Source organism: Curtobacterium sp. VKM Ac-2889 (genome assembly GCF_015350855.1).
GTDB lineage: Bacteria > Actinomycetota > Actinomycetes > Actinomycetales > Microbacteriaceae > Curtobacterium > Curtobacterium poinsettiae.
This window is the reverse complement of the sequence record NZ_JADKSC010000002.1, coordinates 1-81,538: the sequence shown is the minus strand read 5'-3', so window position 1 is coordinate 81,538 and position 81,538 is coordinate 1. Positions and strand designations below refer to the sequence as shown.

Below are 81,538 nucleotides of genomic sequence, written 5' to 3'. Positions count from 1 at the left end.
CTCCATCCAGTCCGTATGGCGACTCGGCGAGCCCCGGAGCGCCAGCGCGGGTGTCGGGGCTCCGATAGGAGCAGATGACGGCATGCCGTGATCGTACTAGTAACCGAGGACACCTCGAACATTCGCGCAGCTCGCGGAGCTGCAGAACAAACGCGGCCAACATGTCCCTCCGCACCCTGCTGGGGTGCTCCGCGGCGATCCGCTGCGGAGGGCTGACTCATCAACTTCCCGGAACCACGGGCGAGCCCGGCTCGGCGCGGTCGATGCGGGTTCAAGTCTGTCCGCTCAACCGAAACACTGGGTCGGACATCGTCCGGAATTGGTCGCGACAAAGAAGCCCACCGAGGATCTCCTTGGGCTTCTTTGCTTCGTGGCGCGGCCTTGAGGCTGGTCGCATGGGGGCGCTCACCGCAACGATTACCGCACCATGTCTTTGGGACACGACCCCTGGCCGAAGCTGCATCGGGCGTCGTGCGGACGCCGAGGTCCGCGGAGGGACCGGTGGGACCGGTGGGACGGCTCGTGTCCGGCGAGGATGTGCCCTGGCGGTAACAGCGACGCGCAACGCTGAGGCGGTCGCGGCGTCCCTTGGCAAGATGAATGAGTGCAAATCGAAGACGTGGACGAGCGGCACTACGGCAGCGAAGGCGAGCGCGACACGTTCGTCGTGCACTTCTTCCATGCTCCGAGGGGCGAGACGGTTGCGCCCGACTGGGACGCCACGAGTTGGTCGGTCAGTGTGATTCGCGTCACCGACGCGACGTACCGTGCGGCGTTCGCAGAAGCTCGGCGGATTGCTGCTGGCGAGACGTCGCCGACACTGTTCTCGGTGTCGCTCGAGACCGCGGAGCCGAGTGGTCCTGGGATCCTGCGACTGTTCGGCACCGACCTCAACATGGAGGGACTCGAGCTCGAGCCCGATTCGCACGCGGCGAAACGGGAGATGTTCGCCGAGTTCTTCAGCCGCGACCGTTCTGCGCACGCGTGATCGGGGATCTGGAGCGCAACCGCTGACGGACTGGAGGCCCGGTGCCAGCTGGCACCGTGCCTCCAGTCCGTCACGCGCCGCGCGCGACGAGCTGCTCGTGTTGCAGCTGGAGTTGCCGTCCGCATTGCTGTGCAACGCGCTCGCTGTGGGTGACGATCACGAACTTGGTTCCCGCTTGCTGCAGCCGGTCGAAGAGGGCGAGCACGTCGTCTTCGGTCGTCTCGTCCAGTGCGCCGGTGGGCTCATCGGCGAGGACGACGGCAGGGCGCTTCGCGATGGCTCGAGCGATCGCGACGCGCTGCGCTTCTCCTCCTGACAGTCGTCGTGGGCGCTTGCCAGCGAGGTGGCTGATGCCGACCGCGTCGAGCGCCTCATGTGCTCGGGCGGTGGAGTCAGCGCGAGCAGGAACGCCGAGCCGGACGTTGTCGAGCACGCTGCGGTCGCCGAGGAGGCTGTGGTCCTGGGTGACGATGCCGATGTGTCGGAGTCGGTGCTCCGCCATCCTCCGTGCGGTGCGCTCGAGCACGTGGCCGTCGTGCTCGTAGGTCCCGCCGAAGTCGGTGTCGAGTCCGGCGAGGATCCGGAGCAGCGTGCTCTTGCCGGATCCGCTGCGCCCCGTGATGGCCACGGATCGATCGTCGTCGCGAAGGTCGAAGTCGAGCCGGTCGAACAGTGCTCGGATCGATCCGTCGGGCTCGGTGATGGTCTTCGAGACGTCACGCAGCACGATCATCGTGAGGTACCTCTTCGCTGTTGGGCGGTCAGTTCGATGCGGATGGCTCGCCGGCCGAGTGCGCCGTCCGCCACGCACCAGAGGAGCAGGGCGGTGCCGGCGCCGAGTCGAGCCATCTCGCTGTCGTTGGGGAGCAGTGCGCTGGTCGCGAGGAACAGCCCGAGCGCCGCGGTGAACTCGGTGAGGCGGCTTGCGCGGAACAGCCGGTTCGTGGCACTCGGGCTCCTCCCGAGGAGATGGTGCACCCGCGCCACTGGCGTTCGACGGTGATGCAGGAGTCGGTTGAGGAACGCCGTGATGATGCCCACGCCAGCGGTGAGGGCGACCAGCAGCGCGGTGACGAGCACCAGGTTGTCCTGGATGAGCTGGCGAACGAGGGAGAGCTGCACGAGGTAGGCCGGTACTCCGAGCAACGTGTACGACCGGAAGCCGGTGTCGTCTCCGATCGCGTCGAGACGCGCGACGACGTCCCCGAAATCGAGGCTGTGATCGACGGCGAGATCGGCGTTGAGCACCTGGAACGCCAGGCGTCCGAACAGCTCGGGATCCAGCCGGTCGAGTGCTGCTCGGTCGAGTCCGGCGAGTGTTGGCGGGTAGGGCACGATGACGGTGTCGTCGAGGTAGTGGTTTGCCTCACCGCGGAAGTACATGGCACTGTCCGGTTCGAGGAAACCGACGACTTCGAGCTCCTGCTCCTGCAGGATGACCGCTCCGGTGAATCGCTCCCCGAGCTCGTACACGCCGCGGTACTCGTTGCCGAGCAGCACCGGGATCCGACCGGATCCCCAGTCGACAACGTTCCACTCGATGGGCTTGCCGTCCTGCACGGAGAGCCCCGCGAACTCGTACGCGTTCTCGTTGAGCTGGATGGACTTGATGTCCTGAACGCTCCGGCCGGACTCGTCCTGGTACTTCCCGTTGAGCGTGTACTCGGTGCCGTAGCCGACGTCGAAGCGGTCGTCGCCGCGGAAGTCCTGAACGGTGACGGGCTGGTCGTACGAGGAGATGAAGTCGAACCCGGGCTCGTCGTCGATGCGGTCGACGAACGAGGCGACGTCGTCGAGTGCGTGCTCGTCTCGCCGGATCGCCTCGAAAGCATCCGGGCCGAGATCGTCGACCACCGTGTAGAGGTCGACGTCGGCATCGGCGGACAAGCCCTGGGCCACGGCCTGCGAGGTGGACTGGGTGAAGGACGCCACGTTGTACCAGCAGAGTGCGAGCAGCACGAGCAGGACGATCTTGGCGACGATGATCGTCCAGTTGGACCGGAGGTCGTTCAGCAGTTCCATCGACGGGTTCCCTGCCAGAACGAAGCGACGGACACGGCAAGCACGACGGTTCCGACCGAGACGACCACAGTGGTGACGTCGAGGTCGAGGAGGGTGGCCTGCCTGACCACTGCCGCGCCCGCGAGAGCGGTCGTACAGGCGGCGATGGTGATCACGCTGACTCTGGTGGCCGCGCTGCGGAGGGTGCTCAGCGGTCGGATCCCCGTGGTGAAGCGGACGGCGGCAGTGCGGAGTTCCCATCGCCCAGCTTGCAGGCCTGCGACCACGCCGATGAGCATGACGACGAGCACGCCGAGCGTGACCAGAACCGGAGACACGGCGTCGACGTTCGTCCTGCGGTTCGTGCCGTCGTCGACGATCTCGACACTTCGGCCAGGGAACTCTGCGCTGTAGTGGCGGACACTGCTCGGGCCGTCCAGGAGGAGCCGCTGTGGTGACGCCGAGAACCGCGACGGATCGGCGACGATGACGTCATCGGACAGCAGACTGTCGGCCCGGACGCCGAGACGGCCCACCACGTCGTAGGGCTTGCCATCGACGACGATGTCGTCACCGCGGACGGCAACGTCAGCCCCGGCGAGGGCCTCGCCGGGGCGCCCGGTCAGTGCGTGCCCGTCGTGCAGCGGGACATCTGTCCACCGTCCCGACAACATTGCGACGGCGCGGACATCGCCCTCGAGGCGCACGAACACCTTCGTTCCCGGTTCGAATGCGTTCCGGGCACGCATGAGTTCGTCGAGTGTCGCGTTCACCCACACGCTTTGACCGCTGCGGAGATCGTTGCCTTCAGAAGCGATGACACCTCGGCGAGCGTCGAACACCCCGATCAACACCGTCAGCAGCATGGCCAGCAGGAGCAGGCCCGCGATCGCCGTGGTCTGTTGCTTCGTCACGTCTTCTCCTCACGCAGCAGCGGGTGCGAGCCGTCGGCTCGCACCCGCTGCGATGCGTCACCTGCCGTAGTAGGTCTTCGCTGTACCGACACCGTTGCCGGGCCGGTTCGGCCGGTACGGCTTCCACACGGTCACTGCTTCCGTGCCGGACTTGCCCCACTTCCGGCCAGAGTCAGCGATGATGCTGCTGCCGTGCTCGAGCCGCGCACGCGTGTAGTGCTGCACGCCTGCCCAGGTCGTCCAACCATGCGAACGCTTGTGCGTCGTCCCACTGATGGTCTTCTTCTCCGCTGCACCGCGGTGGTTCACCGCCAACACCGACATTCCGGTTCCTGCGCCGTCGACGGTCCCGGTGCTCTCTGACCATCCACCGATGACCCCCTCGCTCCCGACGCCGTCCTGCGCCTGTGCGGGGATCGCGCCGAGGAACACCGCCCCGCCGACAGCCACAGCGGCGAAGCCAGCGGCAACCCGCCGAGATCGGTGATCGTTCTTGCTCATTTCCCACTCCTTCCCGGGAACTGATATCCAGCCCTTCAGTCGTTAACATGCCAGGAAGGGAGCAGCTTGTCGAACGGACCTCCGCCCGGACACGGCGGGCTCCGTTGGTACAGGGGGGTGGCTGGCAGGACGACAACGGCGTCCCGGTGCTCGAAGCCAGCCACCACATGCGGCGACATTCCGAGGACAGGGCTTCGCAACAGACGCACGGCTGCCTGTCGAGACGATCCCGAGCCCCATCCAGACGGTGAGGGCTGCGGTGCTTCTCAGGGCGGCAGGTCACCTTGACTCGTACGATCGTCTCCCAACTGCCTTCGCCACCCGTCCCCACCCGTTCCGACCCGGAGATCCTGATGCGCACTGAGCACGGCCCACTCGCCCCCGGCTGGCGCCTGCTGATCGATGGACGTGCATCAGGTCCGTCGCCCGCGGAAGGCGCACGGGCATGAACGGAGAGCGCCAGCGCCTTCGCGTCCTCTACGTGAGTGACCTCGGGTACGAGGCGAAGGGCCGACGCTACTGCGACGAGGACATCTACCTGTCCGGCGAGCTCAGCGCGGAGTTCGACGTCGCGATCTGCCCACCGCTGGCTGCCGAGCACCTGATGGACGCGTTCGACGTCGTCGTGGTGCGCAACAGTGGACCCGTGCTGCACTACCTGGCTGCGTACGATGCGTTCCGCGAAGCCGCGCGGACTCGTGGGATCCCTGTGTTCACGGACCTGACAGGACGAGCCGACCAGAGGGGGAAGCAGTACCTCCTCGACCTGTTCCGAGCCGGGTACCCGGTCATCCCCACGATCGATGCCGCCGCGGACATCGCGCAGCTCCCGGACACCGCGGACTACATCGCGAAGCCGAAGCTGGGCGCGGACTCGATCGGGCTGAGAGTCGTGGGCCGTGACGAGCTCGCCGGGCTGCTCTACGACAACCTGCTCGTGCAACCCCGCATCGACTTCCAGTACGAAGTCTCCTTCTACTACGTGGACCACGTCCCGCAGTACGCGCTCAACGCTCCCGACCCGACGAAACGGTGGGAGTTGCAGCAGTACCGCGCGAGCGATGACGACTGGGCCTTCGCGCAACAGTTCATCGGGTGGAACACGATCGAGCACGGTGTCCAACGCGTCGATGCCTGCCGCACCCGAGACGGAGCACTGCTCCTCGTGGAGCTGGAAGACCTCAACCCGTACCTGTCGCTCGACCTGCTCGACGAGCGCACCCGGACATCCTTCGTCGCCGCGGTGAAGGAGTCCGTGCGGGCATCGGCAGGGTAGCGACAGGCGGAGCCGCTCCGTCGATCGGCTGACTGACGCCTGCGACCGCCGCCGAACCGCGAAGGACCGGACCGAGCGCCGATCGTTCCGCGACCGGATCAGGGCCGTCCCGTGCCGAGCAGCCAGCCGTTGTCCGCCGCGATCCGCAGGGCCTCGGTCGCGTTGCGCGCCGCGGTCTTCCCGATCGCGGACGACAGGTGGTTCCGCACGGTGCCCTCGGACAGGTGCAGCGTGCCGGCGACCCCGGCCACGGTCGGCGCCGTGCGGAAGGCGATGAGCACGTCGGTCTCCCGCGGGCTGAGCGGGGAGGGCCCGGCAGCGAGGGACTCGGCGGCGAGCACGGGGTCGACGACACGGAAACCCCCCTCGACACGGCGCACGGCATCGGCGAGGTGTTCGGCGGGCGTGTCCTTCACGACGAACCCGGCTGCCCCGGCTTCGAGCGCTCGCCGGAGGTACCCGGGTCGGCCGAACGTCGTGACGATGAGCGAGCGGCAGGTCGGCAGCTCGCGAGCCAGGATCGACGCCGCCGTGAGGCCGTCCGCCCCCGGCATCTCGACGTCGAGCAGGGCCACCGTGGCGCCGGACGCCCGTGCTGCGTCGAGCACTTCGTCGCCACGGGCCACCTGGGCGACGACTGCGATGTCCCGTTCGAGCGAGAGCAGCGAGGCGAGTGCGCCACGGACGAGCGCCTGGTCGTCGGCGATGAGCACTCGGATCACGTCGGTCATCGTTGACTCCTCTCGACCCGGAGCAGGAATCCGCCCAGGTCGCTCGTGCCGGTGGTCAGGACCGCTCCGACGGCTTCCGCGCGTTCCCTGAGGCCGCGGAGCCCGTTCCCGCCGAGCACGGCCGCGGTCGACGGGGGAGCGAGCACCCCGGTGCCGTCGTCCTCGACCGTCAGCGCAGTCCGGGTCAGTGTCACGCGGACCCGGCTCGCGGCGGCGTGCCGGACGATGTTCGTGACGCCTTCTCGGAGGACCCACGCGAAGAGGCTCCGAACGTCATCGGCTGCTGCGTCGGCGTCCCGGGGGAGTGCTGCGTCGATGGCTGCGGCCTCGAGTGCTGCTCGCGCCGACACGAGTTCGGCGTCGAGGTCGGCCTCGCGGTAGCCGCTGACCGCGCGTCGGAGTCCCTGCAGCGCTTCGCGGGAGAGTCGTTCGACGTCCTGCATCTCGGTCTTCGCCCGGGCCGGGTCGACGTCCACCAACCGCGTGGCGAGCTCGGACTTCATCGCGACGACGGTCAGGGAGTGGCCGAGCACGTCGTGCAGGTCGCGGGAGAACCGGGCGCGTTCCTCGACGACGGCGAGGCGGGTGATCTCGTCCTGCGCGACCCCGAGCCGTTGCTCCGCCTCGCGTTGCCGTCCGAAGAACAGCATCGACGCCCCGACGGACACGGTGATGACCGGGGCGAAGAGGATGCCGTTGTCCACGGCGTTGCCCCAGCCCGTGCTCACGGCGACGAGGAGCTGCGCGCCGACGATCCCGAGCACCACGACAGCGGCCACCCAGAACCGCTCGGCGACGAACCCGGAGAGTGCAGCGATGAGCAGCCAGGTCCAGACCGCGAGCGGCCCGACCACGAGGAGCAGGAGCCCGGCGAGCAGCGCGACCCCGGCCAGCACGAGCACCCGCTCGCGCAGGTTCCGTCGCCACATCAGCTCCGGTGCGAACAGGTACGCCGCGTACACGACGGCGAGGGCGATGGAGGAGACGACGTGCGCGCGGAGGCTCCGTCCGTCGGTCCAGACGGCGATGATCTCGAGCACCTGCCACAGGAGCGCGAACACCGCGCCGGTGTACCACCGACGGCGTCCGATGCGGATGTCGTCGTCACTCGCCCCCGGCGGGACGGCCCACGGGAACGAGCGTGGGGATGGCCGGGAGGCGCGTGGTGCGTTCTCCGCGCCACGCGCCTCGGCCGTGCTGGTCGCCTCGGACATCGGTGCCAGCGTAGGGCCGTCGGTCACTGCCGTGCAGCGTCGCGGCGGTAGCGCCACACGATCACCGCGGCCAGCACGATCGCCCAGCACGCCAGGACCATCGCGGGTTCGACCATGCCCGAGGACCCGGTGGCCCCGGCCCCCATCTGTCCGATCCGGTTCAACCAGTACGAGGGCAGCAGGTGCGCGACGGTCCCCATCCACTCCGGCATCACCGACAGCGGGACCCACAGACCGCCGAGGATCGCCATGCCCATGAACACCACCATGAAGAGCGGCTGCGCGAAGGACGGCTTCGCGAACTGTCCGATCAGGATCGCGATGAGCGCGAACGGGATCACTCCGCACCAGATGCCGAACCCGGCGGCGAACCAGCGCAGCGGGTCGAGCGAGGCGTGCATGCCGACGGTCGCGACGACCACCGTGATGACGATCGACACCGCGGCGAAGGCCATCGCGGCGATCACCTTCGACACCATGAAGCCCCACCCGGAGAGCGGCGTCACCCGCAGCTGCCGGTTCCAGCCGATCGATCGCTCGTTGACGATCGCGAACGCCTGGCTGAGCGCGGCCATCATCGCACCGTACGCGGCCATCTGCAGCGTCGTGACCACGAGGTACTGCAGACGGGTCGTCGGGTCGGTCTGGGAGCCGAAGGCCGAACCGAACACGAGCAGCATGATCACCGGGACGGCGAAGGTGAACACCATCGCACGGACGTTGCGGAGCTGCCGCTTCGTCTCGAGGTAGACGTAACGGATCGGCATCCGGCCGGACGCGGTGACGGTGGTCATGCGGGGATCCCTTCGGGAGCGGTGTCGGTGGTGGCGGGGTCGGCAGTGAGCGCGAGGAAGGCGTCGTCCATGGTCGAGGCGACCACCTGGATGTCGTGCGCCTGCGGGAACGACGTGAGCAGGGCCCGGAGGGTGTCGTCGCTGCGGTCCGTACGGAGCGTGACGGAGTCGTGCCGGGCCTCCAGGCTGCGGACACCGGGGAGACCGCGCAACGCGACGTGCGCGTCGGTGCCGACCCCGGAGAACCGGACCGCACGCGTGGCGGTGATCGCCTTGATCTGGGCGGGTGTGCCGTCGGCAACGATCCGACCGGCGCGCATGATGACGATGCGGTCTGCGAAGGTGTCGGCCTCGTCGAGGTAGTGGGTGGCGAAGACGACCGTGCGCCCGGCGTCGGTGAACTCGCGCATCGAGGACCAGAACGTGTGCCGGGCCTCGACGTCCATCGCCGCGGTCGGTTCGTCGAGCACCAGCAGGTCGGGGTCGGAGACCACGGCGACCGCGAACCTCGCCCGCTGCAGCTGACCGCCGGAGAGCTTGTTCACCCGGCGGCCGGCGATCTCGGTGCAGCGCGCACGGCGGAGGGCCTCGTCGACCGACATCGGACGACGGTGCGCTGCAGCAACCAGGGCGACCGCGTCCCGGACCGTCATGTCCGGCAGGAGCGCGCCGCCCTGGAGCATCGCGCCGACCCGCCCCGTGACCACCGCGGCGCGGGGCTCCTCACCGAAGAGCAGCGCCCCGCCGCTCGTCGGCACGGACAGCCCGAGCGCGAGGTCGACCGTCGTGGTCTTGCCGGCGCCGTTCGGGCCGAGGAGGGCGACGACCTCGCCCGGACGGATCGTCAGGTCGACGCCGTCGACCGCAGCCACCTCGCCGAAGCGTTTACGGAGGTCGCGGAGCTGGATGACCGGTGTGTCGTTCATGGGGCCCAGCCTCGTGCAGCCCCGCGTGCGGTGCCTCGGCCGGACGTCACGATCCCGGCATGACATCTGTCACTGGTGGCCGAGGTCCGCGGCTCGGTCGAGTCCCTGACCCTGGGGCGCCGGCGTGGGGCCCACCTCCAGGCACGGCCGTCACCCCGCTGGCGCGGTGCGCCGGCGTCAGTCGGTGTGACGACGCAGGCGACGGCGGCGACGCAGCACCAGGGTCCCGGCACCGGCCAGGAGGAGCAGCGTCGCGAGCAACGCCGGTCCGGCAGGCGACTGTGCACCGGTCGCGGCCAGCGTGCCCGTCGCCCGGGCCGTCGGTGTGCCGGCACCCTGCGTCGCCGGAGTCACCGCCGGCGTCGTCGTCGGGGTCGGCGTGGGCTCCGCAGTGGGCGTCGCGGTCGGTCGTGGCGTGGCTGCAACGATCAGCGGGCTCTCCGCCATCGCCGTGCCGGTCAGGCAGTGCTTGAGCTCGGTCTCCTTGACCCAGTGCGACCCTGCAGCGACTGCACGGCACCCGGGGGCGAACGCGATCTCCCGCTCGTTGTAGAGCATGCGCACGAGCGGCGTGTAGGCCGCTCCGGTGGCGGGGTCGATGCCTGCTCGCGAGACGACGTCCCACTGCACGTTCGCAGCCATCGGCGTCACCGCAGAACCTCGCCACGGGTTGGTGGCGTACCCGTAGACGTCGGCGTCGGACGCCGGAGCAGCGTTGTCGGGCGCGGCGACGGTGGAACCCGGCAGCCGCAGCAGCGCCGCGAACGGGATGATCGTCTCCGCGTGCGCGAAACGGAAGGTCGCGACGACGTCGCCACCGGCGACGCGGGTGTCGATCGTGGCGAAGAAGTCGTCGAGCAGGGGCTCGGCGATCGAGTAGGTCTCGTCGTGCCCGGCGAGGCTCGGGCCCTTCTCGTAGAAGTCCTCGGCGTCGAGCAAGTACGCGAACCACTCGGCATCCGCCGCCCGGCCAGCGAAGTACTGCGCGAAGTCGAACCGGTGCGGAGCGACGTTCTCCACTTGCATGTCGGCCGCGATGATGTACAGGTTGTAGAGCGACATCGCCGCATCGACGGTGCTCTTGATCGACTTCTTCGGGTCGCCGCAGGCATCGGGATCGGCCTTCGTGTCGGCGCCGGGCGCGCACGCCACCGCGCCGCCCTTGGAGCCGTCGGCGGTGTTGTACCAGACGTGTTTCTTGTCGGTGCCGATCTCGGCGATGAACCCGGGCGTGAAGATGCCGGAGAGCAGGTCCTGCGCCGCCTGGACCGATCGCGGCTTCGCCTCGATGTACTGCAAGGCCGCAGCGATCGTGCCGCCGTCACCGGTCTGTGCGGCGATGTAGTCCTCGTACGCCTGGGCGCGCTGGCGCTCGGGTGACCCCTCGGCCTTGTCGGTGCCGTCCGGGTTCTCGACCTCGTGGAAGTAGAGCAGGTCGGGGCGCGGTTCGAGCTTGACACCCGGGGCCCCGAAGCCCCGCAAGAAGTTCTCGCCCGACTCCGTGGCGCGAGACTCACCAGAGGTCTCGGCGACGACACGCCCGCCCGTCTTCGCCGCACGGGCGAACAGCTGCTTGTTGCGCTGCGCGGCTCGCGCTCCGATGCCCTGGTGCTGGGCTGCGCCCTGACCGGTGAGCATGCCGTAGCCGTTCGCGACGTTCGCCGCCGTGATGGCGTCGAGGTTCGCGGAGAACTCCTTCCCGATCGCAGGCGTCAGGAACCCGTTCTCGGCCTGCGCGGTCGCGGCGAGACGGTGCAGCAGCGCGTCGTACTTGTACGCGGAGAGCCCCCGGGAACCGTGCCGGGCGACCGACTCCGTGGCGACGGGGGAGTAGCCCGTCGGGGCAGGTGAGTAGGCGTCGATGTCCGACTGGCTGGGGGCGATGTAGGGCTGCTTGCTGCTGGTGAAGCTGGCCTCGTCGGCGTGCGCCGGTGTCGCGAACACCAGCGAGGCGACGGCAGCGACGGCAACGCAGGACAGTGCGGTGCGGGTGTTCATGGGTCCTCCGGTATCGGGACCCTCGGGCGGCGGTCCGACCAGCAGAGTTAGTGGCAGCGGGTGAACAGCCCTTGACCTGGAGGTGACCGGACGGTGCTGCCGGACACGGCAGCACCGTGGGACCTGCCTAGCTGGGCCCGGATCGTCGGGTCAGCTTCGAGCTGACGACGCCGTAGAGCAGCCAGGCGACGACAACGACGAGTGCGACCGTGCCGTACATCGCCGGCAGGGCGCCCTGCACCAAGAACGGCACGAGCAGGAGACTGACCAGGCCGAGGATGGCCAAGATGGTCTTGTAGCTGCGAGGAGACATCCGACCTTCCCGAATTGCACTGGCTGGCGCCCTTGTCGAGGACGAAGGGGTTCCACCCCGAGAGCGGGGTCCCGGGGAGTCCGTGCCCATCATCGGATGGTGACGACGAGCTTGCCTGACCGGATCCCGTCCTCCATGTCGCGGTGGGCCTGAACGATCTCCTCGAGCGCGTACACCTTCGCGATCGGGACCTGCACGGTGCCGGCTGCGACGGTGTCGAGGAACGCCTGCAGTACCGATGCCGGCAGGTCGCTCGCTTCGCCGGAGTACGCGGTGAGGCGCACCCCGTTGGGGATCACCGCCATCGGGTAGAAGTCGGGGATGGTCCAGACGTCGGAGAGCATCCCGCTGAACGACACGGTGCCGTGGACGGCTGTCGCCCGGAGCGTGTCGGGCAGCGTGCCGGTGCCGATCAACTCGACCGCTCCGTTGACGCCGTCCGGCACGATTCGACGGACCGTGTCGGCGATCCTGCCCGAGTCCACCACGACGTGGTCCGCACCAGTGGCGTGCAGTCGCTCGGCGCGGTCCGGGTTGCGAGTGGTGGCGATGACGGTCATGCCCTGCTGCTTCGCCAGCACGATGCACGCCAGGCCGATCGACGACGTGCCACCGCGGATCAGGATCGTGTCGCCCCGGCGGGCACCGACGCCCACGGTGAGCGACCCGTGTGCGGTCTGCAGCATCTCGGGGACGGCGCCGAGCACGGACCAGTCGAGGCTGCTCCGGAACGGCACGACGCTGCTGGCCGGAACGACGGTGTACTCGGCGTAGCCCCCGTCGAAGTCGCGACCCATCCCGCCCATCAGTCCGGCTACTTGGGTACCGGCGGGGAACTCTCCACCTGGGGCTGCCTCCACGGTCCCGACGGCTTCGATCCCGGGCACCCGTGGGAAGGTCCCGGAATGGCCCATGCCGCGGCGGAAGTGCAGCTCGGACCGGTTGAGCCCGAACGCTTCCACACGGATCAGCACCTGGCCCGGGCCTGGGATCGGGACCGGCAGCTCACGGAGGTGCAACACGTCGGGACCACCGGGTGCGTCGATCACGACGGCCCGCATGGTCGCCGTCATCGCCTTGCCTCCAACTTCGACTGCAGGCGCTCGAGTGCCGCGATGCCGTCTGCGATCGCCGCGGCATCGGCATCCGAGAGCACGGCGTCCAGCGCTTGGTCGAACCGCTCGTCCGCGAGGGCGAAGGCGTCTCTCCCCTGGGGCGAGAGCACGCTCCGGACACTGCGCCGATCGTCCGGGTCCGTCGAACGTTCGAGGAAACCATCGGCGGCGAGCCGGTCGAGCAAGCGACTGGCTGCAGCGATCGACGTCCCGACGCCGGTCGCGACGTCCTGCACCCGGGCGCCCGATGGGGCTGCCTGGACGATCCGCAACACCTCCAGTCGGGCCAGGCTCAGCACGCCCTCGCCCCGCATCCGCTTCTCGACCGCGTTCCACACGTCGGTCTCGTGCCGCACCAGCGCGGCGAAGTACTCCCGCAGACGCGCCGCTCGCCCAGCCCGGTCATCCGGGGCGTCGATTCCAGGGAGGGGTGCGAGGTCCGTGCTCATGCTTCGACTCTACGGCATCTACTTGCTATGTAAAGTAGTTGTCCATGACCACAGACACACGCCTCTCCTTCCTGCAATTCGTCGACTTCATCAACAGCGCCGACCCGTCCATCGGTGAGACGGTCATCGCACCCGAAGCGGCGTTCTTGACGCCGTTCTCGCCCGAGCCGCTGCGCGGGCTGCCGGGGTACATGCAGATCCTGACGATCATGCGGGGCGCGTTCTCCGACATCCAGTGGAGCACCGACCGGATCGTCGTCGAGGGCGACGAAGTCGCAGCATGTTTCGAACTGCGCGGCACGCACGACGGCGAGTTCCTGGGTGTCCCCGCTACGGGGAGGACGGTGGTTGCGAACGCGAGCAACTTCTACCGTTTCGACGAGGGACTGATCGTCGACGAGGTCGGCCAGCCTGACGTGCTCAGCATCCTCGGGCAGATCGGGGCGCTCCCGTCGGCAATCAGGTGAACGGTCAGGGTGCGATCGGCTTCGCGCGACACGGGGCGGCTGCCCGGTGTGTCAGTGGTACTCCGTGACGATCGCCGTGGCATGACCCTCAGGCAAGCCAGGCTGCGGACACGCTCCGGTCCACGACGTGACGCCATCCTTCCGGGGCTGCAGGGTCGTGGCTGGCCATCCCGGCCAGCCACAGGACGGCCATCAGGTCGTCGGCGGTGAAGTCCTCGGCGAGCACTCCGGCGCTGTGTGCGTTGGCGACGAGTTCGGCGCCGAGCGCCATGGATCGTTCGCAAGCGTTGATGAGGAGCACGGCGTCCGGGTAGCGCCGCAGCATTGCGTCGTTCATGGCCGGGTCGCTTCGTTGGAGGTCGATCATCTCGGCGATGAAGGTCTCCAACTGGGAACGGGGACTGTCCTGCGACAGTGTCCGGTCTCGCAGGGTCTTGAGTTTTGCCCCTGCGATGTCGGGCACGACGGCGTCGATGAGTTCTTCGCGCGACCCGACGCGGTTGTAGAGCGTGCCGATGCTCACGCCGGCTTCCCGGGCGATGTCCTCCAGGGGAGCGGACAATCCTCGCTGCGAGAACACGGCGATGGCGGCGGCGCGCAGCTTCTGGAGGTTCGCCTGCGCGTCTCGACGCAGACGGGGTGGGGTGCTCACAGCGACTCCGAAGGATCTTGAGGGCGGTCTCAACATATGCTGCAGTGGATTTGAGGACGTTCTCAACTTACCGCACCAGCTTGCAGGGCCCGGCGGTGGGCCACGAAAGGACACATCATGCCCCTCATCACCATCATCGGCGCGGGACCCGGACTGGGTCTCGAGATCGCTCGCGCCTTCGGGAAGAAGGGCTTCGACGTCGCGCTCGTTGCCCGCAGCCAGGCGAATGTGGATGCCCTGGCGAGTGCGCTCGTCGCGGAGGGCATCCAGGCTCGCGGGTTCACCGCCGACGTCAGCGAGCCCGACACGATCCGAGGCACACTCCGGTCGATCCGGGAGTCGCTCGGTCCGATCGACGTCCTCGAGTACTCGCCGGCGGATCGGGCACTGGAGTCGGTCGATGCCGTGGACGTGACGATGGACAACCTGCAGCCACAGATCGACTTCTACCTCGGTGGCGCCATCGCGGCCGTCGGTGCGGTGCTGCCCGACATGATCGCCGCGGGCACAGGCACGGTCCTCGTGACGACCGGTGGTGGTGCGCTCGCCCGGACTCCGGTCCGCGGGAACGTCAACATCGCAGCCGCAGGGCTCCGGAACTGGATCCTCAACCTCGGTGCCGCCGTCGCGGAGAAGGGTGTCTACGTCGGTTTCGTCGCGATCACCGCCCTGATCGGAGGTGGGCGACCGGATGCGGAGCCCGCGGTCATCGCGCAGTCGTACGTGAAGCTCCATGACGAGCGGCTGGACGCCGAACTGCACTACGTCGCCTACGACGGCTGACGACACACCCGTCCGGGCCGGCCGGCCTGGACGGGTGGCTGCCGCGAACTCTGCATGGTGGCGCTCTGCACGTCAGTCGGTGCGGGCACCGGCTGCCGCGGCTGCGAACGTGCGGAGCGTGGCGACCTGCTGCGCGGTGCTCGGCGGTGCGTCGGCCATCTGCCACGTCGACACCAGCGCGATCATGCCGCCGATCGTGAAGGTGCGGGCGTCCCCGCTGAGTGCGACCATCGGTCGGGGGCCATCGCAATCGGACTCCGTCAGCCACGTCGTCATCGCCGAAGCCAGCACCTCGGTGACCCGCTCGCCGCGCGGGATGGCACGGAGCTTGTCGAAGAACTCCCGATCCGATCGTCCTGCGGTGAGCAGCGGTTCGATCCCGCGTTCGCGAACGGCGTCGGTGAGGGCCTGCGCGAGGTTCGCCGCGCCCTCGTCGAGGGGAAGATGGTCTTCGAGGAGTCGACTGATCCAGGCATCTGTCGCGAGGTCACCGACGTTGCTGTAGTGGTTGTGGAGCGCCTGCCTGCTCAAGCCAGCTCGCTGCGCCACTGCACTCATCGAGATCGTCTCGCCCTTCGGCGCCTCGGACACGAGTGCGGTCAACGCCCGGATCAGGGCGGCGCGGGTGCGGGTGATGCGCGGGTCCACCCGCTGGCTCGCGAGTGCCGCCGTGGGCGTTCCCTCCGTCATGCGTCCATCTTGCCAGACTGAGAGCTCTGATGTACGTTCGTCATCTACTGGACAACTGTAAAGGACACCATGACGCACGTGACCGAACCCGCACCGGACCGGCGAGACGGCCCGCAGCACCCGGCCTTCGAAGCGGCGGTCGCGGGCGGAACGCTGAACTCCGAAGGGCCGGGATCGGCTCATCGCTACCGGAACGTGATCCTCGGCGGGATCGCGATCCTGCTCCTGGCGATGGCGATGCTGACGAGCTACTCGAGCGCGTTCGGCGACCCGACGCCGAACAACGTGCACCTCGCGGTCACCGGCGACGCTGACGCGATCGTCGCGCTCGAGCAGCAAGGATCGCTGGACCTCACCGTCGTGGCCTCTGACCAGCAGGCGCGGACCGCGGTGCTCGACCGCGACGTCGACGGCGCTGTCGTGTTACCTGCTCCGGGGAAGGGCGCCGGCGTCACCACCTACATCGCCAGCGGCGGCGGCCGTGGCCTCGGACAGGCGATCTCCAGTATCGGTGACTCGATCGCAGCGAAACTGCGGACCACCAACACGGCCGCAGACCTCGCACCCCTGCCGAAGCAGGACCCGGTCGGATCGATCGAGTTCTACGCGATCCTCTTCGCCGGCCTGGGGGCCGCCCTCGGTGCGACGGTGTTCGGACGCATCCTCGGCACTGTCGACACGGCGGCGAAGTTCATCGAGCGCAGCATCGTCCTCGTGCTCTACACCGGTCTCCTCGCCGGACTGATCACCCTGTGGATCGACTCCGCACTCGGAGCGGTGACCGTCGGCCCCTGGGCCGTGTTCGGGACCCTCTGGCTGACCGGACTCGCCATCGGGGGAGCGGTCACGGGCGTCGCAGCACTCGGCGGAACCATCGCGGCTCTGGTGATGACGCTCGCCCTGGTGATCCTCGGGAACACGTCGTCCGGTGGCCCGCTCGGGATCCACGTCCTCAACGACTTCTTCCAGACGCTCTACTACGTCTTCCCACAGGGCGACGCGCTCGACCTGCTGCGGTCCGTCCAGTACTTCGACGGCGCCGCGGTCGCCGCCCCGATCATCCGGCTGAGCATCTGGGCCGTGGCAGGCATCCTGCTCACGCTGACGGCGATGCTCATCCGGAACCGACGCGAAGCCGCGGCTCGACCGAAGGGCGGCCTCCGCTCCGAGCACGATCCCCGCCAGACGGCCGGACCCTCGGGCTCCCACCTCGAGGCCGCTGCAGTCACGCCCAACACGGCCTTGCTGCCGTTGACCCCAACGCCCTGAATGCAACAGGGGTCCTCGACGGGCGGGGATCCCTCGAGGCACCCACTCCTGCACACGACAACCAGCCCTCATTGCTGAGGACGATCGGAGGACCGCACCATGCCAGGAAAGATCGATGTCCATCAGCACCTGCTCCCGCCCCGCTACTTCGAGGCGCTGGCAGCGGCAGGATCGAAAGCGATGGGGGCCGGCGCCCCGGGGGATGCGCCGGCTGCGACCGGAGGGTCCGCGCAGTGGGACCCGTGGGGTGGAAGCGGCGGGACCGCACCGCGACGAGGGCCTCGGGCCATCGGCGGCTGGCTGATGCCGGAGTGGAGCCCCCGAGCGGCGATCGCGATGATGGACGAGGCGGGGATCGAGACCGGAATGCTCTCGATCAGCGCACCCGGCGTGCACTTCGGTGACGACGCCGCGGCGCGGGAACTCGCCCGCGAACTGAACGACTACCAGGCCGAGCTGGCCGCGAGGCGCCGGACCGGTTCGGGCACTTCGCGGTGCTGCCGTTGCCGGACTTCGATGGTGCCGTCGCCGAGGCCGTGCGAGCACTCGACGAACTCCACGCCGACGGGGTGCTCCTGTTGTCGAACGCGCACGGACGGTACCTCGGCGACCCCGCGTACGAGCCGCTCTGGGCAGAACTCGCCGCGCGCTCGGCCGTGGTCTTCGTGCACCCCACCGCACCACCGATCACCCAGCTGCCAGGGATGCCGACTGCATTGCTGGACTTCCCGTTCGACACCACCCGCACCGCCGTGGACCTCGTCGCGCACGGCGTGTTCGACCGGTACCCGAACCTCCGCGTCATCCTCTCCCACGCCGGCGGGTTCCTGCCCTACGCAGCCAGTCGATTCAGCGCCGCCGCGATGTTCAACCCCGACACCACGCCGGAGAGCATCCAGGCGGGCCTCCGGAAGTTCTACTTCGACACCGCACTGTCCGCGTCTCCCGCCTCGCTGCCGTCACTGCTGGCGTTCGCGGAACCCGGCCATGTCCTCTACGGCAGCGACTTCCCCTACGCGCACCCCGATTGGAGCGCCCGCTTCGACCACGACCTGGACACCTACGACGGCCCCGGCGCAGAACGACTGGGCGAGGTGCACCGAACAGCCGCCGAGCAGCTCTTCCCCCGCTTGAGCGCCGAGCGCGTTCCGGGGAGCGAGTGAGTGTCGAAGCGGTCCATGAGCCGCCAGGGTGCACCAGCCTGACCGTTCAGCCGAGTGTCCGCGGGGTCTCACCCGCGGAGCCGATCCGCAGCGTCCGACGCGGCACCGACCATGCGGCGGATGAACGCGGCGTGGTGCTCGCGCTCCCCGTTACCGAACGGCGATCGTCCTGAGTGGTGAGCACATCGCCACGACGACGGCGCCGGCGAACACGAGCGTCACCGCGAGCAGCGCGACGCCATCTCCAGCGACGGTCATGAGCGCGCCGCCGCCCACTGCTCCTGCAGCCGCGACGGTCCTGTTCGCGCTGCGCATCGTGCCGTTCATCCGACCGAGCAGCGCGTCGGGTGTGACGGTCTGGCGGAGACTCATCTCGTTCGCGTTCTCGCAGCCCGCTGCAGCGCCGTGCACGGCGAAGGCGACGAACAACACCGCGACAGTCGCCGGTGTTCCTGCGGTGCCGGTGCCGACCGTCGTGAGCGTGACGGCGGCCCAGGCGACCGGGTACGCGGCTCGAGCGGCGATGATCGTCCGGCCGGCACCGAAGCGGGTACCGAGGCGCGGCGCAGCGGTGGCGCCGAGGAGCATCGCGACACCGCTGACGGCGAGGATGCCCCCGTACACGGCCGCTGGAAGCGCGAAGGTGCGGAGCGCGAGTGTCGCGAACACCGTCAGTCCGGCGGCGTTGGCGAGGAACCAGAGATGTGTCGACAGCGCCAGCGGTGCGAGCGTCGCATGATCGTACGTCCACCGCAGACCGTCGGCGATGTCGCTCCGCAACCGCGCACCCGCCGTGCGCGCTGGCGTCTGCTCGATGACGCGGACGCGCGCGATGAGGACGGCGTCGATGAAGTAGCTCACCGCGTCGAGGGCGATCGCGACCGGCGCGGTCACGATGCTGACCAGGACACCTCCGAGAGCCGGGCCCACCGTCTGCGCTGCCGCATCACTCTGGTCGACCCGCGCATTCGCCGCCAGGAGGAGCGGGCGAGGGACGATTCGAGGGAGGAGGGACTGCGTCGCGGCGAATCCGATGACGGACAGGATGCCGAACACGAACAACGCCGCCGCCGTCACCCAGAGGTTCAAGAGCCCGGTGAACCAGAGCACCGGGATCGCGCCCAGGCACACGCCACGACCGACACTCGCCCAGATCAGGAGTGGCTTGCGCCGGAATCGATCGACGTACGCGCCGACGATCAGCCCGAACAACGCGTACGGGAGGAACTGGGCAGCGTTCACCAGCCCCACCTCGAACGGGCTGGCGTGCAGCACGGTCACCACGAGAACCGGTACGGCGACCGCGCTGACTGCTGATCCGAACGATGAGACGGTCGCAGCGGACCAGTACGGGCGGAACCCGGGCACTCCACGCAGCGTGGTCGCGTCCTCGCCCATGCGCCAACGCTGGCAGACCGCGACGCTGCGAGCAAGACAGTTCGCCCAAGACACTGTTCAAGCGTCGATGTCGGTCGGCTCGGCGACTTGTACGCGTCCCGGCAAACCCCGGACCGCTCTGTGCCAAGCCCAGGCGGCGGCGAGGAACACACCCGTGGCGATGAGCCAGAGTAGCCAGGGCGTGCGCGAGTCCAAGAGTCCGAGAGTGAGCGGGAACAGTGCCATGCCGATCGAGCTCGCGGTCTGGAACACCCCGATCGCTCGGCCGCGGATTCGAGGGTGTGGAGCTTCGGCCATGACCGCGTTGGCGGCCGGGAGGTAGATCATGTCCGCAGCTGCCAGCAGGATCGCGACCACGATGACGAAGGACCACGCCGCCAGCCCGTGCAGCGGAGGAAGAACGACGAGCGGTGCTGCGGTCGCGGCAGTCAAGACTGCACCGAGCGCGATGAGCGTTCCACGCTGCTGACCAGCAACCCAGCGGGTCACGGAGGTCTGGAGCAACGCGCACAGGCCCGTAGCGACAGCGAACTGGACGGGCGCGACCGCTGGGGACATGCCCCACTGCTCGACAAACAGAACGCTGAACGCGACGTTCGGCAACACCATTGCGGGACCGATGAGGAACTGTCCGAGCGTGATGAGTCGCATCGACCGGTCGGCGATGAAGGAACGAAGTGACCCGGTCGTGTCCGCCCCTTCCGCATCTGCGAGGGCGGACGGCGGCGTGGATCGATGCCCGGTGGGTTGCGTCGCGAACACGCCGGCCGCCAGAACGCTGGTGACGACGTTGGCGAGGATCAGCCACCGCAACCCGTCTTGGTGGCCGTTCGCGAGGGTGACCGCGGCGATGATCGCGCCAGCGCCGAGCGCTGCGGCCTTCGTCGCTTCGAGGAACGCGAACCACCGCTCGAACGGGCGGCCTTCAGCGAGGTCGTGGACGTACGCGGTCCATGAGGTCCAGTAGAGCCGCTCGGAGCCGTTGGCGAGGAAGATCGCCGCGAAGATCATCATCGGGTCATGGGCGAACAGGTAGAGCGTGAAGCCCGCTGCCGAGAGGAGGTTGTTGAGGATCATCGACGCCTTCGCGCCGAATCGATCGGTGAGGACGCCACCGACCAGTCCGATCGGGAGAGCAGCCAGCGTCGCGAGGGTCGAGACGGCGCCGAGCACTGCAAGCGTCACGTCGGTGGTGATGGTGAAGTAGACGATCGTCAGTGGCAGCGTGAGGCCGGCGCCGACGGTGTCGGTCAAGACTGCGAAGGTGACGAAACGGTGTTCGCGCAAGCTCGCGAGTGAGGCCCGAAACCGGGCCGGGGTGAAGAGCATGGACGTGGTCCCGTGAAGTCGTCGCGCCGTCGTCGCACGACGGCGCGGGCAAGCAGAAGCACGCGAGCAGAACGCTCGCGGCGGGGAGGGGCCGACCTTCGTGGTCAGCTCAGTTCTGCGTTGCCATGACTCCGGGAGGGATCGGCCGCGGTCCGACGAACTCGGGCGCAGGCTTGGTGGAGAACAGTCGACGAGGGGCACAGAACGGCATCGTTGCCACCCTTCGCCATCATCGGACCAGTCGAACGAACGCTAGCAGCGCTCAAGATGAGAGATCAACGTGCCGTCTCAGTTGGCGATCGGCTACCGGACACGCGACAGTCTGGCTCACACCTCCCAGTCCGACCGGTAGGTTCTGTCGCGGAGCAGACTCACGAGCTCAGCGTGCACCGTCATGGTCTTGCTCAGGCGGGCTGCCCGCTCCTCACTGAGCGCGTCTGCCTCCCAGTCCCGCTCCGAGAAGTACGCCGTGTAGGGGTTCACCACGCACTTGAAGTCCAACATCAGCGACTGCGCGAGGGCGCCGGTCGCCATGTAACTGTGCGGCAGGCCGGCAGCGCACACGAAGGTAACGACCTTGTCGAACCAAGCCGCGCGACGACCGTCGCCCGTCGCGCCTGTGGCCTCGATCAGCGATTTGACGGCGGACGACGGAGCCCAGTCGTAGATCGGGAATGCCAGCACCACCCCGTCAGCCTCACGAATGAGCTGGTGGAGCGCGTTGAACGCATCACTGTCGAACACCCGGTCATTGTCGAAAGCCGGCAACGCGACCGTTGCGAGATCAACGACGTCGGACTGGTGGCCAGTCGCGGTGAGGAGGGCTGCCGATTGCTCGGCGAGGCGGCGGCTGGAGCTAGCGGGGTCGAGGCTGCATGAGATGACGGGCAGACGCAAGGAGACCATCCGATCACGGTACCGAGTGGGTCGCAGCCCGAACTGGCGCGATCTGTACGGCCGGTGTCACGACGCACGCTAGCCGATCGGCTACCCGACAAGCGGCACGATCAGGCTGCCGTCGGCTTCGAAAACAGGTGCCGGACCGCCGCGGTCCTGACCCGCGGCGGCCGCGAGTGACCAAACCGTCTCAGTAGTCGGTCGGCGGTCGCGCGCGCGTCGCCGTCGTCATCGGTCTCGGGCGTCACCGTCACCGTCGAAGACCTGCCGGTTGCCGGCGATCACCTGCTGGTGTTCCCGCACCCAGTCGGCGAGGGCGAGGGCCACGTACTGCAGCGACCGTCCGAGGTCGGTGAGCTCGTACTCGACGCGCGGCGGCACCTCGGCGTGGACAGTCCGCGAGACGAGCCCGTCGCGCTCGAGTGCGCGCAGCGTCACGGTCAGCATCCGGCGTGAGATGCCGGGGATGACCTCGGAGAGCTCTGTGAACCGCCGCCGCTCGTCACCGAGCACCCCGATCACCAACAACGTCCACTTGTCGCCCATCCGGGACAGCAGCGACCGGAAGAGTTCTGGGTCCTCGCTCGTGCACAGCTCGGCCATCGTGGGCATCGACTGGTGGAGCCGGGCCTGCAATGTCTCCAGCGCGGTCTGGTCCGTCATGGGGTCTCCCGTGGTTACTGCCGGGTAACAGGGGATCGTTTGCGGTAACGGGAACCCGGCGGGCAGGGTTACTCATCGTAACCGAAGCCCGGGTCGTCGACTCGGGAACGATCGAAGGAGTGTCATGACACTGTTCCGCCTGGACGCCAGCATCCGCACCGAGGGCTCCACCAGCCGAGCACTCGGCGACATCGTCGAGACCGAGTGGAGTGCCGTGCACGCGGGCGCCGAGGTGTCCCGCCGTCACGTCGGCACCGACCCCGTGCCCGCCGACAGTTGGGCGAACGCCGTCGCCGGCTCCGCGACGCCCGAGTCCGAGCGCACGGCGGCCCAGGTCGCCGCCGTCGCCCTGGCCGCCGAGCTGACCGACGAGCTGGCCGGTGCCGACGCGCTGCTGTTCGCCGTGCCGCTCTACAACTTCGGCGTCTCGCAGCACTTCAAGTCTTACGTCGACCTCGTGCTGACCGACCCGCGCATGGCACCCGGCGCCGTGCCCGCGACCGCGGGCAAGCCGGCCGTCCTCGTCACGGTGCAGGGCGGCAACTACTCCGCCGGCACGCCCAGGGAGGGCTGGGACCACGCCACGGCCTGGATGCGCCGCATCCTCGAGGACGTCTGGCAGCTCGACCTCGACGTGGTGACGCGCGAGTTCACGCTCGTCGGGGTGAACCCCGCCCTCGATCAGTTCACGGAGCTGGCCGACGAACTGCGGGTCCGCGCCGAGGAGCAGTCGGCTCGGCACGGCCGCACGCTGGCGGCCGTGCCGAAGGCTGCGTGAAGCCGGCTCCTACGACGCGAGCATCTGCGCCACCACCGCGTAGAGCTCCCTGGGGTCCCCGGCGAGCATCTGCTTGATCAACGCGGCCTGCTCGTCCACCACGACCTCGTAGTCGTCGCGCTCGACCCCGTCCAGGGTGGCGCGCGCCACGTCCGCCGGGTCGGTCTTGGCCATCGAGATCCCCGCGGTCATGTCGGTGTCGGCCACTCCGAGGTGCACGGACATCACCGCGGTCCCTTGGCCGGCCAGCTCGTGCCGCAACGCGTTGCCCATGTTCCACAGGGCGGCCTTCGACACCGCGTAGGCGGAGGCTCCGGGCATGGCGAGCCACGAGGCACCCGAGGCGATGTTCACGATGCTCCCACCGCCGTTCGCCGCCAGGACGGGTGCGAACGCGCGGATCACGGACAGGGTGCCCCAGACGTTCGTGTCCATGTCGGCGTGGGCTGCGTCCAGGTCACCCAGCAGGGTCGCCGTGGTCGCGATCCCGGCGTTGTTGATCAAGAGATCGACGTCGGTGGCGACCGCGGCGGCAGCTGCGACGGACGCGGGGGAGGTGATGTCGAGGGCGAGACGTTCGACGCCCTCGAGGTCGATCAGTTCAGGGCGTCGGGCGGTGGCGTAGACCTTCGCCCCGCGTGCGATCAGCTGTGCGGCGAGGTGGCGTCCGATACCGCGGTTCGTGCCGGTGACGAGGGCAGTGGCTCTAGAGAGGTTCATGCCCGCTACGGTAGAACCTGACGTCAACGTGAGAATCAAGCCCGAGGGACAGAACGATGCGGATCGGTGAACTCGCAGAACGTGCCAGCGTCAGCGTCCGGTCACTGCGGTACTACGAGGAGCAGGGGCTCCTCGAGTCGGAGCGGACCACGGGCGGACACCGGGAGTACCGCGAGCCCGATGTCGCGCGGGTGCGCTTCATGCAGATGCTCTACGCGGCGGGCATGCCGAGTCGTCGGATCGTCGAACTCCTGCCCTTCCTCGACACCGGGGTCGCCACGCGGACGATGCTCGACCACTTCGACGAGGAGAGCGATCGCATCCGACGCCAGATCGAGGCCCTCGGTGCCACCCACGACCGCCTCGCGCGGCTCCGCGACATCGCGGCGGAGTCCGTCGCTGGGCGACCACCGGAGGAGTGCCGCTCGTCCGCGAACGCCGCCGCCGCCTGAGCCGCTCCGCCTAGTTGGCGGCGGCGGGCCTGCTGAACAGGTTGACGACGTTGCCGTCCGGGTCGCGGACCAGTGCGGAACGGTTGCCCCACGGCATCGTGGTCGGCTCCAGGACGACGTCGTCGCTGCCGAGCTGCAGTCCGGCGAAGTCGCCGTCGACGTCGGCGACCTCGAACTCGATGAGCACGGAATGGTTCGTCGCGGGCGTCAGCGTGCCTCCGAGCATGGCGACCGTGGCGGTGCTGGCGATCGCGAGGGTCCCACCCGGGCCGGTGAACTGCGCGAAGACCGGTGCAGGGCGCTCGGCTGGCTGGCCGGTGACCCGTTCGTAGAAGGCGACCATGCCCTCGAGGTCGTCGGTGATGATGCGGACGGATGCGAACGACATGGGGTTCCTCACGGTGGTGCTGCTGACTCGGAGCGACCAGCTTCACCGGCGGTTGCGACACCGTCCTGTCGGTGTTTCCGGAAACCGACTGCGCCGGCTAGTCGTCGAGGACCGGCCGGAGCCGTCCGTACTGGATCGCGAGGTCCTCGGATCGCAGGACGCGCTGCGCCGGCCGCTCGTCGGTGACCTCGACCGACAGCATCCGGTCGCCGCGGAATGCCCGCACCCCGTCGCGGGTCCGGCACCAGGCGATCAGGTACCACTGACCGTCCTTCCCGATCGACCCCAGTGGTTCGACGTCGCGGACGGACTCCGCTCCGCCGGCGTCCCGGTACCGGAGTCGCACGACCCGATCCGCGCGCAGGGCCGCCGCGAACTCGGCCGGGACGGCCGTGTCCTCCTCGTCCTCCAGGAAGTGCACCCGGGACGCCAGTGCGCTCGCTCGTGTCGCATCTGCGGCGGACATGACCGCGAGCGTCTTCCTGGCGGCGGTGTGCGCCGCGTGCCGGAAGGGACCGCGCCCGAGCGAGCCGAGCCCGATCAGCACCGCGAGGGCTTCATCCGGCGTGAAGCCCGCCGGGCCGAGCGTCGCGGACGCGTCGATGACGTACCCGCCGGTCCGGCCGGGCTCCGCCCAGATGGGCAGACCCGAATGCTGCAACGCGGAGATGTCCCGTTCGATGGTCCGCACCGACACCTCGAACCGCTCCGCGAGACGACGCGCGCTCCGCGGCTGCGGGGCGACGGCGCGCAACTCCTCCACGAGGCCGTAGAGCCGATCGGTGCGATTCACCTCGCCATCTTCGCGGTCGTCCCGATGTTCCGTCAGATCCACGCCGTCTCGTCTGCCACGTGCTCGTGGGGCTCGCGTCCGTCGGCCTAGGCTGCGAGGGTGTCCGCAGCCATGACCGTCGAACTCCTCCGGACGTTCGGTGTTGCTCTCGAACCCGGCTTGACGGAACGGGAACTGGCCCGGGCCGAGCGTCGGTACGGCGTCCGGTTCGGAGCGGACCACCGCGCCCTGCTCTCCCTCGCGTTGCCGAGCGGGGACGGCTGGTTCGACTGGCGCGCGCGGAACGACGAGCGACTGCGGCGAGCGATCCGGTGGCCGGTCGACGGCGCCCTGTTCGACGTCCGTCACGACGCCTTCTGGCCCGGGTCGTGGGGCGAGCGACCCGGCGACGAGTCGCAGCGTCTCGAGGTGGCTGCGCGGCACCTGCGGCAGTGGCCGCAGCTGGTGCCGTTGTACTCGCACCGCTACCTGCCTGCCGCGCCGCTCGGCAGCGGGGCGCCCGTCTTCTCGGTGCACCAGACGGACGTGGTCATCTACGGCGATGATCTCGTCGACTACGTCAAGCGGGAGTTCCGGCCGGATCGTACCGAGTGGGAGACCAGCGTCGGGATGCACGACCTGGAGCCGTGGACGCTGCTCGCCTTCGGCGAGGACGTGCCCTGAACGCACCGAGCGGATCGGACTGCCGGCGGTCCTGAACGCGACGGCTGACGGACTGGAGGCACGGTGCCAGCTGGCACCGTGCCTCCAGTCCGTCCTGGGGTTGCGCCCAGGGCGTGTCAGGACTCCGACAGGAATCCGGCGCGCAGCGTGAGGGGTCCGTCAGGGAAGCGCCCGCGCCGTCGGCGGTCCGGCATGCTCGGCAGGTTGCCCGCATGCACCACGGAACCAGGAGGACACCGGTGGCCCTCATCGACAACGGCATCTACGTCAACGGAACGCGGACCCAGTCGCCGCAGGACCTCAGCCTGACCTACGAGGCGCTCGACGCCGCGGGCAGCGGGGCGATGGCCTGGATCGGGCTGTTCCGACCGACCGCCACCGAACTCGCGTCCGTCGCCGACGAGTTCGGGCTGCACCCACTCGCCGTCGAGGACGCGCACAAGGGGCACCAGCGCGCGAAGCTCGAGCGCTACGGCGACACGCTCTTCGTGGTGCTGCGACCCGCCTGGTACGACGAGGACGAGGAGACGGTCGAGTTCGGCGAGGTGCACCTGTTCACCGGGCGGGGCTTCGTGGTCACCGTGCGGCAGGCGGAACGGCCGAATCTGGCCGACGTGCGGAAGCGACTCGAAGCCGATCCGGAAGCCCTGGGGCGAGGGTCCGAGGCGGTGCTCTGCGCCGTCCTCGACGAGGTCATCGACAGCTACGCCCCGGTCGTCGCCGGGCTGCAGGACGACATCGACGACATCGAGGACGACCTGTTCGACGGTGACGTCGACCCGGCGTCCTCGCGGCGGATCTACCAGCTGCTCAGTGAGGTCATCGGGTTCCAGCGCGCCATCGGCCCGCTGCCCGGGATGCTCAACGCGTTGCTGCGCGGCGCCGAGAAGTACGGCACTGACATCGAGGTGCAGAACCAGCTGCGGAACGTCCTCGACCACGCGATCCGTGTCACCGAGCGCGTGGACACCTTCCGGACGCTGCTCGAGAACGCCCTCACGCTGCACTCGACCCTGGTGACGCAGGAGCAGAACGATGCGATGCGCCGGATGACCAGCGCGAGCCTGGCGCAGGGGGAGGAGAGCCGGCGGCTGGCGCGGGCGTCGATGGAGCAGGGCGAAGAGGTGAAGAAGATCTCGTCGTGGGCGGCGATCCTGTTCGCGCCCACGTTGGTCGCGTCGATCTACGGCATGAACTTCGAGCACATGCCCGAGCTGCGGTGGGTGTGGGGGTACCCGGCGGCGATCGTCGCGATGGTCGTGTTGGCGGTCGTGCTGTGGGCGGTGTTCAAGCGGCGGCACTGGCTCTGAGCGTGCGTGACGACGGACTGGAGGCGCGGTGCCAGCTGGCGCCGTGCCTCCAGTCCGTCGGTCAGCCCGTCCAGGTCTGCTGGATGAGGGCCTCGAGGAGGCCGTCGGTCGGGACGTTCGACTGCGTGATCGAGATCCAGGTGTCGCCGCGCACGAAGAACGTGTGCGCCGTCTCCACCCGGTCCGAGTAGTACATCGCCGTCTCGGTGTGCTGGCAGGAGCGCCCGCCGAGTGTGTCGGTGCAGGTCCAGCCCTTGCCTGCGAGGGACTGGAGCCGGGCCTGGAGGACACTTCGGTCGACGGTGCCCATCTCGAGGAACAGGTTGTCGACGTCCTCGGTGCTGCCGCTCGGCGACCAGTGGCAGACCAGCGTCGCGTCCGCGGTGAACGGTTCCTCGGGGTCGACGTAGTAGTCGGTCTTCCCCCCGGGAACCGCGGGTCGGAGCTGGTCGAGGACCAGTGAACCGAACAGGCGCGGAGCATCAGCTGCCGGAACGGCGTCCGTGCACGCCGCGGGGATGGTCCCCGTCGTGTCGGCCGTCGGGGTCGGCGTCGGCGTGATGCGGGCCGCTGACGGTGACGGTGACGGCGACCCGGACGGTGCCGGGGCCGGCGCCGCAGAGGTCGCAGCCGGTGTCGGCGCGGCGGCGAAGGGCGTCGGGACCAGGCCGAGCGCCATCGACCCGCTCGCGGCACCGATGCCGAGCACCGCGATCACCGCCGCGATGAGTCCGGCCCGACGGCCAGGGGACACCGGGCGGGGCTCGGCGCGCATGCCCCGGACGACCTGCTCCCGCATGCCGGCGAGCATCTGGCGCATGTCGTCGCCGCCGGGCGGCTCGTTGCCCATCGGAGGCTCGTGGTCGAGACGTCGTTCATCGTTCATCGTTCGTCACCGCCTTCTTGGTCCGTGCACGAGACCGCCACACGCGTTGGGTGACGGCGCCGACGCTCATGCCGAGCAGTTCGGCGGCCTCGGCGTAGGAGCGGCCCTCGATCAGGCAGAGCTCGCACACCTGGCGATCGAGTGGCGCGAGTGCGTCGATCTCGGCGCGGACCCACCGCAGCCGCTCGCGGGCATCGTCGTCCTGTTCGGGCGCAGCGAGCTCGTCCGGCAGGTCGACGCCCTCGTGTCGGCGCTGCTGCCGTCGCAGGTTCGCGGCGTGGTTCCGGCACACGACGAGCAGCCACGGCAGGAGCGACTCCCCGGGGACCTCCACCGTGTCGGCCTTCTGCCACAGCGTCAGGAACGCGTCCTGCACGATCTCCTCGACGTCCATGCGCCGCGTGACCAGTGCCCACGTGTACCGGGTCATGGTCTCGGCGTGACGGTCGAACAACGCGGTGACGGCACTGCGGTCGCCGCGTGCTGCTGCCGCCACGAGCGCGCTGTCCGGCTCGGCTGATCGGTTCATGTCCACCCCCTTCACTCCGCAGTGTGCACGGAGGGGACATCCTCACAGATCGGTGGTCGCCGGGCGTGTCGTCGGGCCTGCGCTCCCGCCGTGGCCCTGGCTCTGCCCGGCGTCCACGGCCCGCCCGCGCCCGTCACTGCGCGTGGACGATCCGCACGCGTGTGACGGCGAAGCCGGCTCGTTCGAAGGCCGCTCGCATCGGGGTGTTGGCGGCGTCGGTGGTCCCGACGATGCGGTCTTGCCCGTCGTCGTGGTGAACGTGGGTCATCTCTGCGAGCAGGTCGTGGACGAACCCGTGTCCGCGGTGTTCCGGCAGGACCCCGAGGTAGCTGATGCTCGCGTCGTACGCCGTCCTGGTCGGGATGATGAACCCCACGGTGGTGCCGTCGGGCGCGTGCGCCGTGCGCCACGCGTGCCGGTCGCCGGGCAGCGAGCGGTAGAACTCGAGATCGTCGTCGGCCAGGGCATCGACGCCCTCGCGGGCGACCATGTCGTTGGTGTGGTCGTCGAGGGAGCCGGGCGCGACGGCCGCGAACAGCGCCCGGAAGGTCGTGTCCTCGGCCGGGGCGAACCGGAGCCGAGTCGGACGCGGTGGTCTCGGGGTCGTCGTGGTGCGCGCGAAGCTGATGCGCTCGGTGGTCCGGGTGAAGCCGCCGAGGTGCGCTGCTTCGTGTCGCCACCGGACCGCTTCGACTGCTGCCGGGTCGTCCGTCCAGGTCGGCGCGACGTCCACGTTGTACTCGAGCGGAGCGCCGGCGCCGAACGCGTCGAGCCCGGCCCGGACCAACGCGGCACCGACGTCGACCGCGGCGGCGCCTCGAACACTCGTCGAGAGACAGTCCAGGGTGGCGGGTCGTTCGCTGTCTGCCTGCCCCCACCAGAGCGCTCGGCCGACGGGCTGCCCTGCGCGTTCGGCGATCCACGACCATTGCGGTCGGTAGTTGCCCGTGCGGAGTTCGTCGGTCAGGCGCTCGGCGTCGACCCACGCCACGGTCTCGTCGCTGCTCCAGCGGGTGAGGGCCGGCACGTCGTCGGGCGTTGCGCGTCGGATCCGCAGCTGCGGGGAGGAGTCGGTCATCGAGCACGAGCCTGACGGATCGGCGGTCGATCCGCCAGGCCCGCGCTGCTCCGGGATCCGCTGCGCGTCGGCCTTCCTGCGGATGAGGCCGTGTCAGCCTCCCGGGGGACGCGAGTGCCACGGAGCGCGAGGGAGACTGCCGCGATGCAGATGCGTGAGAAACAACGTGCGGTGAACCTGGGCTTCGGAGTCGGCATCGCGCTGATCCTCGTGGGACTGCTGATGATCTGGTTCGCGCCGGCGGTCTGGAGCGGCTGGGCGACGTTCGTCGTCGTCATCGGCGTCCTGTCCGCGCTCGTCGGGTTCGTCTTCGCGCTCGTCCCGGCGAACGGCCGACGCTGACGGGCGTTGCCAGGTGGCGGGCGGAGGTCAGGAGGTCAGTGACCGGCGCCGAGGTTCCCGGCGAGGCGCCCGTGGAAGGCTCGGCTGGCGTCGTTCAGCCCGGCGATCTCGACCCGCTTGCCGTGCTGGTGGTACTTCGTCTCGATGGCGTCGAGCGCGGCGACGGTTGAGGCGTCCCAGATGTGCGACCCGGTCATGTCGATGACGACGAGCTCGGGGTCGTCGACGTAGTCGAACTGGGTGGTGAGGTCGTTGCTCGACGCGAAGAAGAGTTCGCCCTCGACCGTGTAGAGCGCGTGCTGCTCACCGGTGCTGAGCGTCTCGATGCTCCGCGACACGTTGGTGAAGTGCGACACCCTGCGGGCGAAGACGATCATCGCGGCGGTCACCCCGATGATCACGCCGATGGCCAGGTTGTCCGTGGCGACGACGATCACGACGGTGAGGACCATGACGACGGTCTCGCCGACCGGCATCCGCTTGAGGGTGGAGGGCTTGATGCTGTGCCAGTCGAAGGTGCCGACGGACACCATGACCATCACGGCGACGAGTGCGGCCATCGGGATGATCGCGACGACGTCACCGAGCCCGACGACGAGGACCAGCAGGAACACGCCGGACAGGAACGTCGAGATCCGGGTGCGGGCACCGGACGCCTTCACGTTGATCATCGTCTGGCCGATCATCGCGCAGCCACCCATGCCGCCCATGAACCCGGAGCAGATGTTCGCCACGCCCTGCCCGAGCGCTTCGCGGGTCTTGCGGGAGCCGGTGTCGGTGACCTCGTCGACGAGCTTCGCCGTCATCAGCGACTCGAGCAGGCCCACCAGCGCCATCGCCAGGGCGTAGGGGGCGATGATCGTCAGCGTCTCGAGCGTGAGCGGGACGTTCGGGATGAACAGGGTCGGCAGGCTGTCCGGCAGCTTGCCCTCGTCGCCGACGGTCGGGATGGCGATCGAGGCCAGCACGGTGACGAGCGTCAGGACGACGATCGCCACGAGCGGTGCCGGGATGGCCTTGGTGACACGGGGCAGCAGCACGATGATCGCGATGCCGACGGCGCCGATCGGCCAGACGAGCCAGTCGACGCCGATGATGTTCGGCAGCTGCGCGGTGAAGATCAGGATCGCGAGGGCGTTGACGAACCCCACCATCACCGACCTCGGCACGAAGCGCATCAGCTTGGCTGCGCCGAGCCCACCGAGGACGAGCTGGAAGACGCCGCCGAGGATGACGGTGGCGATCAGGTAGTCGAGCCCGTGGTCCCGCATGACCGGTGCGACGACGAGTGCGATCGCGCCGGTCGCACCGGAGATCATCGCGGCTCGCCCGCCGACGAACGAGATCACCACGGCCATCACGAACGCCGAGAACAGGCCGACGCGCGGATCGACGCCCGCGATGATCGAGAACGAGATCGCTTCCGGGATCAGCGCGAGGGCCACGACGAGGCCGGCGAGCACCTCGCGGAGCAGGATCTTCGGGTTCCGCAGGGCGGACAGGACGGTGGGACTGGCGTGCACCGGAGCCGGTGCGGGCGTGACGGTCGTCACGGTTCTCCTTCGGTGAGGGGGTGCGGACGCTCGGCGTCCGCGGGGGAATGTCGTGGGGGCGCTTCGTCGCGCACTGACCGAGTGCGGCCAGGAACCAGAACCTTCCGCAACGGAAGAGTCGGTCGTGTCTGACTCTAACGCAACGGAAGGGTTGCAGCGCAAGCATCGGTACGATCGGTCCGGACCGGGCAACCGGGCGGAAGGGGTCAGCAGTGACGGACGCAGCAGGTGCATCGACGATGCGGATCGGTGAACTCGCAGACCGGACCGGGCTCTCCATCCGGACCGTGCGCCACTACGACGACGTCGGACTGCTCCACCCCACCGGACGGACCGAGGGCGGCTTCCGGCTGTACTCCGACGACGACCTGCATCGCCTGCTCGTGATCCGCCGGATGAAGCCCCTCGGCTACTCCCTCGAGCAGATGGCGGAGCTCCTCGGCATCCTCGACGGGCTCGAGACGGCGGACGGCATCGAGCGCGACCGGCTGCAGGCGCAGCTCGACGCGTACGTCGTCGACACCGAGGAACGCCGGGCGAAGCTCGCCCGCAACCTCGAGTGGGCCGACGAGTTCCTCGGCATCCTGCGCCGGCACTGAGGCGCCGTGACGGAAGGGAGGCGCGGTGCCAGCTGACGCCGTGCCTCCCGTCCGTCCGCTGGTCGCGTCGCGCGACCGACGCCGGCTTGTTCACCCAACCGACGCGTCCGCGTGGCAGGGTGGTCCGGGGCATCGTCGCCCGCAGCCCAGCCAGCCGCCAGCGGAGCACGATGCCAACACCCGACCTGATGATCGTCACGGACCTCGACGGGACGTTCCTCGACCACCACGACTACTCGTTCGACGCGGCTCTGCCGATGCTCGAACAGCTGCGGGCGGACGACGTCCCCGTGGTGTTCTGCAGCAGCAAGACGCGTGCCGAGATCACGGCACTGCAGACCCGCACCGGGCTCGACGGGCACGCCTTCGTGGCGGAGAACGGCGCGGTCGTGGTCGGACCGGCGGGCGAGGTGCTGGTCGGACCGCGCGACGGGGACCTCGAGCGGCTGCACGCGGAGCTCGTCCGCGTCCGCCAGTCATTGGAGCTGCACTTCGAGACCTTCGGCGGCGTGACCGACGCGGTCGTCGCCGCGTGGACGGGCCTCGACCTCGAAGCGGCCGGACGAGCGCAGCAGCGCGAGGCGTCCGAGGTCCTGCTCTGGCACGCCGAGGACGACGACCGGGCGGACGCGTTCCGCGCGGCGTTCGCCGCGCTCGGCCTCGACCTGGTGCGCGGTGGCCGGTTCTGGCACGTGCTGCCGACGGGCCGCGACAAGGGCGCGGCGGTCCGGACGTTGATCGTCGACCACGAGCGCCGAACGGGGACGGTCCCGCGCACGATCGGACTCGGCGACGGCCCGAACGACACCGCGTTGCTCGACGCCGTCGACTTCGCCGTCGTGGTCCGCGGACACGGCCCGGCACCGGGGCCGCTCGCCGACGACCGACCCGAGCGCGTCCACCGCACGACCGTCCCCGGCCCGCAGGGCTGGACCGAGGGCCTCACCCGGTTCACCACCCCGTCCGTCAGGAGCCACCGATGAGCGACTTCCACCAGAACGGCGTCATCACGACGTTCCACGACCTCGGTCGCCGCAGCACCGCGAGCCTCGAAGAGGACCTGCGGGGCTTCGCCGAGAAGCGTCCGATGAGCCTGATCCTGCCCGCGCTGTACTCCGAGCTCGAGCGCCCGGCGCTGTCGCGGATCGTCGACGAGCTGGCCGAGGCCGACTGGCTCAGCGAGATCGTGATCGGGCTCGACCGGGCTGACCGCTCGCAGTTCGAGCACGCCCGCGAGTTCTTCTCGCGGCTGCCGCAGCGGCACCGGATCCTGTGGAACGACGGGCCGCGGCTGCGCGAGCTCGACGCCGAACTGGAGCGTGCGGGCCTGGCACCGGGGGAGCCCGGCAAGGGCCGGAACGTCTGGTACTGCACCGGCTACGCCCTGGCATCGGAGCGGGCGGACTGCATCGCCCTGCACGACTGCGACATCACCACCTACGAGCGGGGCATGCTCGCGCGGCTGTTCTACCCGGTCGCGAACCCCGCGTTCGACTACGAGTTCTCGAAGGGCTACTACGCACGCGTCGCCGACGGCCGGATCAACGGCCGCGCCGCACGGCTGCTCGTCGGGCCGCTGCTCCGCTCGCTCCGCCAGGTCTACGGGGAGTCCGAGTACCTGGAGTACCTCAGCAGCTTCCGGTACCCGTTGTCCGGCGAGTTCGCGATGCGCGCCCACGTGCTGAACGGCCTGAAGATCCCCGGCGACTGGGGACTCGAGATCGGGATGCTCTCCGAGGTCTACCGCGACTACGCGACCCGGCAGGTGTGCCAGGTGGAGATCGCCGACGCCTACGACCACAAGCACCAGCCCCTCGCCGAGGCCGACGGCACCGGCGGCCTGGCACGGATGGGCAACGACATCGTGCAGTCGCTGCTCCGGAAGCTCGCGACGATGGGCGTCCCGCTCACGTCCGACTCGTTCCGGGTGCTCAAGGCGACGTACTACCGGAACGCGCTCGACATCGTCGAGGTCTACCGGCACGAAGCCGAGATGAGCGGGCTCGCGTTCGACCAGCACGCCGAGGAAGCCGCGGTGGAGCTCTTCACCAAGGCGATCCTCGACGCCGGCGGCGCCTTCACGGCGCGGCCGAACGACAAGCCGTTCATCCCGAGTTGGAGCCGGGTGCGCTCGGCGGTGCCGGACGTGCTCGACCGGCTGCGCGACGCGGTGGAGGCGGACCAGCAGGACTGATCCGGCGTCTTGCGCGCGCCCTGGGCGCGAGTCAACGGCGGACGGGAGGCCCGGTGCCAGCTGGCCCGTGCCTCCCGTCCGTCGGTCTGGCGCCGTTCTCAGGCCGCACCCTGCGGCGCCCAGCCGAGTTCCGGACCCAGACGCTCCGCGATGTCGGTGATGATCTGCGCGTAGTCGTCGGGCTCGAACGAGAACGGGAGTGCGAAGGCGACCTCGGTGACCGCCTGGTAGCCGACGTCGGTGCGCAGCCGGTCCGCGATCTCGGCCGACGTGCCGACCAGGTCCGCAGCGAAGAGCATCCCTGCTGGACCCATCGGCACGCCGACGCGGCTCGAGCGGCTGTCGACGTAGGCGCGGTAGCGGGCCTCCTGCTCGCTCGTCGCGGTGTCGGTCGGGATGACGACCAGGCCCTGCGAGACGCGGGCGGCAGCGGGGTCGGGGTGGACGTCGAGGTACGCGTCGATCTGGGCGCGCTGGTTCGTGGCGAAGTCGGTGCCGACCTCGCTGCGGGTGACGCTCGAGGTGAGCAGGTGGAAGCCGTTCTCGCCCGCCCACACGGCCGACTTCGTGCTGCCGGTGCCGTACCAGATCCGGTCGGCCAGGCCGGTGCTGTGCGGCTGGACGGTGCTCGCGAACTCCTCGATGCCCCGACGTTCGACGGTCTCGGTGTCCGTCACCGGGTCACCGCGCACCAGGTCACGGAAGCGCAGGAGCCGGTCGTTGCCGAGGTCCTCGTGCTCCAGGGTGTGGGGGTAGATCGCGTCGCGGTACAGGTCGAAGTTCATCGGGGTCCCGACGGAGAACCCGGGGTTCAGGCGGCCACCGAGCAGGACGTCGACCGTGCTGAGGTCCTCGGCCAGGCGGAACGGGTTCTCGGCGCCGATCGGGGTGACGGCGGTGCCGAGGTCGATGCGCGAGGTGCGCTGCGAGGCGGCGGCCAGCACCGCGACGGGGGAGGAGATGCCGTGCTGCAGGTGCCGGTGGCGCAGCCAGGCGCTGTCGAAACCCACGGCCTCGGCACGCTCGATCACGCGCAGGGTGTCCTCGTGGCCCTCGGACGGTCGGGCGGGGTCGAACGACCCGATCGTCAGGAAGCCGAGCCGGTGCAGGGGAGTTCCGTCGAGGGGCATGGGTCGATCGTGCCAGACCATCGGGTGGCGCGGGGGTCCGGATGGCAGGGTGTATCCGTGCACATCACCCTGGATTCTGCGACCGACATCGTCATCTCCGGCATCCGGTTCCCGGAGGGCAACCGCTGGCACGACGGGCGGCTCTGGTACTCGGACATGCACACCGGCGAAGTCTTCTCGGTCGACCCGTCCTCGACCGACGGCCCCCGGCTCGAGGCCACCGTCGACGGGCAGTCGTCCGGACTCGGGTGGCTGGCCGACGGACGTCTCATCATCAGCTCGATGGAGTCCCGCACGGTCGTCGCCGTCGAGCCGGACGGCAGCACCTCGGTGTTCGCCGACCTGTCCACGATCGAGTCGTCGCTCGTGAACGACCTGGTCGTCGACGCCCAGACCGGCCGGACCTACATCGGTGCCTTCGGCTACGACCTGTACGCGGGCGAGGAACTGCGCCCCGGCCCGCTCTACGTGATCGACCCCGACGGCTCCGTCCGTCTGGCCGCCGAGGGCCTGGTGTTCCCGAACAGCGCCAACGTCCTGCCCGGCACCCGGACCCTGGTGGTCAGCGAGACGTGGGGCGGCCGGCTCACCGCGTTCGACATCGAGGACGACGGTTCGTTGACCGGGCGTCGCGAGTGGGCAGCCCTGCCCGGTGGCGTGACCCCGGACGGCAGCACCGTGGACCGTGACGGTGCCGTCTGGGTCTGCTCGGTCGACACGGGGGAGTTCCTGCGGGTCGTCGAGGGCGGCGAGGTGACCGACCGCGTCGACGCGCCCGGGGAGTGCGCGATCGACTGTGCGCTCGGTGGCGAGGACGGTCGCACCCTCTACCTGGCGACAGCCGACAGCTACGACCCGGCCGTGACGGCGCAGACTCGCTCCGGCCGGATCAGTTCGGTCCGGGTCGAGGTCCCCGGGTGGTGAACCCGAGCGGCCTCGCCGAGGCGACGCGGCGCGCGGCGCACCTGGTCGAGCACGGGCCGACCGTGGTCGTCATGTCGCAGCAGGCGGGACTCGCCGCGCTGTCGGTCCTCTGGGTGGCCGCCACTGCCCCCGCCGCCTTGCGGCTCAGCATGCTGGTCTGGTTCCTCCTCGCCGTCGCCGGAGCGGTCGTGGCGGTGACCGCCTGGGTCCGCGCTCGACGGCACCGCAGGCTGCTGCCCTACATCGTCGACACGCCCGAACGGCCGCTCGGCGCGCTCACCCCTGCGGACCGCAAGTCCGTGACCCGGCAGTTCAGTGGGCGGGCCGCGATGACGCCCGAGACCATGCCGCTCGTGCGGGCGCTGCTCGCGTGGCAGCGACGGTCGACGCGGATGGCGATCCCGGCGCTCATCGGTATGGGCCTCGGCCTCCTCGGCCTGGCGGGGTCCGCACTCGCCACGCTGGGTCCGTGGCGCTGGCTGTTCGTCGTGCTCATCGTCTGCGCTGCAGCGTTCGTCACCGTCTTGTCGATGATCGAGAAGCGGCGGCGCGACCGGATCCTGGCCGAGATCGATCCGGCAGGCGCGCCAGTCTCCTGACCTCGCGCGCGCCGCCTCCACCGCGCGTTAGCGTGGTGCGGGGAGGCCGTGATGGACAGTCCAGGTTGGTGGGCGGCGGTCGGCTGCGCCGTGCTCCTGCTCATCGTCGAGGCGGCGATCTGGGGCATCGTGTCGATCGCTGCGGACGGACTGGGACGGAACCGCGCAGCGGGTATCCGACTGCCGTCGCTCATGCGGAGCGACGCGGCCTGGCACGCCGGACACCGGGCCGCCCGCCGGGTCATGCGGCCGTTGCTCATCGGCGCCGCGGTCGTGGCGATCGTGTCCGTTCCGGCCCAGCTCATCCCGGTGCTCTACGTGGTGCTGCTCGGGCTGTCCCTGGCGACCACGCTGGCGGCGCTCGTCGTCGGTGCGGTGTCGGCGTCCCGTGCTGCGAACAGCGTTCCTCGCGACGATTGATCGGAGCGGCCATGCTGGTCCCGTGCAGCGAATCGGGCTCAGCGACCCAGAAGGTGTTCGGTTCGTCCCTTCCCGCGGATCGGGGACCGGCGTCCTGGTGCTCGCGGGGTCGAGCGGGCGGATCGACGAGGACCGCGCGCGGGTCTTCGCGGAACTCGGGCACGTCGCTGAATCGATCCGGTGGTTCGGGGGAGCCGGCCAGCAACCGGGACCGTGGTCCGTCCCCCTCGAACTGTTCCTCGCCCGTATCGACGATCTCGAGCGGACCTGCGATCGGGTCTGGATCGTCGGGACGTCCCTCGGGGCCGAGGCCGCGCTGGTCCTCGGCGCCCTCCGCCCCTCGGTCGCGGGCGTCATCGCGTTCGCACCCACCGACGTGGTGTGGCCCTGGCCGGACGACGAGGGCGTGGAACGATCGCACTGGACCCTCGACGGCTCGCCACTGCCGCACGTGCCGTTGGCGTGGGACACCTGGCGGCGGGAAGAACCTCCGCGCTTCCGATCGCTCTACGAACACTCGTACGAAGCTGCCGCGGACTGGGTTCGGGCAGCGGCGGTACCCGTCGAGCGGATACCGCAGCTCGTCCTGATCGCCGGTGAGGACGACCAGGTCTGGCCCAGCGCCCAGAGCGTTCGCCGCATCGCAGCTCGGCGAACCGCGGCCGGGCACACCACGACCGTGGTCATCCATCGGCACGCAGGGCACCGGGCAGTCCTGCCGACCGAGCCGGTCGTGGCCGGAGGGATCGCGATGGTGCGCGGCGGTACCGCCACCGCCGACGCGGCGCTCGGGCTGACGGCACTCGAGACGATCCGGATCGCCCTTGCTCAGGACCGCATCCGTTCATCGAGCTGACCGCGGGGCTGTCCGTCGCTGACCGGTGCGAGGTTGCACACGTGGTGCGAGGCATCAGGGTCGCACCACGCGTGCAACCTCGCACCAGGCGGAACTGGCACGGCGCTCAGTGCCCGAGCTCGACGAGGAGCACGCCGACGATGATCAGCGCGATCCCGCCGAGCATGAGCGCCGTGAGCGGTTCGCGGAAGAGCACGCGTCCGAGGACGGCGGTCAGGGCGACGCCCGTCGCGGCCCAGATGCCGTAGGCCACCCCGATCGGCAGGCCGAGCGTCAATGCCACCGCGAGCAGGCTGAACGCGGTCAGGTACCCCGCGACGACGGCGACGTACCAGACGCGTTTCCCGTCCGTCGCGAGCTTGAGGCTGATCGTCGCGCCGACCTCGGTGACGATCGCGATCGCGAGCAGGACCCACCCCATCAGCGGGGCTCCTGCTCGCGGCGTGCGAGCGCCCGCTGGGACCCGATCTCGACCAGGAGCACGCCCACCGCGATGAGCGCGATCCCGACGATCATCGTGAGGGTCAGGGCCTGCCCGAACAGGACGGCGGCGAGCACCGCGGTCAGTGCGACGCCGGAAGCGCCCCAGATGCCGTAGGCGACGCCGACGGCCATGCCGCTCCGGAGCACCCGGATGAGCATGACGAATGCGGTGACGTACCCGATGCCGACGACGGCGTACCAGGCCGGTTGCTCGACGGCTGCCTGCATGGACAGGGCACCCGTGACCTCGGCGACGATCGCGATCCCGAGGAAGAGCCACTTCACGAGGCACCGCCGCCGACGAGGCTGGCGATCGCCCGAGCCGCCGTGGCGACGGTCTCGGAAGCGGCGGTGTCGTCACGATCGGCGAGCCACGACCCGCTGACGCCGTCGGCGGTCGCGATGAGCAGGCGTGCGACCTGCTCGACCGGCACCGCCCACGTGATCCCGTCCTCGCTCGACCAGGCGTCGACGTGCGCGCGGACGGCTTCGAGGTACGCCCCCTGTTCCCACGCGGCGAGCTCTGCCAGGTCGGCATCGCGACGGGAGTGCGTGACGAGTTCGACGAGGGCGAGTGCGGTCGCCGGGTCGCTCTTGGTCTGCCCGAGGTGCGCCGCCAGGCCCGCGGCGATCCGCGCCCGTGGATCGAGCCGTGTGGTCGGCGTCGCGAACGCGGCCGCCATCGCGCCCCGCAGCTGTCGTTCGAGCACCGCCCGGAACAGCGCCGACTTCGAGGCGAAGCAGTAGTGGAACGCACCGTGCGGGAGTCCGGCGGCCGTGGTGACGGCGCGCGTGGTGAGCGCGGCGATCCCGCCGTCGCGCAGGACCGCGATCGCCGCGTCGACGAGCTGGTGTCGCCGTTCCTCGATGCTGCGGTGCTCTTGGTGCAGGGTCATGGACCGACCGTACCGCCTGACTTGGCCAGGTGGCCAAGTCAGGCGGTGAACTGTCAGGGACGAACGGACGGGAGGCACGGTGCCAGCTGGCACCGTGCCTCCCGTCCGCCGACGTGGCGGGGTCCAGGGTTCCGCTCAGGCCGCGCCGTGACTGGCGCGGCTGCGCCGTGAGAGCGAGTCGATGATGACGGCCAGCAGCAGGACCGCGCCGGTGATCATGTAGCGGATCGACGAGTCGAGGCTCAGCAGGGTGAGGCCGTTCGAGATCGACTGGATCACGATGATGCCGAGCAGCGCCGACCAGGCACTGCCACGACCGCCGAACAGGCTGGTCCCGCCGATGACGGCGGCGGCGATCGCGTTGAGGTTCGTGTCGCCGGCACCGGAGGACAGGCTCGCCGAGTTGAGGCGGGCGGCGGCGAGGATGCCGCCGACGGTGGCGAAGAGCGAGGTCAGCATGAACACCGAGATGTAGATGCGGTTCACCCGGATGCCGGAGCGCCGTGCAGCCTCGACGTTGCCGCCGACCGCGAAGACCGAACGGCCCCAGCGGGTGCGCTTGAGCACGAAGTTCATCAGCACGACCAGCACGATGAAGAACACGAACGAGGTGCCGGTGCCGAAGTCGCGTGACAGGTACCAGACCATCAGCGCCAGGCCGAGGAACAGGGCGACGGACTTCACGATCGTCAGGGACACCGCCCCGGTCGACAGTCCGGCGCGACGGCGACGGGCAGCGCGGCGGATCTCGGTGAAGAAGAGTCCTCCGGCGGCCAGGACGGCGAGCAGGTAGGCGAGCCACGGCGGCAGGTACGACGCCGAGGCGAACTGCACGATCGGCGAGTCGTACGGCAGGTTGATCGAGCCGTTCGGGCCGAGGATGAGCAGCTGCAGCCCGAGGAACCCGAGCAGACCAGCGAGCGTGATGACGAAGCTCGGCACCCCGAAGCGGGTGAACAGCAGGCCGTAGAGCAGACCGGCGGCCGCACCGACGGCCAAGGCGACGGTGATCACGAGCCACAGCGGCCAGCCGAGTGTGGTGAGGCCCTGGCCGAGGATCGCCGCGGAGAGTCCGCTGACGCTGCCGACGGACAGGTCGATCTCGCCGAGCAGCAGCACGAGCACGATGCCGATCGCGATGGTGCCGACCGCCGCGCACTGCAGGGCGAGGTTGACCAGGTTGCCCGGGGACAGGAAGTCGGGGGAGAGCGCCTGGAACACCGCCCAGATGACGATGAGCCCGACGACCACCGGCAGCGAACCGATGTCACCGCCGCGGACCCGCCGGACGAACGCCTTCGCCGCGCCGCCGATCCCCTGGTCGCGCAGGAGCCGCTCGTCCTGCAGGTCGGCCGCCGAGGGGGTCGGGGTCGCCGCGGTGAGGGTCTCGTCGGTCTTGCTCATGCGCTGGTCTCCTGCTCGGTCCGGGCGGCGGCGCGACGGGTGACGGCGTTGTCGGTGGCGCCGGTGATGGCCGCGATGATCTCCTCGTAGGAGACGTCGTCGATGCGGAACGTGCCGTTGTTGCGCCCGAGCCGCAGGACCGCGACCCGGTCGGCGACGGCCTGCACGTCCGCGAGGTTGTGGCTGATGAGCACGACGCCGAGGCCGCGCTCGCGCAGGCGTTCGACGAGGTTCAGGACCTCGGCGGTCTGCGCGACACCGAGTGCGGCGGTGGGCTCGTCGAGGACGACCACCTGCGGGTCGCCGATCAGTGAACGGGCGATCGCCACGGTCTGCCGCTGCCCACCGGACAGCGACGCGATGGGGATCCGCACCGACGGGATCCGGGCCGCGAGCTGCTGCAGGAGCTCCCACGAGCGGCGCTCCATCTCCTCCTCGTCGAGGAACGGGTGCGCGATCTCGCGGCCGAGGAACAGGTTCGAGACCACGTCGAGGTTGTCGGCGAGGGCGAGGTCCTGGAACACGGTGGCGATGCCGAGGGTCTGGGCCGCCGCGGGGTTCGGGACGGTGACCTCGTCACCGCCGAAGGTGATCGTGCCGCCGTCCGGGGTGTAGACCCCGGCGAGGATCTTCACGAACGTCGACTTGCCGGCGCCGTTGTCGCCGACGATGGCGACCACCTCGCCCGGGTAGACGTCGAAGTCGATGTCGCTGAGGGCCTGGACGGCGCCGAACCGCTTGGTGATCCCGCGCAGGGACATCACCGGTTCGGCGGAGGGGTGTGCTGCTGGTGACGCGTTGCTCACGGGTGTCGTGCTCACGGGTGTCGTCCTCGATCGGTGAGGCCCGCCCGGTCCGCAGTCGGACCGGGCGGGCAGAGGGGGTCGGACCTACTTGATACCGGCGCTGTCGCAGGCCGACTTGTACTGCGCGGTGCAGATCTTCGACACCTCGTACAGGCCGTCCTTGACGACCGTCGACTCGACGTTGTCCGTGGTGACGGCGACCGGGTCGAGCAGCGTCGACTGGACGCTGGCGCCGCCGGCGGTGTCGACGGTCGTGTCGCCCTTCGGGGTCTCACCCTTCGCGAACTGGATCGCCAGGTCGGCGGCCTTCGACGCCTCGGGCTTGAAGGCCTTGTAGACGGTCATGTACTGCTCACCGGCGAGGATCCGCTGGATGCCCGCGAGCGAGGCGTCCTGCCCGGTGACGGGCGGGAGCTCGGTGACGCCGGCCGACTTCAGGGCCGCGATGACACCGCCGCCGGTGTCGTCGTTCGCCGCGTAGACGCCGGTGATCTTGTCCTTGCCGAGCTTGCTGATCTGGCCCGCTGCCCAGTCCTGCGCCTTGGCGGGGTCCCATCCGGGGGTGTCGTACTCGGCGAGCACCTTGTAGCCGCTGTCGTCGATGACCGAGTGGGCGCCCTTCTTGAACTGCGAGGCGTTGTTGTCGGTCGGGGAGCCGTTCACCATGATGATGCCCGAGCCCTCGGGGACCTTCTTGGCCTTGAGGGCGTCGACGAGCGCCTGGCCCTGCAGCTCACCGACCTTCTCGTTGTCGAACGAGATGTAGTAGCTCAGGTCGGGGCTGTTGATGAGTCGGTCGTACGAGATGACCGGCACCTTCTTGGCCTTCGCCTGCTGGACGATGGACGCAGCGGCCTCGCCGTCGAACGGGTCGAGGACCAGGACCTTGACGCCCTGCGTGAGCATCGACTGGGCCTGCTGCAGCTGCTTCGACGCGTCGCCGTCGGCGTTCGCGTAGATGACCGAGCAGCCGCTGCACTGCTTCTTCACCTCGGCGGTGAAGAGCGGGCGGTCGGCGCTGGCGTACCGGGCGGTGACGGAGTCGGGCAGGAGCAGGCCGATCTTGGCCTTCGACGCGTCTCCGCCGCCTCCGCCGGAACCGGTCCCGGCGTCCGCGCCGTTGGAACAGCCCGCCAGGGTGGTGATCGCGAGCAGCAGGGCGCTGACGCCCAGCATCGCTCGTGTGGTGGATTTCTTCATTGAAACGTCCTCCAACAGTGGACCGCCCCCATCGGCGGTGCCCTGAGTGTGACAGTGAGCGTTCTTGGCTGCAAGAGTTGAACGCAAGGACCGCGTGCCGTGACGAAAACGTTATCCGGTGGGCGCGGAGCGGTGCGGCCGGTGCAGCACGGAGCGCCCCGGCCGGCACGCCCCGGCGCGGGTCCGCCTAGCGTGCGCGCGTCACGTCCACGGCCTCGATCGCCAGGGCCAGCGCGCCGGTCACCGAGGCCTTCTCGCCGAGCTGTCCCTGCACCACGTCCGGGGTGCCGTCGACGTCGACGATCAACGACGACTCGAGGGCGTGCCGCATCGGGCCGAGCAGCAGCTCCCCGGCACGGGCGAACTCGCCGGTGACGACGACCCGCTCGGGGTCGAGGACGTTGCACAGGCCCACCGCCGCCGAACCGATCGCCCGCCCGGCCTCGGCGACGGCGCGCATGCAGACCTGGTCACCGGCCATGGCGCGCAGGATCAGGTCCGCCAGCTTGAGGGTGCCGACCTCGTCGCGCACGCCCTCGAGCACGGCGGGTGCTCCGGCGATCGCCTCGAGGCACCCGCGGTTGCCGCACCGGCACAGCGGCCCGTTCGGCAGGACGGGGGTGTGCCCGAACTCGCCGGCGATGCCGTGGTGCCCGCGGAACAGGTGTCCGCCCAGCACGAGTCCGGCGCCGATGCCGTTGCCGACGTCGAGCGTCACGACGGTGTCGCGACCCCGGGCGGCGCCGCTCCGGTGTTCGGCCAGGGCGGCGAGGTTGGCCGAGTTGTCGACCTGCACGGGCTTGTCCATGCGCCGCGCGAGGGACTGCCCGAGCGCGATGCCGTCCCACCCGCGCAGGATCCCGCCGCGCGCCGTCATCCCGGTGCGCGCGTCGATCGGCGCGGCCACGGCCAGGCCGACGGCGAGCACCTCGTCCATCGACGACTCGATGGACTCCACCATGTCCAGCACGAGCAGCGCGGTCTTGTCGAGCTCGGCATCGGCCCGGTGGTCGCGGGCCAGGGGCATGTGCCGCTCGGCCAGCACAGCGCCGTTCAGGTCCGACAGCGCCAGCCGCAGGTGCCGCGGTGAGACGTGCACCCCGGCGACCAGCCCGAGGCCGTGCGGCAGGGTCACGCGGAGCGCCCGGCGGCCGCTCGAGGTGCTCGGTGTCGCGTGCAGGGCGCCGGTCGCGACGAGTTCCTTGACGATGTTCGACACGGTCGCGGGGGAGAGCCCGGTCACCCCGGCGAGCTCGACCTGCGTCAGCCCGCCGTGCCGCTTCACCGCGCTGACGACCCGGCCCCGGTTGGCTTCACGCAGTGAAGCTTGGTTCCCCGGACTGCGGCGCGGCTCTGACACGGGGACAGCGTAACGGGCGGGTCCGGAACGCTCGCCGTGCCGGACTGGAGGCACGGTGCCAGCTGGCACCGAGCCTCCAGGCCGTTGCTGGTCGCGTCCACCGCCCGCACCCGTCGTCAGGCGCGTCGCGCCGCCCGGTCGAGGCGCGGGGTCGGGATGCCCAGGGCGGCGGCGGTCCGCCGGACGTCCTCGAGGACCGCCAGGGGTTCCGCGGCGGTCGGGTCGTCGTGCGCGGCGAGGCTCGCACGCGCGATCGGGACCAGCGCAGTGCCCGCGGCGACGAGCGTTGCCGTCGTCCCCGGCAGCCGGGCGGGCAGCGTCGTGGAGCGGTGTCGCGAGAGGTCGACGCCCCGCGCCTCCAGCACCGGGAGGAGTTCCCGCCCGATCCGGAACGCCTCGCGCAGCGCCTGTCGGTCCCCGACCATCGTCGCCAGACCACCGCTGTGCAGGGCCTGCGCGAACATGCCGGCGTCGAGCACGACGTGCAGCCACAGCCACCCGCGGATGTCGTCCTCGTCCTGCACGGTGAACCCCGCCTGCTGGAACACCGACCGCACGAGCTCCCGGCGGTCCGGAGCCGTGCCGGTCGTCCCGAGCCGGACCGACCGGAGGACGGCACCGTGCAGGACCCCGTCGGCGTCGAACCCGCCGCCGGCGCCCGGGAACCCGAACAGCACCCGGTCCGCGGCGAGCGGTGCGACCGCGGCGAGTGGTTCGTCCCACACGTTGCCGAGGACCAGCACCGTCGCGTCACCGATGTGGGGCGCCAGGGAGGCCACGGCATCCTGCAGCCGATGGTGCCCCACGCTGACGACGACGAGGTCGTACGCGTCCGCCGTCTCGATCGACTCGACCAGCCGCGTCGGCGACGTCGTCCGGGTCCGCCGGCCCAGGGGGCCGCGGCGGCCGTCGATGACGTCGGTCTGCACGGTGTCGCCGTACTCGGCCGCGCGCCCGGGCCGCACCAGGTGGTCGACGTGGTGTCCGGAGTGCTGGAGGGCCTGGCCGTAGATCGTCGCGATGACGCCCCGTCCGAGCATGAGGATCCGCATCAGGCACCTGTCCGCTAGTCTGGAGACGATCTCCACTTGGAAGATATGGAGATGGTTTCCACTTGTCAAGGAGTGCCTGTGCCGGACGAGCAGCCGATGCCCGCTGAGAAGCCGATGCGTGCTGACGCCCGACGGAACCGCGACGCGATCATCGCCGCTGCCCGGACGGCGTTCGAGCGTGACGAGCAGCTGCGCTTCGACGACTTCGCCGGACGTGCCGGGGTCGGGGTCGGCACCCTCTACCGGCACTTCCCGACGCGTGCAGCGCTGGCGGCGGCGGTGTACCGAGGCGAGGTCGATGTCCTGTGCCGGCGTGCTCGCGACTCGACGCTCCCCCCGGGCGAGAGCCTCGACGACTTCCTGCGCGGGTTCGTGGAGTACGTGGTCGACCACGCGGGGCTCGCGCGCACCCTCGCAGCCGTGGTCGACGCCACCACCCAGGCCGAAGGTGGGGGAGAGCTCGAGCGGACGCTCGCCGAGCTGCTGGCGCGCGCGGCCGCCGACGGTGCCATCCGGTCCGACGTCACCTCCGGCACGGTGCTCATGCTGCTGCACGGCATCGGGGCCGGGATCGATCGCCCCGGGTGGGCGATGGAAGCCCGTACTGCCGCCGACCTGGTCTCCCGAGGGCTCCGGGCCCGCTGACCGGCGACCGGTGGGGTCGTCCGGCCCGCGACCCGTCAGCGCAGCCGCGCCACCGGAGCGGTGCGGGCGCGGAGCAGGACGGTCACGCTCGCGGCCGCGGCGAGCAGCACGAGTGCCCACGCCGCGGTTGCGACGACGCCGTTGGGGTGGACCACCGACTGTCCGACCGCGGCCTGCACGGTGAGGAGCACGGTGCCCGCTGCCCACGCGACCGCCACGATGACCACGATCCGCACCTGCGTGGTCTGGTCTGCCAGCCACAGCAGGCGCCGACCGGCGGCGGCGAGCACGAGCGCGACCAGCGGGAGTACCTGCAGGGCGTGCATGCCGACGAAGTGGGCGACCCGGTAGTCACCGGCGACGGTGCTCCACCCGAGCAGCGGCACCCCTGGGCCGCCGTCCGCGATCCCGACCGTGTGGGCGCCGACGATCCCGTCCGGAGCAGTGAGCTGGGTGGGGTCGGACCGGTCATCAGGAAGGCGACCCCGATGCCGACGAGTGCGATGACGGCACCGGCACGGACGGCGATCGTCAGCGCCGGGGTCGGCAGACGCATGAAGAACAGGGCGATCGAGGTGACGAAGGTGCAGAGGTAGAGCGTCGTGATCGCCACCGCCATCACCGCCCACACGACCACGTGCACGCTGTTCGACACGTTGAAGTGGCTCGTCGTGCCGGTCGCGGCGGCCCACACGATCAGTGCCTGTTCGACCACCAGGGCCACGGCGACCACGGTGCCGAGCCGCCGAGCGAGCGTCCGCCACTTCGGCAGGTGGGCGATGAGCCACGCCCAGGTGACGGCGTAGAGCAGGATCGACAGCGAGAACTTCAGCGGCTTCGCCCACGCCGGTGCCCCCAGGATGGTCCGGGGGTCCACGACGAGGCCGACGACGCAGACCGCGGTGGCCACGACCATCAGGCCGGCCACGGCCATGAGTGCCGGGTGCCACGCCACCGCTCCGCGCACGGCGGCGATCCGGCCTGGCGCGCTCATGCGCCGGCCTCGTCCGTGTCGCCGACGGGGAACAGGTCGTGGGTGGCGTCCTGCTGCGCCAGGCGCCGGAGTCCCGCGAAGAGCGGATCACCGAGGACGGTGCCGATCACCATCAGCTCCGCCATCGCGGTCCGGCCGTCGCGGTGCTGCAGCGCGGCGACGTCGGCACGTGCCGCGCTCGCCGCTGCCGACACGTAGGCGTCGAGGTAGTCGTCCGGGGCGTCGAACCCGATGGTGCGCAGCCCGTCGAGTGCCCGCGCCGCGGTCTCGAGTCCCGGGTTGTCCGACGTCGCGCACCAGCCGGCGGCCGACACCCGTTCCTCGATCCGGGCACGTGCCTCCGGCGTCGCCGCGGACTCGGGGGACCGCGGGGTGGTCATCGCGTACTGGGCGACGGCGAAGACCTCGGCCAGCGGTGCCGTCTCGGCGTCCAGCACGGCGAGGACCTGCTTCGCGACGGCGACGGAGAGCCCGCCGGTCTCCAGGAGTGCCCGGACGAGCCGGACCCGCTCGACGTGCCGGTCGTCGTAGGCGGTCTGGTTCGGCGCGGACTTCTCACCAGGGGGCAGCAGGCCCTCGCGCTGGTAGTACTTGACGGCGGTGACCGGCGTCGACGACGCTCGGGCAAGTTCGGATATTCGCACTATCGGAGAGTAGCGCTATCTGAACCTGCCGACAAGGGGCGGCGGACCGTTGCCGATCCATGAGGGACCGTCAAGCTGTCAGTCCGCCTGTGCCTCCGCGCAGTTCGGCACGTGGGTCGTTGTCATGTCATACTCAGCGCAGCAGCAAGGTCGGCCGTCGGCCGGTCACTGCTCGCAGGGTTCGTCTCCTGCACCTGCCACTCCCAGCAGGTCGAGCACCACGTCCCTCGGTCGATGCGCCGCCCCCTCACCAGGGGCCGGCTGCCACCAGCTCATCGAGCTGTTCGCCTGGACACGGTCGACGCGTATCCGACGTTCGACGTCGTAGAGAGCACACCATGCAGAAGATCATCACCGCCTCGATCATCGGCGCCGCTGGCGTCGCACTCCTGCTCGGAGGCGCCGGGACGTTCGCGCTCTGGAACTCCAGCGCAGCGACCGCCGGGGGCCACATCGTCGCCGGTGCGCTCTCGATCAAGCCGACCACGCAGGCGGCGAGCTGGACCGTCAACGGTGGGTCGCCGCTCTCGACCCTGGACGGCTACCCGATCGTGCCGGGCGACGTCGTCACCTACTCGCAGGACATGGTCGTCACCGCGAACGGCAAGGGCTTGAAGGCGACCCTGGCCGTCGATCCGGCTTCGGTCGAGGCCACCTCGACGTCCGCCCCCGCCGACGTCGCGCTGGCGAAGTACCTGTCGGCGAACGCCGTGCTCACCGCGAGCGGTGACGGGGTCTCCGGTGCCGGTGCGCCGTACACGGTGACCGGGCAGACCGGCTCGCAGCAGGACGTCCGCGTCGGGGTGACCATCACGTTCCCGAAGAGCACCACCGCCGGTGTCGAGGACGGCATGCAGAACGGGTCGGTCGACCTCGACGCCATCGCCGTGACCCTGACCCAGGCGTGAAACACCGGCGCCGTGGGGCTGCGCTGACCGGCTGGCCGGCGGCGACGTTGCTCGCCGTCGCCGCGGTGGGGGTCGTGGCCGTCGTCGCGATCTCGACCGACGGTGGCACGTTCGCACTCCTCAGCGCCCGGTCGTCCACCCAACCGGCGACGATCATCGCCGGCTCGGCGGACCTGTCGCTGAGCAGCCTCACGCTGCCGTCTGCACCGCTGTACCCGGGCGCCACCGAGTTCGGCGTGGTCACCGCGACGAACACCGGGGACGTCCCGCTCGACCTCGGTGTCGCGACGGGACGTGCCGGCACGACGACGGCGTCGGGTTCGGCGTCCGCCGTGCGCAGTGACCTGCGGGTGACCGTGGGCGCTGCGACGTCGGCGGCTGCGTGCCGGTCCGGCAGCGTGCGCCCCACGTGGTCCGGCAGCCTCGACTCCACCTCGCCGCGGTCCGCAGGCATCACCCTGCGGCCGGGGGCCGACGTCGTCCTGTGCCTCGCCGTCGCGATGCCGGCGGACGCGGACGCCTCGCAGCAGGGCCTCAGCGCCGACTTCACCACCACCATCAGCGGGACGCAGGCAGGATCATGACCGACAGCACACGACGTCGACGAGTGCTCCTGCTCGGAGCGACGGCCGCCGCGGTCGTCGCGATCGAGCTCGCGGGCGGCGGGACTGCCTGGGCGACCTGGACCGCCCCGGCGCAGTCCGTCCGGGCCGCCGCGACGACCGGCTCCGTCTCGGTCGGCATCCGCGGTGTCGAGGATCTCGCCACCACGTACTCCTCGGACGCGCTGACTCACACCGCGCTCGTCACGGTGTCGAACTCGGGGTCCGTGCCCGCAGCCACCACGTTGTCGCTCGCCGCGACCGCCGGATCGGCCCTGTCGAGCGCCGTCCAGGTCGACATCTGGCAGTCCACCAACGCCAACCCCTGCTCGGGCGCTCCGTCCAGTGCTGCGATCACCGGTTCGGGCACGACGATCGCCCCTGTGGTCGCCACCCTCGCTGCCGGTGCCAGCCGTTCGACCTGTGTGCGGACGTCGGTCAGTCAGGGGCAGCGCTTCGACCTGTCCGGAGGCGCGACCACGCTCGACGCGACCGTCACCGCCCGACAAGGGTCCTGGACCGGCACCGCGCACGCCCGCGCGGCCCAGGTCATCGCCGACACCGTCACACCGTCCGTGCCGTCGAAGACCGCCGAGACCGACAGCAGCATCACGCTCACGTGGGCAGCGCCCGCGGACACGAGCGGCATCGGTTCCTACGCCGTGTACCGGGACGGCGTCCTGGTCCGCGTCGTGCCGGCGTCAGTCCGGTCCTTCACCGACACCGGGCTGCTGGTCTCGAAGTACTACGCGTACACCGTGCGCTCGGTCGCCACGGGAACGGGCGGCAACGCCTCGCCGATGTCACCGGGCATCCAGCACGCCACCGGGTGGCTCACCGCCACCAGCCGCTACGTCCTGCGGAACGACGCCACCGGCACGTGCATCGCCAGCGGGGGGACAGCCTCCGGCTCGCCGATCGTCACGACGTCCTGCACGACGAGCGCGACCCAGACCTGGCAGTTCACGCCCGAGGACTCCTGGCTCCGGGTCACCTCGCCGTCGAACTCGTCGCTGTACTGGGACGCCCCGAGCGACCGGTCCGCCGTGCTCCGTCCCGTCAACGACATCAGCGCCCAGAAGTGGACGGCCGAAGCGGTCGGCGCGGGCAGCGGGCTCTTCCGGTTCCGCAACCGGAACGACCTGTGCCTGACGGCGTCGAACGGGTCCGGCAGCACCAACACGATGACCGTCGCCGACTGCAGCACGTCCGGCCTCCAGCTGTTCTCGTTGCGATCGACGTCGTGACGTCCGCACCGCCGAAGCGGGAGCAGGCGCCGGTCACCCGCTGGTCGGGCGCGCTCCGGCTGCTGGGGCAGACGGTCGCGGTCCTGCTCCTGATCGCCGTGGTGGGGATCGCCGCGCTGGCCATCGCGGTGCCGCGCATCACCGGGTCGGTGCCGCTCACCGTGCTGACGAGCTCGATGGAGCCGGGGATGCCGCCGGGCACCCTGGCGGTCGTCCGCCCGGTGGACCCCGCGGACATCGGCGTCGGCGACATCGTCACCTACCAGATCCGGGTCGACCGGCCCGGGGTGATCTCGCACCGGGTCGTCGCCATCGCCGTCGGTGCCGACGGTCGCCGCCTGTTCACCTTCAAGGGTGACAACAACGCAGCCGTCGACCCCGAGCGGGTCGTCGCCGCGCAGGTCATGGGCCGGGTCTGGTACTCGATCCCCGGACTCGGCTTCGTGAACACCGCCGTCGACGGCGACGCCCGCGCGTGGCTCGTGCCGACGCTGGGCGCCGCGATGATCGGCTACGCCCTGTTCCTGGTGGTGCGGTCGGTGGCCTTCACCGGAGCCCGCGGAACGCCGCACGGACGTCGCCGACGCGCAGGCCCGGCTGTTCGAGCATCGCGAAGTGCCCGCCGCGCGCGACCTCGTTGAAGAACACCGGGTCGGTGTACCGGCGTAGCGCGTCGACCAGTGTTCGACCAGCAGGCGTCGGCGCAGGTCGTCGAGCTCTGTCCGGGGGACGTCGATGGTGAACGGGGTGATGCGCTCCGTCCTGATCGCAGATGTTCTTTGAACAAGACGATCTTGTTGCGGTACGTTCTTCGCCATGGACAGTCCGATGCCGGCCGATGCGCTCCCCGGGATCGACTGGGGTGCCGAGGGGATCGAATCCGAGCTCGGGTGGGCGCTGACGCTGGCGCTCCAGGGCTTCACGCGGCTGGGCAGCGAAGCGGTCGCCGACGTACCGGGCGGTCCCCGCGGCTACCAGGTGCTCGTCGCGACCACCACCGAGGAACCGTCGTCGCAACTCGGACTCGCGCAGCGCCTCGGGATCGACAAGACGCAGATGACCTACATCGTCGACGCGCTCGAGACGGGCGGGTTCGTCGAGCGCCGCCCCGCCCCGACGGACCGGCGGGTGCGGCAGGTCCACCCCACCGACGCCGGCCGGGCCCTGCTCGCCCGGACACGGTCCGCCTTGCGCGGCGCCGAGGGCGTGCTCATGCGGCACCTCGACGACGACGAACAGACGACACTGCGCCGGCTGCTGGCCCGCCTCGCGCTCACCGCCGGGCTCGGCCCCGCCGGACCCGACCACGCCGACCCCTCGTTCGAACACCCCCTCGCCGTCCCGGAGCGATCCCGACGGCGCACCACGACGACCACGTCGAACACCACTGCAGTGAGGCCCCGCCCATGACCACCACCATCCTCGTCGCCGGCGCCACCGGTGACCTCGGGCACCGCATCGTCCGCGAACTCACCCAGCACGACGTGCGGGTGCGGGTCCTCACCCGGCCCGGCAGCACGACCGCCGACGAGCACTTCGGGGACGACCCCCGGGTCGACATCGTCACCGCCGAGTACAGCGACCACGACGGCCTGACCCGGGCCGTCAGCGGATCCGACGTCGTGGTCTCCGCCGTGAGCGGGACCCGCCCGGTGATCGTCGACGCCCAGCGCGCGCTGCTCGCGGCGACCGTGGCGGCGGGCGTCCGGCGGTTCATCCCGTCCGACTACTCTGCCGACTACCGGCGGATCGCACCCGGCACGAACCGCAACTTCGAGCTGCGACGCGAGTTCGCCGCCGACCTCGACGCCGCTCCGGTGCGGGCGACCTCGATCCTGACGGGCATGTTCACCGACCTGCTCACCGGCGACGCCCCGATGATCCTGTTCGGCCGTCGGCTCGTGCTGTTCTGGTCGTCGGCGGACCAGGTGCTCGACTTCACCACGAAGGACGACGTCGCCCTGGTCACGGCGCTCGCCGCCCTGGACGACGATGCTCCGCGGGTGATCGAGATGGCGGGCGACCAGGTCACCGCACGCGACGTCGCGCGCACCATGGGCGAGCTGACGGGGGAGCGCTTCCGGCTGCAGTGGGCCGGCACGACCGGGACCCTGTCCGCGATGAGCGCCGTCGGCAGGCGCCTGTCGAAGGACCCGGACGAGACGTTCCCGGCCTGGCAGGGGATGCAGTACTTCGTGAGCATGTTCAGCGGGCAGGCACAGCTGCACCACGTCGACAACGACCGCTACGGCGTGCAGTCGTGGACGAGCGTCCGTGACGTGCTCCGCGCACACCTCAGCGCGCAGGGCCACCCGGCGACGGACTGACGGGCGCGGTGCGCGGCCGTCGGCGGCGCAGCAGGAACGCGAGCCCGACGACGACGACCGGCACCAGCGTGAGTGCGGCGAGCCAGACGAGGACGTCCCACTCGGGCGAGAGCGGCACACCGAGTGCACTCGACGACGTCCGCCAGACCTGGTCGCCGGGCCCCTCGTGCTCGGTGGCCCCGGTGACCGGGAACAGCAGTGCCGTCACCAGCGCCCAACCCACCAGCACCACGACGGCGATCAGGGTCCACGGGCGCGGAGCGGACTGGGCCGGCATCTGTGTCACCGGGCCGCGGCACGCGAGCGCTCGGCCCGGGTGCCCCACCACGTCGCGACCAAGGCTGCTGCCCCGAGTGCGAGCCCGACGACGCCGGATCCGAGACACGGGATGAGGACGAGGCCGAGGCCGATGTTCGCACCACCGCCTTCGGGGCCGAAGAACGCGTCGTACATCAGGGCACCGACGCCGAGGAACCCCACGGCGAGGAGCACGGTGCTGACCCAGTGGAGTGTGCGGGCTGTGGTCATGGTGGTCGTTCCCCTCGGGAGTGCGGTTGACGAATCCTCGCACGGTCGCTCCGCGACACATTCCCCGAGCGGCATCAGTCGATCCGCACGCGTTCCACCGTGCGCTCCGTCCTGTCCGCGATCGGTGGCTCAACCATGCCGCACGCCGGACCGGACCGGTGTCTCGATCCTGCAACGACTCAGTCGTGCCGACAGGCGGACTGGAGGCCCGGTGCCAGCTGGCACCGCGCCTCCAGTCCGGCGGTTGGTCGCGTCCACCGCTCGGACCGAGTCGGACGCCGGAACCTGCGGACGGCGGTCAGGTGGTCCGGATCGTGCAGGCCTTCGCGACGACGTCGCCGCCGGACAGGTGTGCGGGAAGCGGGGCGTCAGCGCTACCGGATCTCGAGGTCGTACAGCGAGTAGCCGTACGGGGTCGCCCGCTCGACACCGTGCACGCGGACGTACCGCCACGAGCCGTCCAGGTCGTGCCGGTCGGTCCCGCCGTCACCGTCGGTCTCGGTGGCGAGCGTCGTCCACCCGTCGTCGCCCGCGTTCCGCGCCTCGATCCGGTAGGAGCGTCCGAAGGCGTCCTCCCACCGGAGCACCGCGCCATGCAGGCGCTGCGGTGCGCGGAGGTCGACGGCGAGCCACTGGTCGTCGGTGTGCCCGCTCGCCCAGCGCGATCCCGGGTCGCCGTCCACGGCGTTCCGTGCGGGGACGCCGTCGCCCTCGTCGGCCGATGACGACACGGTCGCCCGTCGTGCCAGGTCCGGCGTCGGTTCGCCCTGCGTCGAGGTGACGCGGAGGTCCCAGAGGGAGACACCGAACGCGGTGTGCCGGCGGTCCGCGACGACCCGGACCCAGCGGCCGGTGACGTCGTCGCCCTCCAGCCGGTGGATCACCTCGCCGCCGGTCCCGTGGGCTTCTTCCGCGACGGTCCGCCAGGGGGCGTCGGCGTCGTCGCGGACCTGGACGCGGTAGGCCTCGGCCCACGCGGCCTCCCAGTCGAGCTGCACCTGGTCGATCGGCACGACCTGCCCGAGGTCGACCGCCAACCACTCACCGTCGCGTGCTGCGCTCGCCCACCGGGTTCGGGCGTCGCCGTCCACCGCATTGCCGCCGGACAGGTCGCCGCGCTCGTCCGACGAGGTGGTGACGGGCTTGCCGGCGGCCACGTCGCGAGAGCGGGCGGGTGCCGTTCCGCCGTCGTCGTCACCGTCGGTCGCCTCGTCGAGGGTCGTGACGGTGGCCGTCCCGGATGCTCCCGGCACGGTGGCCGTGACCGTCGCGGTCACACCGCCCTCGGCCGCTGCGGTGACGACACCGTCCGGTTCGACACTTCCGCCGCCGTCGACGGCCCACTCCGGGCGGTCCGCGGCGAGCCGCCCGCCGAACCCGTCGTGGTCGAACCCGTAGGCCGCCATCCGGACCGTGTCACCGGCGCGGACGGTCGTGGTGCGTGGTGCGACGAGCACGTCCTCGACGTCGACGGTCGAGGCCGCCGGGGTGCCGGACACGTGCACCTCCCAGATGGAGTACCCGTACCCGGTGAGCCGGTCGGTCAGGTGCAGGCGCACGAACCGGGCGGTCTCGCCGACGGACACCGTGTCCGCGTCGGCGGTGGTCTTGTCGACCGTCCGCACGTCGCGCCAGGGGCTGTCGGCGGTGTCCCGGACCTGCAGGACGTACCGGGCGGCGGCCGCGTTCTCCCAGTCCACCCGGACGGTGTCGACGTCGGTCAGGGCCCCGAGGTCGATCGTGTAGTCGACCTCGTCCACACCGTGCGCGCTCTCCCACCGGGTGCTCCGGTCGCCGTCGACGGCCTTCCCGGCGACGTTGCCGCCGTCCGAGGAGCTCGCGTCGACGTCGGCACCCGCTGCGGCGTCGGGGATCGACGTCACCGAGGCGACGACCGCCGAGCCCTCGACACCGCCACCGGTCGCGACGACGTACCCGGAGCCCGCGGCTGTGGTCGTCACGGTGCCGTCGCTCCCGGCGCTTCCGGCACCGGTGTACGACCAGGTGACGTCGGCGGGCAGGGCCGCCGGGTCGCCGTACTGGTCGTGGCCGGCGGCACGGAACCGCTGTGGCGTCCCGACGACGAGCCGGTCGAAGCCGGGCGTGACGTCGAACCCGGTGAGGACCGGTGCCGGTGCGACCCGGAAGGCGTACGACCCGTGCACGCCGCCGATCGTGGCGGTGACGGTCGCCCGCTCCGCGCGCTCCGATGCACGGTGGACGCCGTCGGCGCTGATCGTGCCGGTGTCGGTCGACCAGGTGACGTCGTCCAGCGCGACGGTGGCGCCGTACTGGTCGTAGCCGGTGGCGGTGAAGGTCGTGGTCGCACCGGGGACGATCGTCTTCGGGGCTCCCTGGGCGCTGACGACCACCTCGGTGAGCCGCGCGTCCAGGTGCGAGGTGATCTGCGTCTGCGCCGGGACCGCGATCTGGCCGATCACCTCGGTGCCCTCGTAGACGTCGTAGGTGTGCTGCACGGTGTCGGGGTTGTCGAGCACGTAGCTGATCGTGCCGTCCGGTGCGCGGAACACCTGGCTGAGCGGGTCCGAGGTGTGCCGGTCGGTGACCTCGGTGCCGACGGTCCGGTTCGACATCGCCTGGTGGTACACAAGGCCGGCCATCGACTGCCCGGTCACGGCCGGGTCGTCGGCCTTCCACAGCGCGGCGTGCACGTCGGCGTAGGTGTCCGGGTCGTACTGCCCGAGGAACCCGAGGACGACGTTGCCGAGCGCGTCGCCCATGCCGCTGAACACCCGTGCGGCGTGCTCGGTGTCCTCGCCGGGGGTGTGGTCGGTGAGGTCGACGCCGTACAGGTGGTCGATGGTCCGGGTGTCGGCGCGGAAGTCGTCCACCAGGAACGGCATCAGCGGGGACGGGGTCGGCCAGTCCTGGGGCCTCCGGTCGGCGGTGGGGCCGTCGAGCTCGGCGGGCACCAGCGAGTCGGGCAGGTTCTCCGGGGTCCAGTACCGGTCCGGGAACACCACCCGTCCGTCGTCGTCCACGCTCACCAGCAGGGTGTCGGTGGCCGGGTCGTACAGGGGGTTCGCTGCGGTTCGTCGGGTGACGTACCCGGGGTGGTTCGTCTCGACGGCGCGGATCGCGTCCTGCAGCTCGCCGATCGCGGCCGGCCGGTCACGGGTGATCTTCACGTCGCCGTAGCTGCCGACGCCCCACCACTTCTTCGTGAGCATCTGGATGCGTGCCGCGTTGCCGTCGGTGACCCCGGCCTGCCCGATGGACTCCGGGCGGGCGGCCATCATCTCGGCCATCAGGGCCTTCGAGAAGCCGGGATCCCAGCCGAAGTAGTCGAACCACGGGGCGATCGGCATCCACTGGATGCCGGAGATCCAGGCGGGGTCGCCGGAGAAGTACGTGGCGTGGGCCTGCCCGGAGTCGAACAGGATCCCCGCCTGCCCGTGCTCGTACTCGTCCGGGAACGCGCCGTTGCCGTCGTACGACGCCGAGGCAGGGTTGCCGCGGGCGTTCTGCCAGTACGCGCGGACGGCGGCCCGCTCGGTGACGTACTGCACCGCACCGGCGGCCTGCATCTCGTCGTCGCCCAGGACCGAGCCGAGCAGGAAGAGCCCCGCCTCGGACTGGATCGCCTCGGACGAGGACTCCTGGTTGTTGCCGCCGGGGGACGACACACCACCGGCGTTCGACCGGCCCTCCCAGACCCCGAACGTGCGCATGTGCGGGAACCGGGCGTCGTCGCGGTCCCAGTTCGCGTACTGCTTCGCGACGAGCGTCGCCATGCCCTGGTACTTCGCCGCCCACGCGTGGTCGACCCGGCCGAGCATCGCCGTCGCGACCGCGAAGTAGCCGTAGTGGAAGTGGTTGTCGTTGAACTGCGCGGACCCGTACGAGTCGGCGAACCCGATCAGGGCCTTCCACGTCGGGTACATCGCGAAGAAGTGCTCCGCCTCGCCGTCCGTGTACGTGTACCAGTCGGTCAGGGCGCGCTCGAGGGTGTCCTGCAGCGTCCGGGCGTCCTCGGTGGCACCGATCTGCCGCGCGATCGTCATGTACTCGGCGAGCTGCAGGACGTCCTTGCCGCCCCAGTAGGTGTCCCCGCCGTACGTCGTCTTCGCGGCGTAGTCGTGCAGGTACTCGCGCATGATGCGCTCGGAGTACGGGTCGTCGCCGACCGCCTCGGGTGTGGCGCCGATCGGGGTCATGCCCGTGAACGCGTAGTCCAGGGTCCAGCCGCCGTGGCCGACGGTGGTCCGCATGGTGCCGCGCGGGGTCTCGTACGTGGCGCCGGTGAAGCGCAGGTTCGTGGTGGCGTCGGCGTACTGGTGCTGCAGCCAGCCCTGGACGGTGTCGTGGCTGTCGCCCTGCAGCGTGTCGGTGCGGATCGACCACTGCTGACGGACGTTCGCCGCCGCCGGGTCGTACGCGTACGTCATCGTCGTGTCACGGGGGACCGCGAACGCGGTGCGGTGCAGGTCGTCGAGGGACAACCCCTGCTCGGGCACCGCACTGAGCACCAGGTAGGGCGTGCCCGACGAGGCCTCCAGCGTGTTCCCGACCCGGGTGAAGGTGGTGTCGTCGGGGGCGTGCACCCCGAAGACGTGGCCGTCCTGGCGGATCTCGAACCGGTCCGTCGTCACCGGCAGGTCGAGCGGTTCGCCGTCCCCGTCGGTGATCTCGGCGCCGTCCTGCAGGGTCAGGCGCGGGGTCATGCCGTGGAACTCGAACCACTCGTACGGCGAACCCTGCACGCTCGTGACGTCCATGTACTGTCCGCCCGGGCCGTCCTGCGGCATCCGCCAGCTGACGTTCCAGTCACCCCAGCGGAGCGCGTCGGCCTGCTTCGCCCGGAACGTGGTCGCGAAGCGCTCGGCGAGGCCGTCCGGGGCGTCGGTGAGCAGGACCTGGTCGACCAGGACGTGTGCCCACCCGGCGCGCAGGTCGTCCACGATCCGCAGCTGCGCGGACTGCCCCCGGTGCGCGGAGACGTCCCAGCTGTCCCACCGCAGCTGTTCGCTGTCCGTCCCGGTGCTGCTCGCCACGACGTCGCCGTCGACCAGCAGCTGCACGGCTTCGTGGTCGGGGTGCCGGCCACCGCCGACCAGGAACGCCAGGGTCGAACGGTCGATCGTGAACGCCGGCGACGTGAGGGTGCCGGTCGCGCCGTCGCCGTCCTCGTCGCTGAACGAGTTCAGGAAGCGTCCGCCGAGCCACCCGGAGACCGCGCTCTGCCCGGCGGCCGTCCCCGTGGCCGTTGCCGTGAACGCGTCACCGGTCGCGGTCCAGCCGCCAGGCAGCCCGTCCTCGAAGTCCGCCAGGGTGCGGTCGCTCGCGTCCGGGCTCGGTTCGACGGTCCCGCCGACCGTCACCGGTGCCTCCAGACGCATCGCCGTGCCGTCGCTGTTCCACCGCGTCGGGATCGTGAGCTTCGTGCCGGCGGCACTGTTCGACGAGACGAACGGGTACGCCCACATGTCGCCGGAGTACTTGCTGACCAGCAGGTCCGTCCACCACTGGTTCGTGGGCACCGGCTCGCCGGCCTTCGACGGATCGATGTACAGCTCCTGGTCGAGCGTCTTCCGCACGTCCGCGATGTCGGTGATCTCGTCGGGCGGGGCCGGCGCGTAGGAGCCGGCACCCACCTGCACGCCGTCGGCGGCGGGACCGACGCGGGACGAGCCTCCAGGCTGTCCCTGCGGTGCGGCAACCGCAGCACCCGGATCAGCCGGCGACCGCCGGGTGTCGGACGTCGCGGCGTGCGCCGTGGTGACGGCGGACGCCAGCAGTGTGGCGACGGTCAGGGCGCCGGCTGCGGCGCTGACGGCCGCTCGGCGGAACGACCTGGGACGGACGGCGGGACGCGGTGAGCTCACCGGGACTCCTGTCGGAACGGTTCGGCCGCGCACGACGTACACGGCCGTGGACGGCGGGGTCTGGTGGTGCTGGGCCTGCACCCGGACAGATCGGCAGCACCGGTCCCGCCGTCAGCAGTCCGCGTTCTGGGGATGCCCTACCGTTGGCCCCATGCCGACCATCGGACTGCGCCGGATGGTGCCGCGGGACCCCGACCAACGACACCGGGCAGCGAGTCCGCTCGAGCTCCTGTTCGACCTGGTGTTCGTCGTCGCCGTGGGGTTCGCCGCCACCAACCTGCACGAGATCGAGGTCGAGGGGCACGTCACCTCGGCCGTCCTGGCCTACGGGTTGGTGTTCTTCTCGATCTGGTGGGCGTGGATGAACTTCACCTGGTTCGCCACGTCGTTCGACACCGACGACTGGCTCTACCGGGTGATGACCTTCGTGCAGATGGCGGGGGTGCTCGTCCTCGCCGCCGGGGTGCACGCGGCCATGGTCGAGGACGACTTCACGATCGGCGTCATCGGCTACGTCGTCATGCGGCTGGCGCTGGTCGGGCAGTGGATCCGCGCCGCCGTGTCCTCCACCCGCTCCCGCCGCACCGCCGTCCTGCACGCCGTCGGCGTCACGGTCGTGCAGCTTCTCTGGGTGCTCTCCCTGGCCCTGCCCGACGAGGTCTGGGGGTACGCGGCACCGTTCCTCGTGCTCGCCGAGCTGTCCGTGCCGATCTGGGCACAGACCTCGACGGGGACGACCCCGTGGCACACCCGGCACCTGGCCGAGCGGTTCTCGCTGTTCACCCTCATCGTCCTGGGCGAGGGACTGGTGGCCTCGGCCGGTGCGGTGATCGACGCCCTCGCGCACACCGAGCACCTCGGAGCCCTGCTGGCGCTCGCCGGCTGCGGACTGGTGATCACCGGCGGGATGTGGTGGATCTACTTCTCCCGCGAGCAGCACGCGCACATCCGCTCGCTGCCCACCGCGCTCGTGTTCGGCTACGGCCACTTCTTCGTCTTCGCCGCCGCCGGCGCGCTGCCGGCCGGCATCGAGGTCGCGGTCAGCGCCGACGCCGGACACGTCGCACTGTCGTCCGCCTCGGTCGCCGCGACCGTCGCGGTGCCGGTCGCGGTGTTCGTGCTGTCGATCTGGGCGCTCGCGATCCGGCCGTCGTTGTCCACGCGGGCCAACGCCGCGGTGGTGGCCCTGGTGCTCGTCGTCCTCGCGTCGATCGCGGTGCCGGCGGTGTCGCTGACGCTCACCGCGCTCGCCGTGGCGGCGGTCGTCGTGACCCTCGAGGTCGCGTCCGCGCGGACCGACACCTGACGGACGACGGACGGGAGGCGGGCCCCAGCAGCCGGTACCGGCGCGACGCGCCAGCGGCGGGACGGCCGTGCCTGGAGGGACGGTGCCAGCTGGCACCGTGCCTCCCGTCCGTCAGGTGGTCGCGTCGACGGCGCGTCAGCGCTCCGGCTGCTCCGTCGCCGACGTGTCGGCCGACGTCGGACGCGCGTCGAGGCTCGGGTCGACCGCCGGGTCCGCCGAGATCGACTCGGGTCGCACGGGGAAGTCCTCGAGCGCACCGGCCTCCACCGTCGGAGCCGCGGCTCCGCGGCCACCGCGCACGCGGCTCTTCACCGCTGCCCACGGACGGCCGAGAGCGGACCGTGCGGGACGCTCGGAGGGCGCCTCGACCTCGAGCCCGTAGTAGGCGCCGACGTGCTCGAGCAGGACCTCGCGCTCGGCCTTGTCGTAGGCCCGGCGCTCGCGGGTGAAGGCGATGATCGTCGACCAACAGGTCAGGATCAGGACGATGCTGAACGGCAACGCGGTCGTGATCGCCGCGGTCTTCAGCGCGTTCAACCCGCCGCTCAGCAGCAGTGCGACGGCGAGCAGTGCCGACACAGCGGCGAAGAAGACGCGCAGCCAGTTCTTCGGTTCGATGTCGCCACCCGAGGCGATCATCGCCATCACGAGCGACCCGGAGTCGGACGAGGTCACGAAGAACACGCCGATGAGCAGGATCGCGCCGTAGGTCAGCACCACGCCGGCGGGCAGGTCACCGAGCAGCGCGAACAGGGACCCCTCGATGTCGACCGAGCCGTCCGAGCCGACGAGGCCGCCGGCACCGTCGGTCTGGCGGTGGATGGCCGCACCACCGAGGACGGCGAACCACAGGAACGTGAGCGCGGTCGGCACCAGGAGGACACCGAACACGAACTGTCGGACCGTGCGGCCCTTGGAGATGCGGGCGATGAAGACACCGACGAACGGCGCCCACGACATCCACCAGCCCCAGTAGAAGGTGGTCCAGGCGCCCTGCCAGGCCTCGCCCTCGGCACCCTGCTGCGCGGTGACGTTGAACGACAGGCCGACGATGTTCTGCAGGTAGGAGCCGATCGACTGCACGAAGTCACGCAGCAGGAACTGCGTCGGACCGACGATGAGCACGAAGAGCAGCAGCGCGGCGGCGAGCAGCAGGTTGAAGTTCGACAGGATCTTCATGCCCTTGGTCACACCGGTGACGAGCGAGACGATCGTGACGGCGGTGATCACCGCGATGATGGCGATCTGGCTGACGATGCTGCTGTCGGCGATGCCGGCGCTCTCGAGTCCGGCGCCGATCTGGATGACGCCGAGGCCGAGCGAGGTCGCGACACCGAACAGCGTGCCGACCAGGGCGATGACGTCGATCAGGTTGCCCCAGCCGCCGCGGACGCGGTTGCCGAGCAGCGGTTCGAGCGCCCAGCGGATCGACACCGGGCGACCCCGGCGGTGGATCGCGTAGGCCAGGGCGAGGCCGAGGACGACGTAGATCGCCCATGCGTGCAGGCCCCAGTGCAGGAAGGTCTGGGTCAGTGCCTGCTGCGCGAGTTCCTTCTCGTTGCCGGTGACGCCCGGGCGCGGGGAGGCGAAGTGACTGAGGGGCTCGGAGACGCCGTAGAACACGAGGCCGATGCCCATGCCGGCGGCGAACAGCAGCGCGAACCACGAACCGGTCGAGAACTCGGGCTCGTCCTGGTCCTTGCCGAGCTTGATGTCACCGAAGCGGCTGAAGCCGACGAACAGCGAGAAGCCGACGAAGAACGCGGCGATCAGCACGTAGTACCAGCTGAAGTTCTGGACGATGCCGTCCTGCAGTCCGAGGAACATCGCCTCGGCGGTGGAGGGGGAGATCAGGGTGAAGGCCACGAACCCCAGCACGATGACGGCGGCGGGCCAGAACACCCACCGCCGCAACTGCGGTGTCGTGGTCACGGGTCCGGGCAGGGGAGGAGTGGTGCTTGCCATGCAGTCCATGGTGCCTGCTCGCGTTCCTGTGTGTTCGCCCAGGCGTGTCGTGGTCAGAAGTCGCGCGCGGACTCCGAGGGGTTCCCGCGGCCGACCCGACCCAGGTGGAGCCTCCGCGACAGCCGGATGACCGGGCGGATGAGCAGCTGGATGCTCCCGATCAGGAACAGCCACGTGCCGGCCGTCGTGGTGCTCTCGGAGAAGAAGAGGACGCTGCCGACGATGAACCAGAGCGCCACCATCACGTCGTTGACGATGCTGATGGTCTCGTAGAGCCCGCGGATGCGGAGCTCTTCGTGCCCCACCCGGAGTGCGATGTCCCGTTCGTCCTGCGCCATCAGACGATCCTGTCAGTTCTGTGGCGCGTCCGTCCCCGTGGGTGGCGGGGCGCGGCCGTGGAAGCGCTGCGCGGCGGACGGGAGGCGCGGGGCGGGCTGGCACCGTCCCTCCAGGCACGGCCAGATGCGATTACAACGTTGACGTAGGCTTTACAGCGCTGTAAACAGGAGCCTGCGCGACGATGCGCGACGAGGGAGAGACCCGATGGTGGGAAGCAGGACCGCAACACTCCAGGCCGCGGTGAGCCGGCGGGGGTTCCTCGCGGGCGCGGCCGGAGGCATCGCACTCGGCACGATGGCGCTCGCCGGGTGCGCGACCCCGGGGCGTGCCGCCGGTGGAGCCACGACGCTCCGCTTCTACGAGCAGAAGCAGGAGGTCATCGCGTACTTCGACAAGCTGCTGCGGCACTTCGAGGGGGAGCACGCCGGCACGTCGGTCGTGCACGACAGCACCGCGGCCATCGCCCCGCAGTTCGTCCGCGGCGAACCGGCGGACGTCGGGTGCTTCAACGACAACCTCGAGCTCGCCCGGTACATCTCGCGCGGCGTGCTCAGCGACCTCGGCGACCTGCCGTCGGCCGCGCGGGTCCGACCCGACATCGACACCCTGACGAACCAGTACGCGACGTTCGAGGACCGCACGAGCGTGCTGCCGTACTCGCTCGCCGCGGCCGGCGTGATCTACAACAAGCGCATCTTCGCCGACCACGACCTGCCGGTCCCGACGACGTGGGACGACTTCGTCGAGGTCTGCCGGACCCTGCAGAAGGCCGGCGTCACGCCGATCTACGCCACCGACCGCGACACGTGGACGCTCTGGCAGGGCCTGTTCGACTACTCGGTGGGCAGCCTCGTCGACACCGGCTCGTTCTTCCGCAAGATGAAGGCCCTGGGCGCTGACGTCGGCCCGGACTCCGAGGTGTCGTTCGAGCAGGACTTCGCGGTGCCGATGGAGCGCGCGAAGACCATCTCGTCGTTCTTCAACCGCGACCACGCCACCCGGGCCTACGCCGACGGCAACCTGGCGTTCGGCAAGGGCGAGGCCGCGATGTACCTGCAGGGCCCGTGGGCGCTCGGGCAGATCGCGCTGATCGACGCGGAGCTGCCCGTCGGCACCTTCGCCCTGCCGGTGTCGAACGACCCGGCCGACCGCAAGGCCCGGGTCAACATCGACCTCGGGCTCTGGATCCCCACGGCGTCCGAGCACCCGGAGCAGGCGAAGGAGCTCGTCGAGTTCCTCATGCAGCCCGATGTCATCGACGCCTACAACCGCGACAACCTGGCGTACTCGCCCCGCATCGACGCACCGCCGCAGCAGGACGAGCGGCTCGCCGGCCTGCAGCAGTACGTCGACGACGCGGCGTTCTACCAGGGCGCCGGCACCTTCATCCCCACGTCGATCCCGCTCGGCAACTACCTGCAGTCGGCGATCCGGAGCGGGGACTTCACCTCGATGCTGCGGCGGCTCGACTCGGACTGGCGGCGGCTCGCCGGCCGTTCCGCGACGGTCTGAGCCGGACCAGGAACCAGGAGTCACCATGACCATGCAGACCCCGCTCTCCCGCGACACCGACCCGGCGACGTCCGGGCCGGCCACCGACGCAGCCCGCACGCACCGTCGTGTGGGTTCCCGCGGCGTCGGTTCACTCAGCCGCACCGAGGGCATGTACTACCTGTTCCTCGTGCCGGCCCTCGTGCTGTTCACGGCGTTCGTCGTCGCCCCCGCCTGCGTCGGCGTCTTCTACAGCTTCACCGACTACCTCGGGTTCGGGCAGTGGGACTTCATCGGCGTCGAGAACTACAAGGCGCTCGTCTCCGACCCCGCGATCCTGGCGTCGTACGGGTTCACCCTCGGCTTCGCGGCCGTCACCGTCGTCGTCACGCAGGTCGTCGCGCTGACGCTCGCGATCGCCCTGGCGAAGAAGATCCGGTTCGCCGCCGGACTGCGTTCGGTGTTCGTCATCCCGATGGTGATCTCGGGGATCATCGTCGCCTACGTGTTCAACTTCCTGTTCTCGAACACCGTGCCGGCCCTGGCCACGAGCGTCGGTTTCGGCCCGCTCGAGCAGAGCATCCTCGGCGACCCGAACCTGGCCTGGCTCGCGATCGTCATCGTGTCCGCCTGGCAGACCGTGCCCGGCGCGCTCCTCATCTACACGGCAGGCCTGACGTCCATCCCCGAGGAGCTGTACGAGGCCAGTGCACTCGACGGGGCGACCGGCTGGAAGCAGCTGCGGGCGATCACGCTCCCGCTCCTCGGCGGCTTCATCGTCATCAACACCGTGCTCGGTGTGAAGGGCTACCTCGGCGCCTACGACGTGATCGTCGGTCTGACCAACGGCGGCCCCGGCAGCGCGACCAGCAGCGTCGCGATGACGATCTTCGGCGGCTTCACCGGCGGCGACTACGCCTACCAGATGGCGAACGCGACCGTGTTCTTCATCATCACCGTCCTCATCTCCGTGCTGCAGCTCGCGGCGACCCGCGGAAGGAACCTGCGACTCGCATGACCGCCACCGACACACGACCCCCGACCGACACCCGAGCCGTGACCACCGGCGGCGGCGGACGCTCCGGCCGCGGACACCGCCGACGACTGGGCGGCACGAACTGGGCGCTGACCGTGGTCCTCGGCCTCGCGTCGCTCACCGTGCTCGTCCCGCTGTACGTGACGCTCTCGATGGCGTTCAAGACGACCGAGCAGTCCGTCGACGGCAATGCACTCTCGCTGCCGTTCCCGTTCAACCCGGGCTCGTTCGCCGAGGCCTGGCAGCTGACCCGGTTCCCGGTGTCCTTCTCGGTGTCGCTCGGCGTCGCAGCGCTCACCGTCGTCGCGACCCTGCTGCTCAGCTCGTTCGCCTCGTACGCGATCGTCCGGAACTGGCACAAGCGGTTCTTCCGGTACTCGTTCGTCTACCTGCTCGCGGCGATGTTCCTGCCGTTCCCGGTCGTGGCGCTGCCGCAGATCAAGCTGACCGCCGAGATCGGCCTCGACAACCCGATCGGCGTCGGGATCCTGCACGCCATGTTCCAACTGTCGTTCAGCGTGCTGCTCTACTCGGCGTACCTGCGGTCGATCCCGGTCGAACTCGAGGAGAGCGCCCGCATCGACGGGGCGTCCACGTGGCAGATCTTCTGGCGGATCATCCTGCCGCTCCTCGGCCCGATGAACGCGACGGTCGGCATCTTCGCGTTCCTGGCATCGTGGAACGACTTCATGATGCCGTCGCTCATCACGGCGGACCCGGGGTTGCAGACCCTGCCCGTGGTGCAGAACATCTTCCAGAGTCAGTTCGGAACCGACTACAACGTCGCCTTCGCCTCGTACCTGATGGCGATGGCCCCCACGATCATCGTCTACCTGTTCGCGCAGCGCTGGGTCATCAGCGGCGTGACCCAGGGTGCGGTCAAGAGCTGAGAGGCACCACGTGAGCAGCAGCACCACCGGCACCACCGGCACCGTCCTCCCCACCATCCGTCCGTTCCCGGGTTCGGACCCGGTCGCCGACCCTGCAGCCGTCGTCACCGGCGACCGCTGGCGCATCACCGTGCTCGACGCCGGAGCGTTCCGCATCGAGTGGAGCGACGACGGCGGGTTCGAGGACCGCGCCTCGACCTTCGCGTTGCGCCGCCGCCTGCCCGTGCCGGCCTTCACCGTGGAGCAGACGGCCGCCACCGACGGCACCGGCACCGACGGCGTCGTCGTCACCACCGACCGCGCACGCCTGCGCTACGACGGCCGCCCCTTCAGCCCGAGCGGCCTGGTGGTCGAGACCACCGGACCGGACGCCAACCGCTGGCGGTGGGGGCAGGAGCCGCGCGACCTCGGCGGCACCGGCCGCACCCTCGACGACGTCGACGGCCGGATGCCGCTCGAGGCGGGGATCCTGGCCCGCGACGGCATCACCGCACTCGACGACAGCGAGTCGTTCCTGTTCGCCGACGACGGCTGGATCGGCACGCGGGTCCCCGGTCGCCGCGACGTCACGGTCTTCGCGTACGGCCGCGACTACGACGCTGCGCTCCGCACGTACCACGCCGTCTCCGGCCCGCCGTCACGGATGCCGCGGTGGGCACTCGGCAACTGGTGGAGCCGGTACCACCCGTACAGCGACACCTCGTATCTCGAGCTGCTGGACCGCTTCGCCGACGAACACCTGCCGTTCTCGGTCGCCGTCATCGACATGGACTGGCACCGGGTCGACTCGGTGCCGCCGCGCTTCGGCAACGGCTGGACGGGGTACTCGTGGGAGCCGTCGCTGTTCCCGGCCCCCGAGGCGTTCCTGGCCGAACTCCACCGCCGGGGGATGCGCACGACGCTGAACCTGCACCCGGCCGACGGCGTGCGGGCGTTCGAGGATGCCTACCCCGCGGTGGCCCGGGCGATGGGCGTCGACCCGGAGACCGAGCAGCCGATCCCGTTCGACCCGACGGACCGCCGGTTCCTGCAGGCCTACTTCGAACAGCTGCACCGCCCGCTCGAGGAGCAGGGCGTCGACTTCTGGTGGATCGACTGGCAGCAGGGTCGTGAGACCGGGCTACCCGGGGTGGACCCGCTCTGGCTGCTCAACCACTTCCACCTGCTCGACTCGGCACGACACGCGCCGTCCGGCGGCGCCGACGCGGGCCCGGACGCCGACGCAGCGCCGGCCCCCGTCGACGGCATGACCTTCTCGCGCTACGCCGGCCCCGGCAGCCACCGGTACGCCGTCGGGTTCTCCGGCGACGCCGTCGTGTCGTGGGCGTCCCTGGCGTTCCAGCCCGAGTTCACCGCCACAGCGGCGAACATCGGCTACCCCTGGTGGAGCCACGACATCGGCGGCCACACCCGCGGCGTCCGCGACGACGAGCTCGCCACCCGCTGGGTGCAGTTCGGGGTGTTCTCGCCGATCATGCGCCTGCACTCGGCCAACAACCCGTTCATCCGCAAGGAGCCGTGGGTGTTCCCGGCCGAGGCCCGCGCCGCGATGGGCGAGGCGCTCCGCTTCCGCCACCGCCTGGTGCCGTACCTGCACACGATGAACCACGGCACGGCCGAGGGCACCGCGCTGGTCCGGCCGCTCTACCACCTGGAGCCGCGCCGCGACGAGGCGTACCGGGCGCCGAACACCTACGCGTTCGGTTCGGAGCTGCTCGTCGCCCCGATCGTGGCGCCGCGCGACCCGGTCAGCCGGCACGGGGTCGCCCGGGCCTGGCTGCCGCCGGGCTCCTGGACCGACGTCTTCACCGGCACGGTGTACGCGGGTGACCGGTTCGTCGACCTGCACCGCACGCTCGACACGGTGCCGGCCCTGCTGCGCGCCGGCGGGGTCCTGCCGCTCGCGGCGGCCGACCAGCTCGACGCCACCGTCAACCCGACGGCGTTCGAGGTCCTCGTCGCACCGGGTGCACCCGGCGAGTTCACCCTGGTCGAGGACCACGAGGGCGAGGGCAGCCGCACCGCCCGGACCCGTCTGACCTGGGATCCCGAACACGCCGAGTTCCGGGTGCACGGCACCACCGGAGCCCTCGACGTCGTCCCCACCCACCGCGACTGGCGGATCACGTTCCTCGCCGCGCCGGCCGACGGGCAACCGACATCGGCTCGCTCGGTCGACCGGTTCTCTGTCGACCTGTCCGTCGACTCGGCGTCGGGCGGATCGATCACGCTGGTCGGTGCTCCGGTCGTCGGGGTCGACGCGCGGGACGCCGTCCGGCAGGTCCTCGAGGGCGCGCAGGCCGGCAACGCGGAGAAGCTCGAGGCGTGGGAGGTCGTGGCGAAGGATCTGCCGCGTGCGGACCGCATCGTCGAGCTCGGCACCGTCGGGCTGCCCGACGCCCTGCGGGACGTCGTCGTCGAACTGCTCGGCAGCGTGCACCCGGGGGAGTCGGCTCCCGCAGGTCGCTGACGGCACGCGACGGGGGAAAGGCGGACGGGCGCGGCTCGCTCAGCAGTGTCGCGCCAGCGGCACGCGGGCCGCGCCGACCGAGCCTGCGAGGGAGGGGTGGCGGCGCCGCCACGGGCCTCCCGTCCGCCGTTCACGCGCCCTGGGGCGCCGCCCGGTCGGACGTGCCGTCCGCGTGCGGCGCGCTCTCGCCGACGAGCAGGCGGTGGCCGACCGTGACCAGCCGGCCGGGCACGTCGGAGCCGTCCATCCGCTCGACCAGCAGGTCGAGCGCGGTGTCGGCGAGGGCGACCGTGTCGGGCGCGACGGAGGTCAGGCTCGGCACCAGGCTCGACCCGAGGCCGACCGCGTCCCACCCGACGACGGCGACGTCGCCGGGGGCGTCCAGGCCGCGCAGGCGCATCGCCCGGAGCGCTCCGAGTGCGGCCAGGTCGTCGCGGCAGAGCAGGCCGTCGACGCGGAGTCCGGCGTCGAGTGCAGCGCCGAAGGCGACCTCGGCACCGGCGGCGTCGCCGACCTCGCGGGGGACCAGCAGCGCGTCGTCGAGCGGCAGGCCCGCGGCGACGAGTCCGGCGCGGTAGCCGTCCAGGCGCAGTCCGGACGTGCGCGACGACGGGCCGGTCTCGTGCCCGAAGAACCCGATGCGGCGGCAGCCGAGCGCCACGAGGTGCGCGACGGCCTCGGTGGCGGCCCCGGCGTTGTCGATCACGACCTGGTCGGCGTGCGGGGGCCGGACGTCCTCGCCGAGGAACACCACGGCGGTGTCGCCGCGGATCCGGTCGATCGCCTCGGGCGTGAGCACCTGCGGGTGGATCACGACCCCGTCGACCACACCGGCCTCGCGTCCCCGCACCGCAGAGCGTTCACCGTCGGGGTCGCCGCCGGTCTCCTCGAGCAGGAGCTGGTAGCCGCGGTCGGCGCAGACCCGCGAGAAGACGTGGGCCAGTTCGGCGAAGTACGGGCGTCGGAGGTCGGGGAACGCGAAGGCGAGCATGTTCGAACGTCCGGTCGCCAGGGACCGGCCCGAGACGTTCGGGCGGTACCCGAGTTCGTCGATCGCGGCCTGCACCCGGCTGCGCATCGGGTCGCTGACGTGCTGGTAGCCACGGACGACGTTGGACACGGTCTTCATCGAGACGCCGGCGTGCGCGGCGACGTCCTGCAGCGTGACCTTGCCCATCCGCTCACCGTAGCGGGCGGCGGGGGCCGTGGTTGCTCGCCCGTGGTCGTGCGTGCTCCCCCGCGGTCGGGGTTGCTCGCCCGCGGTCGTCAGGGGACGAGTCGGCGCTGCACGATCGCGCGGGCGACCTCGGAGAGCGGCTCGTGGTGCTCGAGCGCGTACCCGCGGATCACCGCGAAGGCGTCCTCGATCGAGACGCCGCGCAGGTACGACACGACGCCCTTGGCCTGCTCGATGACCTCGCGCGAGCCGATGGTGCGCTGCAGCTGCGCGCGGACGACCTCGTGTTCGCGCAGGGACCGCTCGTGCAGGATGCCGATCGTCGCCACGTCGGCCAGGGCACGGGCGACGCGCAGGTCCGATTCCCCGAGGGCACCCACGGCGATGCCGAACAGGTTGAGTGTGCCGATGACGGTGCTGCCCAGCCGGAGCGGGACGGCGTGCACCGACCGGAACCCGAGTTCGACCGCGCCCGTGCGGAACATCGCCCACTCCGCCGGCGCGACCTCGATGTCCGGGCAGGCCACGACCCGTCCGGTCGCGAACGAGGTCATGCAGGGTCCGGCCTCGGCGTCGAGCTGCAGGACCTCGACGAGCCGGCTCGCTTCAGAGGTCGAGGCCACGACCTCGAGCTCCTGGTCGTCGTTGGCCAGCAGTATGCCCGCAGCGTCGATGCCGAGTACCTCGGCGCAGGTCTCGACCAGGGTCTGCAGCAGTTCCACGACGTCGTAGGCGTCCACCAGGGTGTCGGCGAGCGACGTGAACGTCTCGAGGATCCGGGCTTCTCGGCCTGCCGTCGTCACCGGACCTCCTCGATCAGGTCGCCTCGCTTCTCGAACCGGACCGTGCCGTCGAGGATCTCCTCCGCCACCCGGCGCATGGTCGTCCGGCGGGCGAAGGCATGGCCCTGCAACAGCAGGTAGGCGTCCTCGGGGCTGATGTCGAGCTGCGCGAGCACCACACCGGTGGCCTGGTGGACCACGCGCCTGGACGACGGGCTCCGGTCGAGCAGGGCGTCGTCCTGGTCCGCGATGGAGCGGAGGGCTCGGCGGAGCACCCGGCGGCTGACTGCGGAGGCGAGGGTCATGGCCTGGCGTACGGTGTCCTCCTCGATCGTCGCGGGCTGCGGGACGTACACGTCGATCGCGCCGAGCGGGAACGGCCCGAAGGCGACCGGGAACGCGAAGACCGCGCCGACGGGTTCGCTCCGGACGGCTTCGTTGAAGGCTGGCCACGCGGCGTTCGGACGCTCCACCAGATCCGTCTCCAGCACCGGGGCATCGGTCGAGAGCGCGGCCCAGCACGGTCCCTCGGACAGGTCGAGCTGGATCTCGTCGATCCGGGTGGCGACCTCGTCGGTCGCGGACACGGTCTCGCTCGGGCACAGCTCACCGAAGGTCGAGATCGAGACACCGCCCATCGGCAGCGCGAGCGCGAACGGCCGACTGAGTTGGTCGTCGGCGACGTCCGCCGACCGGAGCGCACGGAGTGCACGCTCGAATGCGTCATCCATGGGCGCCTTCCCTGCCGTCTCCCGATCCTACGCGCTGGGCGGTTTCGGACGATCCGGACGGCGCAGGCACGTTCGGCGGTGGGCCGGCACGCCAGGCCGGGAGCTCGGCGGGCGGGTACGTCCCCTGCTCGTCCTGCACCCGGAGCATCGCGTCCAGGGCCACCAGCGTCACGCCGGAGGTCTCGCGCACCACCGTCCGCACCGCGTTGCCGAGCAGGAACGCCATCAGGTCCTCGCTGCCGCCGTCCGGCCGGTAGTCGCGCCAGGGACCGGCCCCAGCACGCTGCAGCGCCCCGGCGAGCACCGCCTTTGGGTCGTCGACGTCCACCTCGCAGTCCAGCACCAGCCGGAAGCGCCGCTGGTTCCGGTCCGACAGGCTCGGTGCGCCGTCCTCGTCGTCCTCGGGCGCGAAGGAGCGCAGCGCCGACGAGGGCGCGATCCCGTAGGCCTCACGGAACGCCGCAGCCATCCGACCCGCGTTGCTGAACTGCCACCGCTGGGCGATCGCCGCGATGGTCCGCCGGTCGGGTGTGCCGGATGCCGCCTGCAGGTCACGACGCACCCCCTCGAGCCGCACTGCGCGCAGGAAGGCGCCCGGCGTCTGCCCGATCTCGGTCCGGAACCGCTTCTGCAGACTCCGCGGCGACAGCTGGACCGCCGCGGCGACGTCCGTGACGGTGATGTGGGTCGTCGCGTGCTCCTGGACGAACCGGAGCGCGTCCCGCACAGCACGTGAGAGCCGAGGCGGGACGTCCCGTGCCGCACCGCTCCCGTCGTTCATGGGCCGACCGTACGGGAACCGTCCACGGTGCGTTGCCAGGACCCCGACCCGGGCCGCGGATGATCCGCCAGACGCGGTCTGGTGTCAACCCCTGACGTGACGGGAACCGTCCTGTTGATACTGAAAGTGTCTCGTGCGCCGCTGGTCGAAGCAGTGCACCACATCGAACCGACAGGGAGGCGCGATGGGACACGCACAGGGAACCTCGACCATGGTCATCGACTCCGTCGTGCGACAGCAGGTCGTCCACACCGAACGGATACGGGCACTCGCCCCGACGGACCCGACGGACATCCGGGTGCAGCCGGTCGACGCCGGGTGCTGGCGGGTCGTCGACGCTGCATCCGCCTGGGGGGACCCGGACATGCTCCTCGGCTGCGTCGAGCGCACTGTCGACGGGGTCGACTGCACGCTCATGGAGACACTGCACGAACAGGAACGGCTTGCGAGCCTGCGGGACGCCCGCTCCTGGTTCGAGCAGCGATGCGGACAGCACCTCGACGAGGCACCGTGTTGGCCGCGGTCCACGGGGACGACGCGGCCCGGACCGTCACCGCGCGGATCGACACCCAGCGCCGCCACAGCGAACGCTCCGGCACCGACCGGTCCTTCGCCGCGCGCGTGCTCGCCCAGGCCGGGCACGGTCGTGACGTCCGCTTCGACGTCGACGACGACAGTTCCCGGCTGCCCTTCCGGTTCCGGTACCGAACCCGCCGGGACGGATGCGTGAGCCTCGTCACGGCGTCGGCGACCTCCGGGTTCTCCGGGACCTTCGAACCCGTCGACCGCATCGTCGTCGGGTGGTCGAGTACCGGTGGCGTCCGTATCGCCGTCCAGGACGGTGCCGTCCTCGAGACCCGGCCCGGCACGCCCGTCCTGATGCCGACGTCGGGGGAGTTCTCCGTCCGCGCCCCGACGGGCACGCTGCAGCTGGTGAGCATCGACCGGTCACTCCTCGACCAGGTGCGCTCCTCGCTCGGAGCCGCGGCGCCGGAGCTGCCGGGCCGAGGTGCCGAACCCGCCGCGGGGGTGCTCGAACACCTGCGCCGGTGCGTCGAACAGGTGGCTGTCACCGCGACGCGCGACGGCTTCACCCAGGGCGCCAGGACCAGCGCGCAGGTCGCGCTCGTCGAGGCCGTCCTCGGAGCGTTCGGGACGCGCGTGCCCGTGAGCCTCCGGCGTGCCGTGACCCCGTCGACGGTCGAACTCGCCGTGGCGTACCTCGAAGGACACTGCGATCAGCAGCTCTGCCTCGCCGACATCTGCGACGCGGTGGGTGTGAGCCCCCGCACGCTCCAGACGGCGTTCATGCGGGAACACGGCGTCTCGCCGATGACGTTCCTGCTGCGGATGCGGCTCGACCGGGTGCGCGCGGCGCTGGAGTCCGGCAGCCGGCAGGAGACCAGTGTGAGCGAGGCGGCCCTGACATGGGGCTTCCGTCACCTGGGGCGCTTCTCAGGCACCTACTTCCGCCGATTCGGCGAGTACCCGGGCCAGACGTTGCGCGCATCGTCCGGTGCGTGCGCAGCGGGTCCGGAGCGACACGCGGGGTGATCTCGAAGGTCGTGCGACGTGTTCCGGACACCACGGTGAACACGCAAGTTCGGCCCCTAGGGTCGCCGCAAGCGCAATCGCGTGAACTCTCTCGAACCGGTCGAAGGACCGATCCGTGACTGAAAGCGGTCCACATGACCACGACTCCGCTCGCTCCGGGTTACACCCGCACTCGCCCCGCTACGGGAGCCCGAAAGGGCACCTCGACCTACTCCGCGCTCCTGGCGCAGGTGAAGGAGAACGGCCTGCTCCGCCGTCGTACCGGTTTCTACTGGGCACTGTTCAGCGCACTCGTCGGCAGCCTCGCCCTCACCTGGGTCGCGTTCGCGTTCCTGGGTGACTCGTGGTTCCAGCTGATCGTGGCCGGTGCGCTGGGGGTGCTGTTCACGCAGTTCGCGTTCCTGTCGCACGAGGCTGCGCACCGTCAGGTGTTCGAGTCCCAGAAGTGGAACGACCGCGCGGGCCGCTGGCTCGGCACGTTCCTGGTGGGGCTGAGCTACTCGTGGTGGATGAACAAGCACACCCGGCACCACGGCAACCCGAACACCGTCGGCAAGGACCCGGACATCGCCCCTGACGGCATCCGCTTCCTGCCCGAGGACGCCGCCGCCGTGAAGGGTGGCGTGATGAAGACCTTCATGCGCTACCAGGGGTGGCTGTTCTTCCCCCTCCTCACGCTCGAGGGCCTGAACCTGCACCGCTACGCCGTCATGTCGATCGTGACCGGCAACGGCACAAAGGCTGACAAGAAGCACCGCCTCATCGAGGGCGCGCTGCTGGTGGCGCGGTTCGCGATCTACCTGACGGTGGTGTTCTGGTTCCTGCCGTTCGGGATGGCATGTGCGTTCCTCGGGGTGCAGCTGGCCGTGTTCGGCGTGATGATGGGTGCATCGTTCGCTCCGAACCACAAGGGGATGCCGACCATCGCCCACGACGCGAAGGTCGACTTCTTCTCCCGCCAGGTGCGGACTTCGCGCAACATCCGTGGCGGCTGGTGGGTGTCGTTCCTGATGGGTGGGCTGAACTACCAGGTCGAGCACCACCTGTTCCCGTCGATGCCGCGTCCGGCGTTGAAGCAGGCCCGCCTGCTGGTGCGGGACCACTGCGACACCCTCGACGTGCCCTACACGGAGACCACGTTGCTGCGTTCGTACGGCATCGTCGTGCGGTACCTCAACCGTGTCGGCCTCGCCGCCCGCGACCCCTTCGCGTGCCCCATGGTCGCGCAGCTGCGCATCCACTGACGCCGTGCTGACCGCCATGCCCACGGGCACCGTGAAGTGGTTCGACCACAGCAAGGGGTTCGGATTCATCCACCCCGACGACGGGTCCGAGGACCTGTTCGCACACTTCTCCAGCATCGTCGCGGCGACCGGCTCCCGGCCGCTCGCCCAGGACGACCACGTGCAGTACGAGATCGGACCCGGCAAGAAGGGTCCGCAGGCGGACAACATCTCGATCATCCGCTGACGCGGACGACGGACGGGAGGCACGGTGCCAGCTGGCACCGTGCCTCCCGTCCTTTCTTTCCCATGGCCACTGCAGTGGTAGTCCCGGAACCTCCCGGCGCCCTACTTGATGCCGGTCGAGGCGATGCCCTGCACGAACTGCCGCTGGAACGCCAGGAAGACCACGAGCAACGGCAGCACCGTGACGGTCGCGATCGCCATCACGGCTCCCCACGGTGAGCTGAACGCCGGGTTGTTCGTCAGGGTCGACAGGGCCACCGGCACGGTCAGGTTCTCGTTGCCCTGCAGCACGACGAGCGGCCAGAGGAAGTCGTTCCACCGGGTCATGAAGCCGAGGATCACGAGCACCCCGACCAGGGGGCCGCACGAGGGCAGCACCACCCGGAAGAACGTCTGGAACTCGCCGGCGCCGTCGAGCCGAGCGGCCTCCATCAGCGCGTCCGGCACCCCGACCATGAACTGCCGGGCGATGAAGATCCCGACGACGTCGAACACGGTCGGCAGGATCACCGCCCAGGGGGAGTCGACCAGGCCGATCTTCGCGACTACCAGGAAGCTCGGCACCAGGGTGACCTGGATCGGGATCATGATCGTGACGAGGAACGCCGAGTACAGCAGCCCTCGGCCCACGAAGCGGAACTTGGCGAGTGCGTACCCGGCCATCAGCGACACGACGACGCTCAAGGCGGTGCCGACGCTGGTGATGAGCGCGGAGTTGCCGAGCCACCGCCAGACCGGCTGCGTGCTGAACACCTGCGTGTAGTTCTCGAACGTCGGCCGGGTCGGGAACAGCGAGAACGTGCCACTCTGCGACTGCCCGCCGGGGGTGAGTGCCGAGACGACCATCCAGTACAGCGGGAACACCATCAGGATGGCCAGGGCGGTGAGCCCGGCGACGAGCACCCACCGACCGGGCCGACGCCGGGAGCGGGCTCCAGCCGGACGGCGGCGGGGACCGCGGACATCGAGTACGGCCATCAGAGCATCTCCTCCGCCTTGCGGTTGGCGCGCTGCCGGAGCAGCGTGAACACGAGCAGGATCGCGACGAGCACCAGTCCGAGCGCCGCGGCGTAGCCCATCCGGGCATCGATGAACGCCGACCGGAACACGTACTGGATCAGCACGGTCGTCGAGAAGCCCGGGCCACCGCCGGTCATCACGTAGATGACGTCGAAGGCCTGCAACGAGAACACGACGTTCAGGATGAGCAGGATCGACGTCGTCGGGCGGAGCAGCGGCCAGGTGATGGTCCGGAACCGCACCCAGTGCGAGGCGCCGTCGATCGCGGCGGCCTCCTTGAGCTCGGCGGGCACGGACTGCAGCGCGCCGAGGTAGATCACCATGCAGAAGCCGATCCGGGTCCAGACCACGACGACCACCAGGGTCGCCATCGCCCACCCCGGAGCGGTCAGCCAGGGCACGCGGCCCATGCCGAGCGCTTCGAGCAGGTTGTTCACGACGCCGTAGTCGCCGTTGAAGATCCACGACATGATGACGCCCACCACGACGCCGGCCGCGACCATCGGCACGAAGAACAGGGCGCGGAACACCGAGCGTCCGGGCAGCGGCCTGTTCAGGGCAACCGCCAGGGCGAGCCCGATCGCCATCGAGGTCGGCACGGTGCCGAGCGTGAACACGAGCGTGTTCCGCAGCGCCGTGCCGATGAGCGGGTCGGAGCCCATGTCGACGAAGTTCTTCCCGCCGACCCAGGTGCCGTCGCCGAGCGAGGTGCTGGAGTCCTGGAAGCTCAGCGCGATCGCCGTGATGATCGGGATGAGCGAGAAGCCGAGGAACAGCAGCGCCGCGGGGCCGATGAACACGTACGGGACGAAGCGGCCGCGGCTTCGGCGGGCACCGTCGCCAGCGGGGAGTCCGCCGGTCGGAGGGGCGGTGGACGCCGTCGTGCGGACCGGCGCGGTCTCAGTTCGCAGTGACACTGCGCATCGCCTCCATCATCTGGTTCGAGGCCTCTTTCGGGCTCAGTTGCCCGAGCAGGCAGAGGTCGAGGTAGTCGGCGAACACCGCGTTGAGCGAGCTGAAGTACTCGCCGCTCTCGGCCTTCACCATCGAGAGCGGGATCGTCGTCCCCTGGTCGATGAACCGCTGCATCGTGTCGGTGTTCGCGGCGTACCCGATGTCCTTCGCGTCGAGGGACTTCCGGGCGGGCAGCCAGTTGCCGTCGTGGCAGAACTGCTGCATCTTCGACCGTGACGTGATCATCGCCACGAGCTCGGCCGCGAGCTCCGGGTGCTTGCTCGACTTCGTGACGGCCAGGGCGTTGCCGCCCAGGTCGCTCGCCTCGCCGACGTTGCGGATCATCGGGGCAGTGCCCCAGTTGTCGGGCATGTCGGTGTCGAGCTGCGCGATCGACTCCGGGTTGTTGAGCATCATGCCGATCTGCCCGGTCAGGAACAGGTTCCGCGAGACGTCACCGCCGCCGCTCTTGCTGAGGTTGCCGGTCGTCGCGAGTCCTTCGGCGTACCACTTCCGGCCGAAGGCCAGGGCGTCGATCGCCTCGGGGGTGTCCATCGACGGGGTCGCGCCGTCCTCCCCGAGGAACGCGCCGCCGTTCTGGTGGACCAGCGGCAGCCACCGGTACGCCGTCTCGGGCGACGACCAGCCGTACCCGAACGCGTACTTGCCGGTGACCTGCTTGACCTCCTTCGCGACGTCGAGGAACGCATCCCACGTCCACGCGTCGGCCAGGGCCTCCGGCGGTGTGACGCCGATCTGCTCCATGACGTCGCGGTTGTAGTAGGTGATGAAGTTGTCGGTGTGCTGGAAGACGCCGTACACACCGTCGTCCCGCGCGCCGATCGCCCAGAACGGGTCGCTGTAGTCCTGCCGGTAGTCCGCCGGGACGGCCCCCGAGATGTCGACCAGGCTGCCGTTCGCGGCGTACCGGCCGATCTGCTGCGGGGTGATCCGGATGACGTCCGGCGCCAGGTCGGCGGCGAGCCGCGTGATGAACCACTGGTGGAACTGGCCGGTCGTGACCTCGACGGAGACGCTCGTGCCCGGGTGCGCCGCGACGAACTCGTCGGCGATCGCCTGGTAGCTCGTGATGTCCGTCGGGATGTTCCAGGTGGACAGGCGGATGTGCTTCGTGCCGCCGCGGGCAGCGGTTCCCTGGCCCGCGCAGGCGGCGAGGGCGCCGGCCATCGAGATACCGGCGAGTGCGAGGAACCCCCGTCTGGCGAGCTGGGGGGATGGTCGGGTCGGCATGGTCCTCTCCTTTGAGGTCGTGGTGCCGTGCAGGACGGACTGGAGGCGCGGCGCGCGGCTGCGCGTCGGCGCGAGCCGGACGTGGGGTCGCGGTTGCGGACCCGACCCCACGTCGGGCGCGACGGTGTCAGACCAGCGCTGGGCGGGCCTCCCGGTCGGCCGTGTGCGCGGCTGCGCCCGCGTCCGCCGGACGCAGCGACTCGGGGAGCAGCGCCGCATGGGCGTGCAGGAGCTCGTCGGTCATCTCGGCGATGCGGTCGAGCGTGAGGTGCGCCGCCGTCAGCGGGTCGAGGGCGACCGCGTGGTGGACGTGCTCGACGTTGCCCGTCAGCGCTGCGCGCACCGCCAGGGTCTGCACGTTCGTGTTCGTGCGGTTGATCGCGGCGAGTTGGGGCGGGAGCTCGCCGAACGAGGTCGGTTGCACGCCCTTGCCGTCCACCAGGCAGGCCACCTCGACGCATGCGTCGGACGGCAGGTTCTGGATGACGCCGGTGCTGTTCGGGACGTTGCCGTAGACGACAGCGGGGACCCCCGTGACGATCGCGTTCACGATGCTCGCGCCGTACTCGACGCTCGGCGTCAGGTCGGCCTTGAGCTTCTCGAGCTGCGTGTCCACGTCGCCCTGCTCGTCGTGCGCCAGGCAGATCTCGTAGTAGTCCCAGCGCTCCGGGATGTACTCGAGCACCGTCTCCGGGTCCTTGCGGAAGTACGGCACGTACTCGCTGGCGTGGTGGCTCGACTCGGTCTCGAAGTACCCGAACGAGCGCATCAGCTGGGTGCGGACCTGCTCGTTGCCGCCCTCGTAGTTGCTCGCCGCGGCAGCCGCCTCGCTGTGGTCGCCGTCGTCGTCGTGCAGGTCGGACGCCGCGACGCCCCGCTGGTGCTTCGCCGTCATCACCTCGCGCAGACGCGGGTAGAGGTCCTCGCCGTTGCGACGCTTGAACTCGAGGATCCACGCCTGGTGGTTGATGCCGGCGCTGACGAACTCGACCTCGTCGTAGGGCACGCCGAGCGTGCGGGCGAGCATGCGGGTGGTGCCCTGCACGCTGTGGCAGAGGCCGACGGTCCGCAGGCCCTTCGCGTTGAGGAACGCCGTGGCCATCGCCATCGGGTTCGCGTAGTTGATGAACTGGGCGTCCGGGCAGAGCTCGAGCGCGTCGCGGGCGATGTCCTCGTAGGCACGGACCGACCGCAGGAACCGGAACACGCCGCCGGGGCCGACGGTGTCGCCGACGGCCTGGTCGATGCCGTACTTGCGGGGGATCTCGACGTCCCACTTGTACGACTCGACGCCGCCGACCTGGAACGTGATGATGACGACGTCCGCACCCGCCAGGGCCTCGCGCCGGTCGGTGGTCTCGAGGACCTCGACGCCGAGGCCGTGGTGGGAGACGAGTTCGCGGGCTGCGGTCGCAGTGCGGGCGACCCGGCCCGCGTCGAGGTCCATGAGGTGCAACGTCGCGTCCTGCAGTGCGGGGAAGGAGACGAGGTCGCCGATGAGGCGGAAGGGGAAGACGAAGCCGCCGGCGCCGATGATGGTGATCTTGGTCATGTGACGACGGTAGGAAGCGCCGGGGCCCGGGGTCCTCCGGCTTCGGACGGCGGGGTTCCAGGATCCTCCGATCGGACTCCGGGTCGTCCACGCCGCTGCCGTAGGCTCGGCACCGTGCTCGACGTGGAGACGGTGGAAGCGGCGTACTGGAGCCATCGCGGCCCGGCGCCGATGATGCCGTCCTCACACCGGCACGACGACCTCGAGATCAACCTCGTGCTCGAGGGACGGCTCGACTACCGGTTCGGCGGGGAGCCGGTGAGCGTCAACGCGGGGGAGATCGCGCTCTTCTGGGGATGGACACCCCACCAGCTCGTCGGTGACGCGACGGGGACCGGACAGTGCCGGTGGGTGCACATACCGCTCGGCGAGGTGCTGGCATGGGGGCTTCCGGACCACGACCTCGGTGCCATGCTGCTGAACCGTCCCGTCGTGGTGCCGACCGGTGCGGCCGGGCGGGACGTCGAGTCGATGTTGTCGTCGTGGCAACGGGACTTCGCGGACGACGGAGCCGGAGTGATCGCGAACCTCGAAGCGCAGGCCCTGGTGCGCCGGTTGCTGCGGCACCACCGCGACGCCGTGGACCAGCGCGCGGAGGGCGGGCACGGCACCGCGGACGCGATGCACCGGGTGATCGACATGGTGCGGTTCGTCGTGGACCGGTTCCGCGAACCGATCGAGGTCGCCGACGTCGCCGCTGCGGCACACCTGCATCCGCACTACGCCATGACGGTGTTCCGGCAGGACGTCGGGACCACGATCGGGGAGTACCTGACTCGGTGCCGAGTGGCCGAAGCACAGCGGTTGCTCGCGACCACGTCGATGACGACGTCGGAGATCGCGCACGCCGCGGGGTTCGGCTCGCAGTCGAGCTTCTACGCGCACTTCACCCGTGCTTGCGGGAGCGCGCCCGGGGCGTACCGAGCGCGGGCCCGCTGAGCTGTGGCTCCCACGACGTGAATCGGCCCGGACCGCGCTGCTGCGTGGTCCGGGCCGATCGTGGTGCGGGGTGTTACTTGATCTGTGCGGTGATGGTGGCGGTGCCGACGAGGAGGCCGCGCTTGACGGCGTCGGTGCCGAAGG

General features: G+C 70.3%; 83 protein-coding genes and 1 pseudogene. 35 read left to right on the top strand and 49 right to left on the bottom strand.

Features of this window, described 5'->3' with window-relative positions:
• Positions 1–619 precede the first annotated feature (619 nt).
• Entirely contained in the window at positions 620–988 is a 369-nt protein-coding gene (locus tag ITJ50_RS06245; RefSeq protein ID WP_194590154.1) for a hypothetical protein, read from the top strand.
• Between the two features lie 70 nt (positions 989–1,058).
• Here the strand turns inward: ITJ50_RS06245 and ITJ50_RS06240 are convergent, their stop codons facing one another.
• From ITJ50_RS06240 to ITJ50_RS06225, 4 genes are all read right to left on the bottom strand, one after another.
• Positions 1,059–1,721: an ABC transporter ATP-binding protein gene (locus ITJ50_RS06240; RefSeq protein ID WP_194590153.1), complete on the bottom strand. Its 663-nt coding sequence runs from the start codon at positions 1,719–1,721 to the stop codon at positions 1,059–1,061.
• A complete protein-coding gene (locus ITJ50_RS06235) occupies positions 1,718–3,010 on the bottom strand; it encodes a hypothetical protein (RefSeq protein WP_017885877.1) in 1,293 nt (430 codons plus the stop codon). Before ITJ50_RS06235 ends, ITJ50_RS06240 begins: the two co-directional genes overlap by 4 nt.
• Positions 2,998–3,855 (bottom strand): hypothetical protein, encoded by an 858-nt coding sequence (locus ITJ50_RS06230; protein WP_140449250.1) that lies wholly within the window; start codon positions 3,853–3,855, stop codon positions 2,998–3,000. The genes ITJ50_RS06235 and ITJ50_RS06230 overlap by 13 nt, the downstream gene beginning before the upstream one ends.
• A 105-nt stretch (positions 3,856–3,960) precedes the next feature.
• Positions 3,961–4,404, bottom strand: a complete 444-nt coding sequence (locus tag ITJ50_RS06225; protein ID WP_139179885.1) for a hypothetical protein — start codon at positions 4,402–4,404, stop codon at positions 3,961–3,963.
• Between the two features lie 445 nt (positions 4,405–4,849).
• On the opposite strand from ITJ50_RS06225, the gene ITJ50_RS06220 reads away from it, so the two are divergent.
• The gene (locus ITJ50_RS06220; protein WP_194590152.1) at positions 4,850–5,680 is read left to right on the top strand and encodes a hypothetical protein; all 831 of its coding nucleotides are present in this window, start codon (positions 4,850–4,852) and stop codon (positions 5,678–5,680) included.
• A 98-nt stretch (positions 5,681–5,778) separates the two neighbouring features.
• On the opposite strand, the gene ITJ50_RS06215 is transcribed toward ITJ50_RS06220, so the two are convergent.
• The 8 genes from ITJ50_RS06215 to ITJ50_RS06180 all read right to left on the bottom strand — a co-directional run bounded on the left by ITJ50_RS06215 (position 5,779) and on the right by ITJ50_RS06180 (position 13,220).
• The gene (locus ITJ50_RS06215; RefSeq protein ID WP_197068611.1) at positions 5,779–6,402 is read right to left on the bottom strand and encodes a response regulator transcription factor; all 624 of its coding nucleotides are present in this window, start codon (positions 6,400–6,402) and stop codon (positions 5,779–5,781) included.
• Between the two features lie 5 nt (positions 6,403–6,407).
• Entirely contained in the window at positions 6,408–7,625 is a 1,218-nt protein-coding gene (locus ITJ50_RS06210; RefSeq protein ID WP_194590151.1) for a sensor histidine kinase, read from the bottom strand.
• Positions 7,626–7,648: 23 nt separating this feature from the next.
• A complete protein-coding gene (locus ITJ50_RS06205) occupies positions 7,649–8,419 on the bottom strand; it encodes an ABC transporter permease (RefSeq protein WP_194590150.1) in 771 nt (256 codons plus the stop codon).
• Positions 8,416–9,345, bottom strand: a complete 930-nt coding sequence (locus ITJ50_RS06200) for an ABC transporter ATP-binding protein (RefSeq protein ID WP_194590149.1) — start codon at positions 9,343–9,345, stop codon at positions 8,416–8,418. Before ITJ50_RS06200 ends, ITJ50_RS06205 begins: the two co-directional genes overlap by 4 nt.
• 177 nt (positions 9,346–9,522) lie before the next feature.
• The gene (locus ITJ50_RS06195) at positions 9,523–11,343 is read right to left on the bottom strand and encodes a histidine-type phosphatase (protein ID WP_194590148.1); all 1,821 of its coding nucleotides are present in this window, start codon (positions 11,341–11,343) and stop codon (positions 9,523–9,525) included.
• 127 nt (positions 11,344–11,470) lie between these two features.
• Entirely contained in the window at positions 11,471–11,656 is a 186-nt protein-coding gene (locus tag ITJ50_RS06190; protein WP_194590147.1) for a hypothetical protein, read from the bottom strand.
• A gap of 89 nt (positions 11,657–11,745) precedes the next feature.
• Entirely contained in the window at positions 11,746–12,729 is a 984-nt protein-coding gene (locus tag ITJ50_RS06185; protein ID WP_056071198.1) for a zinc-binding alcohol dehydrogenase family protein, read from the bottom strand.
• Positions 12,726–13,220, bottom strand: a complete 495-nt coding sequence (locus ITJ50_RS06180) for a MarR family transcriptional regulator (protein ID WP_194590146.1) — start codon at positions 13,218–13,220, stop codon at positions 12,726–12,728. Before ITJ50_RS06180 ends, ITJ50_RS06185 begins: the two co-directional genes overlap by 4 nt.
• Positions 13,221–13,264: 44 nt before the next feature.
• Between ITJ50_RS06180 and ITJ50_RS06175 the strand changes: the two genes are divergently transcribed.
• The gene (locus ITJ50_RS06175) at positions 13,265–13,687 is read left to right on the top strand and encodes an ester cyclase (protein ID WP_194590145.1); all 423 of its coding nucleotides are present in this window, start codon (positions 13,265–13,267) and stop codon (positions 13,685–13,687) included.
• 88 nt (positions 13,688–13,775) lie between these two features.
• On the opposite strand, the gene ITJ50_RS06170 is transcribed toward ITJ50_RS06175, so the two are convergent.
• Positions 13,776–14,339 carry a TetR/AcrR family transcriptional regulator gene (locus ITJ50_RS06170; RefSeq protein ID WP_052481587.1) on the bottom strand — a complete coding sequence of 188 codons (564 nt, stop codon included), beginning with the start codon at positions 14,337–14,339 and terminating at the stop codon, positions 13,776–13,778.
• A 117-nt stretch (positions 14,340–14,456) separates the two neighbouring features.
• On the opposite strand from ITJ50_RS06170, the gene ITJ50_RS06165 reads away from it, so the two are divergent.
• Positions 14,457–15,122, top strand: coding sequence for an SDR family NAD(P)-dependent oxidoreductase (locus tag ITJ50_RS06165; protein WP_194590144.1), 666 nt, complete (start codon positions 14,457–14,459; stop codon positions 15,120–15,122).
• Positions 15,123–15,194: 72 nt separating this feature from the next.
• Here ITJ50_RS06165 and ITJ50_RS06160 read toward each other — a convergent pair whose 3' ends face one another.
• On the bottom strand, positions 15,195–15,812 hold the full coding sequence (locus ITJ50_RS06160) for a TetR/AcrR family transcriptional regulator (protein WP_056071187.1): 618 nt from the start codon (positions 15,810–15,812) through the stop codon (positions 15,195–15,197).
• Between the two features lie 78 nt (positions 15,813–15,890).
• Between ITJ50_RS06160 and ITJ50_RS06155 the strand changes: the two genes are divergently transcribed.
• Together ITJ50_RS06155 and ITJ50_RS06150 are read left to right on the top strand one after the other, a co-directional pair.
• On the top strand, positions 15,891–17,081 hold the full coding sequence (locus ITJ50_RS06155; protein WP_194590143.1) for a hypothetical protein: 1,191 nt from the start codon (positions 15,891–15,893) through the stop codon (positions 17,079–17,081).
• A 473-nt stretch (positions 17,082–17,554) separates the two neighbouring features.
• Positions 17,555–18,244 (top strand): annotated as a pseudogene (locus ITJ50_RS06150) (amidohydrolase family protein); the annotation flags it as partial.
• Positions 18,245–18,394: 150 nt separating this feature from the next.
• On the opposite strand, the gene ITJ50_RS06145 reads toward ITJ50_RS06150, so the two are convergent.
• The 4 genes from ITJ50_RS06145 to ITJ50_RS06130 all read right to left on the bottom strand — a co-directional run bounded on the left by ITJ50_RS06145 (position 18,395) and on the right by ITJ50_RS06130 (position 22,531).
• Positions 18,395–19,642, bottom strand: coding sequence for an MFS transporter (locus tag ITJ50_RS06145; RefSeq protein ID WP_194590142.1), 1,248 nt, complete (start codon positions 19,640–19,642; stop codon positions 18,395–18,397).
• Between the two features lie 57 nt (positions 19,643–19,699).
• Positions 19,700–20,896: an MFS transporter gene (locus ITJ50_RS06140; RefSeq protein ID WP_194590141.1), complete on the bottom strand. Its 1,197-nt coding sequence runs from the start codon at positions 20,894–20,896 to the stop codon at positions 19,700–19,702.
• Between the two features lie 402 nt (positions 20,897–21,298).
• Positions 21,299–21,877 (bottom strand): NADPH-dependent FMN reductase, encoded by a 579-nt coding sequence (locus tag ITJ50_RS06135; protein WP_228501061.1) that lies wholly within the window; start codon positions 21,875–21,877, stop codon positions 21,299–21,301.
• A gap of 219 nt (positions 21,878–22,096) precedes the next feature.
• Positions 22,097–22,531, bottom strand: coding sequence for a helix-turn-helix domain-containing protein (locus ITJ50_RS06130; RefSeq protein WP_308113199.1), 435 nt, complete (start codon positions 22,529–22,531; stop codon positions 22,097–22,099).
• Between the two features lie 124 nt (positions 22,532–22,655).
• On the opposite strand from ITJ50_RS06130, the gene ITJ50_RS06125 reads away from it, so the two are divergent.
• Entirely contained in the window at positions 22,656–23,309 is a 654-nt protein-coding gene (locus ITJ50_RS06125; RefSeq protein WP_194590140.1) for an FMN-dependent NADH-azoreductase, read from the top strand.
• A gap of 9 nt (positions 23,310–23,318) precedes the next feature.
• On the opposite strand, the gene ITJ50_RS06120 is transcribed toward ITJ50_RS06125, so the two are convergent.
• Complete coding sequence (locus ITJ50_RS06120; protein ID WP_194590139.1) at positions 23,319–24,029, bottom strand: SDR family oxidoreductase; 711 nt, start codon at positions 24,027–24,029, stop codon at positions 23,319–23,321.
• Positions 24,030–24,085: 56 nt separating this feature from the next.
• Between ITJ50_RS06120 and ITJ50_RS06115 the strand changes: the two genes are divergently transcribed.
• Positions 24,086–24,481, top strand: coding sequence for a MerR family transcriptional regulator (locus tag ITJ50_RS06115; protein ID WP_194590138.1), 396 nt, complete (start codon positions 24,086–24,088; stop codon positions 24,479–24,481).
• A 10-nt stretch (positions 24,482–24,491) separates the two neighbouring features.
• Here ITJ50_RS06115 and ITJ50_RS06110 read toward each other — a convergent pair whose 3' ends face one another.
• Positions 24,492–24,869 carry a VOC family protein gene (locus ITJ50_RS06110; RefSeq protein ID WP_194590137.1) on the bottom strand — a complete coding sequence of 126 codons (378 nt, stop codon included), beginning with the start codon at positions 24,867–24,869 and terminating at the stop codon, positions 24,492–24,494.
• Positions 24,870–24,966: 97 nt separating this feature from the next.
• Positions 24,967–25,662 carry a helix-turn-helix transcriptional regulator gene (locus tag ITJ50_RS06105; protein ID WP_194590136.1) on the bottom strand — a complete coding sequence of 232 codons (696 nt, stop codon included), beginning with the start codon at positions 25,660–25,662 and terminating at the stop codon, positions 24,967–24,969.
• Between the two features lie 111 nt (positions 25,663–25,773).
• Between ITJ50_RS06105 and ITJ50_RS06100 the strand changes: the two genes are divergently transcribed.
• A complete protein-coding gene (locus ITJ50_RS06100) occupies positions 25,774–26,325 on the top strand; it encodes a hypothetical protein (RefSeq protein ID WP_159557817.1) in 552 nt (183 codons plus the stop codon).
• A 239-nt stretch (positions 26,326–26,564) separates the two neighbouring features.
• Positions 26,565–27,635, top strand: a complete 1,071-nt coding sequence (locus ITJ50_RS06095; protein WP_194590423.1) for a magnesium and cobalt transport protein CorA — start codon at positions 26,565–26,567, stop codon at positions 27,633–27,635.
• Between the two features lie 61 nt (positions 27,636–27,696).
• Here ITJ50_RS06095 and ITJ50_RS06090 read toward each other — a convergent pair whose 3' ends face one another.
• The 3 genes from ITJ50_RS06090 to ITJ50_RS06080 all read right to left on the bottom strand — a co-directional run bounded on the left by ITJ50_RS06090 (position 27,697) and on the right by ITJ50_RS06080 (position 30,128).
• Positions 27,697–28,521 (bottom strand): hypothetical protein, encoded by an 825-nt coding sequence (locus tag ITJ50_RS06090; RefSeq protein ID WP_194590135.1) that lies wholly within the window; start codon positions 28,519–28,521, stop codon positions 27,697–27,699.
• Positions 28,511–29,050 carry an RNA polymerase sigma factor gene (locus tag ITJ50_RS06085; protein ID WP_194590134.1) on the bottom strand — a complete coding sequence of 180 codons (540 nt, stop codon included), beginning with the start codon at positions 29,048–29,050 and terminating at the stop codon, positions 28,511–28,513. The genes ITJ50_RS06090 and ITJ50_RS06085 overlap by 11 nt, the downstream gene beginning before the upstream one ends.
• A 133-nt stretch (positions 29,051–29,183) precedes the next feature.
• The gene (locus tag ITJ50_RS06080) at positions 29,184–30,128 is read right to left on the bottom strand and encodes a GNAT family N-acetyltransferase (RefSeq protein WP_194590133.1); all 945 of its coding nucleotides are present in this window, start codon (positions 30,126–30,128) and stop codon (positions 29,184–29,186) included.
• Positions 30,129–30,272: 144 nt separating this feature from the next.
• On the opposite strand from ITJ50_RS06080, the gene ITJ50_RS06075 reads away from it, so the two are divergent.
• A complete protein-coding gene (locus ITJ50_RS06075; protein WP_017887151.1) occupies positions 30,273–30,470 on the top strand; it encodes a hypothetical protein in 198 nt (65 codons plus the stop codon).
• 35 nt (positions 30,471–30,505) lie between these two features.
• Here ITJ50_RS06075 and ITJ50_RS06070 read toward each other — a convergent pair whose 3' ends face one another.
• Complete coding sequence (locus ITJ50_RS06070) at positions 30,506–32,023, bottom strand: SulP family inorganic anion transporter (protein ID WP_071252403.1); 1,518 nt, start codon at positions 32,021–32,023, stop codon at positions 30,506–30,508.
• Positions 32,024–32,235: 212 nt separating this feature from the next.
• Between ITJ50_RS06070 and ITJ50_RS06065 the strand changes: the two genes are divergently transcribed.
• The 3 genes from ITJ50_RS06065 (at position 32,236) to ITJ50_RS06055 (ending at position 34,816) form a co-directional block, all read left to right on the top strand.
• Complete coding sequence (locus ITJ50_RS06065; protein ID WP_042536882.1) at positions 32,236–32,622, top strand: MerR family transcriptional regulator; 387 nt, start codon at positions 32,236–32,238, stop codon at positions 32,620–32,622.
• 170 nt (positions 32,623–32,792) lie between these two features.
• The gene (locus ITJ50_RS06060; RefSeq protein WP_194590132.1) at positions 32,793–33,605 is read left to right on the top strand and encodes an HAD-IIB family hydrolase; all 813 of its coding nucleotides are present in this window, start codon (positions 32,793–32,795) and stop codon (positions 33,603–33,605) included.
• The gene (locus ITJ50_RS06055) at positions 33,602–34,816 is read left to right on the top strand and encodes a glycosyl transferase (RefSeq protein ID WP_027464806.1); all 1,215 of its coding nucleotides are present in this window, start codon (positions 33,602–33,604) and stop codon (positions 34,814–34,816) included. Before ITJ50_RS06060 ends, ITJ50_RS06055 begins: the two co-directional genes overlap by 4 nt.
• A 98-nt stretch (positions 34,817–34,914) precedes the next feature.
• Here ITJ50_RS06055 and ITJ50_RS06050 read toward each other — a convergent pair whose 3' ends face one another.
• Positions 34,915–35,946, bottom strand: a complete 1,032-nt coding sequence (locus ITJ50_RS06050; RefSeq protein WP_042536878.1) for an LLM class flavin-dependent oxidoreductase — start codon at positions 35,944–35,946, stop codon at positions 34,915–34,917.
• 57 nt (positions 35,947–36,003) lie between these two features.
• Between ITJ50_RS06050 and ITJ50_RS06045 the strand changes: the two genes are divergently transcribed.
• Genes ITJ50_RS06045 through ITJ50_RS06030 form a run of 4 tightly spaced genes read left to right on the top strand, consistent with a single transcriptional unit; the run spans position 36,004 to position 38,745 of the window.
• A complete protein-coding gene (locus tag ITJ50_RS06045; RefSeq protein WP_052481576.1) occupies positions 36,004–36,870 on the top strand; it encodes an SMP-30/gluconolactonase/LRE family protein in 867 nt (288 codons plus the stop codon).
• Entirely contained in the window at positions 36,864–37,469 is a 606-nt protein-coding gene (locus tag ITJ50_RS06040; RefSeq protein WP_194590131.1) for a hypothetical protein, read from the top strand. The genes ITJ50_RS06045 and ITJ50_RS06040 overlap by 7 nt, the downstream gene beginning before the upstream one ends.
• Before the next feature lie 51 nt (positions 37,470–37,520).
• The gene (locus ITJ50_RS06035; protein WP_194590130.1) at positions 37,521–37,889 is read left to right on the top strand and encodes an SdpI family protein; all 369 of its coding nucleotides are present in this window, start codon (positions 37,521–37,523) and stop codon (positions 37,887–37,889) included.
• A 22-nt stretch (positions 37,890–37,911) separates the two neighbouring features.
• Complete coding sequence (locus tag ITJ50_RS06030; protein WP_194590129.1) at positions 37,912–38,745, top strand: acyl-CoA thioester hydrolase/BAAT C-terminal domain-containing protein; 834 nt, start codon at positions 37,912–37,914, stop codon at positions 38,743–38,745.
• A 106-nt stretch (positions 38,746–38,851) separates the two neighbouring features.
• Here the strand turns inward: ITJ50_RS06030 and ITJ50_RS06025 are convergent, their stop codons facing one another.
• The 8 genes from ITJ50_RS06025 to ITJ50_RS05990 all read right to left on the bottom strand — a co-directional run bounded on the left by ITJ50_RS06025 (position 38,852) and on the right by ITJ50_RS05990 (position 45,946).
• Entirely contained in the window at positions 38,852–39,166 is a 315-nt protein-coding gene (locus ITJ50_RS06025) for a DMT family transporter (protein ID WP_194590128.1), read from the bottom strand.
• A complete protein-coding gene (locus tag ITJ50_RS06020) occupies positions 39,166–39,513 on the bottom strand; it encodes a DMT family transporter (protein ID WP_194590127.1) in 348 nt (115 codons plus the stop codon). The genes ITJ50_RS06025 and ITJ50_RS06020 overlap by 1 nt, the downstream gene beginning before the upstream one ends.
• The gene (locus ITJ50_RS06015; RefSeq protein WP_017887485.1) at positions 39,510–40,124 is read right to left on the bottom strand and encodes a TetR/AcrR family transcriptional regulator; all 615 of its coding nucleotides are present in this window, start codon (positions 40,122–40,124) and stop codon (positions 39,510–39,512) included. Before ITJ50_RS06015 ends, ITJ50_RS06020 begins: the two co-directional genes overlap by 4 nt.
• 135 nt (positions 40,125–40,259) lie before the next feature.
• On the bottom strand, positions 40,260–41,528 hold the full coding sequence (locus tag ITJ50_RS06010; protein ID WP_056071139.1) for a sugar ABC transporter permease: 1,269 nt from the start codon (positions 41,526–41,528) through the stop codon (positions 40,260–40,262).
• Positions 41,525–42,289 (bottom strand): ATP-binding cassette domain-containing protein, encoded by a 765-nt coding sequence (locus ITJ50_RS06005; RefSeq protein ID WP_111038920.1) that lies wholly within the window; start codon positions 42,287–42,289, stop codon positions 41,525–41,527. The genes ITJ50_RS06010 and ITJ50_RS06005 overlap by 4 nt, the downstream gene beginning before the upstream one ends.
• A gap of 129 nt (positions 42,290–42,418) precedes the next feature.
• Positions 42,419–43,534, bottom strand: a complete 1,116-nt coding sequence (locus ITJ50_RS06000) for a sugar ABC transporter substrate-binding protein (protein ID WP_042540478.1) — start codon at positions 43,532–43,534, stop codon at positions 42,419–42,421.
• Between the two features lie 187 nt (positions 43,535–43,721).
• Positions 43,722–44,894, bottom strand: coding sequence for an ROK family transcriptional regulator (locus tag ITJ50_RS05995; protein ID WP_042540476.1), 1,173 nt, complete (start codon positions 44,892–44,894; stop codon positions 43,722–43,724).
• 116 nt (positions 44,895–45,010) lie between these two features.
• On the bottom strand, positions 45,011–45,946 hold the full coding sequence (locus ITJ50_RS05990) for a ketopantoate reductase family protein (protein WP_042540474.1): 936 nt from the start codon (positions 45,944–45,946) through the stop codon (positions 45,011–45,013).
• A 96-nt stretch (positions 45,947–46,042) separates the two neighbouring features.
• On the opposite strand from ITJ50_RS05990, the gene ITJ50_RS05985 reads away from it, so the two are divergent.
• Positions 46,043–46,591, top strand: a complete 549-nt coding sequence (locus tag ITJ50_RS05985; RefSeq protein WP_042540510.1) for a TetR/AcrR family transcriptional regulator — start codon at positions 46,043–46,045, stop codon at positions 46,589–46,591.
• Between the two features lie 35 nt (positions 46,592–46,626).
• On the opposite strand, the gene ITJ50_RS17315 is transcribed toward ITJ50_RS05985, so the two are convergent.
• A complete protein-coding gene (locus tag ITJ50_RS17315) occupies positions 46,627–46,977 on the bottom strand; it encodes a hypothetical protein (RefSeq protein ID WP_228501057.1) in 351 nt (116 codons plus the stop codon).
• Between the two features lie 216 nt (positions 46,978–47,193).
• On the opposite strand from ITJ50_RS17315, the gene ITJ50_RS17310 reads away from it, so the two are divergent.
• On the top strand, positions 47,194–47,397 hold the full coding sequence (locus tag ITJ50_RS17310; RefSeq protein WP_228501055.1) for a hypothetical protein: 204 nt from the start codon (positions 47,194–47,196) through the stop codon (positions 47,395–47,397).
• A 184-nt stretch (positions 47,398–47,581) separates the two neighbouring features.
• On the opposite strand, the gene ITJ50_RS05975 is transcribed toward ITJ50_RS17310, so the two are convergent.
• A complete protein-coding gene (locus ITJ50_RS05975; protein ID WP_042540472.1) occupies positions 47,582–48,229 on the bottom strand; it encodes a MerR family transcriptional regulator in 648 nt (215 codons plus the stop codon).
• A 338-nt stretch (positions 48,230–48,567) separates the two neighbouring features.
• On the opposite strand from ITJ50_RS05975, the gene ITJ50_RS05970 reads away from it, so the two are divergent.
• From ITJ50_RS05970 to ITJ50_RS05945, 6 genes are all read left to right on the top strand, one after another.
• Complete coding sequence (locus ITJ50_RS05970) at positions 48,568–49,137, top strand: alternate-type signal peptide domain-containing protein (RefSeq protein WP_056071124.1); 570 nt, start codon at positions 48,568–48,570, stop codon at positions 49,135–49,137.
• Complete coding sequence (locus tag ITJ50_RS05965; RefSeq protein WP_194590126.1) at positions 49,134–49,721, top strand: hypothetical protein; 588 nt, start codon at positions 49,134–49,136, stop codon at positions 49,719–49,721. The genes ITJ50_RS05970 and ITJ50_RS05965 overlap by 4 nt, the downstream gene beginning before the upstream one ends.
• Positions 49,718–50,986 (top strand): ricin-type beta-trefoil lectin domain protein, encoded by a 1,269-nt coding sequence (locus tag ITJ50_RS05960; protein ID WP_194590125.1) that lies wholly within the window; start codon positions 49,718–49,720, stop codon positions 50,984–50,986. Before ITJ50_RS05965 ends, ITJ50_RS05960 begins: the two co-directional genes overlap by 4 nt.
• Entirely contained in the window at positions 50,983–51,627 is a 645-nt protein-coding gene (locus ITJ50_RS05955; RefSeq protein WP_194590124.1) for a signal peptidase I, read from the top strand. Before ITJ50_RS05960 ends, ITJ50_RS05955 begins: the two co-directional genes overlap by 4 nt.
• Before the next feature lie 175 nt (positions 51,628–51,802).
• A complete protein-coding gene (locus ITJ50_RS05950; RefSeq protein WP_194590123.1) occupies positions 51,803–52,396 on the top strand; it encodes a MarR family winged helix-turn-helix transcriptional regulator in 594 nt (197 codons plus the stop codon).
• Complete coding sequence (locus ITJ50_RS05945; protein WP_194590122.1) at positions 52,393–53,313, top strand: NmrA family NAD(P)-binding protein; 921 nt, start codon at positions 52,393–52,395, stop codon at positions 53,311–53,313. Before ITJ50_RS05950 ends, ITJ50_RS05945 begins: the two co-directional genes overlap by 4 nt.
• Here ITJ50_RS05945 and ITJ50_RS05940 read toward each other — a convergent pair.
• From ITJ50_RS05940 to ITJ50_RS05930, 3 genes are all read right to left on the bottom strand, one after another.
• A complete protein-coding gene (locus tag ITJ50_RS05940; RefSeq protein ID WP_017886948.1) occupies positions 53,282–53,590 on the bottom strand; it encodes a hypothetical protein in 309 nt (102 codons plus the stop codon). The genes ITJ50_RS05945 and ITJ50_RS05940 overlap by 32 nt on opposite strands.
• A gap of 5 nt (positions 53,591–53,595) precedes the next feature.
• Positions 53,596–53,841 carry a hypothetical protein gene (locus tag ITJ50_RS05935; protein ID WP_017886949.1) on the bottom strand — a complete coding sequence of 82 codons (246 nt, stop codon included), beginning with the start codon at positions 53,839–53,841 and terminating at the stop codon, positions 53,596–53,598.
• Between the two features lie 374 nt (positions 53,842–54,215).
• Positions 54,216–59,687: a discoidin domain-containing protein gene (locus tag ITJ50_RS05930; protein ID WP_194590121.1), complete on the bottom strand. Its 5,472-nt coding sequence runs from the start codon at positions 59,685–59,687 to the stop codon at positions 54,216–54,218.
• Between the two features lie 151 nt (positions 59,688–59,838).
• Between ITJ50_RS05930 and ITJ50_RS05925 the strand changes: the two genes are divergently transcribed.
• Positions 59,839–60,993, top strand: coding sequence for a low temperature requirement protein A (locus ITJ50_RS05925; RefSeq protein WP_194590120.1), 1,155 nt, complete (start codon positions 59,839–59,841; stop codon positions 60,991–60,993).
• 135 nt (positions 60,994–61,128) lie between these two features.
• Here the strand turns inward: ITJ50_RS05925 and ITJ50_RS05920 are convergent, their stop codons facing one another.
• Positions 61,129–62,958, bottom strand: a complete 1,830-nt coding sequence (locus tag ITJ50_RS05920; protein ID WP_228501053.1) for a BCCT family transporter — start codon at positions 62,956–62,958, stop codon at positions 61,129–61,131.
• Between the two features lie 53 nt (positions 62,959–63,011).
• Positions 63,012–63,296 carry a YrhK family protein gene (locus ITJ50_RS05915; RefSeq protein ID WP_017886936.1) on the bottom strand — a complete coding sequence of 95 codons (285 nt, stop codon included), beginning with the start codon at positions 63,294–63,296 and terminating at the stop codon, positions 63,012–63,014.
• 241 nt (positions 63,297–63,537) lie between these two features.
• Between ITJ50_RS05915 and ITJ50_RS05910 the strand changes: the two genes are divergently transcribed.
• From ITJ50_RS05910 to ITJ50_RS05895, 4 genes are read left to right on the top strand one after another with little or no spacing between them, the layout of a single operon-like run.
• Positions 63,538–64,809: an ABC transporter substrate-binding protein gene (locus ITJ50_RS05910; RefSeq protein ID WP_159557859.1), complete on the top strand. Its 1,272-nt coding sequence runs from the start codon at positions 63,538–63,540 to the stop codon at positions 64,807–64,809.
• Between the two features lie 25 nt (positions 64,810–64,834).
• Positions 64,835–65,806 carry a carbohydrate ABC transporter permease gene (locus tag ITJ50_RS05905; RefSeq protein ID WP_017886934.1) on the top strand — a complete coding sequence of 324 codons (972 nt, stop codon included), beginning with the start codon at positions 64,835–64,837 and terminating at the stop codon, positions 65,804–65,806.
• The gene (locus ITJ50_RS05900) at positions 65,803–66,714 is read left to right on the top strand and encodes a carbohydrate ABC transporter permease (protein WP_042540454.1); all 912 of its coding nucleotides are present in this window, start codon (positions 65,803–65,805) and stop codon (positions 66,712–66,714) included. Before ITJ50_RS05905 ends, ITJ50_RS05900 begins: the two co-directional genes overlap by 4 nt.
• A 10-nt stretch (positions 66,715–66,724) precedes the next feature.
• Entirely contained in the window at positions 66,725–69,184 is a 2,460-nt protein-coding gene (locus tag ITJ50_RS05895; RefSeq protein WP_194590119.1) for a glycoside hydrolase family 31 protein, read from the top strand.
• A 130-nt stretch (positions 69,185–69,314) separates the two neighbouring features.
• Here the strand turns inward: ITJ50_RS05895 and ITJ50_RS05890 are convergent, their stop codons facing one another.
• From ITJ50_RS05890 to ITJ50_RS05875, 4 genes are all read right to left on the bottom strand, one after another.
• Positions 69,315–70,361: a LacI family DNA-binding transcriptional regulator gene (locus ITJ50_RS05890; RefSeq protein WP_194590118.1), complete on the bottom strand. Its 1,047-nt coding sequence runs from the start codon at positions 70,359–70,361 to the stop codon at positions 69,315–69,317.
• 89 nt (positions 70,362–70,450) lie between these two features.
• Positions 70,451–71,164, bottom strand: a complete 714-nt coding sequence (locus tag ITJ50_RS05885) for a GAF and ANTAR domain-containing protein (RefSeq protein WP_194590117.1) — start codon at positions 71,162–71,164, stop codon at positions 70,451–70,453.
• Positions 71,161–71,874 carry a GAF and ANTAR domain-containing protein gene (locus ITJ50_RS05880; protein WP_194590116.1) on the bottom strand — a complete coding sequence of 238 codons (714 nt, stop codon included), beginning with the start codon at positions 71,872–71,874 and terminating at the stop codon, positions 71,161–71,163. The genes ITJ50_RS05885 and ITJ50_RS05880 overlap by 4 nt, the downstream gene beginning before the upstream one ends.
• Positions 71,867–72,655, bottom strand: coding sequence for a helix-turn-helix domain-containing protein (locus tag ITJ50_RS05875; protein ID WP_194590115.1), 789 nt, complete (start codon positions 72,653–72,655; stop codon positions 71,867–71,869). Before ITJ50_RS05875 ends, ITJ50_RS05880 begins: the two co-directional genes overlap by 8 nt.
• A 510-nt stretch (positions 72,656–73,165) precedes the next feature.
• Here ITJ50_RS05875 and ITJ50_RS05870 point away from each other — a divergent pair.
• The 3 genes from ITJ50_RS05870 to ITJ50_RS05860 all read left to right on the top strand — a co-directional run bounded on the left by ITJ50_RS05870 (position 73,166) and on the right by ITJ50_RS05860 (position 75,679).
• On the top strand, positions 73,166–74,209 hold the full coding sequence (locus tag ITJ50_RS05870) for an AraC family transcriptional regulator (protein WP_194590114.1): 1,044 nt from the start codon (positions 73,166–73,168) through the stop codon (positions 74,207–74,209).
• Positions 74,210–74,343: 134 nt separating this feature from the next.
• The gene (locus ITJ50_RS05865; protein WP_042540448.1) at positions 74,344–75,453 is read left to right on the top strand and encodes a fatty acid desaturase family protein; all 1,110 of its coding nucleotides are present in this window, start codon (positions 74,344–74,346) and stop codon (positions 75,451–75,453) included.
• 16 nt (positions 75,454–75,469) lie between these two features.
• Positions 75,470–75,679 (top strand): cold-shock protein, encoded by a 210-nt coding sequence (locus tag ITJ50_RS05860; RefSeq protein WP_042540496.1) that lies wholly within the window; start codon positions 75,470–75,472, stop codon positions 75,677–75,679.
• A 101-nt stretch (positions 75,680–75,780) separates the two neighbouring features.
• On the opposite strand, the gene ITJ50_RS05855 is transcribed toward ITJ50_RS05860, so the two are convergent.
• The 4 genes from ITJ50_RS05855 to melA form a co-directional block, all read right to left on the bottom strand.
• On the bottom strand, positions 75,781–76,656 hold the full coding sequence (locus ITJ50_RS05855) for a carbohydrate ABC transporter permease (RefSeq protein WP_228501049.1): 876 nt from the start codon (positions 76,654–76,656) through the stop codon (positions 75,781–75,783).
• Positions 76,656–77,615, bottom strand: coding sequence for a carbohydrate ABC transporter permease (locus ITJ50_RS05850; RefSeq protein ID WP_194590113.1), 960 nt, complete (start codon positions 77,613–77,615; stop codon positions 76,656–76,658). The genes ITJ50_RS05855 and ITJ50_RS05850 overlap by 1 nt, the downstream gene beginning before the upstream one ends.
• The gene (locus ITJ50_RS05845) at positions 77,599–78,903 is read right to left on the bottom strand and encodes an ABC transporter substrate-binding protein (RefSeq protein WP_228501047.1); all 1,305 of its coding nucleotides are present in this window, start codon (positions 78,901–78,903) and stop codon (positions 77,599–77,601) included. The genes ITJ50_RS05850 and ITJ50_RS05845 overlap by 17 nt, the downstream gene beginning before the upstream one ends.
• A gap of 127 nt (positions 78,904–79,030) precedes the next feature.
• Complete coding sequence (melA, locus tag ITJ50_RS05840) at positions 79,031–80,455, bottom strand: alpha-galactosidase (protein ID WP_194590112.1); 1,425 nt, start codon at positions 80,453–80,455, stop codon at positions 79,031–79,033.
• A gap of 114 nt (positions 80,456–80,569) precedes the next feature.
• Between melA and ITJ50_RS05835 the strand changes: the two genes are divergently transcribed.
• Positions 80,570–81,394: a helix-turn-helix domain-containing protein gene (locus ITJ50_RS05835; protein ID WP_031259148.1), complete on the top strand. Its 825-nt coding sequence runs from the start codon at positions 80,570–80,572 to the stop codon at positions 81,392–81,394.
• Positions 81,395–81,538: the final 144 nt, after the last annotated feature.

Excerpts from the sequence above, each read along its gene's own strand:
- ITJ50_RS06240 (WP_194590153.1), bottom strand. The coding sequence starts at position 1,721 with ATGATCGTGCTGCGTGACGTCTCGAAGACCATCACCGAGCCCGACGGA.
- ITJ50_RS06235 (WP_017885877.1), bottom strand. The coding sequence starts at position 3,010 with ATGGAACTGCTGAACGACCTCCGGTCCAACTGGACGATCATCGTCGCC.
- ITJ50_RS06230 (WP_140449250.1), bottom strand. The coding sequence starts at position 3,855 with ATGCTGCTGACGGTGTTGATCGGGGTGTTCGACGCTCGCCGAGGTGTC.
- ITJ50_RS06225 (WP_139179885.1), bottom strand. The coding sequence starts at position 4,404 with ATGAGCAAGAACGATCACCGATCTCGGCGGGTTGCCGCTGGCTTCGCC.
- ITJ50_RS06220 (WP_194590152.1), top strand. The coding sequence starts at position 4,850 with ATGAACGGAGAGCGCCAGCGCCTTCGCGTCCTCTACGTGAGTGACCTC.
- ITJ50_RS06210 (WP_194590151.1), bottom strand. The coding sequence starts at position 7,625 with ATGTCCGAGGCGACCAGCACGGCCGAGGCGCGTGGCGCGGAGAACGCA.
- ITJ50_RS06205 (WP_194590150.1), bottom strand. The coding sequence starts at position 8,419 with ATGACCACCGTCACCGCGTCCGGCCGGATGCCGATCCGTTACGTCTAC.
- ITJ50_RS06200 (WP_194590149.1), bottom strand. The coding sequence starts at position 9,345 with ATGAACGACACACCGGTCATCCAGCTCCGCGACCTCCGTAAACGCTTC.
- ITJ50_RS06195 (WP_194590148.1), bottom strand. The coding sequence starts at position 11,343 with ATGAACACCCGCACCGCACTGTCCTGCGTTGCCGTCGCTGCCGTCGCC.
- ITJ50_RS06190 (WP_194590147.1), bottom strand. The coding sequence starts at position 11,656 with ATGTCTCCTCGCAGCTACAAGACCATCTTGGCCATCCTCGGCCTGGTC.
- ITJ50_RS06185 (WP_056071198.1), bottom strand. The coding sequence starts at position 12,729 with ATGACGGCGACCATGCGGGCCGTCGTGATCGACGCACCCGGTGGTCCC.
- ITJ50_RS06180 (WP_194590146.1), bottom strand. The coding sequence starts at position 13,220 with ATGAGCACGGACCTCGCACCCCTCCCTGGAATCGACGCCCCGGATGAC.
- ITJ50_RS06175 (WP_194590145.1), top strand. The coding sequence starts at position 13,265 with ATGACCACAGACACACGCCTCTCCTTCCTGCAATTCGTCGACTTCATC.
- ITJ50_RS06165 (WP_194590144.1), top strand. The coding sequence starts at position 14,457 with ATGCCCCTCATCACCATCATCGGCGCGGGACCCGGACTGGGTCTCGAG.
- ITJ50_RS06160 (WP_056071187.1), bottom strand. The coding sequence starts at position 15,812 with ATGACGGAGGGAACGCCCACGGCGGCACTCGCGAGCCAGCGGGTGGAC.
- ITJ50_RS06145 (WP_194590142.1), bottom strand. The coding sequence starts at position 19,642 with ATGGGCGAGGACGCGACCACGCTGCGTGGAGTGCCCGGGTTCCGCCCG.
- ITJ50_RS06135 (WP_228501061.1), bottom strand. The coding sequence starts at position 21,877 with ATGGTCTCCTTGCGTCTGCCCGTCATCTCATGCAGCCTCGACCCCGCT.
- ITJ50_RS06130 (WP_308113199.1), bottom strand. The coding sequence starts at position 22,531 with ATGACGGACCAGACCGCGCTGGAGACATTGCAGGCCCGGCTCCACCAG.
- ITJ50_RS06125 (WP_194590140.1), top strand. The coding sequence starts at position 22,656 with ATGACACTGTTCCGCCTGGACGCCAGCATCCGCACCGAGGGCTCCACC.
- ITJ50_RS06120 (WP_194590139.1), bottom strand. The coding sequence starts at position 24,029 with ATGAACCTCTCTAGAGCCACTGCCCTCGTCACCGGCACGAACCGCGGT.
- ITJ50_RS06115 (WP_194590138.1), top strand. The coding sequence starts at position 24,086 with ATGCGGATCGGTGAACTCGCAGAACGTGCCAGCGTCAGCGTCCGGTCA.
- ITJ50_RS06110 (WP_194590137.1), bottom strand. The coding sequence starts at position 24,869 with ATGTCGTTCGCATCCGTCCGCATCATCACCGACGACCTCGAGGGCATG.
- ITJ50_RS06100 (WP_159557817.1), top strand. The coding sequence starts at position 25,774 with ATGACCGTCGAACTCCTCCGGACGTTCGGTGTTGCTCTCGAACCCGGC.
- ITJ50_RS06090 (WP_194590135.1), bottom strand. The coding sequence starts at position 28,521 with ATGAACGATGAACGACGTCTCGACCACGAGCCTCCGATGGGCAACGAG.
- ITJ50_RS06085 (WP_194590134.1), bottom strand. The coding sequence starts at position 29,050 with ATGAACCGATCAGCCGAGCCGGACAGCGCGCTCGTGGCGGCAGCAGCA.
- ITJ50_RS06080 (WP_194590133.1), bottom strand. The coding sequence starts at position 30,128 with ATGACCGACTCCTCCCCGCAGCTGCGGATCCGACGCGCAACGCCCGAC.
- ITJ50_RS06075 (WP_017887151.1), top strand. The coding sequence starts at position 30,273 with ATGCAGATGCGTGAGAAACAACGTGCGGTGAACCTGGGCTTCGGAGTC.
- ITJ50_RS06060 (WP_194590132.1), top strand. The coding sequence starts at position 32,793 with ATGCCAACACCCGACCTGATGATCGTCACGGACCTCGACGGGACGTTC.
- ITJ50_RS06055 (WP_027464806.1), top strand. The coding sequence starts at position 33,602 with ATGAGCGACTTCCACCAGAACGGCGTCATCACGACGTTCCACGACCTC.
- ITJ50_RS06050 (WP_042536878.1), bottom strand. The coding sequence starts at position 35,946 with ATGCCCCTCGACGGAACTCCCCTGCACCGGCTCGGCTTCCTGACGATC.
- ITJ50_RS06035 (WP_194590130.1), top strand. The coding sequence starts at position 37,521 with ATGGACAGTCCAGGTTGGTGGGCGGCGGTCGGCTGCGCCGTGCTCCTG.
- ITJ50_RS06025 (WP_194590128.1), bottom strand. The coding sequence starts at position 39,166 with ATGGGGTGGGTCCTGCTCGCGATCGCGATCGTCACCGAGGTCGGCGCG.
- ITJ50_RS06015 (WP_017887485.1), bottom strand. The coding sequence starts at position 40,124 with ATGACCCTGCACCAAGAGCACCGCAGCATCGAGGAACGGCGACACCAG.
- ITJ50_RS06010 (WP_056071139.1), bottom strand. The coding sequence starts at position 41,528 with ATGAGCAAGACCGACGAGACCCTCACCGCGGCGACCCCGACCCCCTCG.
- ITJ50_RS06005 (WP_111038920.1), bottom strand. The coding sequence starts at position 42,289 with ATGTCCCTGCGCGGGATCACCAAGCGGTTCGGCGCCGTCCAGGCCCTC.
- ITJ50_RS06000 (WP_042540478.1), bottom strand. The coding sequence starts at position 43,534 with ATGAAGAAATCCACCACACGAGCGATGCTGGGCGTCAGCGCCCTGCTG.
- ITJ50_RS05990 (WP_042540474.1), bottom strand. The coding sequence starts at position 45,946 with ATGCGGATCCTCATGCTCGGACGGGGCGTCATCGCGACGATCTACGGC.
- ITJ50_RS05985 (WP_042540510.1), top strand. The coding sequence starts at position 46,043 with ATGCCCGCTGAGAAGCCGATGCGTGCTGACGCCCGACGGAACCGCGAC.
- ITJ50_RS05970 (WP_056071124.1), top strand. The coding sequence starts at position 48,568 with ATGCAGAAGATCATCACCGCCTCGATCATCGGCGCCGCTGGCGTCGCA.
- ITJ50_RS05960 (WP_194590125.1), top strand. The coding sequence starts at position 49,718 with ATGACCGACAGCACACGACGTCGACGAGTGCTCCTGCTCGGAGCGACG.
- ITJ50_RS05950 (WP_194590123.1), top strand. The coding sequence starts at position 51,803 with ATGGACAGTCCGATGCCGGCCGATGCGCTCCCCGGGATCGACTGGGGT.
- ITJ50_RS05945 (WP_194590122.1), top strand. The coding sequence starts at position 52,393 with ATGACCACCACCATCCTCGTCGCCGGCGCCACCGGTGACCTCGGGCAC.
- ITJ50_RS05940 (WP_017886948.1), bottom strand. The coding sequence starts at position 53,590 with ATGCCGGCCCAGTCCGCTCCGCGCCCGTGGACCCTGATCGCCGTCGTG.
- ITJ50_RS05935 (WP_017886949.1), bottom strand. The coding sequence starts at position 53,841 with ATGACCACAGCCCGCACACTCCACTGGGTCAGCACCGTGCTCCTCGCC.
- ITJ50_RS05925 (WP_194590120.1), top strand. The coding sequence starts at position 59,839 with ATGCCGACCATCGGACTGCGCCGGATGGTGCCGCGGGACCCCGACCAA.
- ITJ50_RS05920 (WP_228501053.1), bottom strand. The coding sequence starts at position 62,958 with ATGGCAAGCACCACTCCTCCCCTGCCCGGACCCGTGACCACGACACCG.
- ITJ50_RS05915 (WP_017886936.1), bottom strand. The coding sequence starts at position 63,296 with ATGGCGCAGGACGAACGGGACATCGCACTCCGGGTGGGGCACGAAGAG.
- ITJ50_RS05905 (WP_017886934.1), top strand. The coding sequence starts at position 64,835 with ATGACCATGCAGACCCCGCTCTCCCGCGACACCGACCCGGCGACGTCC.
- ITJ50_RS05900 (WP_042540454.1), top strand. The coding sequence starts at position 65,803 with ATGACCGCCACCGACACACGACCCCCGACCGACACCCGAGCCGTGACC.
- ITJ50_RS05890 (WP_194590118.1), bottom strand. The coding sequence starts at position 70,361 with ATGGGCAAGGTCACGCTGCAGGACGTCGCCGCGCACGCCGGCGTCTCG.
- ITJ50_RS05880 (WP_194590116.1), bottom strand. The coding sequence starts at position 71,874 with ATGGATGACGCATTCGAGCGTGCACTCCGTGCGCTCCGGTCGGCGGAC.
- ITJ50_RS05875 (WP_194590115.1), bottom strand. The coding sequence starts at position 72,655 with ATGAACGACGGGAGCGGTGCGGCACGGGACGTCCCGCCTCGGCTCTCA.
- ITJ50_RS05865 (WP_042540448.1), top strand. The coding sequence starts at position 74,344 with ATGACCACGACTCCGCTCGCTCCGGGTTACACCCGCACTCGCCCCGCT.
- ITJ50_RS05860 (WP_042540496.1), top strand. The coding sequence starts at position 75,470 with ATGCCCACGGGCACCGTGAAGTGGTTCGACCACAGCAAGGGGTTCGGA.
- ITJ50_RS05855 (WP_228501049.1), bottom strand. The coding sequence starts at position 76,656 with ATGGCCGTACTCGATGTCCGCGGTCCCCGCCGCCGTCCGGCTGGAGCC.
- ITJ50_RS05845 (WP_228501047.1), bottom strand. The coding sequence starts at position 78,903 with ATGCCGACCCGACCATCCCCCCAGCTCGCCAGACGGGGGTTCCTCGCA.
- melA (WP_194590112.1), bottom strand. The coding sequence starts at position 80,455 with ATGACCAAGATCACCATCATCGGCGCCGGCGGCTTCGTCTTCCCCTTC.